This is a genomic window from Nocardia salmonicida NBRC 13393, from assembly GCF_001613085.1.
Taxonomy (GTDB): domain Bacteria; phylum Actinomycetota; class Actinomycetes; order Mycobacteriales; family Mycobacteriaceae; genus Nocardia; species Nocardia salmonicida.
Window position 1 is genome coordinate 57466 of sequence record NZ_BDBR01000027.1, and the last position, 91122, is coordinate 148587.

The window sequence follows — 91122 nt, forward strand, 5'->3', positions numbered from 1 at the left end:
GGGCGCACACGTCGACCTGGCCTCGTCGAATATCGCCGCCACCGCCGCCTGGCACGAATCCCTCGGCGCCACCCGAATCACCGACGGCGAACACTGGATAGTCCTGCGAGACCCCGGAAACGCCTTGTACTGCGTGACATCCAGAGACCCCTACACCGGCTGAGACACCCTCACCGCGCAGGCGACCCGGGCTCTGAGCACCGGGCGACACGCAGCGGCAGCTGGTCGTTCTCAGCCTTCGCGCTCCTGGCAGAGTAGGCGAGTGCCTACGAACCCGACGATGACCGACTCCTTGCTCACCGCGCTGTGCCCGGACCTGCGCACCGCGCTGATCCGGGTCGGCTACGACGCCGACACACTGGTGGAGGCGCTGGGACCCGATGTGCATGCGGCGCTGAGCCGTTCGGAGCCGGTGCCGGTGCGCCGGGCCGCGCGGGCGGCGGGCGACCTGGGCACGCTGGTGCGGTTGTTGCTGCTCGGAGACGTGTTGCCCGAGCGCGAGGTCGCCGCCGCGCTGGCGCCGGTGCGCATCGACGCGGCGGTGGCGGCCGGTCTGCTCACGCGCGAGGGTGACGAGGTCAGGGCCGCGCTGGATCTGCGGCCGCTCGATGCCGGCGCGGGTACGCGGTGGATCCTGTCCGATCTCGACGATTCGATGCGCAGGCGCACCCTCACCGAGGATCACGTTCTCGGCGTCGGGCACGCGTCGCTGTCGTTGCTGCGAGCGACACCGACCGAACCGGTCGGCACCGTCTTGGATCTGGGCACCGGCTGCGGCGTGCAGGCCGTGCACGCGGCCGGTTACGCGGGCCGGGTCACCGCGACCGATGTCAACGCGCGGGCCTTGTGGCTGGCACAGGCCACAGCGGCGCTCAACGAACTCGATATCGAACTGCTCGAAGGGTCCTGGTTCGAGCCGGTGGCCGGGCGGCGCTTCGATCAGGTGGTGGCCAATCCGCCGTTCGTGGTGGGTCCGGCCCGCATCGAGCACACCTATCGCGACTCCGGGCTCGCCCTGGACGGCGCCAGCGAACTGGTGATCGGGCAGGCGCCCGAGCTGCTGGCGCCCGGCGGTACGGCGGCCATGCTCGCGGCCTGGGTGCACGTGGACGGCGAGGACTGGCGGCAACGGGTGTCGAGCTGGTTGCCCTCGCACGGCGTCGACGCGTGGATCGTGCAGCGCGACGTCGCCGACCCGGCCCTCTACGTCGGCACCTGGCTGCGCGACGCGGGCCTCGACCCCCGTGACCCGGCCGCCCAGGAACAGGCGACGCGGTGGCTCGACGCCTTCGATGCCGCCGACGTCGAAGGCGTCGGGTTCGGCTTCGTCTATCTCCGCGCGATCGACGGCCCCACCGAACTCCTCGCCGAGGACCTCACCCACGGCTTCGACGACCCGCTCGGCACCGAGGTGGCCGGGTACTTCGCCCGGTCGGCGTGGCTGCGCGCCGTGGCCGGCGACGACAGACTCGCGTGGACGTCCCGTTTCGCGCCGAGCCCGGCGACCGCGTTGGAACGGGTGTTCCTGCCCGGTGAGTTCGGCTGGACCGAGCAGGTGACCCGGCTCCATCGCGGCGACGGACCGCGCTGGCAGCACGAGGTCGACGAGTCGACAGTCGCCCTGGTGGCGGGAATGCGGCCCGACGGGCTGCCGTTGTACGAATTGATCGAACTACTCGCCCTCGCCGACGGAGCCGAGCAGGTCACGCCGGAATTCGCCGCCCAGGCACTCGGTGTGGTCGCCGGACTCGTCCGCCACGGATTGGTGCGGCCCGTCTGAACGGCCCCGCGGTGGCAGCGAGTTCCGGCCACGGCGCTCTTCTCAGGAACTTCTCAGCCGCTGGGGTGGGAACCAGCAGCTCAGAGCGGTTTATCGACCGCGGGAACGGGAACTTTCTCTACGTCGGGTCCGTTGAACGGAATGAGACACCACCGACAGGAGGCAAGTCATGACAAGCCCCGCCACCACTCGTTTGCGCCCCAGCGAGGCCGATATCGACGCCCAGAGCCCGGCAGCCGATCTGGTACGCGTGTACCTCAACGGAATCGGACGCACGGCACTGCTCACGGCGGCCGACGAGGTCGAGTTGGCCAAGCGCATCGAGGCGGGCCTGTATGCCCAGAACCTGCTATCGACCGGTAAGCGGTTGACGGCGGCTCGCAAGCGTGATCTGGCGATCCTGGTCCGCGAGGGCTCCGCCGCCCGTTCGCACCTGCTCGAGGCCAACCTGCGTCTGGTCGTATCCCTGGCCAAGCGCTACACCGGCCGCGGCATGCCGCTGCTGGACCTGATCCAGGAGGGCAACCTCGGACTGATCCGCGCGATGGAGAAGTTCGACTACGCCAAGGGCTTCAAGTTCTCCACCTACGCCACCTGGTGGATCCGCCAGGCCATCACCCGCGGCATGGCCGATCAGAGCCGCACCATCCGGCTGCCCGTGCACCTGGTCGAACAGGTGAACAAGCTCGCCAGGATCAAGCGGGAACTGCACCAGCAGCTGGGCCGCGAGGCCACCGACGCCGAACTCGCCAACGAGTCGGGCATCCCGGTGGAGAAGATCGCCGACCTGCTCGATCACAGCCGCGACCCGGTGAGCCTGGACATGCCCGTCGGCAACGACGAGGAGGCCCCGCTCGGCGACTTCATCGAGGACTCCGAGGCCACCTCCGCTGAGAGCGCCGTCATCGCCGGCCTGCTGCACCACGACGTGCGCAGCGTCCTGGCCACCCTCGACGAGCGCGAGCAGCAGGTCATTCGCCTGCGCTTCGGTCTCGACGACGGCCAGCCGCGCACCCTGGACCAGATCGGCAAGCTGTTCGGCCTGTCCCGTGAGCGGGTGCGCCAGATCGAGCGCGAGGTCATGTCCAAGCTGCGCAAGGGCGACCGCGCCGACCGTTTGCGCGCCTACGCCAGCTGATCCGAGAACTCGACGGCCCCACGGGGTCGTCTGCCGAAACGCCGACCGGCGACCGCGAACTCTCCCCTCCGGGTCGCGAGCCGGTCGGCGTTGTTCGTTCACCCGGCCCTGCATCGAATCCCACCTCAGGTAGCGGCAGGTCAGGGCCGTCGCACGTCAAGCCAACCGACGGGGGCCGGTGTCGAAGCGGCTGGGTTCGGGGCCGATGCGGGCTCGGGCGTAGATGATCTCCGCCGAGGCCGACGCCGCGAGCACGGGATCGCACGAGAGTTCGCGCATCTGGGGGATGTCGTCGAACAGGGCCGAAATACGTTGGGCCAGTTCGGCGAGGGCCGCCTTGTCGACCCCTGTTCGGCCCGGGCCCTCCGACAGCAGTGGCGCTGCTCGTGGTGCGTCGATGAGCGCGGTCGCCTCGTCCTGGGTCAGCGGTAGTGCGCGGTAGGCGCGGTCGCCGAGCAGGTCGATGATCATGCCGGACAGGCCGAATTGGATGACCGACCCGAACGAGGGGTCGTCGGTGACGCTCAGCACGCAGCCGACCCCCTTGGTCGCCATCTTCTGCACGTGCAGGAGCGGATCTCCGCAGATCTCCACCAGGTCGGTGTAGGCCTGACGGACCGTGTCCGGCCCCCACAGGTCCAAGCGCACGCCGATCAGGTCGGGCCGACGCCGCCACAGCTCCCCGGTGGCCTTGGCCGCCACCGGATAGCCCAGTTCCTCGGCCGCGGCGACGGCCTGTTCGGCATCGCGCACCGCCCGGAACTCGACCACGCCGATCCCGTAGCAGTCGAGCAGCAGCACCGCCTCCTCATCGGTGAGCCAGCGGCCGCCCGATTCCGCCAACCAGCCCTCCACGAGTGCCGCCGCGGCCGCGGTATCTATCCCGGGCGGGCGCATGACCGGTGAGATCGGCCGGTCACGCCAGCGCGCGTACCGGTCGACCCTGGCCAGCGCACGCGCGGCCCGTTCCGGGTCCGGGTAAGACGGAATCGATCCGCGCGCCGGGGCACCCGCGGTGGTCCGCACCGCCAACTGCCGAGGGATGCCCGATTCCGCGACAAATGTGGTGAGCACCGGCTTTCCCGGCGCTGACGCGGCGGCCGCCCGTAAAGCGTCCCCGAAGCCCTCCATCGGCACCGGAACCGGCGGAGCGACCACGACGATCACCGCGTCGACCTCGTCGCTGCGCAGCGCGGCGAGGACCGCTTCCCTGAAGTCGGCGGGCGTGGCCTCCGGACCGAGGTCCACCGGCCCGTCGACGCCCACACCGACTGCTTCCCGCTCGATGGGCTCGGCGGTGTCCGTCTCCCGCACAGGAGGCTCGATGCTGTCCGCACCGCGACCGGCCCGTCGAGTGCTCCGCGCGCCCCACCCGGTCCGGCCGATACGATCCGAACCCTGCTCCACACGGCCGGAATCCCGTCCGGTCCGCCGCCCACGATCTCCTCCCCGCCCGTCCCTGCCACGATCGGCCTCCCGACCGATTCGTCCGGCGCGGTCCGAGTCCCTGTCGGGCACTTCCGCCGAATCGCGGTCGATTCGCATCGAACTGTTCGGACCTCGCTCAGCCGGCGCCACCCCCGACGAATCCCGCTCGATCGGCAGAGTGCCCTGCGGGCCGCGCTCGGTCGGTCGGGCACCGGGACCTCGGTCGACAGCGGTGACAGGCCGGTACACCCGCAACCCTTCGCTGCGGGCGGCGTCGATCGCCAGCCAGTTCAGTGCGGCGCTGTTGCCGACCACGGCGACCCGGGGGCCCTTCGGTAGCGGCTGACAGGCCAGCAGGGCAGCGCAGTCGAAGAGTTCGGAGATGGAGTCGACCTGGATGATTCCGGCTTGACCGAACAGGTCACGGACCACCGTGCGGTCCATGTCGGCGCCTGCGGCGAGGCGACCGCTGCTCACCGCCACGATCGGTTTGCCGCGGGCCACCCGGCGGGCCAGACGAGAGAACTTGCGCGGATTGCCGAAGCTCTCCAGGTACAGCAGGATCACCTCGGTGTCGGCGGCGGTATCCCAGTACTGGAGCAGATCGTTGCCCGAGACATCGGCACGGTTACCGGCCGAGACGAACGTCGACAAGCCGAGATTGCGGGCCGCGGCCTCGCCGAGGATCGCCGCACCGAGCGGGCCGGACTGGCAGAAAAACCCGATCCGTCCGCGCTCGGGCAGGACCGGGGCCAGCGTGGCGTTCAGACCGACCGCGGGGTCGGTGTTGGCGATGCCGAGTGCGCTCGGCCCGACCACCCGCATGCCGTGCCCGCGTGCCGCCGCGACCAGATCGTGTTCGGCGGCCAGCCCGGCCGCCCCGGTCTCACCGAAGCCCGCGGTCAGCACGACCAGGCCCTTGACTCCCTTGGCCATGCAGTCGTCCAGGACCGCCCCGATCGCGGCGGGCGGCACCGCCACCACCGCCAGGTCCACCTCGTCGGGGATCTCGCGCACCGTGGCGTAGGCCCGCACGCCGCGCACCGAACGCCGGTGCAGATTCACCGGGAACACCGGCCCGCTGAAGCCGCCCGAGAGCAGATTCGCGAGCACGGCACCGCCGACGCGGGTCTGTTCCGGTGACGCGCCGATCACCGCGACCGAACCGGGCGCGAGCAGGTTTCCGACGCTACGCGCCTCCGAGGCGGCCTCCCGCGAATCCCGCACGGTGCGCAGCGCTTCGGTGGGGTCGATGGCGAATTCGAGGTGTACTTCGGAACCGTCGCGACTGCGCTGCAGTTGGTAGCCCGCCTCGCGGAAGACTGTGATCATGGCCTCGTTCTCGGCCAGCACCTCGGCGACGAACGCGACCACTTCGTTCTCGGCGGCGGCACCGGCCAGATGCTCGAGCAGCACCGAACCGAGCCCACGTCCCTGGTGCTCGTCGGCGACCACGAAGGCCACCTCGGCCGCGCGTGGGCCCTGCCGGGCGAGCAGCTCGTAGCGGGCCACGGCGATGATGGCCGTGCCGAGTACCGCGACGAGGCCGACCCGATCGCGATAGTCGACGTGGGTGGTGCGGTACATGTCCTTCGGCGAGATCTGCGGGTACGGACCGAAATAGCGCAGATACCGGGTGCGGTCGGACAGACCGGTGTGAAAGGCGGCGAGCGCGTCGGCGTCGGCGGGCACGATCGGACGCACCTGGACCACTCCGCCGTCGGCGGCGAGCACATCGCCGTACCAGTGCTGGGGTGGCGCAGGCGGATTCGCGGGCGTGTCGGAAGTGTCGGGCAGCAGTGGCTCAGTCACGTGGGTCCTCCGGGTCGAGACCGAGCAGGCCGAAACTCGCCCGTCGGGTGGCCGTGATGGCGGTGTCGACCGCTCGCTGCGCGCGGATCTGGCCCGCATCGCCGACCTCGGGCGTGCCACCCGGTCCGTCCCATGGGCGGTAGGCGGTGTCGCCTCCGTCGCCCATGGACGTCGGAGGCTGCACCCGCGGCGCGGACGCTCGCACCTGTTCGATCCAGTCGGCGGGCACCGGCGTTTCGGGGGCCAGCGGGCGGTCGAGTGCCGCGGCGAGCAGGTGGGTCCAGGCTCGCGGCACCACGCGCACCACGCCGTATCCGCCGCCGCCGATCGCCAGCCACCGCCCCTCGGCGTATTCGTCGGCCAGGTCCCGCATCGCCAGGAACGCCGCGCGCTGACCGTCGACGGTGAGCTCCAGATCGGCCAGCGGATCTTCGCGGTGGGTGTCGACACCGCACTGGCTGACGATGATCTGGGGCCGGAACGCGGCCACCGCCCCGGGTACCACCGCGTGAAATCCCCTCAACCACTGCGCATCTCGTGTTCCGGGCAACAGCGGCAGGTTGATCGAGGTGCCTTCGGCGGTCCCGACCCCGGTCTCCTCCGGCCAACCGGTGTTGGGCCACAACGTCGCCGGATGCTGGTGCAGCGAGACCGTGAGCACGCGCGGATCGGCGTAGAACGCCCGCTGCACCCCGTCGCCGTGATGGACATCGACATCGAGGTAGGCGATGCGATCGAAGCCGTTCTCGAGCAGCCACGAGATGGCGATCGCCGCATCGTTGTAGACGCAGAACCCCGCCGCCGAATCCGGCATGGCGTGGTGCATTCCGCCGCCGATGCTCACCGCGCGCCGCGTACGGCCCGCCGCGATCTCCCGCGCGGCGGCGAGGGTGCCGCCGACGATCACCGAGGCCGCCTCGTGCATGTGCGGGAACACCGGATTGTCGGCGGTTCCGAGGCCGTAGACGGCGTCCTCTGGCGTCGGCGGCCCCTGCCCCGCCCGGCGCACCGCCTCGATGTAGGCGCTGCTGTGGACCCGCATCAGATCCGACTCGGTGGCCGCGTCGGGTGCCAGCGGCTCGACACCATCGAGAAGACCTAAGCTTTGGGCGAGCGACATGGTGTATCGCAGGCGCGCCGGCTTCATCGGATGCTCCGGACTCCAGGTGTAACCGAGGAATCGCTCGGTCCATATGACAGTCCCTGCGTGTTCGCTGCTCGGCAACGTGACCATGCTCGCCACGCTAGCCGGAAGCAGCGGACCCCGTGCGGCGTTGACATGCAGTAGAAATAGGGCCGCTGGTCCGACGGGCGGACCGGCGTTCGCGCGTGGGTAGAATTCGTGCTGACGAAGGGGTATCAGGTGAAGGATCTGGTCGACACCACGGAGATGTATCTCCGTACCATCTACGACCTCGAGGAAGAGGGCGTGGTGCCCCTGCGGGCGCGTATCGCCGAACGCCTCGAGCAGAGTGGTCCGACGGTGAGCCAGACGGTCGCGCGGATGGAGCGCGACGGCCTGTTGCTCGTGGCCGGCGATCGCCATCTCGAGCTCACCGACAAAGGTAGGTCCATGGCGGTGTCGGTGATGCGCAAGCACCGGCTCGCCGAGCGGTTGCTGGTCGACATCATCGGATTGGATTGGGAGAACGTGCACGCCGAGGCGTGCCGCTGGGAGCACGTGATGAGCGAGGAGGTGGAGCGGCGCCTGATCGAGGTGCTCAACCACCCGACCACCTCGCCCTACGGCAACCCGATTCCCGGCCTGGACGAGCTCGGGCTCGCCGACGCTCCCGCCGCCGAGGAGAAGCTGATCCGCCTCTCCGATCTGCCCAACGGCGCCCTGCACGCGGTGGTCGTGCGCAGGCTGGCCGAGCACATCCAGACCGACCCGGAGGTCATCGGGCGGTTGCGTGAGGCGGGCGTGGTGCCCGACGCTCGCGTTACCGTGGAGACCAAGCCGGGTGCGGTACTGATCACGGTGCCGGGCCACAACGGTTTCGAACTGTCCGAAGAGATGGCGCATGCCGTCCAGGTGAGGCTGGTCTGATTCGTGAAACTTCTTGTCACCGGCGGCGCCGGCTATGTGGGTGGCGGCTGTGCCGCTGTGCTGCTCGAAGAGGGCCACGAGGTCGTCGTCGTCGATGACCTCTCGACCGGTAACGCCGACGGTGTTCCGGCCGGTGCCCGATTCGTCGACGGTGATATCGCCGTCGCCGCCCCCGAACTGCTGCGTGCCGAATCCTTCGACGGCGTCCTGCATTTCGCGGCGCAGTCGCTGGTCGGCGAGTCGGTGGAACAGCCGGAGAAATACTGGCACGGCAATGTCGTGAAAACGCTGACGCTGCTGGAGGCGATCCGCGAGTCCGGCACACCGCGCCTGGTGTTCTCCTCCACGGCCGCGGTGTACGGCGAGCCCGAGCAGGTCCCGATCACCGAGGACTCGCCCACTCGCCCCACTAATCCCTACGGTGCGAGCAAACTGGCCATCGACCACGCCATCACCTCCTACGCGGCAGCGCACGATCTGGCCGCGACCAGCCTGCGCTACTTCAACGTGGCAGGCGCCTATGCCGGGCTCGGTGAGAACCGGGTCGTGGAAACACATCTGATCCCCCTCGTGTTGCAGGTGGCACTGGGTCACCGCAAGGCCATTTCGGTGTACGGCACCGACTGGCCGACGCCGGACGGTACGTGTGTGCGCGACTACATCCACATCCGCGATCTGGCGCAGGCGCACCTGCTCGCGCTGTCGTCGTCGCAGCCGGGCACGCACCGGATCTGCAACCTGGGTTCGGGCACGGGTTTCTCGGTGCGCGAAGTGATCTCGGCGTGCGAGCGGGTCACCGGCCTGCCGATCGAGACGATCGACGCGCCGCGGCGCGCGGGCGATCCGGCCGTCCTGATCGCCTCCAGCGACCGCGCGGTCGCCGAACTGGGCTGGCGACCCGAGCACAACGACCTCGACGAGATCGTCTCCGACGCTTGGGATTTCCTGCGTTCCCTCGGCACGAACGCCCACAGCGCTCGCTGAAACACCTGCCTCACGGGGCGATCGGGCCGATGTCGACCCCGAGATCGGCGGCGATCTGGTGACCACAGTGCGCGAGTCTGCGCAGTCGTTCGGGCCGCAACCCGGTCTGCAGCGAAGTCTCCAGCAACGCTGCCATCGTGTGCTCGGCGTCGGCCTCGACGGCGGCAGCGATAGCGATACCGGCGAAGGGTCCGTCGCCGCGCAGATAGGCGCTGAAACCGAGCAGGGTCGCTGCTTCGGCGCGGTCGGCGCCGGGCGTCGCCCGCGCCAGCTGCGCCCACAGCAGCTCGGCGGCTTCGGCGTGGTCGCCCAGCGCCAGCCCGTACATGGCGTCGCGGATGGGCCGGTCACGCAGGGTCACCGCCAGGCGCGCGAGTTCGCGTTCGGCCCGTGGTGCGCCGGACGCGGTGTCGGCGATCTGCCACAGCACCCATTCCAAGGCCCGCCGCTGGTAGGCGACCATGTTCCCGGCGCGCGTCGCCGCCGCCAGTCCACCTCGATAGCGCGCGTGGGCCGCCCCGAGCTGGGCGCGCACTCGCGCGCTCAGCAGGTCGTCGGGAATCATCAGCGCGGTCATCTCACGGCGGGAACCGCGAATCTGTTTACCTTCCAGCACATGTGACACCGCGACGATCGAGGACGACGGATCGGCGACCAGGCCGGTCCCGACCGTGCCGAAGACACTGCAGTAGCGCTCGCCCGCCGCGATCGCCCGCACCGACCAGGCGCCGCGTACCTCGATTCCGTCCTCGGCCAGCACGTCGATCAACTCGGCGGCGCGCAGGACTTCCTCCCCCTCGAACTCGGCGCGGTCCTCGACGAAGACGGCGAGCACCCCGGTCGCCTCCTCGCGCAGGCAGATCGATGCCAGGCAGGCGGTGAACTGGTCGAGCAGCCGCATGTCGGTGGCCACGTCGAGGTCGAAGCGCACCACCGCCTCGATCGCCTCCGCCGCCCCGGCCGCCACCTCGTGCAGCACCGCGACGACGAGGGATCGCTCGGGCACGAAGCCGAGCATCGCGGGCAGGGCGGCGATCAGTTCTCCGGGCTCGTCGACCCGCAGCGGTGGGCGCGGCAGTCCGCCGGGATAGCGGGGGGTGGATTCGGCGCAGCCGAGTGCGCGGTGAAACGGTCCGGTGCGCGTGGCCCGGCGGGTGGGGTTCGTCGATGGCGTCATGGCTCCACCGTGCCCGCCGCCTACCGCGCACCGCCTGTACCGACCTGGGCTTTTATCCGCCCTGTGAGTAGCGACGGAACTGTGGAGCAACCCCGGTCCCGGCACCGCGAGGCCGGCGAATCTGTCACCGCCCCGTGGTAGGCGCTTCAGTTGCCGCGCACGGAGGCGACGGTTGTCGCGAACATCTCGTCCACCGCGGCCGTATCCGGTTGTCCCGCACCGAAAGTCATCGATGTCACCGTGATGCGCACATCGCCGATCTGCCCGATCGAGGTCTGCATCGTCTGGGTGAGCCCCGCACCACCGACTTCGGGAACCACGGTGCGCCGCAACGCTATCGCATCGTCGGTACCGGCAGGCACGGCCTGGTCGAGCACCGTCGTGACGGTGGAACCCGCACCGGCCCGCCGTACCTGGATCTGTCCGCACTCGCGGAGCCGATCACGCAGCCGCGCCACCGGTTCGGCGCTCCGCGACAATTCGACGGTGAGCGTGGCCCGGCTCGCGTCATCGGATCCGACCGCCACCGCCGGGGGTTCCCCACCGGGCTCGGGCTCGGTCGGCATGCATTGCGCCGGGCTGACCGACGCACCCGCGCCGACTCCATCGAGATCACCCGCGGCGGCCGCCGCCGCCTGCGCGGGCAGCACCACCGCCGGGTACCGAGCCGGAAACCGCGACGGTGACGGCAACAGCTCGGCCAACGCACCGTCGACCTGTCGCACCGACACCGCGCTCTCGGCGACCGGCGTCCCGCTCACGCTCTGCGCGCACCCGGTGAGCGCGAGCGCCACTGCCGCCAACCCCAGCCACCAGCGACGCGGGCCAGGATCACCCGCGCGGATCGGTGTCGCCTGCGCCACGTTCACACCGTTCACTGTGCCCCACCGCGGCGATCGGCCCGGTCCCGCCACGCCGTGTGGAGACGCACAGCACACCCCGTGACCACCGCCCGTGGCCCCTGGCCGCGTCGGTGCGGGAATGCGCGGCGCGTCCATGCTGTTGCCTACCAGGACGAGCCGTCCCCGGCCGTGTGCGACAGCACTGCTCGCGTGGGGGACAATGGAGATCCGCTTCCCCACCCCGCGAGCGATGGTGGACCGCGCAGGAAGGAGAAACGCGATGGATGACCAGTCGCATATGTACGAACTGGAGTTCCCGGCGCCGCAGTTGTCCTCGGACGACGGCGCGGGCCCCGTGCTGGTGCACGGCCTGGAAGGTTTCACCGACGCCGGCCACGCCGTGCGTCTGGCGACGACCCATCTGCGCGAGAGCCTCGAATCGGAACTGGTCGCGTCCTTCGACGTCGACGAGCTGCTCGATTACCGTTCGCGCCGCCCACTGATGACGTTCAAGACCGATCACTTCGCCGATTACGCCGAGCCGGAACTGAACCTGTGGGCGCTGCGCGACACCTCGGGCACGCCGTTCCTGCTGCTCTCGGGCCTGGAACCGGATCTGCGCTGGGAGAAGTTCACCACCGCGGTGCGGCTGCTGGCCGAACAGCTCGGCGTGCGCCGCACGATCGGCCTCTCGGCGATTCCGATGGCGATCCCGCACACGCGTCCGCTCGGCGTCACCGCGCATTCCTCGGACCGTTCGCTGATCGGCGAGCACCAGCGCTGGCCGGGCGAGTTGCAGGTGCCGGGCAGTGCGTCGTCGCTGCTCGAGTACCGGATGGCTCAGCACGGCCACGAATCGCTCGGGTTCTCGGTGCACGTGCCGCACTACCTGGCTCAGACCGATTACCCCGAAGCCGCGCAGACGCTGCTGGAGAACTTCGCCGACAACGCGGGTCTCGACCTGCCGCTCTCGGCGCTGGGTGAGGCGGCCGCGCGCGTGCGCGAGCAGGTCGCCGAGCACATCGCGGGCAACGAGGAGGTGGAGACGGTCGTCACAGCGCTGGAACGCCAATACGACAGCTTCGTCACCGCCCAGGAACGCCAGTCCAGCCTGCTGGCCGCCGACGGTGAACTGCCCAGCGGTGAGGAGCTCGGGGCGGAGTTCGAGCGCTTCCTGGCCGAGCAGGGTGGTTACGACGACACCTCCGACGAGGGTAAGGCCTGACCCACCGGACCCACTAGGCGTACCTGCGCCTTCGCTCCGGCCATGCGCGGCCGACGAGGGCTCAGCCAGCTGCGCAGACTAGGGTTGTCGGAGTGGATCTGACCGACCTACTCGAAATTCCCGGGACCGACGCCGACGCACTCTACGAGTCGTTCTCGGCGTGGGCCGCCGAGCAGGGCACACCCCTGTATCCAGCGCAGGACGAGGCGCTGATGGAGTTGGCTTCGGGGTCCAATGTCATCCTGTCGACGCCGACCGGCTCCGGAAAGTCCCTGGTGGCGGTCGGCGCGCACCTGTTCGCCATGGCCAACGGGCAGCGCAGCTACTACACCGCGCCGATCAAGGCCCTGGTCAGCGAAAAGTTCTTCGCGCTGTGTGAGGTGTTCGGCGCGGAGAACGTCGGCATGGTGACGGGCGACGCGGCGGTCAACGCCGACGCCCCGATCATCTGCGCCACCGCGGAGATCCTGGCGAACCTGGCGCTACGCGAGGGCGCGGCGGCCGAGGTCGGCCAGATCGTGATGGACGAGTTCCACTTCTACGCCGACCCCGACCGCGGCTGGGCGTGGCAGGTGCCGATCATCGAACTCCCCCGCGCCCAATTCCTGCTGATGTCGGCGACGCTGGGCGAGGTGGACTTCTTCGCCACCGATCTCGAAGCGCGCACCGGCCGCGCGACCACCGTGGTCGCGGGCACCGAACGTCCTGTCCCCCTGACGTTCTCGTACGTGCGCACCCCCATCACCGAAACCCTCGAAGAGCTGGTGACCACCCACCAGGCGCCGGTCTACGTCGTGCACTTCACCCAGGCGGCCGCCCTCGAACGCGCGCAAGCCCTGACGAGCGTGAACTTCGCCTCCCGCGCCGAGAAGGACGCGATCGCCGCCGCCATCGGCGAGTTCCGGTTCGCCTCGGGCTTCGGCAAGACGCTGTCGCGGCTGATCCGCCACGGCATCGGCGTGCACCACGCGGGCATGCTGCCCAAATATCGCCGCTTGGTGGAGAAGCTCGCCCAGGACGGCCTGCTGAAAGTGGTGTGCGGCACCGACACCCTCGGCGTCGGCATCAACGTCCCGATCCGCACGGTCCTGCTCACCGGCCTCACCAAATACGACGGTGTGCGCACCCGCAGGCTCAAAGCCCGTGAGTTCCACCAGATCGCCGGACGCGCCGGACGCGCGGGCTACGACACCATGGGCACCGTGGTGGTGCAGGCCCCCGAGCACGAGGTCGAGAACACCCGTCTCATCGCCAAGGCGGGCGACGACCCGAAGAAGCAGCGAAAAGTGGTGCGCCGCAAACCACCCGAGGGTTTCGTCTCGTGGAGCGAGGAGACCTTCGACCGTCTCATCGCCGCCCCGCCCGAGCCGATGGTGTCGCGCTTCGCGGTGACCAACTCGATGCTGCTCAATGTGATCGCCCGCCCGGGCAACTGCTTCTCCGCGATGCGCCACCTGCTCGAGGACAACCACGAGCCGCGGCCCGCACAGCGCAAGCACATCCTGCGAGCCCTGCGGCTCTACCGTTCGCTGCGCGATGCCGGTGTGGTGCAACAACTTTCCGAACCCGATGCGAAGGGCCGGATGGCGCGGCTCACCGTCGACCTGCAGCGCGATTTCGCGCTCGACCAACCACTGTCGCCGTTCGCGCTGGCCGCGTTCGACCTCCTCGATCGCGAAAGCCCCACCTACACACTCGATGTCGTCTCCCTGATCGAGGCCACCCTCGAGGACCCGCGCCAGCTGCTGATGGCCCAGCAGCACAAGGCCCGTGGTGTGGCCGTCAACGAGATGAAGGCCGACGGCATCGAATACGAGGAGCGGATGGAGCTCCTGGAGGAAGTCACCTGGCCCAAGCCCCTGGCCGAGCTGATCGATCCGATGTTCGAGACCTACCGGGCCGGGCACCCCTGGGTCTCGGAGTTCGCGCCGTCCCCGAAGTCGGTGGTGCGCGACATGATCGAGCGCGCGATGACCTTCGCCGAACTGATCTCGCACTACGAACTGACCCGCTCCGAGGGCGTGGTGCTGCGCTACCTCGCCGACGCCTACCGTGCCCTGCGCCGCACCGTGCCCGACGCCGCGCGCACCGAGGATCTCGACGATCTCACCGAATGGCTCGGCGAACTGATCCGTCAGGTCGATTCGAGCCTGCTCGACGAGTGGGAACAGCTCACCAACCCGGGCGCGGAGAACGACGCCCAGCAGGTCGCGTTCGGCGCCGAAACGGTGCGTCCGATCACCGCCAACGAACGCGCCTTCCGGATCATGGTCCGCAACGCGATGTTCCGCCGCGTGGAACTGGCCTCACGACGCCGCTGGTACGAACTCGACCAGCTCGGCACCGGACCCGACTGGGCCGAGGACTTCGCCCCCTATTTCGACGAGTACGCCACGATCGGCACCGGTCCCGACGCACGCGGCCCCCAGCTGTTCCAGGTGGAGCAGCGGCCCGGTTTCTGGCACGTTCGCCAGGTGCTCGACGACCCGGCCGGCGATCACGGCTGGGCGCTGACGGCGATCGTGGATCTCGAGGAGTCCGACGCCGCGGGCGAGGTCGTGTTCGACGAGGTCACAGTCGCGGCAGGCTGAGTAATACCGACCGACTATGACGAATATGACGAATGTTTGACGGATTCGTTGTTGGGTAGGCGCCGCTGATAGTCTCTCCCGGCCGCCGAGGAGAAAGTTCACTGTGCCCGAATCCCCGTACCTTGTCATCGACCCCGAGCGGGTACGTGCCAACTACCGAACCCTCGATGCCGCCGTCCGCGCAGGTACCCGGATCCGGTACGCGGTCAAAGCGGCCCCGGTGGCCGAACTGATCACGCTGCTCGACGACGAGGGCGCCGAATTCGATGTCGCCAGTATCGGCGAGATCGACCAGTGCCTCGATCTCGGCGTCGCGCCCGAGCGGCTCTGCTACGGCAACCCGATCAAGAAGAGCGCCCACATCGCGCGCGCCTTCGCACTCGGGGTGCGCCGCTACGCCTTCGACACCGAAGACGACCTCGACCGCATCGCCGAGCACGCGCCGGGTTCGGAGGTCGAGTGCCGATTCCTGTCCTCGGCGCCGGAATCACGGACCCCGTTCGGCACCAAGTTCGGGTGTGCGCCCGCCGAAGCCCTTCGCCTGCTGGTGCGCGCCCGCGATCTGGGCCTGACGGTCGGCGGTCCCTATTTCCACGTCGGCTCCCAGCAGCTCGACCCCGCCGCATGGCGGATCGGTGTCGAGCAGGCCGGTGAGATCGTCAAAGCCTTGGCGGACAAGGACATTCATGTCTCGGCGGTCAATGTGGGTGGCGGTCTGCCGATCTCCTACGCCGACGAGGCCCCCGAACTCGACGCGATCGCGGCCGCCATCACCGGTGCCGCCGCCGAGTTCCTGCCCGCGGCCACCGGCCTGATCGTGGAACCCGGCCGTGCGCTGGTGGGTAACGCGGGCACCGTGCACGCCGAGGTCGTCGGCGTGCGTTTCGCGCCGGACGGCCGGCGCTGGGTGTATCTCGACATCGGCCGATACAACGGTATGGCCGAGACCGAGAACGAGTACATCGCTTACCGCTTCGTCACCGATCGCGACGGCGATCCGGTCGACGAGGCGGTGGTCGCGGGTCCGACCTGCGACGGCGACGATGTACTGTATCAACGCACGAAGGTCCTTCTGCCGACCACGTTGCGAGCCGGTGACCGGATTCGAATCCTGCACACCGGCGCCTATACCGCGAGCTATTCGTCGGTGTCCTTCAATGGTTTTCCGCCCTTGACCGTTCATGTCTCGGGCGCTGAGCGAGAGTGAGTTTGCCCATGACGGCGGAATTCACCGGTTGGCACGTGCTGGCCGAGTTCGGTGGCGTCGACACAGCCCTGTGTGACGATCTCGAACGACTCGAATCGGCGTTGCGTGAGTCTTTGATCGCGGCGGGCGTCACCATCTGCGAAGTCGTTCATAAAAAGTTCGATCCGCAGGGGGTGACCGTCCTCGCGCTGTTGTCGGAGTCTCACGCCTCGATTCACACTTATCCGGAGTCCGGCGACATCTTCGTCGACGTCTTCACCTGCGGCAGCATCGGTGCGGGCGCGACGAAAGCCGTCGAACTGCTTCGAGACAAGTTGTCCCCCACCACAGTTCGGATGCAGACGGTCCAACGTGGCCACGGCGCCGAGAAGATCTACGAACCGGTGGGCGACGGCCTGACCCGGATCTGGGATCTACACGAGGTGATCGTGGATACGAACACCCCGTTCCAGCACATGGTGATCGCGCGGACCGATCAGGGGATCTCCCTGTTCTCCGACGACGATCGCCAGTCCACCGAGTTCTCCCAGGTCACCTATCACGAGGCCATGATGGTCCCGGCGTTCGTGCTGGCGGAGAAGCTCGATCGGGTGCTGATCATCGGTTCCGGCGAGGGTGTGGCCTCGCAGATGTCGGTGGCGGCCGGGGCGACCCTGGTCGACCACGTCGATATCGATCAGCGCGAAGTGGAGCTGTGCGCCGAGCACCTGCCCTACGGCTACACCACCGCTGAGCTCACCGCCGCGGTGAAGCACGAGGGCCCTGTCCACGTGCACTACGCCGACGGCTGGGATTTCCTGGCGAACGCGCAGGCAGCGGGTACCCGCTACGACGTGATCGTCATCGATCTGCCCGACGAGCGCGTCGAGGACGCCCAGCACAACCGCCTCTACGAGTCGGAGTTCCTGTCCCGATGTAAGGCACTGCTGGCCCCCGGCGGCGTGCTGTCGGCCCAGGCCGGTTGCGCGACGATGTGGCGCAACGAGACGCTGAAGCGTTCGTGGGGTCGTTTCCACGAGCAGTTCGCCACCGTGGTCCCCTACGGCAGCGACGAGCACGAGTGGACCTTCCTGTTCGGCCTGAACGAGAAGATCGACGACCCGGTCCGCGGCATGCGCGACCGCCTCGCCCTGCTCCCCTACCGCGCCGAGACCGTCGACGCGCGGGCACTGGAGCGCGGCGCGATCGAGCCGTACGCGTTGCGCGACCGGTAGGAATCCGCACCGACAGCGGGCCGGGACGCGTGCTGCGTCCCGGCCCGCTGTCGTGGGTACGGCGAAACCGGCACCGGCGCGCGCCGGCACTTGGCACCATGCGAAGACCGAGTTTCGACAGAATCGAGTCCGCCCATGAAGCCGACACCGTTGTCCGCGAACGGTCTGATGCCGGTCCGCTACCCGTCCGATCACCGACCCCGCCTCGACGCGCTGTCCGCGGCGGGACTCACCGAATTCCGCCGGTTGTTCGCCGCGGCACCCGATGTGACGGTGGCCGACTTCGCGCGGCTCGACGGTGACGTGACGATGCGCTCGTTCCCCGGATCGGGCGAGCGATTGCTGGGGCCGGCGATGGCTCGGCCGTCGTACTTCTGGGTGGCCAAGTCGTTTCGTCACGTGGACGAGGTGGCCGTCGGCCACAATGTCTTTCGCCTTCTCGGCGGCATGCGGGCGCTGAATTTCGTCGCCACGGTGGGCGATTCCGTGATCGACGGGCGCGCGGCGGTGCTTTTCGACTATGACGATCCCCGCGTCGGCTCCCGGCGACCGGCGCGGCGGATCTACGACGAACTGCGCGAGATCGAACCGGATCTGTGGCTCGGCCCGAGCTACTTCTCGACGCGCAGCAAGCGAATCTCCATGGGCTGGTTCGCACTCGACGCCTCGGTGCCCCTCGACGGACCCGCCTGAGCCGGTGAGCCGGGCGCGATCCCGGCTCACCGATCAACTCAGCCCTGGGCCGCGCGCTTCGCCCGGTACTCGGCGACGTTCAGCCCGCCCACACCCCAATCCGTCAGCGGTACTTCGTCGATCACCACGAAGGTCTGGTCGGGATCCTTCCCGAGCACATCGAAGAGCAGATCGGTGACGCCCTTGATGAGCTGCGCCTTCTGCTCGGTGGTCACCCCTTCATCGGTGACCTTGATGTTCACGTACGGCATGATCGTGTCCTTTCGGTGGTGTTTTCAGGCTGCTCGGCCGGAAACGAAGCCGCCGTCGACGGGCAGGATGTGGCCGGTGACGAACTCGGCGTCGGCGAGGTACAGCACGGCCGCGGTGGTTTCGGTGACGTCGCCGAGACGGTCCAGGAGGGCGAACCCGCCGAACACAGTCTCGTTGGCACTCGCCAGCAGCGGCGTGCGCACGAAGCCGGGGGCGACGGCGTTGACGCGAATGCGGTCGGCAGCCAGTTCGGCCGCCAAACTCGTGGTCAACGCGTGGATCGCGCCCTTGCTGGCCAATGGCGCGGAGGCGGGGACATCGGCGATCGCGTGCGTGACGAGCACCGTGCCGATATTGACGATGTTGCCGCCCGCACCCTGCTCACGGAGGCGTCGGACCACCGCCTGCGTGGTGAAGTAGGTGCCTTTCAGGTTGCCGTCGAGGTAGCCGGTCAGCTCGTCGGCGGTGACCTCGGTGAACGGCTTCGCCGCGAAGGTGCCCGCGTTGTTGACCAGCACATCCACCCCACCGAATCGCTCGACCGCGGCCGCGACCAGCGCCGAACCCGTTGCGGGCGAGCCGATGTCGCCGACGACGACCGCCGTGCGCTCGGGCGCGCCCAACTCCTCGGCCACCGCCGCGAGCTTCGCGGCATCACGCCCGTTGAGTACGACATTGTCACCGCGCTGGACGAACGCACGGGCGACGTCGCGCCCGATTCCGCTGGAGGATCCGGTCACGATGGCCGTCTTGATGGTGGACATGGTGTCTTCCCTTTCATTTGATACGACCGGTCGTCTTGGAATAAACAAGCGGCAACCAGCCGGTCCGCCCGACCCCGATCAGGGCCGGAAGTAGTCGTCCAGCAGACGTTTCAGGCACTTGTGCAGCGGCTCGACGGTGCGCTGCAGCTTCATCCGGATCACGGCGCCCTCCCACGATTCGAGGAGCAGGTCGGCGAGGTCGACCGCGTCGATATCGCCGCGCACCGAGCCGTCGGCCTGTGCGGCGCGCAACGCACCCGCGACACTGTCACGCCAGGCCATCCAGGCACTCGACAGCTCTTCCCGCAGCACGTCACTGCCCTCGAGCTCGGCCGCGAGGTTCGCGAGCAGGCACCCGCCGGTGAAGTCGGTGCGCACGAACTCGGCGGTCTGCCGCGCGAAGAAGACGCGCACGCCATCGAGGGGGTCAGCGGTAGAGCCGAAGGCGTCGGCGAGATTGCGCTGGATGCACAGTGAATGATGCTCGATCACCGCTCGGGCGAACGTCTCTTTGCTGTCGAAGTAGTTGTAGAACGAGCCTTTCGGCACCCCGACCTTGTCGAGCACCTGCTTGATGCCGGTGCCGTGATAGCCGTTGGACAGCAGGTCGGCCGCGCCCTCCTCGATGAGAAGCGCTCTCGTGTCGTCGCTGCGCCGTGGTCGTGCCATGCGAGGAACTATACGACCGGTCGTCTAGGAATGGCAAGCGCACGTCCGCCCACACGAGCTCAGTCGTCATCGACACCGCGTGCGGCCAGCGCCTCACCCATCGCGTCGGCGGTCCGCAATGCCCGCACCAGCACCGGCGTGACCAGCGCTGTCGCCGACCACGACACTCCCCGCGCGCGCCGCGCCTCGCCGACCTCGTGGACGATCTGCGCCAGCAAAGGAACGCACCGAATCGCCAGCGCGAGAAGCAGACTCACCCGCTCCGGATTCACGCCGAAGCGACGCAGCGGGCCCAGCGCGCGAGTCAGCGCGTCGAGCATCGCGGTGACCCGCGTGGTCACCGTGACCAGTGCCGCGAGGGCCACCGACACGAGCAACACCCCACACACCACCACGGCTCGCTGTGGTGAGGTGGTGAGCACCTGGAACACCCCGATGATCGCGGTCATCCACAGCACCGGGCGCACCTGGGCGAAGGCCACCCGCCAGGAGACGCGGGCGAGCGCGAACAGGCAGGCCACCACCGCCACGGCGAGCAGCACGCCGAGCGGGCCACGGATGAATACCGTCATCGCCAGGATCGAGACCAGCAACAGCGCCAGCTTCACTCCGGCGGGCAGCCGGTGCAGCAGCGAGTCGCCGGGGCAATACAGGCCGATCATTCGATCAGTTGCCGATACGCGTCGATCGCCGCCACCGGGTGTCCGTCGAAAACCACGGAACCGTTGTCCAGCACCACGACTCGATCGAATCCGTCGAGCAATCCGAGCTGGTGGGTGACCACGATCACCTGCTGGTCGAGGGAGTTCAGCGCCTGCGATACCCGCCGCGCGTTGCGCAGATCGAGCAGCGTGGTGGGTTCGTCGGCCACGATCACCTCGGGCTCGCGGATCAGCGCGGAACCGATGGCCAGCAGCTGTTTCTGCCCGCCGGAGAGCAGGTGCGCCGGATGGTCGGTGTGCGCCGCGAGGCCGAAGCGGTCGAGCATGCGCTGCACGCGGGCCGCGATCTCGGCCTTGCTCAGACCGCTGCGGCGCAGCGAGAACGCGAGGTCTTCGGCGACCGTCGGCATCACGATCTGGGTATCGGGATCGGTGAACACGAAGCCGACCTTGCGTCGCACCTGCGCGCCCTTGCGGGCGACGTCGAGCCCGTCGACGGTCACCGTGCCGGTGGCCGGCTTCAGCAGTCCGTTGAGCATGCGGGCCAGCGTCGATTTGCCCGACCCGTTGGCGCCGATGAATCCGACCCGGCGTTCGGTGATCCGCAGATCGACATCGCGCAGCACGGTCCGATCACCGAAACGGTGACCCACCGCGTCGACGACGATCTCGCTCACGACGCCCGGCGATCAGGCACGGATCAACCCGGGATAGGCGCGATGCACGCCTTTCGCGACGACCGTGGCGATCACGACCTTGGCCAGATCGCCGGGCACGAAGGCGAAGTTGGTCGACACCGCCGCCCACGGGCTGAGATCGGTGCGCACCAGCAGGCCGACGGTGCCGAACAGGTAGATGATCACGATGCCGCCGAGGGCGTTGATCAGCAGGCCGAGCACGATCGGATACTTCGGCAGGATCATCGCGGTGAGCAGGCCGATGACCAGCGTTGCCGGAATCCAGCCGATCAGATAGCCGGCCGTCGGCGAAGCCAGCGCGGTGAGGCCGGTGCGGCCACCGGAGAGCAGGGGCAGCCCGATCATGGTCAGCGCGATGAACACCGCCACCGCGGCCGCGCCCTTGCGGGCGCCGAGGATCGCACCGGTGAGGATCACCCCGAGTGTCTGCAGCGTGATCGGCACCCCGCTGAACCCGACGGTGATCGCCCCGGGCAGGCCGAGGGCGGCGATCAGGGCAGCGAACACCGCGATCTGCGCCATGTCCCGTGCGGTGAATCCGGTTGCCCGCTTCGGGGATTTCTCGACTTCGGGCACGGCAGACATCCTTCGCTACATCATTGAACGACGTTCAAAATAGCAGGCGACCAGGTCGGTGTCGCACGCGCAGGCACCGAATCGGACCGCCAGGAAGGCCACCTGGTCGAGCGGAAACGCGGTCAGCTGTCCAATCGCGCGTTGAGAATCCTGGCGATCTCGGCGATCGCACCCGGTTGGGTCATATCGAGGTGGGCCACATCGATGTCGAAATTCGACAACTGCCCACGGACCACCCGCGCCCATCCCTCGTGACCCGTGGCGTCGGATCGCCTTTCGCGCGTCGCGGTGAAATAGAGCGCGTCGCTGTCCAGGACCGCGGGATGCCACGCGCCGGCGGCCCGGACCGCCAGGTTGTAGGCATCGGTCAGACGCTGGATCCGTGCGGCGTCGATACCGAGGCTGCTCCCCAGGTGCCGTTCGATCAGGTCGGCGGCCTCCTCGGCACTCGCGTCGGGGCTGACGAAATCGACGCCCATGACCGGGCCGAGATTGCTGATCAGCTCGCCGGCCGTGACGGCGCGCAGCGTCGACTCGTCGACACCGCCCACCTCGGCGTCCAGCAGTGCCAGCAGCGCGACCTCTTCCCCGGCGGCGCGCATCTCGACAGCGATGGCGTGGGCGATCGCACCACCCAGTGACCAGCCGAGGAGGTGATAGGGGCCGTGTGGCGCAACGGCGCGAATCTCGGCGAAGTAGCGTGCGGCCATTTCTTCGATCGTTGTCGGACCGGGGATCTCGCCGCTGATCTGTGGCGCCTGGATGCCGTAGATCGGTCGATCGTCGGAGAGGTAGCGGTCGAGTGTGCGGTAACACCACGACAGGCCCAAGGCCGGGTGGATACAGAACAGTGGGGCTCGCTCACCGCTGGTCCGGATCGGCAGCAGCGTGTCGAAGCCGGCATCGGTCCCGTCGGCGGCGGGATCGGCGTCGATTCTGGATTCGATCCGCTTCGCCAGGTCGGCGGGGCAGGGATCGGACAGCATCCAGCTGATCGGAACCTCGTAGTCGAGTTCCTTGCGCAACTCGCTCACCACCTGCACCGACTTCAGCGAGTTGCCACCCAATGCGTAGAAGTCGTCGTCCGCGCCTACCCGATCCACGCCGAGTACCGTTCCGAAGGCCCGTGCGACCTCGCCTTCCAGCCAGGACGAAGGCTCCCTGAACTCCGCTACCGCGAGCACCGGCTCCGGTAGCCGCAACGGGTCCAGCTTGCCCGACGTGTGCAGGGGCACCGTGTCGAGCACCGTCAGCGTGGCGGGCACCATGTAGTCGGGCAGTTTGGTAGCCGCGTGCGCCGAGACCGCCACGGTATCGACCGTGGCGCCCGCGGCGGGCACGACGTAGGCGACGAGGTGCTCCATCACACCGATGGGGCGCACCACCGCGATCGCCCGCGCGATGCTGGGGTGCTCGGCGAGTACTGCCTCGATTTCGCCGAGTTCGATGCGCAGGCCGCGCAGCTTCACCTGGAAATCGGTGCGGCCCAGGTACTCCAATTCGCCGGTCCGGCGCCAGCGCACCAGGTCGCCGGTGCGGTACAGGCGCAGGCCGTCACCGTACGGGTCGGGCACGAACCGTTCCGCGGTGAGGCCGGGACGTGACTGGTAGCCGCGTGCGAGCTGGGTGCCCGCCAAGTACAGCTCCCCGGCGACGCCGACCGGTACCGGATGTAACCGGTCGTCGAGTACGTATGCCCGCGTGTTCCATACCGGTGAGCCGATCGGCATGTTCCCGCTCTCGGTTTCGGTCACCCGATGCGCGGTCGAGCACACGGTGCACTCGGTCGGCCCGTACAGATTGTGCAACTCGACCCCGGGCACTATGCGCCGTGCCGCGGCCACCGTCTCGGGGCCGAATGCCTCACCGCCCACCAGCAGCGTCCGCAACGACTCGAGTGATTCCGCGGGTGCCGTGTCCGCGAGTACGGCCAGCATCGACGGCACGAGGGCCGCGAACGTGACCCGCTGGGCGGCAATGGTTTCGGCGAGATAAGCCGGGTCGGTATGCCCGTAGGCTCGCGCGATCACCAGCCGCGCGCCCACCACCGGTGCCGCGAACAGCTCCCACACCGACATGTCGAACGTGGCCGGGGACTTCTGCAGCACGACGTCATTCGGCGTGAGCCCGTAGGTTTCATCGACCCACCGCATCTGATTGACCACCGAACAGTGCGATACCGCCACGCCTTTCGGTCGACCGGTCGACCCGGAGGTGAAGATCACGTAGGCGACATTGTGGGATCGCAGCGGTGCGAGCCGATCGGCGTCGGTGACCGGCCCGTCATCGAATCCGGACAGCTCCAGCCCCTCGAGGGACGACAGCTCCAGCACCGGTGCGGCGATGGACAACATGTAGGCGATGCGATCCGCCGGCAGGTCCGGATCGACCGGCACGTACCCGCCGCCTGCGGCGTGCACCGCGTAGATGGCGACGACCTGGTCCAGTGAACGTCGCATCCGCAGCGCCACCAACGACTCCGGACCCACTCCGCTGGAGATCAACCACCGCGCCAACCGATGGACGCGGGACGCGAATTCCGCATAGGTCAACGTCTGTTCGCCGGCCGTCACCGCGGGCCGGTCCGCGTGCGCCCGCGCGGCGTGGGCGAAGACGGAGGCGAGCGTCTCGCCCGGATCCAGATTGTGATCGGTCGAATTCCACTGCGTCAGAATGGTTTCGCGTTCGTCGGGGCCGAGCAGATCCACCTCGCGCACCGGCTGTGCCGAATCGGTCACCAGCGCGTCGAGCACGCGCAGCAGGCGATCGACGATCGCTGTCGCTGTCGTCGCGTCGAAGAGGTCGCTGGCGTAGATCACCGCGCCGCTGAGGCCGGCCGGGTCACCGGCGGAGTCATAGGAATCCGACATCGTGATCAGCAGATCGAACAGTGCGATGTCGGCGTCGGCCGTCATCGCGGACGCCGAGAGCCCCGGAAGTTCGAACTGGGCCCCGGCGACGTTCTGGAATGCCAGCATCACCTGGAACAGCGGATGGTGGGCGTGCGACCGCACCGGGTTCAACTCCTGCACCAGCCGCTCGAACGGAACATCGGCGTGCCCGAACGCGGCCAGATCGGTCCCCCGCTGGTATTCGAGTAGCTGGGTGAACGTCATCCCCGGCGTCAACCGGGTCCGCAGCACCAGGGTGTTGACGAACATCCCGACCAGATCGTCGAGTTCGGGCTCGCCGCGGCCCGCGAACGGAGTGCCGATCGCGATGTCGTCCGTATCGGCCAGCCGGGCCAGCGTGGCCGCCAGCGCAGCGTGGAAGACCATGAACAGCGTCGTGTTGTGTGCTCGCGCGACCTGCTGGAGTCCCGCATGCAGATCGGCGCCGACGGTCAACGGTACGCTCGCGCCCGCATGGGTCTGTACGGGCGGACGCGGTCGGTCGGTCGGCAGTCCCAGCACCACCGGGAGCTCCGCCAATTCGAGTGTCCAGTAGTCGATCTGGGCACGGAGCAGCGACTCCGGATCGTCTTCGGCACCCAGTACCGTCCGCTGCCAGATCGCGTAGTCGGCGTACTGCACCGGCAGCGGCAGCCAACTCGGCGTCTCCCCGAGCAGGTGAGCCGTGTACGCGGTCATCATGTCCCGTGCCAGCGGGCCGAGCGACGACCCGTCGCAGGCGATGTGGTGCACCACCACGGCCAGGACCCACTCGTTCGGCCCGAGCTCGAACAACCGCACCCGCAACGGGGCCTCGACCGTCACATCGAACACCGTCGAGACGAACGCCGACAACGACTCTTCCAGTTCCGGTTCCGCGACCGAGGTCACGGTGATCGGCGCACACGCCCGCGCGGCGGGTAGGACAACCTGCGACGGCGCGCCCTCGGCATACGGGTACACGGTCCGCAGTACTTCGTGCCGGTTCACCACATCCTCGATCGCCGCGCGCAGCGCGTCGACATCCAGCCGTCCGGACAGCCGTAGCACGATCGGAATGCTGTAGGCGGCCGAGCCGGGCTCGAGCCGGTTCAGGAACCACATCCGCTGCTGGGCCGACGACAGGGGAATCCGCTCCGGACGCGGTTGCGCGGTCAGCGCTACCCGACCGGTGTCGGCCTGCGACTCGGCGCGCGCGGCCAACCTCTCGACCGTCGGCGCTTCGAAGATCACCGACACCGGAATGGTCACCTCCAGCGCGGCACCGATCCGCGCGGCTACCCGGGTGGCCACCAGGCTGTTGCCGCCGAGGTCGAAGAAGTCGTCGTCGGCGCCGACAGGACCGTCGATACCGAGGACGTCGGCGAAGACGCCCGCCACTATCTCCTCCGCCGGTGACACCAGGGCCCGGAATCGCTTGGCCTGGACAACGGGTGCGGGCAGGGCCGTGCGGTCGAGCTTTCCGTTCGGCAACAGGGGAATCGCGTCGAGGATCATCACCGCGGCGGGCACCAGGTACGACGGCAGCGCCTCGACCAACGCCGCGCGCAACTGTTCGCCCGAAAGGCTCGCCCCGGTTTCGGGCACCGCGTAGGACACCAGCTGCGCCGGACCGGTGCCCGCACGCCACGGCACCGTGACCGCGTACGCCACCTCCGCCCGCGCGCTCAGCACCGCGTCGATCTCGCCCAGCTCCACCCGGTAGCCACGGATCTTCACCTGGAAATCGTTGCGCCCCAAGAACTCCAGCTCACCGTCGGTATTCCAGCGCACCACATCACCGGTTCGGTACATGCGGCGTCCCGGTTCCCCGAACGGATGCGCCACGAACCGCGCCGCATCGGTAGCCGGCTTGTTCAGGTACCCGCGCGCCAGCGCCGGACCCGCCAGATACAACTCTCCGGCCACCCCCACCGGCACCGGCTGCAGGCGGGCATCCAGAACCAGCGCCTGCATCCCCGGCAGCGGAGCACCGATCGTCGGCCGATCATCGGGTTGCAGCGCGCGCGTCGCCGTGGCGATCATCGTGGCCTCGGTCGGCCCGTACAGCACCTGGAACTCCCGGGCGCCCGTGACATCGGTACCCGCCCATCGGCTCACCAGATCCGTCGGGACCTCCTCACCGCCGGACATCACCAGCCGCAAGTCGTCGAGCCCGGCCGAATCGACCGACGCGAGCGCGGCCGGGGTCATGAAAGCGTGGGTGATCCGCTGCACGCGCAAGAACTCGGCCAGCTCACCGCCGCCGTAGATCCCCGTCGGCGCCACGATCAACGCACCGGCCCGGCTGACCGCCATCAGGATCTCCATCAGTGCGGCGTCGAACGACGGCGACGCGAAATGCAACACCCTGGACGCGTGCTGGAGCCCGCGATCGGCACGCCGCCCCGAGACGAAGTCGGCGATGCCGGAATGGGTGACGGCCACGCCCTTCGGCACTCCGGTGGATCCGGAGGTGAAGACCACGTAGGCGACATCCGAGACCCGCAGCGGCCGCGTCCGCTCGTCGTCGCCGATCGGGCCGCTCGCCGCCGCGTCGATCCGCGTGGCGACGGCCGGGTCGTCGAGCACGATCCAGTCCACCGAATCGGGCAGTTGGGCACGGACCGACGACACCGTAATCCCTAGCGTCGCACGAGAATCCGACACCATCTGCTCGATCCGGCCTTCGGGATAGCGTGGGTCCACCGGCACGTACGCCGCACCCGACCGCACCACCGCCCACCACGCGACGACGGACTCCGTCGACCGCGCCGCCGCCACCAGCACCGGATTCTCCGGTCCGGCGCCACGGCGGATCAGCAACCTCGCCAGTCGGTTCGATCGTTCGTCCAGCTGCTTGTACGACAGCGTGGCGTCCCCCGCGACGACGGCGATACCGTCGCCGTTGTCCCGGACGGCCGAGGTCAACACCTCCGGCAGCAATGCGGGCGGCTCCAGCGCCTCCACGGTGCGCGCCCCGACCCGGGAGGTGAGCGCCGAGCGCTCGTCGGCTTCCAGCCAGTCGATATCCCCGACTACGACGGCCGGATCGTCGGCGACGGCTTCCAGTACCCGCACCAGCCGCCGGACGATCGCCGCCGCGGTCGCCTCGTCGAACAGATCCCGCGCATAGGTCAGCATTCCCGACATACCCTGTGCCGCACCGGCATTGCCGGAGGAATCGGCCAGCACCAGTTGCAGGTCGAACTGGATCGCCCCGGTATCCACATTCGCCCGCGTCACCCGGACGTCGGGCAGCACCACATCGACCGTCGACACGTTCTGGAATGCCAAGGCCACCTGGAACAACGGATGTCGGGCCGCCGATCGCTCCGGGTTCAACTCCTCCACGACCCGTTCGAACGGCACGTCCGCGTGCTCGAACGCCAGCAGGTCCGTCTCCCGCGTGTGCATCAGCAACTCGGCGAACGGCTCGCCCGTATCCACCCGGGTCCGCAATGCCAGCGTGTTCACGAACATCCCCACCAGATCGTCCAGACCGGGCTCGCCCCGCCCCGCGACCGGGGTGCCGATCACGACGTCGTCGCTGCCGCTGAGCCGCCCCAATACCGTTGCCAGCGCGGCGTGCATCACCATGAACAGCGACGACCCCCGCGACCGGGCCAGCGCGACCAGCCGCTCGTGCAGCCTCGCACCGATCTCCACCGGTACCCGGTCTCCCGACAGCGACGCGACGGCCGGGCGTGGGCGGTCCGCCGGTAGTTCCAGCCGGTCCGGTGCACCCTCGAGGGTCGAGCGCCAGAACTCCACCTGCTGCGACATCAACGACGCCGGATCGTCCGCGGCTCCCAGCATCTGCCGTTGCCACCACGCGTAGTCCGCGTACTGCACAGCGAGCGGTTCCCACTCCGGCGCCTGCCCGGCCAGTCGCGCGACGTAGGCCACCATCACGTCACGGGCCAGTGGCCCCATCGACTGACCGTCGCCTGCGATGTGATGGACCACGAGCACCAGCAGGAATTCGCCGGTGTCACTGTCGTGCTCGGCGCCCAGCTCGAACAATCCCACTCGCATCGGCACTCGGGCAGTCACATCGAATCCACCCCGCACGAACTCGCCCACCACCTCCGGGACCGAATCCGCGTGCACTCGCACCGGCCGCACCGGCACCGCGGGCTCGTCGAGAACGACCTGCCGCGGCTCACCGGCGGCTTCCGGATAGATCGTCCGCAATACTTCGTGGCGCGCGACCACATCGGCGAGCGCGGCACCCAGCGCTTCGGTGTCCAGCCGTCCGGACAGCCGCAGCATCACCGGAATGTTGTGCACCGCGGAGTCCGGCTCGAACCGGTTCAGGAACCACATCCGCTGCTGTGCCAGCGACAGCGGCACGGAGTCGGGGTGCACCCCCGGCAGCAGGGGCAACCGGCCCCCACCGCTGGCCGCCGCGGCCAGCCCGGCCAATCCGCCGACGGTCGGCGCCTCGAAAACCGATCGCACCGGCACTCGCGCGTCCAGGGCCGCGCCGATGCGCGCCACCACCATCGAGGCGCTCAGCGAATCGCCGCCCAGTGCGAAGAAGTCGTCGTCGACGCCCACCTGGTCCACGTCGAGCACCTGCTCGAAGGTCCGCGCGACCAACTCTTCCAATCCTGGCGACGGCGCCCGGAATTCTCGCGTGACGGCAACCGGCTCGGGCAACCGCTCGCGATCCAGCTTCCCGTTGACGGTCAGCGGTACCTCGTCCAGCACCATCACCGCGGACGGCACCGTGTACCGGGGTAACACCTCAGCCAGTGCCGCACGCAACTCCTCGCCCGAGACCTCCGCCCCCGGCGCGGGCACGACATAGGACACCAGCACCACCGGGTGTCCGCCGTCGCGGCGCGGCACCGTGACCGCGTACGCCACATCGGCACGCGCGTCGAGCACCGCGTCGATCTCACCCAGCTCGACCCTGGTGCCGTGCACCTTCACCTGAAAATCGTTGCGCCCCAAGAACTCCAGATCGCCGTCGGCGCCGCGGCGCACCACGTCACCGGTGCGGTACATGCGCTGCCCCGGCTCCGCGAACGGGCATGCGACGAATCGCGCCGCGGTCAACCCCCTTCGGGCGGCGTACCCGTCGGCCAAGCCGGCGCCGAACAGGTACAGCTCGCCCTCGACACCGTGTGGCACGGGCCGCAACCAGGTATCGAGGACGACGACCGCCACGGGGCCGACCGGCTTGCCGATCGTGATCGCGGCACCGGGCGTCAGTGCGCCGCTGGCGGTAGCCCAGATAGTGCTTTCGCTCGGCCCATAGAGATTGACCATGGTGCGATGCGGCGCCCACCGATCGACCAGCTCCGGCCCGACCGGCTCACCGGCGGTTGCCAGTACACGTAGCCCGTCGAGACCGTCGCACGAGATGGTCGCCAGCGCCGAGGGAGTGATCACCGCATGCGAAATATGTTCGCGCCCGATGAGATCCGCCAGCTCGGGGCCGGCGTAGACATCGGCAGGCGATACGACCAGTCGACCGCCCGAGCCGTGCGCCATCAACAACTCGAACACCGAGGCGTCGAAGCTGGGCGAGGCCACCTGCAGGACCACCGACATCGGGTCGACGCCGAGTATCCGCCGCTGCGCCGCGACGATATCGGCCAGACCGCGATGGCTGACGAGTACGCCCTTGGGCATACCGGTCGACCCGGAGGTATAGCTCACGTACGCGGTCTGCCCCCGTCGAATCGGTCCGTCGCGTTCGGCGTCGGTGATCGGCCCAGCGGGAACCGAGTCCTCGGCGTCGAGTATCTGTTCCTGGTCGAGGATCAGATACTCGACGCTGTCAGGAAGACGTTCCCTGGCAAACGTGTCGGTCAACCCGAGCGCGGTTCCCGAGTCCGACAGCAGATATTCGATCCGCTCCGATGGCAGAGTCGGATCTATCGGCAGGAACGCCGCGCCGGTCTTCGCCACGGCCCACAGGGCGAGGGTCGCCGCCAGGGATCGCGGAAGCACAGCGGCGACGACCTGTCCCCGCCGGACACCGTGCCGCAGCAGGACCCGCGCCAGCTGTGCGGATCGCTCGTCGAGTTGCCGGTAGGTCATGGCGGTGTCACCGCATCGCACGGCGATCGCGTCGGGTTCGGCGGCAGCGCGAGCGGCGAGTATCCGGTCCAGCGTGTCCGGGATCGCCTGTTCCGCAACCGAATCCGGCCATGACGGCCCCGGTTCCTCGCCGAGCGGCAGCTCGCCCAGCCGGACGTCGGGGTTGACCGCGATCCGGCCGAGCAACTCGACGAAGCGGTCGAGGATCCGGCGCGCGGCCGCGGTGTCGAATGCGCGGTCGTGGAATCGGAGGGTGATCCGCAGTCCCTGTGCTTCGCCGTGCTCGGATTGTTTCGGTTCCACGACCAGGCTCAGCGGGTACGGCGTCGCGTCGACACCGCTGAGTTCGTCCACCCGCAGGCCCGCCGAATCGATGAGTCGCTGCAGTGCCGTCCGGTCGACGGGGAACGACTGGAAAGTGATGGCGGTATCGAAGAGTTCGGGCAGGCCGACGCTGCGGTGGATCTCGGGTAGGCCGATATGGTGATGATCCAGCATGCCGGCGTGCCGCGCCTGAATGCTGGTCAGCAACGCGCGCACCGTCATGGTGGGTTCGAGCGGGACTCGCACGGGAATCGTAGTCAGGAACATACCGAGCGTCTGATCGACCAGCGGCAACTCCGGGGGCCGTCCCGACACCGCGGAGCCGAAGATCACATCGGTCTCCCCGGTCAGCACGCGCAGATTCAGAGCCCAGGCCGCGGTGACCGCCGTATTGAGGGTGACGGCCGCTTCCGCCGCCACTCGACGGAGGTCTCCGAAAAGATCTGCCGTCAGCTCGGCCCCGATCTCAGCGGTGGATACCGAACCCGCCGCGCCCACGTCGCGGGACACCCGGGTGGGTGCGTCGACATCCGAAAAGGCTTGCTTCCATGCCGCTTTGGATGCGGCACTGTCCTGGCGTCCCAGCCAGGACAGATAGTCGCGGTAGGAGGGAGCAGGTCCGGCGGAGTCGATATGGTCGGGAGACCCGTAGTAGTCGAGCAGTTCTCGCATCAGCAGCGGCATCGACCAGCCGTCCAGGATCACATGGTGATTGGTGACGAGCAGCCGGAAGGACCCCGCGTCGAGACGGATCAGCGTCAAGCGCAGGAGCGGAGCAGCCGACAGATCGAATCCCGCCGCCGCGTCCGCCGCGGCAATCGATTCCGGGTCGGCCGGGGATTCCGCATCGCCGAGATCGATCTCTCGGAAACCGATCTCGGCATGGTCGAGCACGATCTGACACGGCCCCGCCGCGGTCTCCACGAAGGCAGCCCGCAGGATGTCGTGCCGGTCGACCACGGCCTGAGCGGCACGGCGCAGGCGCTCACCGTCGACCGCTCCGGAAAATCCGATCATCGTCTGGACGGTGTAGTTGTCCCCGGCATCCGGGTCGAACGTCGAGTGGAAGTGCACGCCGGATTGCATGGGCGACAACGGCCATACGTCGGACAGACCGTGGTATCGCTGCTCGAGCCGAGCGAGGTCGGGTTGTGCGAGCGCGACGAGTGGAGAGTCCGAAGCGCGATCTGTCACCGGCACCGGATCGCCGCCGGCCATCGCGGCAAGGGCGGCAACGGTCTTGCCTTCGAACACATCTCGCGGCGTGAACGTGAGCCCGGCGGATCTCGCCAGCGCCACCAGCCGCATCGAGACGATACTGTCCCCGCCGAGCGCGAAGAAGTTGCTGTCGGCGGACACGGTGTCGAGATGGAGCACCTCGGCGAAGAGTTTCGCCACGACCTGTTCGGTCCGCGTCGACGGCGTTCTGCCGCCTGCGGCGTCGGATTCGAAGGCCCGCTGCCGCAATTGTTTCCGATCGAGTTTCCCGGTGGGCGTCCGCGGCATCTCCTCGAGCTGGACGATCGCCGCGGGATTCATATATCGCGGTAGCGTGCCCGAGAGATCGTCGCCGAGTGCCGCCACATCTATCGTGGCATCCGAGGAGGAGACGAAATAGGACACCAGAATCGGTTCGTCGGCAGGCCCCTTCACCACGACGGTGGCCACGCTCGCCACCTCCGGGTGCTGAGCCAGGTGGGCATCTATTTCCCCCGGCTCGATCCGCAGACCGTGAATCTTGACCTGCTGATCGCCCCGGCCCAGATATTCCAGTGCCAATCCGGCGCGTCCGCGGACCCAGCGCACGGAATCACCGGTGCGGTAGATCCGCTCGCCGCGGGTGGATCGCGGATCCGCGACGAAGTGTGACGCGGTGACGCCCCGTCGATCGACGTACCCGCGGGCGAGTCCGGGCCCTCCGATATAGAGCTCGCCCACGACACCGACCGGCACCGGCCGCAGCCACGTGTCGAGAACCATCGCGGACGCGCCTGGGATCGGGCCGCCGATCGTCACCGGCTCGCCGGGGACGACTTCCGACCCCGTTGCCCAGATCGTGCACTCGGTAGGTCCGTAATGATTCATCAGGCGTCGCCCATGGCCCCACCGGTTCACGGTGTCCGGCTCGGTCGCTTCGCCGACGACCGCGAGCGATGTCAACGACGGCGTCCGGGATGGATCCATGGTCTTCAGCACCGAGGGGGTGATGATCGCGTGCGAAACCCGCTGTGCGCGAATCAAATCCTCGAGGTCGGTCCCGGCGTACACCTCCGGCGGCGCCACCACGAGAGCGGCGCCACTGCCGTGCGCCAACAGCAACTCCGACAAGCAGGCGTCGAATCCGGGCGACGCGACCTGCAACACCACCGAATCCGTACCGACGCCGAAGGCGTCGACTTGCGCCGCGACGAGATCGGCCAGTCCTCGATGGCTGAGGTGGACCGCCTTCGGTTTGCCGGTCGATCCGGACGTATAGATCACGTATGCCGCGTTGTCGGCCGACAGCCGGTCGGCCCCGGCCGGGGGACCGGACGGACGTCGACCCTCCTGCGCGTCCGAAGCCGAAGCGTCCAGCGTCAACCAGTCGACACTATTCGGAAGCTGTGGCGCGACAGCGCTGGTCGTCACGCCCAGCCGGGTCCGGGAGTCCGATAACAACTCCTCGATCCGCGCGGCGGGATTGCCGGGATCCAACGGCAGGAAGGCGGCACCTGTTTTCGCCACCGCCCAGATCGCCACCACCAGTTCGGCCGACCGGGGAACGGCCAACGCGACGATCGACTCCGCGCGAGCACCGTGGTCGGCCAGCAGGCGAGCGAACCCGTCGGCGCGACGCTCCAGCTCCTGATAGGTCCACGTGGCATCACCGCTGCGGACAGCAACGGCATCCGGACACTTCCGTGCGGTTCCCCACAGGATGTCGCGCAACACGAGCTCCGCGGCGGGCTCCTCCCTGCCGACCGAAAGTAGTTCCGCGCGTTCGGAATCCCAGCAGGACGAGATCGCGGCGACCTTCCGGGTGGGATACCCGACGATCTGGGTGAGCAGGAGCTCGAAGCGTTCGAGCAACGTGCGGACCTCGTCCGCATCGAATCGGTCGGCGGCGAATTTCAGTGCCACCGTGTAGGTACCGGGCTGGTCGGCCGCGCTCGGTCGTCGGTCGCCACTCGACCGAGGCGGGGACACTTGCAAACTCAGCGGATACGGCGTGGCATCGTGGGCGTCGATGTCGACGAACCGCAAGCCGGCGTCGGAGAGATTGCGCGCCAACAGTTCCCGGTCGAGCGGATAGGACTCGAGCACCGTCGCGGTGTCGAACATATCGGTGATGCCGGTGGCCCGTTGCAGCTCGGCCAAGCCGACGTACTGGTGATCCAGCATGGCGGCCTGCTCGGATTGCACGCGGACGAGCAGCTCGCCGACGGTTTCGCCGGGTTCGAGGCGGACTCGGACGGGCAGCGTGTTGACCAGAAGCCCGACCATGCGCTCGACATCCGGAATCTGCGGCGGACGGTGCGCGATCGTATTGCCGAACACCACGTCCGACCGTCCGGTCAGCGCGGCCACCAGCAATGCCCACGCCACCTGCAAGGCCGTGTTGGCGGTGACGCCGTGTGAGCGGCCCAGATCGAGAAGCGCGGCGGTGGTCGCGGCGTCCAGTTTCAGGTCGACCTCACCGACCTGCGCGGTGACGGACCGATCCGGCCTGTCCGTGACCCGCGTCGGACTGTCGATGCCGGCGAGCGTCTCCCGCCACGCGGCGATGGCGGCGTCGCGATCCTGAGCCTGCAGCCACTGCAGATACTCCCGGTACGAACGAGGGGGCGCGAGCTCGACGGTATCGCCGTCCGAGATATACAACGAGAGCAACTCGTGGATCAGCAGCGGCATCGACCAGCCGTCCAGCACGAGATGGTGGTTGGTGACCAGCAACTGGAAGGTATCTACGCCGGTGCGCACGAGGTGGAACCGCACCAGCGGTGGGTGGGCCGGATCGAACGGAGCCGCGGCCGCCGTCGCGAGACGCCGAAGGGCCCGCGCCTGCCGGTCGGCATCGATGATGTCGGCGATACTCGACTCGCCCCAATCGACCTCGGTGTCGCGCAGAACGATCTGGCGTGGCCCATCGGCACTCTCGACGAAGGCGGTCCGCAGGCTGTCGTGCCGGTCGATGAGCACCTGCGCGGCCCGCCGCATCCGGGGCCCGTCCACCTGCCCGGCGAACGTCAGCGCCACCTGCACGATGTAGCCGTCGTCGCCGTCGCGGTCGTAGACCGTGTGGAACAGCAGCCCGGACTGCAAGGCGGTGAGCGGCCACACATCGATCATCGACGGGTATTCGCCCAGCCACCGGTCGACATCGTCCTGCGCTACCGCGGTGAGCGGGAAGTCGGAGGGGGTGAAGCCGTATCCGGTGTCGGATCGGACGTGCTCGGCAAGCGCCCCCAGGGCGCGAGCCCACAGCCCGGCGAGCTCGTCGACGTCCTCGCGGTCCAGTACCTGCGAAGCGAACTCCCAGGTCACGTCGAGTTCGAGCCCGTCGCGACCTTCCTCGGCGATCGCATTGATATCGAGCAGGGCCGGCAGCGCCATCTCCCGATCGCTCGTCGCGGTCAGTGCGGTGAACTCGGTGGTGGGCGCCCAGGGCACCGAGCGTTCGCCGACACCCACCCGCCCGAGGTAGTTGAAACTGATCTGCGGTTCGGGCAGGTCCGCGAGCTCGGCCCTGCCCTGGGGATCGAGATGACGCAGCATCTGGTAGCCGATGCCGTTGCCCGGCACCGCGCGCAACTGCTCCTTCACCTGTTTTATCGCCGTTCCAGCGCCCGTGCCGCCGGCCAGCGCGTCATCGAGATCGATATCGTTCCACTCGATCCGAACCGGGAAGCGTGTGGTGAACCAGCCCACGGTGCCGCTGAGATCGGCGCCGGGTACGGCTTGCTCCTCGCGGCCGTGCCCCTCCAGCGAGATCAACTCTCCGGCGGTCGCCGCCGTACCGCGCCTGCGCCGCCACTCTCCGAGTGCCAGTACCAGGGCCGCGAGCAGCGGATCGTTGGCGCTGCAGTGGAAGCGGTCCGGAATGGTGGTGAGAACCGCCTCGGTGACCGCTGCCGGAATGCGCTGATGTACCCGGCCCGCCGTGGCCCCGACGTCACGATCCGGAACGAGACGGCGCGATCCGAGTAGCTGATCACCTCGCGCGAGTACGTCTTTCCACCCGTCGAGCTCCGCCGACCGTCTGCTCGGCGCCCGCTCGACCAGGCCGTGCGCCCATCGCCGGAACGAGGTGGTGATCGGGCCGAAATCCGGTTCGCCGCCGTCGGATACCTGCGTCCAGGCCTGCGCGAGGTCGGCGAGGATGATGCGCCACGACACCACGTCGACGGCGAGATGGTGAACCACCAGCCACATCAGGTCGGGTCCCGAGCCGTTGCGATCCCGCATCCAGACGGCTCGAACGAGCACGCCCTCGGCCGGGTCCAATCGATCCGCGGCCTGCTGTAGGTGCCGGTCGACCTCGGCGGCGTCTCGCCGATCGAGCCGAACATCGATGAGCACGGCGTCCGGGTCGACCGCTTCGCGCTCGAGTACCTCGACGTACCGATCACCCGAATCGCCGCGCAACACCGCGCGCAGCAGGTCGTGGCGGTCCAGCAGGGCTCCCAGTGCGCGCACGAGGCCCGCCCGATCGACCCCTTCGGGCAGCTGCACGAGCGCGGCCTGCGCGAATCGGTCGTAATGACCCCGATCGAGCATCGCGCACATGATCGGCGACAACGGCATCGGTCCGACGCCGCCTCCGGGCAACTCGTCCAACTCGGGGGTATCGCGTGCTTGCGTGGCCGTGGCAGCGGCCGCCAAGGCCGCGACGGTCTTGTGCACGAACACATCCTGGGTGGAGAAACTCAGGCCCTCGCCCTTGGCCCGCGCCACCAGCCGGATCGACAGAATGCTGTCGCCGCCCAGGGCGAAGAAGCTGTCGTCCGCCCCGACGAGCGGCACGCCGAGCACCTCGGTGAACAGCTTCGCGACCGCCTTCTCCCTGGCGGTGGCCGGCGTCCGGCCGACTGGCGCGGTCCCGAATTCCGGCTTCGGCAGAGCGCCGCGATCAAGCTTGCCGAAGGCGTTCACCGGGAGGCGGTCCAACGGGAGGATCACCGCCGGGACCATATGCGGCGCCAGCGAATCCTGGGCGAAGCGCTCGAGTTCGAGAGGTTCGATCCGACGGCCGCTGACCGGGACCACATACGATGCCAGCACCGTCGTGCCCGCGTTGTTGTGCACCGGCACCGTCACGGAAAGATCCACGTCCTCGTGTGTGGTGAGCACGGCGTCGATTTCACCCGGTTCGATCCGGTAGCCACGGATCTTGACCTGGAAGTCGCTGCGCCCCGCCAATTCCAGCGTCATTTCGGCGTTGTCGCCGGTCCAGCGCGCGATGTCGCCGGTGCGGTACATCCGCTCGCCGGGGCCACCGTACGGATCCGCGACGAACCGGGCGGCGGTGGCGACGAACAGATGACTGTATCCGCGGGCCAGTCCCGGCCCGGCGAGATACAGTTCGCCCGCGGTGCCCTTCGGCACCGGTTGCAGCGTTCGGTCCAGCACCATCGCCGAGACACCACGAATGGGGCCACCGACCAGGTGGGCGTGGTCGGGTGTCAGCATGGCGCCGACGGCGGTCACGGTGGCCTCGGTGGGACCGTATTCGTTGTACATGGACACCGACGGCGCCCACCGCTCGATGACGTGCGGTGGACAGACGTCGCCGCCGACCACGACCACTCGCAAGTCGGTCGCCTCGTGCGGGTCCACGGTTGCCAGCATCGTGGGCGTCAGCGTCAGGTGGGTCACGTGCTCGTCTGCCAGCAGTCGCGTGAGCGGCTCGCCGCCGGTGACCTCGGGCGGCACGATCACCAGCGTGGATCCGCTCGCGAAGCAGGTCAGAAACTGTTCCATGGCGGCGTCGAAGCTGGGCGAGAGGGCATAGGACACCCGAGAGGTCGTGTCGATTCCGTACGTGGCGGCGCGATCGGCGACCAGATTCGCGAGGCCGGTGTGCGTGACCTGGACGCCTTTCGGCGCTCCGGTGGATCCCGAGGTATAGGTGATGTAAGCGATATTGGACGGCCGTAGTGGGCGGATCATGTCGCCCTCGGACATCGGTGCGCTCGCGGCGCTGCCTTCCCCCAGGGTCGCGGGGTCATCGAGAACCACAGAACGCATCGCCGACGGGAGCCGCCCGCGCAAGGCGTCGACCGTGATCGCCACGGCCGCACCGCTGTCGGCGACCATATGTTCCACACGTTTGCGCGGGTACTCGGGGTCCACCATGACGAACGCGGCCCCACATTTCGCGACCGCCCACGTCGCCACGACAGATTCGACCGAGCGTCGCAGCATGATCGCGACCGCCGTGTCCGGCCCACACCCCAGGGCTCTCAGATGGCGGGCCAGCTGCGAGGATCTGGTATCCAGCTCGCCGTACGTCATTGTCTGCCCGGCCGAGATGATCGCGCACGCACCAGGATCGCGGCGCGCGCTCTCGGTCAGGATCTCCGGAAGCAGCCGGGTTTCGACCCCGCTCGGCCCCCGCACCCGCGGCAGCGCTGACCGTTCCTGTGCGTCGAGCAGCGACAATCTGCTGACCGGGCATCCCGCTCCCCCGGCGAGGAATTCGTGCAGGAACATACGGAAGCGCCGGTGGTGACCAGTGAGCTCGTCCTGGCTGTAGACACTCGGATTTCCCTGGAAGTCGATATGTGTACTGTCTTTGCCCGCACCAGGGTAGATATTGACGAAGAGGTCGGCGGTAGGGCCTGAGGTGAGGACGTTCAGGCGGCCTGTCGTGTTACCGAGCACAACCTCGTTCTCGATCATCATGAGGTTCACGGCCGGCCCGAAGGATACCGCCTCGTCGCGCGCGATCCCCATATCGTGGAATATGTCTTCCTGGCGGTAGCGCTGGCGCCGAAGTGCGCTCGTCAACTCGCTTTGCACAGCGGCGATCAGTTCGCCGACGCTGCGGCCCGCGACCCGCACCCGCAGCGGGACGACGTTCGCCACCATCCCCCCGGAACGGCGCAGCACGGCAGAGTGCCGACCCGACACCGGCAGGCTCAGCATTACTTCATCGCTACCGGTCATCCGCGCGAGGTACGCGGCGAATGCCGCGACGATGGTCGGAGCCACGCTCTGACCATGTTCGAGCGCGACGCTTTCCATCAGACTCGCGGTGGCGTCGGGCAACTCTGTGCTGACCAGCGCCGGATGAATGGTGGGCTTACCGACGCGACCGGCCAGACTCACGGCGGGCGGCGCGCCTTCCAGGTGCTCCAGCCAATATCTGCGGTCGTTGTCGAAACGCGTCGAGCCCCGGTACGCCAGATCCTGCTCGACGATGACCCCCAGGTCCTGCGCCGCGCACGATGGCGGTTCCTCGCCCTTCACCCAAGCGTTGTACAACTCGGTCATCCGGTGCAACATCGTTACCGCGGCGAATCCGTCGAGCGCGATGTGGTGCGCTCGCTGGTACCACAGGAAATGGTCCTCGCCGACCTGGAACACAATGGCTGTCACGAGGTGGTCGTTCAGCACGTCCAGCGGAGCGGAATAGTCCTGGACCATCATGCTGTGCGCAGTCGCGACCGGATCGGCGTGGTGGCGCAGGTCCAGGATCGACACCAGAGCTCCATGCTCCGCGTCGACGAACTGACACGGCTCTCCGTCGACCTCGATCAGTCGCATATGCCCGGATTCGAACTCGCGACTGGCGGTTCGGCAAGCCTCGGCAAGCAGTTCGGTGTCCAACTCGCCCACGATCTCGACATACTGGGCCACGGAAATCGGTGAGGACTCCGCGAGGTGCTGGGCAAACCAGATCCCCCGCTGTGCCGCCGTCAGGGGAAAGATATCGAATGAGGGGTCTCCGTTAGTATCGGAGCCAGCGCCGGAACCGTTACCCGAATCCACGTTTCGGGAAGAACGGAATGAGCTGATTTCCGGCCTATCAGACCGGTCCGGACTGCCATCTACGCGACTCTTTCGGCCCATTCCGACCTCCGTTGATACCGCTATCTTCAAGAGGTCGATTATATAGCCGCAAAGTTGCCCCTTTCCCTGGACGAAAGCTTGCAACATGGTCACGAAAACAGCATCGGACAATAAGGGAGGCGCAGTCGGCCCGATCGCCCCCCGACCTCGCCGACGCATACTCAACGTTCTCGCCGGTGGGTCGTCACCGCCATTCGTTCATCACCAAATCGCCACCTCAAGGGGTCAAGGTACCGAATTCGGCACGATTCGGACTCTATCCGTAAATATGTCGCATCCCCTTGCCTCGCCACACATATAGCTATAGAGTGTCGTGGGCGTTCGAGATTCGCTACACATTCCTCGACCTAAAGAATGCCAATAGTTAGCTGAAGCAAATTTTCCGCCGGTCAGCAGCAGTCGATATACCGTTGTATTGCCGAGTTATTATGGGCAATTAATTTACTCCGCGAAATTCTCGCGCGTGCCAACGCACGGGGGGTGTACACCCTGCGAAAATTCATCTGCAACGACGTTGATCAGCCGACTCGCTGTATACCACTGCTATCAGCGTATAGAGATCCGCTAAAAACTTCTTCGAAGCTCCAGCAAGCGTTACAGCGTTCCTCGAATTCGAATGCGTCACACAGTTCCCGCCTGTGAACACTCACCCCGCGCGGATCGTGCGCGCGCCCATGCGCACCGAAAGGCGCGCCCCCAGCGGCACAACGACTTTCGACCCCGGCGCTCTCATCGAGCGTGGCCACGACCGATCCCTCAGCGGCGCGGTGTCGTGGTGCACCGCGATCCCGAATTCGAGCCTGCCCGACAGCTCCGAACAGAGGAGATCAGAAAGGGCGCTTGGCTCGGATGATCGCGGCGAGGTATTCGTAATCCGAGGCCCGCGCGGAGGACCCCCGATAGGCGAGCCCGATGGTGCGGCCAGGAGCGGGAGTCGCGAAGCGCGCGGTGTCCAGACTCGCGCGCGCGGTCTCGGCGGCCACGGCCATCTCCGGGATGAGCGTCACGCCGAGCCCGCCTGCCACGCACTGCACGACCGTGGTCAGCGAGGCGGCGCGGGTATCGCCGACCGTCCCGGGTTGCACGTCGGCCGAGCGGCACAGGTCAAGGGTCTGATCACGCAGGCAATGGCCCTCGTCGAGCAGCAGCAGCGGTAGGTCGGCGAGGGCGGGCGCGGCCAGGTCGGTACGGCCGGCGAGCTCGTGGCCGCGCGGCGTGACCAGCACGAATTCCTCGCTGTAGAGCGGAATCTCGACCAAGCCGTTCGCTTCGCTCGGCAACGCGAGCACCGCCACGTCGAGCACACCGGTGCGCAGACCCTCCAGTAGCCGCGCGGTCTGGTCCTCGACCACCTGGGGCAGCACCCCGGGCAGTTTGCGGCGTAACTCGGGCAACAGTTCGGGCAGCACGTAGGGGGCGACGGTCGGAATGATGCCCACGCGCAGCGTGCCGCCGAGAGTGTCGCCGGTCGCCGAGGCCACGAATCGGTCGGCGGCTTCCAGGGTGGCCATGGCCTGCGGCAGCAGCCGCATCCCCGCGGCGGTGACCAGCACGCGGCGGGTGCTGCGCTCGATCAATTGGAGCCCGAGTCCGTTTTCCAGTGATGCCAGTGCCTGCGATAACGTGGGTTGACTCACAGTCAAACGCGCTGCGGCGGTGCCGAAATGCCGGTATTCGGCGACGGCCACGAACGCACGCAGCTGCGACAGGGTTGGCTGATAAGTCTGATCACTCACACCTATCAGTGTACGACCAGCAATCGGCTTTACCTTTCAGTAGGCTGACCATCAACCACACCACCACTGAGGAGACGAAGCATGGCTCTGCTGACCATCGGCGACCAATTCCCGGCATACAACCTCAAGGCCGTCATCGGAGGCGATCTCTCCAAGGTCGACGCCCAGCAGCCCGACGATTACTTCACCCAGATCACCAGCGACGACCACGCGGGCAAGTGGCGCATCGTGTTCTTCTGGCCCAAGGACTTCACCTTCGTGTGCCCGACCGAGATCGCCGCGTTCGGCAAGCTGAACGAGGAGTTCGCCGATCGTGACGCGCAGGTCCTCGGCGCCTCGGTCGACAACGAGTTCGTGCACTTCCAGTGGCGCGCCCAGCACGAGGATCTCAAGACCCTGCCCTTCCCGATCCTGTCCGACCTCAAGCGTGAACTGGCTACCGCCGCCGGTGTTCTCAACGCCGACGGCGTCGCCGACCGCGCCACCTTCATCGTCGACCCGAACAACGAGGTGCAGTTCGTCTCGGTGACCGCCGGTTCGGTCGGTCGCAATGTCGACGAGGTGCTGCGCGTGCTCGACGCCCTGCAGTCCGACGAGCTGTGCGCCTGCAACTGGAAGAAGGGCGACCCGACCATCAACGCGGGCGAGTTGCTCACCGCCAGCGTCTGAACCACTTCCCCACCGAACCACCCTGAAGGAGCCCCACTGTCATGAGCATCGAGAACCTGAAGAACTCTCTTCCCGAGTACGCCAAGGACCTCAAGCTCAATCTGTCCTCGCTGGCCCGCACCACGGTGCTCAACGAGCAGCAGCTGTGGGGCACCCTGCTGGCTTCGGCCGCCGCCACACGCTCGGCCACCACCCTGCGTGAGGTCGCCGAGGAGGCCGCCGACGTGCTCTCGGCCGAGGCCTACGAGGCCGCGCTCGGCGCCGCGTCGATCATGGGCATGAACAACGTGTTCTACCGGGGTAAGGCCTTCCTGGACGGTCGTTACGACGACCTGCGCGCGGGTCTGCGGATGAACATCATCGGCAACCCCGGCGTCGACAAGGCCGATTTCGAGCTGTGGTCGTTCGCGGTCTCCTCGATCAACGGCTGCGCGCACTGCCTCGAAGCGCACGAGAAGACGCTGCGCGAGGCGGGTGTGTCGCGCGAGGTGATCTTCGAGTCGCTGCGTGCGGCGGCGATCGTCGCCGGCGTCGGTCAGGCCGTGGCGTCCACCGAGGCGCTGGCCTCGGCCGCCGTCTGAGTCGGTTTCGCGCCTGTTCCCGCAGGTGTTGAGCGGCCCCGATCCGGTTTCCGGGTCGGGGCCGCTGCTGCGTGGAACGGACACGGCGGGGCGCTCGGCGCCGCTGAGCGGGCCGGTAGGCTCACGATCATGAACGCACATGATGTGCCCGATGCCCCGGATATCCAGGTCGAGGTCGTCCGAGTGTTCACCGATCCGGCCGGAAATCTCGGCAACGCGCTCGGCATCGCCCGCGCCGGCGATGTCGTCGCCCTCGACAAGCAGGAGCTGGCGGCGAGGTTGGGGTTCAGCGAGACCACGGTGGTCTCCGATCCGGTCGACGGCGTCGCCGACGTCCGCATCTACACACCCGCCGTCGAGTTGCCCTTCGCCGGGCATCCCACCGTCGGCACCGCGTGGTGGCTCGATGTCCAGCGCACGCCGGTGCACACCTTGCGGGTGCCCGCGGGCCCGGTGGCCGTCACCCGGACAGACGGCCTGACCTGGATCACCGCGCGCGCCGAGTGGGCGCCGAAATTCGTTTTCCGGCAACTGGATTCGGCCGAGGAGCTGGCGGCATTGGCGCCCGGCGACTTCACCGCCGGCCAGCACTTCTTCTGGGCGTGGACCGACGAGTCGCGTGGCGCGCTGCGGGCCAGGATGTTCGCCCCGGCGATGGGCATCGCCGAGGACGAGGCGACCGGAGCGGCGGCGGTCGCGCTCACCGGGCAGTTGCGTCGCGGGCTGATCATCACGCAGGGGCAGGGCTCACAGCTCTACACCGAATGGGACTCCGACGGCTGGGTGCGCCTGGGTGGGCGCGTCGCCGAAGATCACGTAGTGGTGCTCTGAACCGGCCGCAGCGAAGGCGCGGGTACGCCTAGCCCTCCGATTGACCGCCGAAGCGACGCAGCCAGGGCGGTCTGGCCGTCCAGTGACCGCGCCGTTGCGGTGCGGTGCCCAGGTCGGCGAGGATGCGGGTTTCGAGATTGCGGGGCGGGGTGTGCTGGTCGTCGGCGGCCAGCAGCGCGAGCACTTCGTGCACGCCACGGACGCGGGTGGCGAACTGCGACAGACTGTTCGCGGTGGTGACAGTGAGCTTGTTCTCGATGTGGTGGTGCTCGAGTTCGGCAACCGCGTCGAGCGCGTAGGCGTCGGCCAGTGACAGGACCGAGCCCGGCGGGCACCACGACTGTCTGGCCGTCCACCGGTCGATCCGCTGCTCGGCGAGCCGTTCGATGCTCTCCGCCAGCAATCTCGTGACCATCGGCACGCGCAGGCCGAGTTCGCGGCCGATGGCACGGTAGGTGCGGCCGCCGTAGTAGGCGAGAACGAAGATTTCGCAGCGGCTGTCGAGTGGGTCGTCGAAGCCGAGTCTGGCCGCGGCCGCGAGCCACGGCATGTCGTCGCCGCCGCGACGGTCCAGTCGCAGCCGCTGGACCGCGAGGCGATGGATCTGGGCCAGTAGCCAGGACTGGTCGGGGGTGAACGCCGGACTGTCGTTGGCAGTGGCCGCGTCGGGGCCCGGACGTTCTGTGTCGATGCCGAACTGTCGGGCATCGGGCCAATACGCGCCGAGGTGACCGAAGTCCCAGTGGGCCATGTCGAGATGGTCCCCCTCGGTGTTGCCGGGGCTGGACCCCCCAGGGCCGGGAGAGGCAACACCGGTGTGGTCCGCGTCGGGATGGCGGGGCCCGCCTCCGTCATCGGCGCCGCCGTGGCGAGCCTCCGGATAGTCGGCGCCGAGGTGATCCGGCCCCTCGAAACGAGCGCCGGAGTCGACGTGGTCGACGCCTCCATCGGGCAGGCGGGAACCGTTATGGGTGTAGACGACGCCGCGACCGAAGGCGAGGTCCATCGAACCCGAGAGGTCGGGGCTCAGATCGGATCGCTGTTCGGTGGCGGCGAATGCCGAACGGCCCCATGGCGTGCCGAGGTCCGGGCCCGGCCGCGACGGCGGGCCGACCATCGTGTCGTCGGCGGATTCGGCGGACCGGGAAACAGGTTCCCGGTCGGTGTCGTCCTCGTCGACGATCCATTGCGCCGCTCGCGCACGCCGATATCCCTCACGGACGACATCTTCGGCCGCAGCGCGACGGTGCAGCACCCGAAGCGCCAATCCGAACGCGGCGGGGCCGGTGGCGCGATAGAGCGCGCGCATCTCCTCGCGATCGTCGGCGCCGCGGACGATCGCGGGGACGCGCGTACCGTCATCGCGGACCCCCGACGGCGGTTGGGGACCGCGCTGCCCGCTCATCGTCGAATTCCTGCCCACACTAAGGCAATTCGCAGCGCGAGCGGTTGTGGATCGGTATTCACCGGCCGATCGCGGCGATCAGCATGAACGCGGTCCCGATATCCATCACCACATGGGGCACCAGGGCCGAGGTCAACGGGTGGGAACCGGCGGGATGGACGAAACGGTGCCAGCGTGACCGGTGACCGACGGTACCGAGGGCGAGCAGCGCGTCGAGGCCGAACAGCACCGCCAGCACCACGGCGGGCCAGCTAGCCCCATCGGTGCCGCCGTGCACCGCCCCGTGCCCGGCCATCGCGTAGAGCATCGCCGCGGCGGCGATCGTGTGATACCCGAGTGCCAGCACGCCGTCGGGTTGCGATCCGGTGCGCCACCCCATGACGCGTTCGGCGAGCAGGATCGCGAACGCGACGGTGAGGGCGGTGAGCAGCCCGCGCATCGCGTGCGGATCGCTGGCGGCGGGGAACACCAGCATGGTCAGCATCACCAGGCACATGAGCAGGTGCGCGCTGTCGGATGCGGTATCGACACGGTGAGCCGGCGGTGTTCGCCTCGTCAGCCGAGTCGCCACGATCAGTGACGCCAGCACGAACGCGGCGACCACCGGCCACCGCACGAACGCATACTGCTCCACGAAATCGGCCACACCCCACCACTTTCGAGTCGACACCCGCTCCACCATGCTCGCACCCCGGTCACGGTCCCGGGGTTGTTTCCACGGTCAGGACGCACGGCCCGGGACGCCACCCCGTTCGCCGAGCACACTGGGTAGTTGACCCGGATAGTCGGCCGGCTCCATCGACCCGCAAACTGGACTGATGACCGATAACCCGACTGCCGCGGTCGACCGACTCCGGGTGGTGGCCGACGATCTCTCCGGCGCCGACGTCCGTGCCCTGCTGGCCGCTCACCACCGGGAAATGGCCGACACCACCCCCGCGTGCAGCATGCACGCCCTCGACCTCACCGCCCTGCGCGATCCCGCGGTCACCGTGTGGAGCGCGTGGTCCGGCGACGATCTCGTCGGGTGCGGCGCCCTGAAGGAACTCGATGCCGGGCACGCCGAGATCAAGTCCATGCGCACCGCTGACGGACACACCGGCCGAGGTGTGGCCGCCGCCGTGCTCGCACACCTGGTCGCGGTAGCCCGAGAACGCGGGTACCGCAGGCTGAGCCTGGAAACCGGCGCCGAGGACTTCTTCGCCCCGGCCCGCCGCCTCTACCTGCGCCACGGGTTCACCGAGTGCGGTCCGTTCGGCAGCTACTCCCCCGACCCGCTGAGCCGATTCTTCACCGTGGCGCTCGAACCTTCCTGATTCCGCGCGAGATGATGTAGACACAGCGTGGCCGACTCCGACGTTCCAGGTGAGGATGGGTCATCGGGACGCATCCGCGATCGCGAAGGAGCCACGATGAAGTACGTGATCTTGATCCACTCCAACCCCCAGCCGTGGGGCCACCCGACCGGTGACTACCTGCCCGAATTCCAGGCGCTGCCCGTTGCGGAACGCGGGCGGATCACCGCGGATTTCGAGGCGTTGCTCGGCGAGATGAGCGAGCGGGGCGAACTGGTGAGCGGTGCGGCGCTCGGTGCGCCCGAGTCCTCGCGGCTGTATCGCTGGGACGACGGCAAGCCGCTGGCCACCGATGGTCCCTACTCCGAAGCCAAGGAGCATCTGGCCGGGTTCTTCCTGATCGATGTCGAGGATCGGGCACGGGCCGAGGAGATCGCCGCGCAGTTCGCAGGCCCTGGCGAGACCGTCGAACTGCGATCGATCATGAGCTGAACCGACCGATGGACGCGAGCGCGGTCGAGGACGTGTGGCGGCAGGAGGCGCCAACTCCACGCGGTGATCCCCGACCACGACGAGATCACCGGTGTGCTGGCCCTGATGCTGCTCACCCACGCCCGCTGCGCTGCCCGCACTCGGGACGGCGAACTGGTGCCGCTGGCCGAGCAGGACCGCACGCGCTGGGATCAACCGATGATCGCCGAGGGAGTGGCGATCCTCGAGCGGGTACTGCCCCGCGGTCACGTCGGCCGGTTCCAGCTCCAAGCGGCGATCGCGGCGGTCCACGCCGAATCTCCCACGTGGGCGAGCACCGACTGGCATCAGATCAGCATCCTCTACGCCATGCTCGACCGCATCGCGCCCGGCCCGATCGTCACGCTCAATCGCGCGGTCGCCGTCGGCACGGCCTTCGACCCGAGAGACGGTCTGGCCCTGGTGGATCCGCTACTCGACGACCCGCTGATGGTCCGCCATCACCGCACCCACGCGGTGCGCGCCCACCTGCTCGAATTGATCGGCGACCGGCCCGCGGCCCTCGAAAGCTACCGCCGCGCGGCACAACTCACCGCCAGCATTCCCGAGCAGCGCTATCTCAACGCCCGCCTCCGCCATCTCACCGACGACGACTGAGTCCCCCGGGGTACCACTGAACCGGCGGACGAATCAGCCGAGGGCGCGGGCGAATCCGGCAGCGAGCTCGGCGACCTGCGCGTCGGTCATGACGAACGAGGGCGAGATCTGCATCGCGCCCGCTCCGGCGGCGCGGCCCGAGATGCCGTGTTCGCGCAGCGTTTTCACCAGGGCGGGGCCTTCGGAGGGGTCGGCGAGTTGGACCGCGGCCACGGCGCCGAGACCGCTGCGGACTTCGGCGACGCGAGGGTGATCGGCCAAGGGCGCCAACGCGGTGTGCAGGGTGGATTCGAGGCGGGCGGCCTCTTCGAGCAGACCTTCGCGTTCGACGATGGCGAGGTTGGCCAGGGCCGCGGCGGCCGCACCGGCGTGGCCGCCGTAGGTGTAGCCGTGGCGGAACCAGGTGCCACCGGCGTAGAAGGGCTCGGCCACGTGGGGGGCGATGAAGACCGCGCCCATCGGGAGGTAGCCGGAGGTGAGGCCCTTGGCGGTGGTCATCAGATCGGGCTGCAGATCGAAGCGGGTGGAGGCGAACCAGGAGCCACCGATGCGGCCGAACCCGGTGACGACCTCGTCGGCGACGAACAGGATGTCGTGGTCGCGGCAGATCTGGCGGACCTCGGCCAGGTAGCCCTCGGGCGGCAGGTACACCCCGCCTGCACCGATGATCGGTTCGCAGAAGAACGCGGCGATCTGCTCGGCGCCGACCTCTTCGATCAGGGCGAGCAGCGACTTCGCGTCGTCCCATTCGACCGTGCGGGTGTCGGCGACCAGCACGCCGTAGCCCTCCTTGTTCGGCGTCAGGCCGCCGAGCGCGGTGCTCGCGTAATGCATGCCGTGGTAGGCCAACCGACGACCGACCAGGATCTTTTTGTCGGCGCGGCCCTGTTCGTGCCAGTAGCGGCGGGCCAGCTTGGCCGCGGTCTCCACCGAATCGGAGCCGCCGGAGGTGAAGAAGATCTTGCTGCCGGGAACAGGCGCGATCGACGAGAGTTTCTCGGCGAGTTCCTGGGTGGGGGCTTCGGTGAGGTCGCCGAAGTTGGAGTAGTGCGCGATGGTGCGCAACTGATCGGCGACGGCGTCGGCGATCTCCCCGCGACCGTGCCCCACGTTGGCGAACCACAGCCCGGCGGTGGCATCGAGGTAGCGCTTGCCCGCGGTGTCGAAGACGTAGGCGCCCTCGCCGCGAGCGACAACGAACGCACCGTCACGATTGACGGCACCCATATCGGCGAATCCATGCCAGAGCGCATTCATGGGTCCACATTTACCCCACCCGGCACGAACCCGCGCACCGGGCCCGCCGTGGGTCAGACTTCGGACTTGCGTTCACGCCACCGAGCGGGCAGGTCTCCCAGCGACGCCATGGCAACCGCGAGCACGACGAACACCACCAGCAATACCGCGAGCCCGATCGTCAGCGACACATATCCCTGGGTGCGCGGGTCGATGAACGGGTAGGGGTACCAGTCGACGATCGGGCCGCGGATCAGGCTGTAGACGCCGTAGGCCACCGGGAAGATCAGCCACAGGCCGATCAGTTCCGGGCTGGGGCGCAGGCGCGCGGCCATCGCGACGAACAACCAGTCCAGCAGCAGGACCAGCGGCACGATGCGGTGCAGGACATCGTTGATCCACTTGTCGGTGAGCATCACGTCGACGTCGGCCAGCAGGACCGCGTAGACGACCATCGTGATGAGCATGTACAGGGTGACCGCGCCGCGAAACGTCTGCCAGCGCGGGCTCTGCGGGGCGAGAGTGCCCCCGACGAGCAGCACGATCACGGTCAAGATGTTGGACTCGATGGTGAAGTAGCTCAGGTAGTTCGTGAGTGAGAAGCTCGCCGAGTCCATGTTGCGCAGCGGAATCCACACCAGGGCGAGGATCCCGAGCACACCGAAGGCGATCCGGTAGGCCCTGATCCACCACGCCGTCCGCACCGATGCACTCATGTCACGCCCTCTCCGAATGCTGTGGCGGTCCTGCTGCGCCCATCGACCGCTCGTGCCGGGATCTTCGCATGACGCAGCCTCACTGACCGGGAGCTCGAGCTCGCACGCCCGTCGCGTCGCGCGTGATCACGGGACGCGCGGACCGCGACGGGCAGACGTCGCGGTGTGTCGTTGGTCTCCGCGAGGGCGCGAGCGGGCAACGCGGGGGAAAACCGGTGGCGGGCTTCGCTAGGCTGGTAGGCGCAATGACCAGGACAGCTAGCACCGGAACCCGCGCGCTGCGCACCCGCCTGGCGGAGGTCTCGCTGCGCGATGAACATCGGCTCCGGCGCAAGCTCGACCGTGCGCGCCCCGACGACCTACCCGCCATCGAGGCCGAGGTCGCCACGGCCGAAACCCGCGTGGCCAATCGCCGCGCGGCGCTTCCGCAGATCACCTACCCCGAACAACTCCCCGTTTCCGCGCGCCGCGACGACATCGCCGCGGCGATCGCCGCCCATCAGGTCGTGATCGTGGCCGGTGAGACCGGTTCCGGCAAGACCACCCAGATCCCGAAGATCTGCCTCGAACTCGGTCGCGGAATCCGCGGCACCATCGGGCACACCCAGCCGCGCAGGCTCGCCGCGCGCACCGTGGCCGAGCGCATCGCCGAGGAACTGGGCACCGAACTGGGTGACGTGATCGGCTACACGGTCCGGTTCACCGATCAGGCGTCGGATCGCACGCTGGTCAAACTCATGACCGACGGCATCCTGCTGGCCGAGATCCAGCGCGACCGGATGCTGCGCCGCTACGACACGATCATCATCGACGAGGCCCACGAACGCAGCCTCAATATCGACTTCCTGCTCGGATACCTGAAGCAGTTGCTGCCGCAGCGGCCCGATCTCAAGGTGATCATCACCTCGGCGACGATCGATCCCGAACTGTTCGCCCGCCATTTCGCCGACGCGCAGGGCACTCCCGCGCCGATTGTCGAGGTGTCGGGCCGGTCTTATCCGGTCGAGTTGCGGTACCGGCCACTGTCGCTGGAACTCCCCGGCGCCGACGAGGACGAGGACACCCGCGTCGTCGACCGCGACCCCACCGACGCCATCGCCGACGGGGTCGTCGAACTGTTCGCCGAGGGCGACGGTGACGTGCTGGTGTTCCTGTCGGGCGAACGCGAGATCCGTGACACCGCCGACGCCCTGCGCGACCTGAAACTGCCCCGCACCGAGATCGTGCCGCTGTACGCGCGGCTCTCGGCCGCCGAACAGCACAAGGTCTTCGCCCCACATACCGGGCGCCGGGTGGTGCTGGCCACCAATGTCGCCGAGACCTCGCTGACGGTGCCGGGCATCCGCTACGTCATCGACCCCGGTACAGCCCGCATTTCGCGCTATTCGATGCGCACCAAGGTGCAGCGGCTGCCGATCGAAGAGGTCTCGCAGGCCTCGGCGCGGCAGCGATCGGGTCGCTGTGGTCGTGTGGCGGACGGTATCTGTATCCGGCTGTATTCCGAGGACGATTTCGAGGCGCGGCCCGCGTTCACCGAGCCGGAGATCCTGCGCACCAACCTCGCGGCGGTCATCCTGCAGATGACGGCGCTCGGGCTCGGCGACATCGAGAGTTTCCCGTTCGTGGAGGCCCCCGACCGGCGCGCCATTCGCGACGGCATCGCCCTGCTCGAAGAACTGGGCGCATTGGCGCACGGGAGCACGAAATCTGTTGATGGCGAAGCTGATTCGGGCGGACATCTCACCCTCACGCCGATCGGGCGGGAGATGGCCCAGCTACCGGTGGACCCGCGGATGGCGCGCATGCTCGTCGAAGCGCAGCGCAACGGGTGCCTCGACGAGGTACTGATCATTGTCGCGGCGCTGTCGATTCAGGATGTGCGCGAACGTCCCGTCGAGCATCAGCAGGCGGCCGACACCCAGCACGCGCGCTTCGTTGTCGAGGGCTCCGATTTCCTGGCCTACCTGCGGCTGTGGGATTACCTCACCGAGCAGCGGAAATCGCTGTCGTCCAACCAGTTCCGCCGGATGTGTCGCGACGAGTTCCTGCACTACCTGCGCATCAGGGAGTGGCAGGACCTGCACGGCCAGCTGCGCACGATCGCCCGTGGGATGGGCTGGAACGACGCGGGCGCCAGCCGAGAACAGACGAACTCCGGTTCCGACGCCACCGCCGACCGTGCGGGCACCAAGGCCGATGGCTCGCGCCAAGCGGGCGGACGGTCTCGGCGCCGCGGCGGCGGAGCCCCACGTGGGCAGCACGCCGCGCCCGTGAAAGTCATTGCCGGGTCGGCGGATTCGTCCGATGACGACGCGATGCCATGGCCGAGTACGCAGATCCACCAGTCGCTGCTGGCGGGCATGCTCTCGCATATCGGTGTGCGCGAGGCGGAGTCGCGGGAGTTCCTCGGGGCGCGCAATGCGAAGTTCATGATCTTCCCCGGGTCGTCGCTGGCCAAGAAGGCGCCGCGCTGGGTGATGGCGGCCGAACTGGTGGAGACCTCGCGGCTGTGGGGGCGGATCGCGGCGAAGGTGGAGCCGGAGTGGGCCGAACGGCTCGCCGGCGATCTGGTGAAACGTACTTACTCCGAACCACATTGGTCGTCCAAGCGTGGTTCGGCACGGGCCTACGAGCGGGCGACGCTGTACGGCGTGCCGTTGGTGACCGGGCGGCCGGTGGACTTCGGGCGCATCGACCCGGAGCTCTCGCGCGAGCTGTTCTTGCGCCATGCCCTGGTACAGGGCGAATGGCAGACGCGGCACGGATTCTTCGCGCGCAATCGGGCGCTGATCGACGATGTCGCCGACCTCGAACATCGGGCCCGGCGACGCGACATCCTCGTCGACGACGAGGTGCTGTTCGAGTTCTACGACAAGCGCGTCCCCGCCGACATCGTGTCGGTGCGCCATTTCGACAGCTGGTGGCGCAAGACCGAGCGCAATGATCCCGCGCTGCTGGACTTCTCGACCGACACCGTGGTCAATGCCGGTATCGCCACGCTCGACCCGACCGACTTCCCCGACGCCTGGCGCCAGGGTGAGCTCAGCTTCCCGCTGACCTACCAGTTCGAGCCGGGGCGCGACGACGACGGCGTCACCGCGCGGATCCCGGTGGAACAGCTCGCGCACGTGCGGGCGGTCGGCTTCGACTGGCTGGTCCCCGGCATGCGCGAAGAACTGGCCGCCGCGTTCATCAAAACCCTCCCGAAGACGTTGCGGCGCGCGGTCGTTCCCGCGCCCGACTTCGCGTCGGCGGCCTTGCGCGCGCTGACCCCGCGCGCCGAACCGCTGCGCACCGGGCTCTCCCGAGAATTGTCGCGGCTGGGTTCGGTCACCATCACCACCGAGGACCTCTCCCCCACCGCGCTGCCGGATCACCTGCGGATGACTTTCGCCGCGGTCGATCAGAGCGGCAAGGTGCTGGCCAAGAACAAGAGTCTTCCGCAGCTCAAAGCGCAACTGGCCGATCAGGTTTCGGCGTCGGTGGCCCGTGCGACCGCCGGTGCCGAGCGTGCGCCCGCCACGGTGTGGACATCGGACTCGCTCGGTTCGGTCGCGCCGACCGTGAGCCGCGAGGTCGCGGGCCAGACCGTGACCGGGTACCCGGCCCTCGTTCCCGAGGGTGAGGGCGTCGCGGTGCGAGTCCTGAGCTCGCCCGGCGAGCAGGCGGCCGCGATGCGAGCGGGTGTGCGTACCCTGCTGCTCGCCGCGATCCCGACCTCGACGCGCGCGGTCACCGCCGGACTGCCCGCCCGCGATCGGCTGGCGCTGAGTCAGAACCCCGACGGGTCGCTGGACAAACTGGTCGAGGACTGCCGGATCGCCGCCGCGGACGAACTCATCGCCAAGGCGGGCGGCCCGGTTCGCACGCCCGCGGAGTTCGACAAGCTCGTGGCGGCCGTCCGCCCGCAACTGTCCACGGCGGTCGTCGCCCTGATCCGTACCGTCGTGCCGGTCCTGGCGGCCGCCCAGCAGGCGCGAGCTGCGCTGTCCGACACCCTCGAAACCGATATCGCCGATGATGTGCGCCAGCAACTCGACGACCTGCTCTTCCCCGGTTTCGTCGCCGAATGGGGACGGGTGCGGCTGCGTGAGCTCCCGCGCTATCTCCTGGCCGCGGCCCAGCGCCTGGAATCGCTTCCGGGCTCGGCGGTGCGCGACCGTCAGGGGATGGTCGAGGTGGATCGGATGCTCGTCGCCTACGACAAGCTCGTCAGCGCGCTGGCGCCCGGGCGCAAGAATGCCCGTGAGGTCACCGAGATCTGGTGGATGATCGAGGAACTGCGAGTAAGTCTCTTCGCTCAGAAGCTGGGCACGCCGTACCCGGTATCGGCCAAGCGCATCGAGAAGGCGATCAGCACGATCCGTCGCTGAAATCGGTGCGGGCGTTGCGGTTTCGCCACGGCGCCACCGAGGTCGCGGCGCGGATCAGTCGGTCGCGGCGACGGCGGCCGCCTCGCGGGCCGCGCGCATCTCGGTGATCTCGCGTTCGAAATCGGCCGCGCTGGTGAAGGATCGGTACACCGAGGCGAAGCGCAGATACGCCACTTCGTCGAGGTCGCGCAGTGGGCCGAGGATGGCGAGACCGACCTCGTGGCTCGGCACCTCGGGAGAGCCTTTCGCGCGCACCGCGTCTTCGACCTGCTGGGCGAGCAGGTTCAGGGCGTCGTCATCGACTTCGCGACCCTGGCACGCGCGGCGCACACCGACGATCACCTTCTCGCGGCTGAACGGCTCGGTGACGCCACTGCGCTTGACCACCGACAGGATCGCAGTCTCGACCGTGGTGAATCGGCGCCCACAGCTCGGGCAGGATCGACGGCGACGGATCGCAGTACCTTCCTCGGCTTCCCGCGAGTCGACGACGCGCGAGTCGGGGTGTCGGCAGTACGGGCAATGCATCCGAGGGTTCCTTCGTCGATGCGCATTTCTATTCCATGGCTCTTGACAGGATACCGGTCAGGATGGCACAACCTGCCACTGCGTGGTCAGGTCCGCGATGATGTCGGGTAACCGAGCCAGCATCCGGCCCCGGTCGAGTTTGACCGCGAACGGTTCGCTATATACCGTCGCCGCGGCTGCCGCGTCGGTCGCGAGGGCGAGATGGCGTGGCAGCAGGTCGGCGGCAATGTAGTCCCAGCGGGTCTCGCGGTCGGCCCAGTTGAACGCGGGCAGCGGCGTCCGCAGACCCAGCGGCTGCCCCGCGGCGATCGGCGACCACACCGTGACCGGGGCGTACACGCCGGGAGCACGGGTGCCGGGAACGGCGGGCTTGCCCGCGACGGTGGTGACATAGGTGAGTACCCGCCCCATGCCGTCGCGGCCACGCGCGGTCACATCCCACTGGTCGGCGACGATCTGGTTCTGTTCCCGGTCGGCCATGGCGACCAGCGCGTCGGCGCGACCCGCTTCGGTGCCGCCGTCGATCCCGGTCCAGGCCACCCGCATGCCGTCGTCGAGCAGACCGGCCGCGAACATCTCGTCGATACCCGCCATCCCGTCGGCCAGGTAGGCCTCGTGCATCGGGACCAGGTCGACGAAGATGTGCTTCTGCATGATCGTCAACCGGGTCTGATACCAGGCGAGGTCGGCGAAGGTCAGCCGCGGACCGAGGACGGCCAGGGCGGTGATGTCGGCCGGTACCCCGGTGAGCAGTTCCGGCGGAGTGGCACGGAGCAGGCCGGCCACCGCGTTACCGAGGTCGTGGATCCCGCCGACGGAGACGACGTCGGCGACGTCGCCGACGTCGAAGAAGCCCGCGGCGAAGGACGCGCCCGCGATGCCGGCCATGCCCGCCCAGTAGAGATCGGAGCGGGCGGCGGCGAGGCGGAAGTAGTTCACGTACACCTGGCTGAAGGTGGCGGAATTGGCCGCGACACCCCGCTCGGGCGCCCAGGCTTCGAGGTCTATCGCGGCGTTGTCGGTGGCTACGACGAGCCAATACTGGTGCAGCAACGTCGCATACCGTGCCGGGTCGATGCCGTCGGCCCGCGCCTGGGTCAGTGCTTCCCGCAGCGGTGGCTGCGACAACGGGAGCTCGGGGTGCAGGCCGCCACAGTATTCGCCGTCACCGTTGAGAGCAGGCAGATCGAGGTAGGCGGCATAGGCGGGAACCGCGTGCGCGGCGGGCGCCAGCAGCGCACCGAGCACCACAGTGAGCAGTAGAGCGACCGAGCAGCGGCGCACCGAGACCTCGCATCCGGGTTCGATCGAGGCCCCGGCCTCGATGCAGGATGCCCGTCACCGTAGCAACGTGTTCTAGTTTCAGCATGCGATTCGTCGATACCGATGACCTCGCGGGCTGCCGAAACCTCCCCGAAAACGTTTCCGCGCAGCTATTTCCACTCATCGGCCCGGCTCGAACCGCGCGCCGGACCCGAAGCCCGCCTGCTCCGAGGTTCCGGGAATCGTCGAGTCGACGTGGTCGACGAAACTGCCGGCCCGCACGTGCGCCAGACCGAGGAAAGCCACGACGATCAGCGCGGTCACCAATGCCGTGACAGCCAGCGCGGCGAAGCCCGCCTTGGCTCGCTCGACCCGATGCAACGGATGCATACCCTTGGCACGGCCGGTCCGCACGGGGCCGCGGACGTAGAGCGACAGTTCGCTGCGCGGCGCGCGGTACTGCGGTCCGCGATCGACCGGCGGGCGAACAACCGCACGGCGTTGCGGCGCACTGCGAGGCACGGTGGCGAAGGCGAGATCGAGTTCGGCGTCGGTGAGCGCGATGCGTCGAGCGCGATGGACGATATCGGCCGGTTCGGCGGCAGGCAGGCTGTTCGCGGGCACGCTCAACACGCCGGATCGGACGATACTGCGCGCGACATTCGTGGGCGCCGCGGCGGGTCGACGGATCGAGACAGCGTCGGCGAGCATCGTGGTCGACGACGCTTCGACCGCGTGCGGTTCGCTGCTGACCGGCTGCGGCATCGCCGGGCGGACCAAGGCGAAAGGTCGTGGGGTGCGGGCGGTCCGGCGTCGGCGGAGCATCGGCTCCGGGGCGGCGGTGGGGTCTGAGGAACGCAGGGCGCTGGTTGCTGTGCTCATCGGAAGAACCTCCGGGGTGGTGTGCTCCGCTGCTGCGAGAAAGTACTGGTGAGGCGGCAATGCCTCCCGCTGTTCGAACACCTGTGCGACGAACTGATGTTCGATTTCTACCAGATCCCCGCGTCCCTGTCAGCACGAAACGCCCGACATGCTCGAACAGATGTTTGATTGTTCGGCGTGGCCCGACTAGCCTCGAGATGGCCAATTCGACTCCTCAGAAGGGCGGGACACGGTGACCCACACAGACGACACGGGTGACGAAAGCGGCACCGGCACCGTCACATCGGGATCCGGAACGGATCTCACCGTGCGTCAACGCACGGTCCTCGATGTCATCCGTTCCTCGGTGACCGAACGGGGCTATCCGCCCAGCATCCGCGAGATCGGTGACGCGGTCGGCCTCACCTCCACCTCTTCGGTGGCCCATCAGCTGCGCGCCCTCGAACGCAAGGGCTACCTACGCCGCGACCCGAATCGCCCGCGCGCGGTGAATGTTCGTGGACTCGACGAGGCGGTCCGCTCGGTCACCACGCTGCCCCAGCAGACCGACGAGGTAGATCCGAGTCGCCCGACTCCGACGTTCGTCCCCGTCCTCGGCCGGATCGCCGCCGGTGGCCCGATCCTGGCCGAGCAGGCAGTGGAAGACGTTTTTCCCTTGCCGCGCGAACTCGTCGGCGAGGGTTCGCTGTTCCTGCTCAAGGTGGTCGGCCAGTCGATGATCGACGCGGCGATCTGCGACGGCGACTTCGTCGTGGTGCGTCAGCAGAATGTCGCCGAGGGTGGCGACATCGTCGCCGCGATGATCGACGGCGAGGCCACCGTGAAGACCTTCAAGCGCAGCGGCAAGGACGTGTGGCTGATGCCACACAACCCGCACTTCGAACCGATCCCCGGCAACGACGCGCAAATTCTGGGCAAGGTCGTCACCGTCATCCGCAAGGTCTAGCGGCGCGCGGTCGCGGTCATCTCCCAGATCAGCAGTTCGGCGGCGGTCACCGCGGTCACGCGGTGGCCGCCTGCCGCTGTCAGGCGTACGGCGTCGCCCTGGTGCAGCGCGCCGTAGCCCTCGTAGTCGACGGTGCCGCGGGCGAGGAAGACGTGACCGTAGGGCGCGTCGGGGACCGTGATCGCCTGACCGGGGTCGAGACGCGCGACGTGGAAGACGGCATGACGGTTGCCGATGCCGATCGCCGCCTCGCCGCGATGGCGCGGCATCCCGGACGCCACCGGCACCAGCGTGTTGCGGGCGAGCTCGCCCTCGATGTCGAGTTCCTGGTAGCTCGGCGCGACGCCGGTCTCCTCCGGCGGAATCCACATCTGCACGACGTGCAGGCGCTGCTTCTCGCGGTAGCCCGCCCCGTTGCGCTCCGAATGCAGAATGCCCGCACCCGCGCTCATCCGCTGCGCGAGTCCGGGACGGATCATGCCCGAATGCCCGGCGGAATCCTGGTGCACCACGGCGCCTTCCAGTACCCAGGTGAGGATCTCGGTGTCGCGGTGCTGATGGGTATCGAACCCCTCGCCCGGGTCGACGATGTCCTCGTTGTGCACGAGAAGTAGACCGTGGGCATAATCCTCGAGGACGAAATTGCCGGTGACCGGGAACGACTGCCGCGAGTCGAGCCATTCGTTGCGCCAGCGCCTGCGGTCGGCGCCGGGCACGACCTCGACCTGCTCCGTCACGATCATCGTCACCCTTTCGACATCCGGACCCTGGTCCGTATAACTGGGTAACGAGATCGGCGCCGCGAGCATTCCACTGCGTGCGTCTGCCTCGCGGCGCCGATCCGGCAGGTCAGGCGGTTGCGGTCACCAGGGCAGCGCGTTGCGCAGGCGATCCACCAAGGTCCGGCCGGTATCGCGTTCTCGCTCGTTGAACAAGAACTGCAACTCTTCTTCGAGCCCCTTGCGCACCACATCGCGCAGATCGGCGGCCGCACCGTCGAGGTCGTCGGCTTCCAACCACGGCGCCGGGTCGATGGGGGCGCCCGCGGAGAAGTAGAACCGCTCAGGGCGGGGCAGCGGCGTCGGGCCGACACCCTTGACCAGGGGCGGATTCAGTGCGGGATTGATGCCGAGTAGTCGGCAGGTCCAGCGCAGCGGAGCCATCACCGCGTGCTGACCGTCGAAGACGATGTCGTAGGCGTCGTCGACGCCGATCATCGCCAGCGGCACGATCGGCACCCCCGCCTGAATCGCCATCCGCGCGAATCCGGTGCGGCCCTCCCACTTGAGCTCGTACTTCTCGCCCTTGCGGCGGATCGCCTCGCGGCCGCCACCGGGGAACACCACCACCGCTTCCCCGCGCTCGAGCAGCGCCAGGCAGTTCGAGCGGGTCCCTCGGACGGTGCCGAAATGGTGCAGGAAATCCCGCACCCCGGGCACCATCAACACGTGTTCGGCCAGGCCACGCACCAGCCTGCCGCGCTCCCGCAGGATCTCCGGCAGGATCAGCGGCGCGTCGATCAAGCCGAGCAGGTTGTGGTTGGCCACGATCAGCACCGGCCCTTCGGCCGGAATGTTCTCCAGACCGTAGAACTTGGGGCTGGTCCACGCCCGCAGCGGCGCGAGCACCGCTTCGAAGGCCCGGATATCCCATTCACTCGGTGTCGGAGCGAGCGGCGCCCCGTCCGAGAGGACAGGGTCGCCCACCGCGACCCTGTCCTGCGTCACATTTCCCATACTTTGATGGTCGTTCGACATAACACCCTCCTGCTGTCGATATTCGACCATAGCGTCCGAAAATGCCTGTGTCGCATCGGCATTTGTCCGCAACCAGCAGGCAAATCAGCGAAAAAGATCAGCTGAGAGCCGGCTCGGCAGGACCCGCATGGGCGTACTCGGACAGGGCCGCGGCCAAGGCGTGCGGCACACGCGCGCGTACCCGAGTACCGCCCTCTTCGTGGTCGGCGGTGACGATTCTACCGTCGGCGTGGATGCGGGCGAGCAGGTCCCCCCGGCTGTAGGGCAGCAGCACACTGATGTCGACATCGAGTCCGCCGAGCACCTCGGACAGCCGCTCCCGCAACTCCTCCACACCCGCGCCGGTCTGCGCCGAGACGAAGGCCGCCTGCGGCAACATGCCGCGCAACCGGGTGAGCTCGTTCGGGTCGGCGGCGTCGATCTTGTTGACCACCAGCAGTTCCGGCGGTGCCGGTGTGCCCTGTTCCCTGATCACATCGGTGATCACCTCACGCACCGCCCTGATCTGCTCGAGCGGCAGCGGGTCGGCGCCGTCGACGACGTGCAGCAGCAGATCGGCGCCGGTGACCTCTTCCAGCGTCGAGCGGAAAGCCTCGACCAGCTGAGTCGGCAGGTGGCGAACGAAGCCGACGGTGTCGGTGAACACCATCTCGCGACCATCGTCGAGCGCCGCCCGGCGAGTGGTCGGGTCGAGAGTGGCGAACAGCGCGTCCTGCACGAGCAGTCCCGCGCCGGTGAGCGAGTTCATCAGGCTGGACTTGCCCGCGTTGGTGTAGCCGACGATCGCGATCGAAGGAACGCCGCTCTCGCTGCGGCGCGCGCGCATGGTGTCGCGAGCGGTCTTCATCTCCCGGATCTCGCGGCGGAGTTTGGCCATCCGCTCCCGGATCCGACGACGATCGGTTTCGATCTTGGTCTCACCGGGACCACGGGTGCCGACGCCACCGCTGGCGCCGCCCGCCCGGCCACCGGCCTGACGCGACATCGACTCACCCCAGCCGCGCAGGCGGGGCAGCATGTACTCCATCTGCGCCAACGCGACCTGGGCCTTGCCCTCGCGAGAGGTGGCGTGCTGGGCGAAGATGTCGAGGATCAGCGCGGTGCGGTCGATGACCTTCACCTTGACGACCTTCTCCAGTGCGGTGAGCTGGGCGGGCGTGAGTTCACCGTCGCAGATCACCGTGTCGGCGCCGGTGTCGAGGACAACGGTGCGCAACTCCTCGGCCTTGCCGGAGCCGATGTAGGTGGCCGGGTCGGGCTTGTCGCGACGCTGGATCAGCGCCTCGAGGACCTCCGAGCCCGCTGTCTCGGCGAGCGCGGCCAACTCGACCATGCTCGCGTCGGCCTGGGCGACGCTGCCGGTGGTCCAGACACCGACCAGCACGACGCGCTCGAGGCGCAGCTGGCGGTATTCGACCTCGGTGATGTCGGTGAGTTCGGTGGACAGCCCCGCGACGCGGCGCAACGAGCTGCGCTCGTCGAGCTGCATCTCGCCGACCGTCGGATCGCTCGCCCAACCGGGCTGTTTCATGCGGGCCGCGTGGCGGGCCAACGCATCATCGACGTCCCCGCGGTCGGCGGCGACGTCGGGATCGGCCGCGGTGGTGTGCTCGGCCGATGTGGATTCTGTGGGTTCTACTGGTTTCGTCATACGTTCTCCATGCTGCCACGTCCGGGTGACAGCGTGCACGCGGTTATCGGTGCTACTGCGCGTCCCACCAGGACTGCGACAGCGTTCCCGAGGCCAGCAGGACCGAGGGACCGCGCAGCCAGGCGCGTGCTTCGGCGATGCCGACGCGTACCTGTCCGCCGGGAACCCGCACCGTGACCTCGCCGGATTCGGTGCCGATCGACACCCCGGCGGCGGTCAACGCGGCGGCGGCCGCGGCCACTGTCCCGGTTCCACAGGAACGGGTTTCGCCGACTCCGCGTTCGTAGACGCGCATGTCCACGGCGTTGTCGGCGTCGAGCGCGGTGAGAATTTCGACGTTCACGCCGTGCGGGAACAGGTCGGGGTCGAAGCCCGGCGACACGCTCAGGTCGAGTTTTGCCAGCGCGTCGACGGTCATACTGTCGTCGACGCAGGCCAGGTGCGGATTGCCGACATCGATGCCGATTCCGGCCAGCGCCCAGCCGGCCAGCGTGGCGGTGGAGGGGCCGAGCTCACGGACAACACCCATGTCCACAGTGACCTCACCGTCGGTCGGGCCCGCCTCGTGCACGACGACCGGGCGAGCGCCCGCACGACTGCCGACGACGTACTCGGTGCGCTGCTCCAGCCCGGTGGCGTTGAGATAGTGCGCGAAGACCCGCACCCCGTTGCCGCACATCTCGGCGATCGAACCGTCGCCGTTGCGGTAGTCCATGAACCAGTCGTCCGCGCCGACGCCCTCCGGCAGGGCTTCCAGGACACCGGCGGCGAGCAGCGCACCGGCCTCGGCCACGCGCAGCACACCGTCGGCGCCGAGGCCGCGCTGCCGGTCGCACAGTGCGGCGACGCGGTCGGCGGTCAGGTCGAGGCGTACCTCGAGGTCGGGCAGCACCACGAAGTCGTTCTGGGTGCCGTGGCCCTTGCTGAATTCGATGTCGGACACGTCCCTCATTCTCCTCTGTGCCGCGGTGGGGTCTATTACCGGGCGAACGTGCGTCGCTGCCGGGCGATCTCGTAGAGGCTGATCGCCCCCGCCGACGGCGCGCCGAGCGAGCTGGCGGTGCCGCCCATCGGAATGGTGACTAGGTCGTCGCAGGCCTCGGCCCACGCCGAGCTCATGCCGGTGGTCTCGTTGCCGACGACAAGGATCGTCGCCCCGGTGAAGTCGTAGTCGTAGATCGTGCTCGGCGCGCCCTCATCGGTGCCGACGATGCGGGTGGGGATGCCGCGAGCCTGTTGGCGGTCACGGAATTCGAGCACCTGGCCGGGGCCCGCCGCGCGCAGCACCGGCATCGCGAACAGCGAACCGGTCGAGGCGCGCACGGCTTGCGGGTCGAACTGGTCGGCGCCGTGGCCGGTGACGATCACCCCGGACGCGCCGAAGGCATCTGCCGAGCGGATCAGCGTGCCGAGGTTGCCGGGCGAGTTCGGGCGATCGAACACGACCACGACCGGGGCGTCCTCCCCCGGTTCACCGGGTGCGTAGTCGGCCAGGTCCGGATGCCGCGACACCGCGACCGCGACGATCTCGGGCGCGCTCGCCGCCTTCTCCCCCAGCTCGGCCATGAGTTCGGGGACCAGGCCCACCTGCGGCACGTCGGCGGTGTCGAGGATCTCGCGCGCCCAACTCGACAGCTCGGGGCCGCCGAGCCGGTAGAGCAAGGTTTCCAGCGGCCAGTCGTTGTCGAGTGCCTGGGTGATCGGGCGCACGCCTTGCACGAGGAACCGGCCGTCACGATGACGTTTGGTCCGGTTGTTGAGATAGGCCTGCCACACCTGCACCGAGGCGTTGCGGGTACTCACTCGTCGCGTCACTGCGCTGTCCGTCCTATCGGGTCGGTGTTCGAATGTCGTCAGAGCAGGGCCAGCGCGGTCGCGGCGAGCTCGGGATCCGCGCCGTCCACCCAGGAGACCCTGGGGTCGCGCCGGAACCACGACCGCTGCCTGCGCACGTATCGACGGGTGCCGATCAGCGTGCGCTCGCGGGCGTGGTCGAGATCGTATTCGCCGTCGAGGTAGGCCAGCACCTGGGCGTAGCCGATGGCACGGCGGGCGGTCTGACCCTCGCGCAGGCCCGCGTCGACCAGTCCGCGGACCTCGTCGACCAGACCTGAATCGAACATCAGGGCGGTGCGGGTCTCGATGCGGGCGTCGAGGGCGGCGGTCTCCCGGTCGACGCCGAGAATCGCGGTGTTCCAGCGCGGGGTGCCGATGGTCGGGGCCGAGGCGGCGAACGGGCGACCGGTCAGTTCCACGACCTCGAGCGCGCGCACCATGCGTCGGCCGTCGGTGGGCAGGATGGTGGCCGCGGCGACCGGGTCGGCCTGCAGCAGCGCCGCGTGCAGTGCCTGTACCCCGCTCTCGTCCAGGAGCGCTTCCCAGCGGGCGCGGACCTCGGGATCGGTGGCCGGGAAATCCCACTCGTCGAGCAGGGCTTGCACGTACATCATCGACCCGCCCACGATGACCGGGGTCTTTCCGCGCGCCATGATGTCCTCGACGACGGCGCGGGCCGCGCTCTGGTAGGCGGCGACGGTTGCGGTCTCGGTGACGTCGAGAACGTCGAGCAGATGGTGCGCGATCCCGCGTCGCTGGTCGAGCGGCAATTTCGCCGTGCCGACATCCATCCCGCGATAGAGCTGCATGGCGTCGATGTTGACGATTTCGCCGCCGAGCTCGGTCGCGAGATCGAGGGCCAGGTCGGATTTCCCGGTCGCGGTGGGGCCGACGACAGCGATCGGTCTGCTCGTCACTCGTCGGTACCTTTCTGCCCACTCGGTTTCCACACGCTCACGTCGTAGCCGACGCCGTAGGGTGCGCCCTGATAGAGGGTACGCACCTGCGGATCGGCCGAATCGACGGCGAAAAGACCGCCGAGTACCTGGTAGGCGGCGCGTCCGTCGACGAGCAGCGCCGCGCACAGTTCCGGCTCGAGCGCGGCCAACCCGGCGCGCGAACCCGTGCGCAAGGCGGTGTCGAGGTCGTGCTGCACCGCGTGGGCTCGCTCGTCGAGATAGCCGGGTGACTCGACCGTCAACGTCGCGGCGCCGTCGGCGACCACGAGCACCGCGTACGGGTCCGGCTCGCTGTCGAGCTCGGCGCGAATCGCGGCGCCCGCCTCCGCACACCGCGCGGGCGAGGCGTCGGCGGCGAAGAGCCGGGCTCGCACCGAAATCCGCGGCGCGGCCTGCTCCCGCAACCATCCGGCGACCAGTACCGGAAGGGGAAGCTGGAAGTCTGCTGGACCGGGCTCCTCGCCCGCCGGACCGAGTCCGACGACGACATCGGCACCGAACCCATGAAACGTTCCCCGGGTCGACGAACCGTAGATCCGGTCATGGCTGTCGACCCCGATGACGATCCACCGGTCGGCGGCCGCGGCGAGGGCGGCCGCGGCGTCCAAGGCGGCCGCGCGCAGCACCACGATCGGATCGTCGGGATCGCTGCCGGACACCGGGACTCGCCCACACAGTTCGGGCACCAGCATCGGCGGCGACGGGACCAGGGCCGCTATCGAGAACACGCGGTAACCGTAGCCGCAGCGCGCACGGGGGCCCGCATCCGGCGCGGTACGGACGCGCGACGGTCTGCGAGTGTCCGGCGTAGGGATGCCCGCCGAGATTGCTAGTGTTTTCAGGTGCGACTACCCACGTCGTCCGGGACGAAATCCCAGGAAATCCGCTATCCGATCCTCCGGATCGATGGTTTCCGCGGCTCGAACCGGGTTCAATGGGATGTGCTAGGGCGTAACCAGGCAGCCGTGACGCGCGGCAGGGACGGAGAGCAATGACCGACAGCAACGGAACCGCGAAGCCCACCCCAGGTCCGGCCCCGCGACCGTCCGGTACCCCCAAGCCCGGCGGGACTGCTCCGCGTCCGCCGAAACCGCATGCCGTGAAACCGGCGCCGGGCCCCGATCAACCGCACCCGCACGCCGTGATCGTGCCGAGCGCCACCGACCCGAGCAAGTGGGGTCGCGTCGACGAAGACGGCACCGCCTGGGTGCAGACCGCCGAGGGCGAACGGATCGTCGGCTCCTGGCAGGCGGGCGATGTCACCGAGGGCCTTGCCCACTTCGGCCGCCGCTTCGACGATCTCGCCACCGAGGTCGCGCTGCTCGAAGCCAGGCTGGCCGCGGGCGCGGACGCTCGCAAGACCAAGGCCGCCGCGCTGGCGCTGGCCGAGACGCTGCCGACCGCGGCCGTCATCGGCGACATCGACGGCCTCGCGGGCCGGCTGCAGGTCATCACCGAACACTCCGAGGAAGCCGCCGCGCACGCCAAGGAGGAGAAGGACCGCGCCCGCCACGAGCACACCGAGCGCAAGGAAGCCCTCGCCGCCGAGGCCGAGCAGATCGCCGCCGAGTCCACCCAGTGGAAGGCCGCGGGCGACCGGCTGCGCGAGATCCTCGACGAGTGGAAGTCGATCCGCGGTGTCGACCGCAAGGTCGACGACGCACTGTGGAAGCGCTACTCCAAGGCTCGCGAGGCGTTCAACCGCCGACGCGGCGCTCACTTCGCCGATCTCGATCGCGAACGCGCCACCGCCAAGACGCGCAAGGAAGAGCTGTGCGTGCGCGCCGAGGAACTGGCCGACTCCACCGACTGGACAGGCACCGCCGCGGTGTTCCGCGACCTGCTCTCCGAATGGAAGGCCGCGGGCCGGGCACCGCGCGAAGCCGACGAGTCGCTGTGGCGGCGGTTCAAGAGCGCCCAGGATGTGTTCTTCGCCGCCCGCAACGCGGCGGTCTCCGAGCGCGACGCCGAATTCGACCACAACGCCACCGCCAAGCTGGAACTGCTGGCCGCCTACGAGCACATCGACCCGGCCAACGGCGTGGACGCCGCCCGCAACTCGCTGCGCGAGCTGCAGGACAAGTGGGACGCCATCGGCAAGGTTCCCCGCGAGCGCATGCAGGAGCTGGAAGCCAAGCTGCGCGCCATCGAGAAGCGGGTCCGCGACGCCGCCGATCAGCAGTGGCGCCGCTCCGACCCCGAGGCTGTCGCGCGTGCCGCGCAGTTCCGTGAGCGGGTCGCGCAGTACGAGGAGCAGGCCGCCAAGGCCACCGCGGCGGGCAAGAAGCGCGACGCGGAGAAGGCACTCGAGCAGGCCAAGCAGTGGCGCGAATGGGCCGAAGCCGCAGAAGGCGCCGTCAGCAATCTGTGAGTGCGACAGAAAGAAACCCCCGACCGATTCGGTCGGGGGTTTTCTTGTCTCACAGGACTATTCGCCGGTGAGGCGCTTGCGGTCGCGATCCTCGGCTTCGCGAGCCGCGTTGCGACGCTGCTCTTCCGCGGCCAGTTGCACGGCCGTGCGACTCCAGACCACGCGGATCCAGTGGAAGGTGAGCACCATGATCGCGATGGTGCCGAGGATCAGGCCGATACCGGGACCCGCGCCCTCGTAGTTGCCGAGGCCGGGGGTCTGGCGATGCCAGATCGAGAGCACACCGAACACGCTGCCCACCGCCGAGCCCGCGCACGCTATCCAGGCCAGCACCCAGCGGCGGGTGGTCAACGCCAGCAGCGAGAAGCCCACACCGAAGACGATGACCAGCCAGACGAAGATTCGTGACGGCAGGCCGATGTGCTCGACGCCCGCGGCGTCGGTGTTCAGCAGCACGTCGAAGCCGCGCGCGGTGCCCGCTGTCGGCAACAGCAGAGAGATCAGCAGCGCGAAGACCGCACCCGCCACCACCAGCGCCCGCGCGCCGGGGTCGATCTCACCGGCGACGCGGCGCTCGACCGCGTCGAGCTCACCACGGAATTGTTCGAAGTCCTCGTCGTTGCGCGCCGGGTTCACCGCGTGTCCGCTCCTGTCCAGAGGCTGATCGTTGGCGGGTCCCACTGTGCCATCACCGGACGCGCCGTTCGCATCCGACCCACTACGGCCGGTAGTAGATTCCTCGTCGCTCACGACGAGCAGCCCGTCGAACAGCCGCTCTCGACCGTCTCCACCACCGGCGCGCCGATGCGGGGCAACCCGAGCCCGACGCCGATCGGGGCGGTCTTCGGGGTGATGCCGCGTTCGTGCGCGTCACCGGCGGCGGTCCGCCGATGCGACTTCACGGCGCTGTCGGCGATGAGGTGGTGCGGGGCGGCCTCGGTGATGTCGACGGTGACGATGTCGCCCGGTCGGATCCCCGTCACGTCACCGGGACGGAAGTGCACCAGCCTGCCGTCGCGCGCGCGTCCGCTCATCCGCGCGGTCACCGCGTTCTTCTTGCCCGCGCCGTCGGCGACGAGCAGTTCCACCTCGGTGCCGATGAGTGCCTGGTTGTTCTCCCAGGAAATCTGGTCCTGCAACGCGATCAGACGTTCGAAACGCTCCTGCACGACCTGCTTGGGCAGCTGATCGGGCAGTTCGGCGGCCGGGGTGCCGGGACGCTTGGAGTACTGGAAGGTGTAAGCGCTGGTGAAGCGGGCGCGACGGACCACGTCGAGGGTCTCGAGGAAGTCCTCCTCGGTCTCGCCGGGGAAGCCGACGATGATGTCGGTGGTGATCGACGCGTGCGGCATCGCGGTGCGCACCTTGTCGATGATGCCGAGGAAGCGTTCCTTGCGGTAGGAACGGCGCATCGCCTTGAGCACCCGGTCAGAGCCCGATTGCAGCGGCATGTGCAGCTGCGGGCAGACGTTGGGGGTGGCCGCCATCGCCTCGATGACGTCGTCGGTGAACTCCGCGGGGTGCGGGGAGGTGAATCGCACGCGCTCCAGGCCCTCGATCTGTCCGGTCGCGCGCAGCAGCTGCGCGAACGCGCCCCGGTCGCGCGGCTGATCGGGATCGACGAAGTTGACGCCGTAGGAGTTCACGTTCTGACCGAGCAGCGTCACTTCGAGCACGCCCTGGTCGACCAGCGCCTGGACCTCGGCGAGCACGTCGCCGGGACGGCGGTCCACTTCCTTACCGCGCAGGGCAGGCACGATGCAGAACGTGCAGGTGTTGTTGCAGCCCACCGAGATCGACACCCAGCCCGCGTAGGCCGACTCGCGCTTGGCGGGCAGCGTCGACGGGAACGCCTCGAGCGATTCGAGGATCTCCACCTGGGCCTGCTCGTTGTGGCGGGCGCGCTCGAGCAGCACCGGCAGTGAGCCGATGTTGTGGGTGCCGAACACCACGTCGACCCACGGCGCCTTGCGCACCACGGTCTCGCGGTCCTTCTGCGCCAGGCAGCCGCCGACGGCGATCTGCATGCCGGGGCGCCCCTGCTTGACGGGAACCAGCTGACCGAGCGTGCCGTAGAGCTTGTTGTCGGCGTTCTCGCGCACCGCGCAGGTGTTGAACACCATCAGATCGGGCGTCTCACCGGTGGCGGCCTTGATATAGCCCGCGTCCTCGAGCAGCCCGGACAATCGTTCGGAGTCGTGCACGTTCATCTGGCAGCCGAATGTGCGAACCTCATAGCTGCGCTGCGTCACGGAGCTGTGCTGCGTCGCGCCCTCAGTCGCGTCCTGAACCGTCGAATCCACCTGTCCAGGGTACGGGCAGCCATGACTGTGATGCGCGTCACGGTTGCGTTCGGGTGATAATACGCAAAGGTAACGGGCAGCCGCCGGGTTACCAGCAGGTGTCGTTTCGGCGTGCCGTCACGGCATGTCTTCGAAAGCCGGGCAATTCTCCAGAATGGACATAAGGTTTCTGACCATGACCGACGACGCCGCACCCGCGACCGGGAACGCCGACGCCGCAGCCACCACCGCTGCTCCGCCGATGATCTCGATGCGCAACGTGGACAAACACTTCGGTGAGCTCCATGTCCTGCGCGATATCCACCTCGAAGTGCCCCGTGGGCAGGTCGTGATCGTCCTGGGCCCGTCGGGTTCGGGGAAATCGACCCTGTGCCGCACCATCAATCGCCTCGAACCGATCGACTCCGGCGACATCGCCATCGACGGCGTCGCACTGCCCGCCGAGGGCAAAGCTCTTGCCGCGCTGCGTGCCGAGGTGGGCATGGTGTTCCAGTCGTTCAACCTGTTCGCGCACAAGACCATCGTCGAGAACGTCATGCTGGCGCCGACGAAGGTCCGCGGAAAGAAGAAGGACGAGGCACGCAAGCACGCGATGGCCTTGCTCGAGCGGGTCGGCATCGCCAACCAGGCCGACAAGTACCCGGCCCAGCTCTCCGGCGGTCAGCAGCAGCGCGTCGCCATCGCCCGCTCGCTCGCGATGGACCCCAAGGTCATGCTGTTCGACGAACCGACCTCGGCACTGGACCCGGAGATGGTCAACGAGGTGCTCGACGTGATGGTCGCCCTCGCCAAGGAAGGCATGACCATGCTCGTGGTCACCCACGAGATGGGTTTCGCGCGCAGGGCGGGCGACCGCGTGCTGTTCATGGCCGACGGCGAGATCGTCGAGGACTCCGCGCCCGAAACTTTCTTCACCGCACCGAAATCCGAACGCGCCAGGGACTTCCTCGGCAAAATTCTCAGTCACTGACTCGCAGCACCATTGTCACAAGGAGAAGGAAACCCATGAGGATCAATCGTGCGATGCGCGTCGGAATCGGCGCAGCGGCACTGGTATTGGCAGCCACCGTCACCGCGGCCTGTGGCGGCGGTGACGACAAGTCGGCCCTGGACAACGCCAAGGACGGCAAGCTGACCATCGGCATCAAGTTCGACCAGCCGGGTCTGGGCCTGCGCAATACCGACGGCACCTACAGCGGCTTCGACGTCGACGTGGCCAAGTACGTCGCCGACAAGCTCGGTGTGAAGCCAGAGAACGTCACCTTCAAGGAATCGCCGTCGGCGCAGCGCGAGACCCTGATCGAGAACGGCCAGGTCGACTTCGTCGTCGCCACCTACTCGATCAACGACAAGCGCAAGGAGAAGGTCGATTTCGGCGGCCCGTACTACATCGCCGGCCAGGACCTGCTGGTGCCCGCCGCCAACACCGACATCACCGGCCCCGACTCCCTGGCGGGCAAGAAGGTCTGCTCGGTGAAGGGCTCCACCCCCGCCCAGAACATCGAGAAGAACTACCCCCAGGCCCAGCTGCAGACCTACGACACCTACTCGCTGTGCATCGAGGCGATGCGAAGCGGCGCGATCGACGCGGTCACCACCGACAACGTGATCCTCGCCGGTTACGCCGCGCAGTCGCCGGGCACCTTCAAGCTGGTGAACAAGCCCTTCACCACCGAGAAGTACGGCATCGGCCTGAAGAAGGGCGACACCGAACTGCGCGGCAAGGTCAACGACGCCATCCAGGCGATGATCGATGACGGTACGTGGAAGGCCGCGCAGGAGAAGAACTTCGCGGGTACCGGCATCGCGGTGCCGGCGCCGCCGACCGTCGACCGCTACTGATCAACCACTGATCATCGGTGACCCGGGATCTCCCGGGTCACCGATGCGGTGTTGTCCTGCAGGCCTTCACACCGATCGGAGGACGCGCGTCCGTGTTCGACCTGATCTCGAGGTATGACAACCAAATCCTCGATGCGTTCTGGGTAACCATCAAACTCACCTTCTTCTCCGCGATCGGTGCGCTCGTCATCGGTACCGTCGTCGCCGGCATGCGCGTGTCCCCGATTCCGGTCGCGCGCGGGATCGGCGCGGCGTATGTAGCGGTCTTCCGCAACACCCCGCTCACCCTGATCCTGGTATTCACCTCGCTCGGCCTGTACAGCACCCTCGGGTGGACACTCGGCAGTGACGAGATCAAGATCATCAACTATCGCTGGGCGATCATCGGGCTGAGCGTCTACACGGCCGCCTTCGTCTGCGAATCGCTGCGCTCCGGCATCAACACCGTCGCGCTCGGCCAGTCCGAAGCGGGTCGGTCGCTGGGCTTCGGATTCTCCCAGAACCTCCGTTTGATCGTGCTGCCCCAAGCATTTCGGGCCGTCATCGCACCCCTGGGCAGCGTGCTGATCGCGCTGACCAAGAACTCGACGGTCGCCTCCGTCATCGGCGTCGCCGAAGCCGCGTACCTGATGGGCGAAATGATCGAGAACGAAGCCGCCATTCTCACTATCGGCATGATCTTCGCCCTCGGCTTCGTCGTCCTCACCCTGCCGACCGGGCTGTTCTTCGGCTGGCTGGCCAAGCGATACGAGGTGGCACGATGAGCGGCGCTTCGGTTCTGTTCGACGCTCCCGGGCCCCGCGCGCGGCTGCGTCACAACCTGTACTCGGTCCTGGTCGTCGTCGTGCTGGTCGGCGCGGGCTGGTGGCTCTACGACGCCTTCGCCGACAAGGGCCAGTTCACCGCGGCCAAGTGGAAACCGTTCCTCGAGTCCGAGATCTGGGAGACCTACCTCCTGCCCGGCCTGCAGGGCACCCTCACCGCCGCGGCGATCTCGATCGTCGGCTCGGTGTTCTTCGGCATGATCTTCGGGATCCTGCGCCTGTCCGACCATGCATGGGTGCGCTGGGTCGCGGGCACGATCGTCGAGCTCGCCCGAGCCATCCCCGTGCTGATCCTGATGATCTTCCTGTTCGCGGTGTTCGGCGACTACAACCTGTTCCCGTCCGATCAGCTCGCGCTGGCCGCAGTGGTCATCGCACTGACCATCTACAACTCCGCGGTCATAGCCGAGATCGTCCGCGCCGGCATCAAGTCCCTGCCCAAGGGACAAACCGAAGCCGCCGTGGCGCTGGGTCTGCGCAAGAACCAGCTCATGCGGCTGATCCTGCTACCCCAGGCCATCACCGTGATGCTGCCCGCGTTGGTGTCACAGATGGTCGTCGTCCTCAAGGACACCGCGCTGGGCTACCAGATCACCTACGTCGAGTTGGTGCGGTCCGGTCAGCAAGAAGGCGCGTCGATGCAGAACACGATCCCCGCGCTGATCGTCGTCGCGCTGATCATGATCTCGCTCAACATGGCGCTGAGCTTCCTGGCCACCACGCTGGAGAAGCGGTTGCGGTCGCGGAAGAAGAGCGGGGGTACGGTGCTGGCCGCCGACTCGATCCTCGCCGACGCCACGCCCGGCGTGGACATCACCAAGAAGTAGTCGCACATACGACAAGCGGGGCCCGATCCGTCCGGATCGGGCCCCGCTTGTTGTTTCCTTGGTCCTGATACATCCGACTCCGCTGACCGATCCGGAACGGTCGAGCGGGACTATGCGCCGTAGCGGTAGAACCCCTCCCCCGTGGCGGCACCGAGCTTGCCCTTGTCGATGTAGTTCTCCTTCAGCCAAGCCGCGAGCTTCTTGTGGTCGTCGTCGCCGTTGATCAGGATGTTGTACGGGGTGGTCAGGCCGACGATGTCGAGGATCTGGAACGGACCCATGGGGGCGCCGGTGGCGATGCGCCAGGTCTCGTCGACCGCGGCGGGTTCGGCGTATCCGCCCGCGGCGAGCTCGATCCCGGAGTTCAGGAACGGCACGAGCAGCGAGTTGAGGACATAACCCGCCTTCTCCTTGTGCAATTCGATCGGCACCATGCCGATTGCCTTCGCGAACTCGGCCACCGCGGCGAACACCGCTGGGTCGGTCTGCTCGGTGCCCATCACCTCGGCGGTGTTGAACTTCCAGACATGGTTGGCGAAGTGCAACGCCAGGAAACGATCGGGGCGCCCGGTGTAGGCGACGATGTCGCTGGGCAGCAGCGTCGAGGAGTTCGTCGCGAACACGGTGCGTTCGGGCGCGAGCGCGCCGAGCTTGCCGTAGAGCTCGCGCTTGATCTCGAGTACCTCCGGCACCGCCTCGATGATCAGGTCCGCCTCGGCCGCCGCGGCGGCCAGGTCGGTGGTGAGGGTGATGCCCGCGGCGGTCGCTGTGGTGTTGCTCGCATCCGCGCCTGCCACGTCCTGCTGATACACCGCGGCGAGACCGTCGAATCGGGTACGTGCGGCGGTGAGCGCCGCGTCGTCGATGTCGTAGGCGGTGACGTCGAACCCGTGGAAGGCGGTCTGGAAAGCGATCTGGGATCCGAGGACCCCCGTCCCGAGGACGGTCACCTTGCGAAATTCTATGGTCATGCGTCAGCCTCCCAGTCTGGACGCGAGCACCCGCACCGCTGCGCGTCTCTGTTTCCGGTTGTCTCTACCGCCGTCCATCATGGCCCGCGAAGCTGAGCCAGCGGTGTGAGCGACGCACACGTTCCGGACATCTCGGGCGGACTCCGGTAACAGTTCGGCTAACCGACGCGGTGGATCAGCCCGCGGTGACGAGACCCTCGGCGACCATCCAGTCACGGGCGACGTCGGCGGGCTCGCGGCCGTCGATGTCGACCTGACGGTTGAGTTCGGTGATCACCTCGTTGGTGAGTCGCGCGGAGATCGGGGCCATGACCGTGACTACCTCGGGGTGCGCGTCGGCGAAGTCGCGGTGCATGACCAGCGAGGCGTTGTACTTCGGGAAGAAGGCCTTGTCGTCTTCGAGCAGCACCAGTTCCAGGGCGGGAATGCGGCCGTCGGTGGCGGCGACCGAGCCGAATCGGCACTGTTTCGCGTCGGCGGTGGCCTGGTAGACCAGCGCGTCCTGGACGATCTGGCGTTGGGCCTTGCCGAGGTCGATCCCGTAGGCGCCTGCCAGACCGGGATAGCCGTCCGGGCGGACGTTGAACTCGGTGCCGACGCAGGTGGTCGCGGCGCCGGGATCTTTCGCGACGAGGTTCGCGTAGTCCGACAGCGTGCGAACCCCGGTCTCCTCGGCGTAGCCCTTGCTGGTGACGAGGGCATAGGTGTTGTTCATCGGCGCCATCGCCGCCCAGACCATGTCGTGTTCGGCGAGATCGGCGTCGCGGACCGCCTCGAACTGGGCCGCCTCGGTCGGGATGGGCTTCTCCTTGCCGAGATAGTTGATCCAGCCGGTGCCGGTGTAGTCGTAGGCGATGTCGATCTGACCGTTCAGTTGCGCGTCGCGCAGGCTGTTGGAGCCTTGGATATTGGTCAGGTCGCGCACGTTCGCGCCCGCGGCCGTCAGCGCGAATTCGATCATGTAACCCAGGATGTTGGCCTCGGTGAAGTCCTTGGAGCCCACCGTGACGGCGACACCGTCGAGTTCGGGTACCGGCGTGATGCCGGCCGGTCCCACAGACAGCGGCACCGAGCCACCCGACTGCAGTCCGCAACTCGCGAGCACCAGCACGCCGAGAACCGGGGCGAGCACGCGCAACCATCCGGCGACCCTCACCGCAACCCCCTCGGCCCGAGGAACTGTTCGGCCAACGCACCGAGCCAGTCGACGAACAGCGCCAGCGCGACAGCGAGTACGGCGCCGAGCGTCAATGTCACGGTGTCGCGCAGTTTGTAGCCGGTGTCGATGAGGATGCCGAGCCCGCCTGCGCTCACCATGAACGACAGGGTGGCGGTACCGACGGCCAGCACCAACGATGTTCTCAGGCCCGCGAGGATGTAGGGCACCGCGAGCGGGAATTCGATGCGGCGCAACACCAGTGCGGCCGACATGCCCTGTCCCCTGCCCGCGTCGATCAGCGCGGGATCGACCTGCTGGTAGCCCAGGATCGTATTGCGCAGGACCGGCAGCAGCGAACAGAACGCGATCGGCGCGACACCGATCCAGAACCCGGTGGTGCGGGTGACCAGGTAGCACAGCACGATCAGCCCGATCGCCGGCGCGGAGGCTCCGATATTGGCGATGCCGACGAAGAACGGGGCGAGACGGCGGAATCGGTGCCTGGTGAGCACTGTCCCCAGCGGCACGGCCACCGCTACCACGATGAGCACCACCGCCGCCGTGATCAGCACGTGCTGCCAGGTCACCTGGGCGACATTGCTCACGCTGATACTGGCCTGCTGGGTGACGGTGAGATCGCGCCGGAACGCCCAGACGAGCACCCCGACGGTGAGGATCAGCACGATCACCGGCTGAGCGAGCAGGCGGAGGTATTCGGCGCGCCGCTGGGTGGCGGGAGCAGCGGTCGCGGCGGGGACGTCGACGATCGAACGCGCGGGAGCCGAAACAGTATTCGTCACTGTGGAGCCCTCCGCGCCTGGTGATGGCCCGGGACCGATTCAGGATCTCGAGCGGCTTCACCCCGGAACACCGGGGGTTCGGGGGTGGTCGCGCCGCAAGGCGGCTCGGTCATCATGCCGGCGCCGATTCGGTCGCGGCGAGGTGGTTGATGAGGGTGTCGACGGTGACTGTTCCGGCGTAGATGCCGGTGTTGTCGACGACAACGGCGGAGGCGGTGCGTTCGGTGAGCAGCCCGGCGAGCGCGTCTTGGAGGGTCGCGTCCGCGGGCAGGGTGGCGCCGACCGCGGTCCCGACGTCGCGCAGCGAATCCGCGTGGGCGAGTTCGGCTGTCGTCACCCGCCGGAGTGGGCGCCGCTGCTGGTCGAGAACAAGGCCCCAGGTGCGGCTCGCGTCGCGCAGTGCGGTGGTGAGTGCCGCGACGCTGGTGTCCTCGGTGGCGGTGACGCCCTGGTCGAGGTCCATCTCGGCGAGCACGGTGAGACCGAGTCGGTCGATGGTGGCGGTGGCGCCGACGAAACCGGCGACCGTCTCGTCGACGGGGGCCGCCAGGATCGCGGCAGGGGTGTCGTACTGCAGGATGCGGGAGCGGTCGCCGAGAACAGCGATACGGTCGCCCAGCTTCACCGCCTCGCCGAAGTCGTGGGTGACGAAGACGATGGTCTTGCCGAGTTCGCTTTGCAGACGGAGCAATTCGTCCTGCAACAGCGCGCGGGTGATCGGGTCGACCGCGCCGAAGGGTTCGTCCATCAGCAGGACCGGCGGGTCGGCGGCCAGAGCCCTCGCGACGCCGACGCGCTGCTGCTGTCCGCCGGAGAGCTGGCGGGGGTAGCGGTTGCGGTAGGTGTCGGGGTCGAGGCCGACAAGGGTGAGCATCTCGTCGGTGCGTTCGGCGACGCGGCGGCGGTCCCAGCCCAGCAGGCCCGGCACCGTGGCGATGTTCTTGGCGACGGTCATGTGCGGAAACAGTCCGGCCTGCTGGATGGAATAGCCGATGCCGCGGCGCAATTCGTCGGCGTCGATCGCGCCCGCGTCGCGGCCACCGATGGTGACGGTGCCCGAGGTGGGTTCGATCAGGCGGTTGATCATCCGCATGGTGGTGGTCTTGCCGCAACCCGACGGGCCGACCAACACCACGATCTCTCCGGCCGGGATGGTCATGGAGACCTCGTCGACCGCTGGTTCGCGCTGTTCGGGATAGCGTTTGGTGACCCGGTCGAGCACGATCTCGACCCCGGAGACCCCGGAATCCGCGGCCGCCTCGGTGGTTTCGATGTCAGTCACGAATTCCCCTCGGAATAGTGAGCCGTCCGAGCAGAACCAGGACGCCGTCGAGTGCGAGTGCGAGCACGACGATGAGGACGGTGCCGGTGAGCGCCTGCGGCACCGCGTTCGGGCTGCCCAGGCGGGAGAGTCCCGAGAAGATCACGTTGCCGAGGCCGGGGCCTTTGGCATAGGCCGCCAGGGCCAGGATGCCCATGATCATCTGGGTACTGACCCGCATGCCGGTGAGAATGGACGGCCAGGCAAGGGGCAGTTCGATCTTGGTCAGCAGGCGCAACCGGTTCATCCCGACACCTCGCGCGGCATCGGTCACCGCCGGATCCACCGACGACAACCCGAGCACCGTATTGCGCAGGATCGGCAACAGCGCGTAGAGCACCAGGGCCACGATCGTCGGCCCCACACCGAGCCCGAGGAACGGAATCAGCAACCCGAGCAACGCGAACGAGGGAACCGTCAGAATGGCCCCCGCCATCGCGGTCGCGGCAGCGGACCCGAGCGGACTTTGGTACACGAGTATCCCCAACGCCACTGCGATCACCGTCGCCAGCACCAGCGACTGCACCACGGCCGACACATGGAGATAAGAATCGACCAGCAACTGCTCCCGCCGGTTCACCACGAACGACCACAACGCGTCCAGGGTCCACCTCCCCGTCGTTCGGCGGCCGCCTACGGCCCTGCTCCCCGGATTTCCCACCCGAATCAGGGTGAAACATCGACGTTCCCGCACGCCACCGCGTCACGATGCGACGAATCAGCCTGCGCGAAAACATCTTTCACCAGCGCGATCATCCTACGCGTCACCAACGACCCCTGCGGGAATTTCGAACTCCCACCTGCTCGAGCCGCTGCCACCGTGCCGACTCCTCGGCATCGATCGGCGTGTGCGGCCCGAGTGCTCAGCTGTCTGCCGCCGCCAGTTCGGCTTTCACCACCGCGAACGCCGTTGCCGCGCTGTAGCCGCGGCGGGCGAGCATGTCGACCAGGCGCCGGGTGGCCTTGGTGCGGTCGAGATCGGCGGGCATGGCGCGGAGTTTGCGACGGACCAGGTCGATAGCGGCTTGTTCGTCGCCGGGCGTCGGTCGGCGTGAGGTGTAGCCGACAGCCGCGTCCGGCTCCGCTGTATCGCTGGAGGTTTCGCCGGCGATCTCCGCTCGGTCCGTGCCCCCGGAATCGTGCTCCGAAGTCTTCGCGCGGGCCGCCCTGACCTCGGCGGACGTGCGATCGAAGCCCGCCTCGTCCAGTTCGGCGGTGACGACGGCGAAGGCGGTGGACTGGTCGTAGCCGCGGCGAGCGAGCATGCCGACCAGGCGGCGCACCGCCTTGTCGCGGTCCAGATCCGCGGGCAGGGTGCGGAGCTTGCGACGGACCAGATCGGCGGCGCGGGCGTGTTCGGCGTCATCGGTGACCATGGACAGCGCCTGTTCGGCATCGCCGGGGGCGACGCCCTTCTCGCGCAGCTCACGCTGGAGGGCCTTTCTACCCCGGCCGGAGTAGGTGTGGCGTTCGTGCACCCACTGTTCGGCGAAGGAGGCGTCGTCGATCAGACCCACTTCGGCGAACCGTTCGAGGGCGGCCGCTGTCACCTCGGGGCGGAACCCCTTCTCGCCGAGGCGTTTCTCCAGCTCGGCGCGGCTGCGAGCACGCACCGAGAGCAATCGCAGGCACACGTCTTTGGCCTGTTCCAGAGTCGAGTCGGGACGGTCGCCCGGGGCGAGCCGGCGTGTGCCGGCCCGCCTGTCGGGCTCTCCCGGCTGGGATCCGGCCGCCACCGGATCCGCCTGCCGTCCGTCGTCACCACCGACGACGGTCGACAGGGAGACTTCGTCGCGCCGCGCGGACCTACGTTCGCGTCGGGCGCCGCGGGGCCGTCGCCGACCCTCACTCCCCCACTCTTCATGATCATCACCAACCCGCGCAGCGAAATGCGGTGGTTTGTCACCATCGATGAATCCGGTCGGGTGCGCGCGCTGCGGATCGCCCGCACCCGACCGAATCCTCTTCGCATCCGAATCGGATCGCTTGTCGCGAGCCGACCGGACGAGTTCATCGGCCGCACCCCCACCGCGGCCCACCACGGGCATCACCGGCTCCGGCTCGACCTCGATTCCGAGACGAGCCAGCTGCCTGCGCATCTGTTCGACCGGGTCGGCCGAATCGTGGTGGCCGCCGGGGCTCGGCGTGGTCATCGGCTCAGAAGTCGGCGGGCGCGTCGGCCTCGGCGGTCAGTACGGCGCCGATGCCCAGCTTTTCCTTGATCTTCTTCTCGATCTCGTTGCACACGTCCTTGTTCTCCAGCAGGAACTTGCGGGCGTTCTCCTTGCCCTGGCCCAGCTGGTCGCCCTCGTAGGTGTACCAGGAGCCGGACTTGCGGACGAAGCCGTGCTCGACGCCCATGTCGATGAGCGAGCCCTCCTTGGAGATGCCGTGGCCGTAGAGGATGTCGAACTCGGCCTGCTTGAACGGCGGCGCGACCTTGTTCTTGACGACCTTCACGCGGGTGCGGTTACCGACCGCGTCGGTGCCGTCCTTGAGGGTCTCGATGCGGCGCACGTCCAGGCGCACGGAGGCGTAGAACTTCAGCGCCTTACCACCGGTGGTGGTCTCGGGCGAGCCGAACATGACACCGATCTTCTCGCGCAGCTGGTTGATGAAGATGGCGGTGGTGCCGGAGTTGCTGAGCGCACCGGTCATCTTGCGCAGCGCCTGGCTCATGAGGCGGGCCTGCAGGCCGACGTGGCTGTCGCCCATCTCGCCTTCGATTTCCGCGCGCGGCACCAGGGCGGCGACGGAGTCGATGACGAGGATGTCGATGGCGCCGGAGCGCACCAGCATGTCGGCGATCTCCAGGGCCTGCTCACCGGTATCGGGCTGGGAGACCAGCAGCGCGTCGGTGTCGACGCCCAGCTTGCGGGCGTAATCGGGGTCGAGAGCGTGCTCGGCGTCGATGAAGGCGGCGACACCGCCCGCGGCCTGGGCGTTGGCGACGGCGTGCAGCGCGACGGTGGTCTTACCCGAGGATTCCGGGCCGTAGATCTCCACGACGCGTCCGCGCGGCAACCCGCCGATACCGAGCGCGACATCGAGCGCGATGGAGCCGGTGGGGATGACAGCGATCGGCTGACGCGTCTCCTCACCGAGACGCATGACCGCGCCCTTGCCGAAGCTCTTCTCCACCTGCGCCAGTGCCAGTTCCAGCGCTTTGTCGCGATCGTAGGCCTGCGGTGCCATGATGTGTGCCCCTTCTCGAGGTGAGTGTCTCTCTGGTTGGCGCCCACAGTAGAGGCCGGCACCGACAAGTTCTGGCGCCCAGGTTAGTCGAACACCCATTCGAGTCAAGCGACGCGCCCACCAACACGCGAAGCAGCCGCTCCGACCAGCAATCCGGGAGCGAAACCAGCCGTCAGCGCTGTGGCAGCACCGAGTCGTCGCCCTCGGCGCGTGGCCCGAAGATCCGCCGCTGCGACTGGTCGATGCGCACGTCGTCGATGCTGGCCTCGCGCCGAGCCATCCGCCCGTCCGCCGCGAACTCCCACTGCTCGTTGCCGTAGCTGCGCCACCACTGCCCCGACTCGTCGTGCCATTCGTACTGGAAGCGCACGGCGATGCGGTTGTCGTGGAAGGCCCACAGATCCTTGCGCAGCGCGTAGCCGTTCTCGGCCGACCATTTGCGGGTCAGGAACTCCACGATCGCGGCACGGCCGGTGAAGAATTCGTCGCGGTTGCGCCATACCGAATCCTCGGTGTACGCGGCGGCGACCCGTTCGGGATCTCGGGTATTCCAGGCGTTTTCGGCGGCGAGCACCTTCGCGCGGGCGGAATCGAGGTCGAAGGGCGGCAGGGGTGGTCGCATGGGAGAGTCCTTTTCGGTGTGATCAAGGGTTGTTCGGGGACAGCTCGGGCGGTCCCCAGCGCACAGCGAGCGCACCGGGGCGTTCGATCACCTCGTCGACGGTGAAATCGACGGCGCACTGCGCACCGGCGGTGAATGCCGCCGCGTCCCAGACTAATTCGGCCCGGCCGGTGAGCTGGAGCAACGCACCGGCCGACCAGTCGGCGACGAGCAGCCCGCAACGCGGTTGCACCGCGAGGTTGCCCAAGGTCATGAACATCGAGTTGCCGCGGTAGTCCGGCCAGCGCAGCCGAGTCGGTGAAAGAACCTGCAGGAAACCGGGATTGCCGCCGCGGTGGGAGGCGTCGGCGTGCCCGGCACCGTCTGCGGTGGCGACGAAGAAGGTATCGGCGGCACCGATCATCTCGACCGCGGCGGTGGTCAGCGCCGTACCGCGCCGTACCGGGCCGGCCGTTCCGACCACGGAGGACTCCCGGATCTGCCTGCGCGAGATGTACTTCGGGCAGTTCGCGTAGACCTGTTCGGTGGTGATCCGTATCCCACCCGCGCGCACCGCCGACGTGCCGTTGACGCGCATCCGCCGCCGACGCTGCGGTTGCAGCGCGATCAACCCGACCTCGACCTCACTCGACAGCGCCACCGACAGCGGATCAGCGCCCTCGGGCAGCGTGTCGATGTCGATGGTCGCGTCGCCGACCGCGTGCACGAACCCGGCGGGACCGGTGAGTGGACTCGCCCACAGCCGCCCCGCCGGATCCGCGGCGCCCAGCACCACCATCGACTGTTCGGCCAGGAAGGACGCGGCAACCGCCGGGATCCCGGTACGGATCGAGCGGCCGACCCTGGCAGCCGCCTCGGCCTGTCCCATACGGTGCTGCACGGCCAGCTCTCCGGGGTGAAACATCCTCGTCAGAAGAATCCGCAGGTCGGGGCAGGACCGGCCGGTGCGGGTGCGGCGTCGGCGCCCAGCGGGGCGAAGACCTCGAGCCGAATGCCATCGGGATCAGCGAAGAAGATGCCGCCGGAGGACGCCCCCTCACCGTGGGCGACCACACCGTCGTGGAAGAACTCGGCATCGAGCGCACGCAGCGCCGACTCGACGACGCGCACCGTATCGACATCGTCGACCTAGAACGACAGGTGATGCAGCCCCGGTGTGCTGGTAGAGAATTCGCCGCTGCTCTGCTGCCACAGCGTAAGCACCAGCGCGCCGTCCCGGCCGAGGAAGGCCCAGCGCCGCTCGCCGTCGGCGCCGCTGCCGAGCTCTTCGAAGCCGAGTCCTCGGCGGTAGAAGTCGACGGAACGGTCGAGGTCGGCGACGTTGAGTCCGATATGGCCGGTGGTGAGCACAGGCGCGGCAACGGTGGTCATGGTTTCCTCCCGGAATGTTTAACCATCTATGGATTGTTGAACAGTTAGAACATAGGACGAGCTCCTCCACTTCGTCAACCCTTGAAATACTTTTAGACAGTTAGGAGGGTCGTGTTGATAACCTCGGGCATGCGCGATCCCCGTCCGCACACCGGCGAACCCCCTGCTCTCGACCTACTCAACACTCGGTGGGCGGGCGCCGAGCCGGGCGATCTGCTCGCCGATCTCGACGGGCTGCGCACCTGGCTGGAGCTCATCGGGCTCGCCGATCGCGTACCCGTCGACGACCATGCCCTCACCGCGCTGCACACCGCGCGCGCAGCCGTGCACGACGCTGTGACCCGCGCCGATCACACCGCGCTGAACCGGGTTCTCGACCACGGGCGCATCCGTCGCGAACTCACCGACGAGGGCCCCCGCGACATCCCCGAGGTCGACGACCCGGTGTGGTTACCCGGCTGGCTCGCCGCCGACAATCTGCTGCACCTGATCACCGAGGCCCCGCATCGGATCCGCCAGTGCGCGCACCCCGATTGCGTGCTGTTCTTCTACGACACGTCCAAGAACGGCACCCGACGCTGGCATTCCATGGCGACCTGCGGCAATCGCACCAAGGCCGCGCGCCACTACGCCAAGAGCAGTTGAGCAGCGGTTCTCAGAACAGTTCGTCGAGCAGCCGGAAGTAGTCGAGCTTGGCGCGATCGGGTTCGGTCAGGCCGTAGGCGGTGTAGAACGCCGTGACCGCCTCGGCGCCGAAGTCCTCGGCCAGGTCGCGCTCGGCCAGGGCCAGGTCGCGATAGCGATCGCCGCGGCCGAGTGCCCCGACATCGATCAGCACGCCGCCGGTGAGCACATTGCCCGGCGTGAAGTCGCCGTGTGTCACGACGAGATCATCGGTGGCCGGGCGCTGTTCCCGCAGTCGCGCGAGGATGAACGCGGGCGAGAGATGACGGTGATCGTCGTCGAAATCCGCTGCGTCGACAAGGCCTTCGACCACATTGCGGTGGGCCCGCGCCAGGGCGACGTCGAGACCGCCGTCGAAGGGGCACTGCGCCACCGGGAGGTCGTGCAACGCGCGCAGGGCCTGACCCATCTGCGTGCCGATCGCGGCGGCTTCGACCGAATCAGATTGTGCGGCAAACGATCTGACCTCGGCATCGGCGAGCACGAGGACGTCCTCGGCGAACGCGGATACCTCCGGCACGGCGATCCCGTTGTCGCGCAACCAGGTCAGCCGCTCGTACTCGGCCACCGCCCGTGGACCACGCTTGATCCAGTACCCGCCCGACCGGACCAGATTGCCGCCACGACCCTCGTGCTCCGGCGACCACGCGGGCACCGGCCCGAGCAGGGTCTCGATGACCGGCGGGAGCGGCAGGGCCAGCTCGTCGAGGTGGTCGAGGGCCGCGCGGGTGGATTCGATGAGCTCGGAATCGCCGTCGACCACCCGCAGCCGCATGGCCTCCTTGAGCAGCTCACGCGCCTCCCGCGGCCGGTGCTGTTCGGCCAGCGATTTGCCCAGGTGGTGGGCGGCGAAGGAGACGAGATCGGGATCGAGCGCGCGACTGGCGTGCAGCGCACGGCGGTACAGGATCTCGGCGTGCGACGGTTCACCCTGGTACCGGTAGACATCGGCCAGATTGATCCAGACGGTGATTCGGCGCTGCTCGGTATCGGCCAGTTCGAGGGCCTGATCGAGCCGGTCGAGGGCCTGGTCGTAGCGACCGAGCAGCATCAACGCGATGCCGAGCCTGCGCAGGCCGGGGAAATCATGGGGGTCGGCGAGGGCCACCCGGGCCGCGAGGTTCTCGGCGTCGACCGGGATCATCCGCAACCGCTCGTCGAACCGATACGGTCGCGTGTCCGAGTTCTGCGTTGTCACGGCCATTGCCTGATCACCACCGGTTCGGGGGGACGTCGAAGTCGGCGCACAACGCTCGCCACACGTCACGCGGGTCGACGCCGTTGTCGATCGCTACCGCCCCCGTGCGCCCCAGTTGGGGTATCACGTGATCGGTCAGCATGGCGTCGGCGCGCGCCACGCCGAACTCGGTGTGCATCAGCTCCTGGAATTCGGTCAATCGCACGTTGCCCAAGATACTCGCGCTGGGCGAGCGCCGACAGGTCCCCGCTCAGCCCAGCGATGTTTGCGACGGCCGGCGACCGTCGGCGACCGACTACCGCTTCGCGGCGTCGTGACAGACCTGAACCGGGTCCTCGACCTCAGCCAGACCGGCAGCGGCGTGCCGAGCCGCTGCGGCGTAGGCGGGGTCGTCGAGCACCTGCCGCACCGCGGCGCCGACCGCCTCGGGCGTGAGCGGTCGCACGAGCACCGAACTGCCCTGCCGTACCGCACGATTGGCGAGCTCCCACTGGTCACCGCCGCCGGGGACGGTCACCACCGGCACCCCTGCGGCCAGGGATTTGGCGAGCAGGCCGTGTCCGCCGCCGCCGACGACGACCGCGGCGTGGGTGAGCAATTCGTCTTGGCGGCCGAGGCCCGCGGTAGCCCAGTCGGGGAGTTCGGCGGGTGGGGTGTCGAGGGTCGAGATGGCCGCGCGCACGCCGAGTCCGGCCAGGCCGGCCAGGACGATGTCGGCCATGTCGGCGACCCCGGTGTGGGCGGTCGAGGGCGCCACCATCACCAGTGGGGCGTCACCCGAGGGCAGTGGAAGTACGGCGTCGGTGGGTTCCCACAGCAGCGGTCCGACGACGTGGGTGTCGGCGGGCCAGTCGGGGCGGTCCATCTCCAGGGCGGGCAGGGTGGCGACCAGACGCGCGGCGGGACCGGGATCCTCGGCGGGCAGGCCGATGGTTTCGCGAGCCGCGGAGCGCTGACGGTGGCCGGTGCGGACCGCACGCGCGGTCATCGTGCGCAGGACACCGTCGCGCACGCGACCACGCACGCCCTCCCCCGGCGCCAGGCCACTGCCGATCGGCGGCAAGGCTTTCGACGGTAGGTAGAGCGGATGCGGTGACAATTCGACCCACGGCAGTCCCAGTCGCTCGGCCGCCATCCCGCCGCCCGCGGTGAGGACATCGGAGACGACCAGGTCCGGCAGCATCGCGCTGAGTTCGGGCAGGTTCTCGGTGGCGATATGGGCGGCACGATCGTGGATCCGGGCACCCGCGTCGGTGTCGTCGTCCGTCGGGCGCGGCGCGAGGCCCTTGAGCTTGCGCACGCTGATCCCCGCGGAGCGCGCCTGATCGAGCCATCTCGGCCCGGTGAACAACACGGGCTCGTCCCCCGCGGCCAGCAATCGCAGACACAACGCGATCGCGGGAAACGCATGCCCTGGATCGGGCCCGGCCACCACAGCTATTCGCATCCGCCCACCCTGCCATATCCCCAGGCCGCCCCCACCTCGGACAACCGAACTCCGGTTTCTGCGCTACCTTGACCGCCGCACCACAGCGTCGAAACCGGCAGGAGCGATCACGTGCAACCCGACAGTCCCGACTTCACCGCGCCCGACCGGTCGCACCGGCACTACCCCAGCGAATCCGGCAGCGGGGATCGTGTGCGGTCCGGTTCCTTTCCGGTCGAGCCCAGCGGGATCAAGGAAGCCGGTGGCTCCCCCGTCGCCCCGATCGACACCGTCGACGACTTGTTCGAACTCCTCGAGCGGTGCGCCGACGCCTGGGACACCGCGGACCGCACCGGTGATCCCGTCGACATCCTCGATCACGATCGGCAGTGCGCGCAACTGTTGCGCCGCGATCACCCCGACGACGAAGAACTCCAGGTCGCGGGCCTGCTTCACGACATCGGCCATGTCCTGGTCCCCGGCGACGACGCCGGCCACGGCAGGCACGGAGCCGAAGCGGTCCGTGGTCTGCTCGGTGCACGCGTGGCACGACTGGTGGAACTCCATGTGGTCGCGAAACGCTTTCTGGCGGCCACGGATTCGACCCACGCCTGCGCAATGTCGGCATCGAGTCGGCGCACACTCATCGCCCAGGGTGGCCCGATGACGCCCACCGAGGTCGAAGCCTTCCGCACCGACCCCGATTTCACCGCCGCGCTGGCGCTGCGCAGGGCTGACGACGCGGGCAAAGTTGTCGGGTTATACGTTGCGTCCCTGCGGGATTGGCGCCCGGTCGTCGATCGCGTCGCCGCCCGCTGATCAGCCGCCGAAGGTGAACAGTTCGAAGCCGACGGCGTGCTCGGCGGGGAATCCCTGCTTGGGACCCGTTGCGAAAGTGACGATTTCGCGCACCTGCTCCTCCACCGGCACCGGGCTCAGAACCTGCAGATACCGCCGATGCGCCGACAACGACGCGCGCGCCTGCTCCAGATGAGCGCTCACATCCACCGCGTGCGTGGCGACCGGGCCGACCACGGCGGCCCAGCGCGCCGACCACGGTGGCAGATCGGCGAGTTCGGGGAAGATCCATTCGTTGCCCGCGTCGGAGATCGCGTCCATCGCCGATCGGCCGACAGCGCGGTGGTCGGCACTGTTGACCACGCCCGGCGCCCAGGTGTCGCCGAAGTTGAACAGCACCACCATTTCCGGGCGATGCCTGCGCAGCGCGGCGGCCAGTTCGCGGCGCAGGGTGAGGCCTTCCTCGATGCGGCCGTCGGGATGGTCGAGGAATTCGACGGTGTGCACGCCGACTTCGCGCGCTCCGGAGATCTCCTCGATCTCTCGCAACGGTGCGGCCTGCGCGGGCGGCATCCCGGCGATCCCCGCTTCGCCCCGCGTGACGAGCAGATAGCGAATGTCCTTGCCCTGCCCGGTCCATCGCGCGACCGCCGCGGCGGCGCCGTATTCGATGTCGTCGGGATGCGCGACGATCACCAGTCCGCGCTGCCAGTCCTCGGGTACCTGTTCCACCCCGCCATGCTATCCACAGGCGACTAGCTGATCGGGGTCTTGTCGCTTCCCGACACCGCCTTGTACAGCAGGTACACACCGGTACCGATCGCTCCGATCACCAGGATGGGCATCAGCGCCTCGATCAGCGCACCCAGAATCCAGAACGCGATCACCGCGACCGCGACGATGCCGATGACTTTCAGAACCATGATGTGACTCCTCGCCAGCTCCGAGACCGCACTCGCGCGATCCGATATCTTCGATGCTGCCACTCCGTGGCCGATAGATCACCAGGTCAGCACCGATATCCGGGTGTAGATCAGGGTTCACCCCGAGACCGGCGCCGCAGCGGTTCCCCGGCTACCGTGTTCGGCATGGACTACTTGGCGTTGCTCTGTGCGAAACTCACCGCCTTCGGTGAGCTCATCACTGTCGATACCGATCTCGCCACGCCGGTGCCGTCCTGCGGCGACTGGACGGTCTACGACCTCGTCGATCACGTCGGGCGCGGCAATCTGTGGGTGGTCACCGCGGTGGCCGAGCTGCGCGGCGATTTCGAGGGCGAGCCTGCACCGAAGGATCCCGCGGCCCTGCGGGAGTGGTACGAGTCGACCGCCGACGCCCTGGTCACCTCACTGTCCGCGGACGAGGACCAGGAGGCCTGGACCTTCACCCGGTCCATGCCGCGCACCGTCGGTTTCTGGCGTCGGCGCCGCGCCCACGAGACGCTCATGCACCTGTGGGACGGTCAGGATGCCCTCGGCAAGGCCGACCCGTTCGACCCCGATCTCGCTGTCGACGGCATCGACGAGGTCTTCGAGCTGTTCGCGCCCCGGATGATCCACCGCGGCCTTGCGGTCGAACCGGAAGTGGCGCTGCGGGTCCGGGCCACCGACACCGCCAAGAGCTGGACCTACGGCCCCGGCGAGCCGGTCGCCGAACTCGCGGGCACCGCATCGGACCTGCTCCTGGCCCTGTGGGCCCGCAAGTCCGCCGACCACCCCGAGTTCATCTGGGACGGCGACCGTGCGGCGGGCGAGCGGGTGCTGGACGGGCCACTCGTTCCGTAAGCAAACGACTGACGGCGACCCGGACAAGCGTCCATAATCGGGGATCACTGCGCGTAGGAGGACTTTCATGGAACCCATCGTCACGATCACGAGCGGCGCGATACGCGGCCACACCGAGGCAGGCGTCACCCGCTTTCTCGGCGTGCCGTTCGCGGCGGCGCCGGTCGGGCCGAAACGATTCCAGCTGCCCGAGGCCGCACCGGCCTGGGAAGGCGTGCGAGACGCGACCGAGATGGGCGCCACCTGTGCGCAGACGCCGTACCCCGCACCGATCCACGCCCTGCTCGGCAGCGACTACATCCCCGGCGACGAGTACCTCAACGCGAATGTCTGGACGCCAGACCCCGCCGCCTCGGGTCTTCCGGTGCTGGTGTGGATTCACGGCGGCGCGTTCGTCCGTGGATCCAACGCGCGCGTGATCTACGACGGGACCGCGTTCGCCCGCGACGGTGTGGTGATGGTGGGGATCAACTATCGCCTCGGGGTGTCGGGATTCGCCGAGATCGAGGGCGCGCCGTCGAATCGTGGACTGCACGACCAGATCTTCGCCTTGCGCTGGGTGCGCGAGAACATCGCCGCGTTCGGTGGCGATCCCGACAATGTGACGATCTTCGGTGAGTCCGCGGGCGCGATGAGCGTGGCGGCGTTGATCGCCGCACGGCAGACGACCGGGCTGTTCCGCCGCGCGATCATGCAGAGCGGCAACGGTGCGGTCGCCGCCGACGCCGAGGACGCGCGCAAGGTGTCCGCCGCGCTGGCCGCCGAACTGGGAATCTCGCCGACCGCACAGGACTTCGGCGCACTCGGCCCCGATGAGCTGCGTACCGCCCAGAACGCCGTCGGGCTGGCCCTGATGACCGATCCCGATCCGCAGCGTTGGGGCCGATCGGTGATCCAACTGGGCGGCGGCATCATGAGCCTGTTCCCGGTGATCGACAACGACATCGTGGAAGGCCCACCGACCGAGGTTCTTCTCGCACACCCGGATCGCGCGGTCCCCCTCATCGCGGGCACCACCGCCGACGAGTTCCGCTTCTTCACCGTTCCCGCAGGGCTCGCCGCCGCCATCACCGGCGACACCCTGCCCTTCGTCCTCACCCGCTACGGCATCGATCCCGCGGTCGCCCAGACGTATTCGACCGAGCGTCCCGATGCCACCCCCGCCGAGATCTTCAACGCCATCCTCACCGACATGAGCTTCCGCGCGGGCACCTACGACTTCGCCGAAGCCGGCGCCGCCACCGTTGCCACCCACGTCTACGAATTCGCCTGGCCCACAACCCTTCCCGGGCTCGGCGCCTGCCACGTACTGGAGATCCCGTTCGTCTTCGACACCATCGACGACGCCCACTCCCTCACCGGTCCCACCCCGCCGCAGTCCCTGGCCGACGAAATGCACGCCGCGTGGGTCGCTTTCGCCACCGACGGCACCACCGGCTGGGCCCCGTTCACCGCCGACGAGAAGAACGTCCGCATCTTCGACGTCCCCGAATCCGCCACTGTCACCGACCCCCGCGCCGCGGAGCTCGCAGCCTTGCGTCAGGCCGTCGCACCAGCCTGACCTATCGATCGGCACGCCGCGTCCTCGACCGGCGTGCCGATCGATAGGGGTGTCTGTGAGGTCCTAGCGGGAGGAATCCCGTCCGCCGGTGAACAAGTCGGTGCCCTGGTCCGCCATTTCGGTGAGAGCCTGGGCCCAACCGTCGAGGCGGTCGGCGGCTTCGCGAAGGTCGGCGACGATGCCGTTGAACTGGTAGGCGAGAACCGAGTCTTCAGGGACCGCGAGAATGCGGGCCGCGGCGGCGACCAGTTGTTCGTATTCGACCACGCCGGTTTCCAGGCGTGTGAGCACGCCGACGACGGTGGATTTCAGTGCCGCGACGGTGTCGGGGTTCGCGCGGCCGACGGTGTCGGCGGCCTGTTCCATCGCGACCACGTCGGCGGCGAGCGCGTGCAGGGCGCCTGCGCCGGAGCGGGCTGTCTCGAGCAGGTCGCGCAGTTCGTCTTCGGGGAGTCGGCGGGTGCGCGCGATCTGGGCGCCGAGGTCGTAGAGCGCCCGTTCGGCGCGGATCAGGCGCTGGATGGGAGCGCGCGCGGCCGAGCGCAGGCCGGGCGACTTGCGGGCGACGAACGCCGCCTGCGGCAGGGGTTTGCCGCGCAATTCCAGATACCGGCGCGCGGTGAGCGCGGTTCCGGTGACGAAGGCGACGGCGCCACCGCCGATCACCACTACCGCCCAGGCGGGCGCCGAGATCACGGCCAGTCCGACCGCGCCGACCGTGGTGATGCCGGAAACAGTTCCCAGCTGGAAACTGCGCCTGCGCACCCGGCGCCGACGGCGTAACTCACGTTCACGCGGGTCGGCCCAGCGCCGCACCGCGACCAGGGCCTGTTCACCGACCCCACGCAGGGTCGCGGGCACCGAGCCCGCCATGGCGGCCTGCGCGATCGCCGGTTCTACGATCTCGGCACGTTGGCGCCGTAGTTTCCCGCTCATCGGTGTCCTTCCCCCGGGTGCCGGTCGTCGCGGAAACCGTTGATGGCGCGGCCACCGGGCGTCGCCGCCGGGTTTCCGCGCCCTCGCCGGACTCCACGTACTGCTTACTGCTGAGCCGCTTGGCCCTTGTTGATGTTGGGCGCCGGTGCGGCCTGGGGCTGCGCCGGGTCGATCGCCGCGTTGGTGTTGCCGGTGGGCAACGCGTCACCACGCATGGAGGCGCGGATCTGCTCGAGCTTGCTGTGCCCGGCCATCTGGACGCTGGCCTGCTGCACCTCCATCATGCGACCCTGCACCGTGTTCTGCGCCAGCTCGGCCGAACCGAGCGCGTTGGCGTAGCGACGCTCGATCTTGTCGCGCACGGCGTCCAGGCTGGGCGTGGAGCCCGGCGCGGACAGGGTGGAGTCCATCTGCTGCAGCGAGGCCGAGACCTGCTCCTGCATCTTGGCCTGCTCGAGCTGGCTGAGCAGCTTGGTGCGCTCGGCGACCTTCTGCTGCAACATCATCGCGTTCTGCTCGACCGCCTTCTTGGCCTGTGCGGCGGCCTGCAGGGACTGATCGTGCAACACCTTGAGGTCTTCCACCGACTGCTCGGCGGTGACCAGCTGGGCGGCGAACGCCTCGGCGGCGTTGGTGTACTGGATCGCCTTCTCGGTGTCGCCCGCCGCCTGCGCCTGATCGGCCAGGGTGACGGCCTGACGGGCGTTGGCGTTGAGCTTCTCGACCTCGTCGAGCTGACGGTTCAGCTTCATCTCCAGCTGACGCTGGTTACCGATCACCGATGCCGCCTGCTGCGACAGCGCCTGATGCTGACGCTGCGCCTCCTCGATAGCCTGCTGAATCTGGACCTTCGGATCCGCATGCTCTTCGATCTTGGAGTCGAAGAGGGCCATCATGTACTTCCAGGCCTTCACGAACGGATTAGCCATCGATTGATCCCGCCTCCATCTGTGCGTCGCTCGTGCGACTGGTGGTACGCGACCGTCACGCACCAGATACGTGCTTATCCTTCACCATGCGGCACCCGAACCGGAATGACCGGACCGATCGACGCCTGATGAGAATCTATCCGTTCTCATCAGCGGTGTGCAGCGTCTCGCGCGCCGGGCGCAGGGTTCGCCGCGTCACATTCCCTTCACCAGTACCAGCATCTCGGCCCTGGGGGCCGGGATGACGATGCGGGTGTCTTCGGCGATGCCGATGCGCGCGCCCTGCTCGGCCGCCGCGCTCGCGGAGGCGGATGCCTCGCCCGCGGCGGGTTCGGGCAGGG

Annotated in this window: 71 protein-coding genes and 2 pseudogenes (1 of these 73 only partly in view); 27 read left to right on the plus strand and 46 right to left on the minus strand. The window is 68.3% G+C overall.

Annotation, left to right across the window (positions count from 1 at the left end; translation table 11 throughout):
• The 3 genes from NS1_RS23940 to NS1_RS23950 all read left to right on the plus strand — a co-directional run.
• Positions 1–163 carry the end of a VOC family protein gene (locus NS1_RS23940; RefSeq protein WP_062987918.1) on the plus strand. Its footprint begins 575 nt before the window's first position, so only the last 163 of its 738 coding nucleotides appear in the window; its start codon lies beyond the left edge, outside the window; its stop codon occupies positions 161–163.
• Positions 164–280: 117 nt separating this feature from the next.
• The gene (locus NS1_RS23945) at positions 281–1780 is read left to right on the plus strand and encodes a DUF7782 domain-containing protein (RefSeq protein ID WP_062987920.1); all 1500 of its coding nucleotides are present in this window, start codon (positions 281–283) and stop codon (positions 1778–1780) included.
• Positions 1781–1949: 169 nt separating this feature from the next.
• Entirely contained in the window at positions 1950–2918 is a 969-nt protein-coding gene (locus NS1_RS23950) for a sigma-70 family RNA polymerase sigma factor (RefSeq protein WP_056811283.1), read from the plus strand.
• Between the two features lie 156 nt (positions 2919–3074).
• On the opposite strand, the gene NS1_RS41815 is transcribed toward NS1_RS23950, so the two are convergent.
• Together NS1_RS41815 and NS1_RS23965 are read right to left on the minus strand one after the other, a co-directional pair.
• The gene (locus NS1_RS41815) at positions 3075–6158 is read right to left on the minus strand and encodes a bifunctional acetate--CoA ligase family protein/GNAT family N-acetyltransferase (RefSeq protein WP_255284664.1); all 3084 of its coding nucleotides are present in this window, start codon (positions 6156–6158) and stop codon (positions 3075–3077) included.
• Complete coding sequence (locus NS1_RS23965; protein ID WP_062987923.1) at positions 6151–7392, minus strand: acetoin utilization protein AcuC; 1242 nt, start codon at positions 7390–7392, stop codon at positions 6151–6153. Before NS1_RS23965 ends, NS1_RS41815 begins: the two co-directional genes overlap by 8 nt.
• Before the next feature lie 129 nt (positions 7393–7521).
• Here NS1_RS23965 and NS1_RS23970 point away from each other — a divergent pair, with 129 nt between their 5' ends.
• Positions 7522–8208 (plus strand): iron-dependent transcriptional repressor DtxR, encoded by a 687-nt coding sequence (locus tag NS1_RS23970; RefSeq protein ID WP_056815561.1) that lies wholly within the window; start codon positions 7522–7524, stop codon positions 8206–8208.
• Between the two features lie 3 nt (positions 8209–8211).
• Positions 8212–9192, plus strand: a complete 981-nt coding sequence (gene galE / locus NS1_RS23975) for a UDP-glucose 4-epimerase GalE (protein ID WP_062987925.1) — start codon at positions 8212–8214, stop codon at positions 9190–9192.
• A 10-nt stretch (positions 9193–9202) separates the two neighbouring features.
• Here galE and NS1_RS23980 read toward each other — a convergent pair whose 3' ends face one another.
• Positions 9203–10369, minus strand: a complete 1167-nt coding sequence (locus tag NS1_RS23980; protein ID WP_062987927.1) for a DUF4192 domain-containing protein — start codon at positions 10367–10369, stop codon at positions 9203–9205.
• Positions 10370–10515: 146 nt separating this feature from the next.
• Positions 10516–11238, minus strand: coding sequence for a sensor domain-containing protein (locus NS1_RS23985; protein ID WP_255284665.1), 723 nt, complete (start codon positions 11236–11238; stop codon positions 10516–10518).
• Positions 11239–11491: 253 nt separating this feature from the next.
• Here NS1_RS23985 and NS1_RS23990 point away from each other — a divergent pair, with 253 nt between their 5' ends.
• The 5 genes from NS1_RS23990 to NS1_RS24010 all read left to right on the plus strand — a co-directional run bounded on the left by NS1_RS23990 (position 11492) and on the right by NS1_RS24010 (position 18141).
• Complete coding sequence (locus tag NS1_RS23990; protein ID WP_062987929.1) at positions 11492–12436, plus strand: PAC2 family protein; 945 nt, start codon at positions 11492–11494, stop codon at positions 12434–12436.
• 92 nt (positions 12437–12528) lie between these two features.
• Positions 12529–15027: a DEAD/DEAH box helicase gene (locus tag NS1_RS23995; protein WP_062987931.1), complete on the plus strand. Its 2499-nt coding sequence runs from the start codon at positions 12529–12531 to the stop codon at positions 15025–15027.
• A 103-nt stretch (positions 15028–15130) separates the two neighbouring features.
• Positions 15131–16234, plus strand: a complete 1104-nt coding sequence (locus tag NS1_RS24000; RefSeq protein WP_062987933.1) for a type III PLP-dependent enzyme — start codon at positions 15131–15133, stop codon at positions 16232–16234.
• Positions 16235–16242: 8 nt separating this feature from the next.
• Positions 16243–17448: an adenosylmethionine decarboxylase gene (gene speD / locus NS1_RS24005; RefSeq protein ID WP_062987935.1), complete on the plus strand. Its 1206-nt coding sequence runs from the start codon at positions 16243–16245 to the stop codon at positions 17446–17448.
• A gap of 135 nt (positions 17449–17583) precedes the next feature.
• Positions 17584–18141 carry a hypothetical protein gene (locus NS1_RS24010; protein ID WP_062987937.1) on the plus strand — a complete coding sequence of 186 codons (558 nt, stop codon included), beginning with the start codon at positions 17584–17586 and terminating at the stop codon, positions 18139–18141.
• A 38-nt stretch (positions 18142–18179) separates the two neighbouring features.
• Here NS1_RS24010 and NS1_RS24015 read toward each other — a convergent pair whose 3' ends face one another.
• The 8 genes from NS1_RS24015 to NS1_RS24050 form a co-directional block, all read right to left on the minus strand.
• Positions 18180–18392, minus strand: coding sequence for a tautomerase family protein (locus tag NS1_RS24015; protein ID WP_062987939.1), 213 nt, complete (start codon positions 18390–18392; stop codon positions 18180–18182).
• 24 nt (positions 18393–18416) lie between these two features.
• Positions 18417–19157, minus strand: a complete 741-nt coding sequence (locus NS1_RS24020) for an SDR family NAD(P)-dependent oxidoreductase (protein WP_062987941.1) — start codon at positions 19155–19157, stop codon at positions 18417–18419.
• A 78-nt stretch (positions 19158–19235) separates the two neighbouring features.
• Positions 19236–19826: a TetR/AcrR family transcriptional regulator gene (locus NS1_RS24025; RefSeq protein ID WP_062987943.1), complete on the minus strand. Its 591-nt coding sequence runs from the start codon at positions 19824–19826 to the stop codon at positions 19236–19238.
• Positions 19827–19885: 59 nt separating this feature from the next.
• Positions 19886–20488, minus strand: coding sequence for an energy-coupling factor transporter transmembrane component T family protein (locus NS1_RS24030; protein WP_062987945.1), 603 nt, complete (start codon positions 20486–20488; stop codon positions 19886–19888).
• Positions 20485–21165: an energy-coupling factor ABC transporter ATP-binding protein gene (locus tag NS1_RS24035; RefSeq protein WP_062987947.1), complete on the minus strand. Its 681-nt coding sequence runs from the start codon at positions 21163–21165 to the stop codon at positions 20485–20487. The genes NS1_RS24030 and NS1_RS24035 overlap by 4 nt, the downstream gene beginning before the upstream one ends.
• Positions 21166–21177: 12 nt before the next feature.
• Positions 21178–21771 carry a biotin transporter BioY gene (locus NS1_RS24040; RefSeq protein ID WP_255284666.1) on the minus strand — a complete coding sequence of 198 codons (594 nt, stop codon included), beginning with the start codon at positions 21769–21771 and terminating at the stop codon, positions 21178–21180.
• Positions 21772–21884: 113 nt separating this feature from the next.
• Positions 21885–40154 carry a non-ribosomal peptide synthetase gene (locus NS1_RS24045; RefSeq protein WP_255284670.1) on the minus strand — a complete coding sequence of 6090 codons (18270 nt, stop codon included), beginning with the start codon at positions 40152–40154 and terminating at the stop codon, positions 21885–21887.
• A gap of 740 nt (positions 40155–40894) precedes the next feature.
• Positions 40895–41803 carry a hydrogen peroxide-inducible genes activator gene (locus NS1_RS24050; protein ID WP_062987951.1) on the minus strand — a complete coding sequence of 303 codons (909 nt, stop codon included), beginning with the start codon at positions 41801–41803 and terminating at the stop codon, positions 40895–40897.
• 81 nt (positions 41804–41884) lie between these two features.
• Here NS1_RS24050 and NS1_RS24055 point away from each other — a divergent pair, with 81 nt between their 5' ends.
• From NS1_RS24055 to NS1_RS24065, 3 genes are all read left to right on the plus strand, one after another.
• The gene (locus tag NS1_RS24055) at positions 41885–42472 is read left to right on the plus strand and encodes a peroxiredoxin (RefSeq protein WP_056811330.1); all 588 of its coding nucleotides are present in this window, start codon (positions 41885–41887) and stop codon (positions 42470–42472) included.
• Positions 42473–42513: 41 nt separating this feature from the next.
• Entirely contained in the window at positions 42514–43053 is a 540-nt protein-coding gene (gene ahpD / locus NS1_RS24060; RefSeq protein WP_056811333.1) for an alkylhydroperoxidase, AhpD family, read from the plus strand.
• A 129-nt stretch (positions 43054–43182) separates the two neighbouring features.
• Positions 43183–43884 (plus strand): PhzF family phenazine biosynthesis protein, encoded by a 702-nt coding sequence (locus NS1_RS24065; protein ID WP_062987953.1) that lies wholly within the window; start codon positions 43183–43185, stop codon positions 43882–43884.
• A 28-nt stretch (positions 43885–43912) separates the two neighbouring features.
• Here NS1_RS24065 and NS1_RS24070 read toward each other — a convergent pair whose 3' ends face one another.
• Both NS1_RS24070 and NS1_RS24075 read right to left on the minus strand, forming a co-directional pair.
• Positions 43913–45289, minus strand: a complete 1377-nt coding sequence (locus NS1_RS24070) for an RskA family anti-sigma factor (protein WP_062987955.1) — start codon at positions 45287–45289, stop codon at positions 43913–43915.
• 58 nt (positions 45290–45347) lie between these two features.
• The gene (locus NS1_RS24075) at positions 45348–45959 is read right to left on the minus strand and encodes a DUF5134 domain-containing protein (protein WP_169812825.1); all 612 of its coding nucleotides are present in this window, start codon (positions 45957–45959) and stop codon (positions 45348–45350) included.
• 148 nt (positions 45960–46107) lie between these two features.
• On the opposite strand from NS1_RS24075, the gene NS1_RS24080 reads away from it, so the two are divergent.
• The 3 genes from NS1_RS24080 (at position 46108) to NS1_RS24090 (ending at position 47712) form a co-directional block, all read left to right on the plus strand.
• On the plus strand, positions 46108–46605 hold the full coding sequence (locus NS1_RS24080) for a GNAT family N-acetyltransferase (RefSeq protein ID WP_056811344.1): 498 nt from the start codon (positions 46108–46110) through the stop codon (positions 46603–46605).
• A gap of 96 nt (positions 46606–46701) precedes the next feature.
• On the plus strand, positions 46702–47076 hold the full coding sequence (locus NS1_RS24085; RefSeq protein WP_062987960.1) for a YciI family protein: 375 nt from the start codon (positions 46702–46704) through the stop codon (positions 47074–47076).
• Positions 47077–47139: 63 nt separating this feature from the next.
• The gene (locus NS1_RS24090) at positions 47140–47712 is read left to right on the plus strand and encodes a DUF6596 domain-containing protein (RefSeq protein WP_255284667.1); all 573 of its coding nucleotides are present in this window, start codon (positions 47140–47142) and stop codon (positions 47710–47712) included.
• Between the two features lie 33 nt (positions 47713–47745).
• On the opposite strand, the gene NS1_RS24095 is transcribed toward NS1_RS24090, so the two are convergent.
• Positions 47746–48969 carry an aminotransferase family protein gene (locus NS1_RS24095; protein WP_062987962.1) on the minus strand — a complete coding sequence of 408 codons (1224 nt, stop codon included), beginning with the start codon at positions 48967–48969 and terminating at the stop codon, positions 47746–47748.
• Between the two features lie 53 nt (positions 48970–49022).
• A complete protein-coding gene (locus NS1_RS24100) occupies positions 49023–49664 on the minus strand; it encodes a Pr6Pr family membrane protein (protein ID WP_062987964.1) in 642 nt (213 codons plus the stop codon).
• Positions 49665–49909: 245 nt separating this feature from the next.
• On the opposite strand from NS1_RS24100, the gene hrpA reads away from it, so the two are divergent.
• Entirely contained in the window at positions 49910–54037 is a 4128-nt protein-coding gene (gene hrpA / locus NS1_RS24105) for an ATP-dependent RNA helicase HrpA (protein WP_062987966.1), read from the plus strand.
• A 54-nt stretch (positions 54038–54091) separates the two neighbouring features.
• On the opposite strand, the gene nrdR is transcribed toward hrpA, so the two are convergent.
• From nrdR to NS1_RS24120, 3 genes are all read right to left on the minus strand, one after another.
• Positions 54092–54565 (minus strand): transcriptional regulator NrdR, encoded by a 474-nt coding sequence (gene nrdR / locus NS1_RS24110; RefSeq protein WP_056811361.1) that lies wholly within the window; start codon positions 54563–54565, stop codon positions 54092–54094.
• Positions 54566–54622: 57 nt separating this feature from the next.
• The gene (locus NS1_RS24115; RefSeq protein ID WP_084503955.1) at positions 54623–55849 is read right to left on the minus strand and encodes a hypothetical protein; all 1227 of its coding nucleotides are present in this window, start codon (positions 55847–55849) and stop codon (positions 54623–54625) included.
• A 159-nt stretch (positions 55850–56008) separates the two neighbouring features.
• The gene (locus NS1_RS24120; RefSeq protein WP_157125364.1) at positions 56009–56710 is read right to left on the minus strand and encodes a hypothetical protein; all 702 of its coding nucleotides are present in this window, start codon (positions 56708–56710) and stop codon (positions 56009–56011) included.
• Between the two features lie 307 nt (positions 56711–57017).
• On the opposite strand from NS1_RS24120, the gene lexA reads away from it, so the two are divergent.
• Positions 57018–57656: a transcriptional repressor LexA gene (lexA, locus tag NS1_RS24125; RefSeq protein ID WP_235569435.1), complete on the plus strand. Its 639-nt coding sequence runs from the start codon at positions 57018–57020 to the stop codon at positions 57654–57656.
• Here lexA and NS1_RS24130 read toward each other — a convergent pair.
• The 7 genes from NS1_RS24130 to NS1_RS24160 form a co-directional block, all read right to left on the minus strand.
• The gene (locus NS1_RS24130; protein ID WP_062988038.1) at positions 57653–58399 is read right to left on the minus strand and encodes a pirin family protein; all 747 of its coding nucleotides are present in this window, start codon (positions 58397–58399) and stop codon (positions 57653–57655) included. The genes lexA and NS1_RS24130 overlap by 4 nt on opposite strands.
• A gap of 120 nt (positions 58400–58519) precedes the next feature.
• On the minus strand, positions 58520–59392 hold the full coding sequence (locus tag NS1_RS24135) for a lysophospholipid acyltransferase family protein (RefSeq protein WP_063816246.1): 873 nt from the start codon (positions 59390–59392) through the stop codon (positions 58520–58522).
• 118 nt (positions 59393–59510) lie between these two features.
• Complete coding sequence (hflX, locus tag NS1_RS24140) at positions 59511–60944, minus strand: GTPase HflX (RefSeq protein ID WP_056815573.1); 1434 nt, start codon at positions 60942–60944, stop codon at positions 59511–59513.
• A gap of 172 nt (positions 60945–61116) precedes the next feature.
• A complete protein-coding gene (gene dapF, locus NS1_RS24145; RefSeq protein ID WP_056815576.1) occupies positions 61117–61998 on the minus strand; it encodes a diaminopimelate epimerase in 882 nt (293 codons plus the stop codon).
• Positions 61999–62042: 44 nt separating this feature from the next.
• Positions 62043–62879, minus strand: coding sequence for a TrmH family RNA methyltransferase (locus NS1_RS24150; protein WP_084503956.1), 837 nt, complete (start codon positions 62877–62879; stop codon positions 62043–62045).
• A 38-nt stretch (positions 62880–62917) separates the two neighbouring features.
• The gene (gene miaA / locus NS1_RS24155; RefSeq protein WP_062987974.1) at positions 62918–63817 is read right to left on the minus strand and encodes a tRNA (adenosine(37)-N6)-dimethylallyltransferase MiaA; all 900 of its coding nucleotides are present in this window, start codon (positions 63815–63817) and stop codon (positions 62918–62920) included.
• On the minus strand, positions 63814–64587 hold the full coding sequence (locus NS1_RS24160; RefSeq protein ID WP_062987976.1) for a class III extradiol ring-cleavage dioxygenase family protein: 774 nt from the start codon (positions 64585–64587) through the stop codon (positions 63814–63816). Before NS1_RS24160 ends, miaA begins: the two co-directional genes overlap by 4 nt.
• A gap of 263 nt (positions 64588–64850) precedes the next feature.
• Between NS1_RS24160 and NS1_RS24165 the strand changes: the two genes are divergently transcribed.
• Positions 64851–66230 (plus strand): DUF349 domain-containing protein, encoded by a 1380-nt coding sequence (locus tag NS1_RS24165; RefSeq protein WP_062987978.1) that lies wholly within the window; start codon positions 64851–64853, stop codon positions 66228–66230.
• A gap of 57 nt (positions 66231–66287) precedes the next feature.
• Here NS1_RS24165 and NS1_RS24170 read toward each other — a convergent pair whose 3' ends face one another.
• Together NS1_RS24170 and miaB are read right to left on the minus strand one after the other, a co-directional pair.
• Positions 66288–66866: an Rv2732c family membrane protein gene (locus tag NS1_RS24170; RefSeq protein WP_056811382.1), complete on the minus strand. Its 579-nt coding sequence runs from the start codon at positions 66864–66866 to the stop codon at positions 66288–66290.
• A 110-nt stretch (positions 66867–66976) separates the two neighbouring features.
• Complete coding sequence (gene miaB / locus NS1_RS24175; protein ID WP_062987980.1) at positions 66977–68533, minus strand: tRNA (N6-isopentenyl adenosine(37)-C2)-methylthiotransferase MiaB; 1557 nt, start codon at positions 68531–68533, stop codon at positions 66977–66979.
• A gap of 241 nt (positions 68534–68774) precedes the next feature.
• On the opposite strand from miaB, the gene NS1_RS24180 reads away from it, so the two are divergent.
• From NS1_RS24180 to NS1_RS24195, 4 genes are all read left to right on the plus strand, one after another.
• Positions 68775–69503, plus strand: a complete 729-nt coding sequence (locus NS1_RS24180) for an amino acid ABC transporter ATP-binding protein (RefSeq protein ID WP_157125367.1) — start codon at positions 68775–68777, stop codon at positions 69501–69503.
• 35 nt (positions 69504–69538) lie between these two features.
• The gene (locus tag NS1_RS24185; protein WP_062987983.1) at positions 69539–70375 is read left to right on the plus strand and encodes a glutamate ABC transporter substrate-binding protein; all 837 of its coding nucleotides are present in this window, start codon (positions 69539–69541) and stop codon (positions 70373–70375) included.
• A 92-nt stretch (positions 70376–70467) separates the two neighbouring features.
• Entirely contained in the window at positions 70468–71139 is a 672-nt protein-coding gene (locus tag NS1_RS24190) for an amino acid ABC transporter permease (RefSeq protein WP_062988044.1), read from the plus strand.
• The gene (locus tag NS1_RS24195; RefSeq protein WP_062987985.1) at positions 71136–72026 is read left to right on the plus strand and encodes an amino acid ABC transporter permease; all 891 of its coding nucleotides are present in this window, start codon (positions 71136–71138) and stop codon (positions 72024–72026) included. Before NS1_RS24190 ends, NS1_RS24195 begins: the two co-directional genes overlap by 4 nt.
• A gap of 110 nt (positions 72027–72136) precedes the next feature.
• On the opposite strand, the gene NS1_RS24200 is transcribed toward NS1_RS24195, so the two are convergent.
• The 11 genes and pseudogenes from NS1_RS24200 to NS1_RS24245 form a co-directional block, all read right to left on the minus strand.
• Positions 72137–72997, minus strand: coding sequence for a 3-hydroxyacyl-CoA dehydrogenase (locus NS1_RS24200; RefSeq protein WP_062987987.1), 861 nt, complete (start codon positions 72995–72997; stop codon positions 72137–72139).
• A gap of 175 nt (positions 72998–73172) precedes the next feature.
• Entirely contained in the window at positions 73173–74153 is a 981-nt protein-coding gene (locus NS1_RS24205; protein WP_084503958.1) for a glycine betaine ABC transporter substrate-binding protein, read from the minus strand.
• Positions 74150–74923, minus strand: coding sequence for an ABC transporter permease (locus NS1_RS24210; protein ID WP_062988048.1), 774 nt, complete (start codon positions 74921–74923; stop codon positions 74150–74152). Before NS1_RS24210 ends, NS1_RS24205 begins: the two co-directional genes overlap by 4 nt.
• Before the next feature lie 145 nt (positions 74924–75068).
• Positions 75069–76238 carry an ABC transporter ATP-binding protein gene (locus NS1_RS24215; protein ID WP_084503960.1) on the minus strand — a complete coding sequence of 390 codons (1170 nt, stop codon included), beginning with the start codon at positions 76236–76238 and terminating at the stop codon, positions 75069–75071.
• Complete coding sequence (locus NS1_RS24220) at positions 76231–76881, minus strand: ABC transporter permease (RefSeq protein ID WP_062988050.1); 651 nt, start codon at positions 76879–76881, stop codon at positions 76231–76233. Before NS1_RS24220 ends, NS1_RS24215 begins: the two co-directional genes overlap by 8 nt.
• A 259-nt stretch (positions 76882–77140) precedes the next feature.
• The gene (locus tag NS1_RS42480) at positions 77141–77485 is read right to left on the minus strand and encodes a RecX family transcriptional regulator (protein ID WP_255284671.1); all 345 of its coding nucleotides are present in this window, start codon (positions 77483–77485) and stop codon (positions 77141–77143) included.
• Positions 77471–78013, minus strand: a pseudogene (recX, locus tag NS1_RS41825) (recombination regulator RecX); the annotation flags it as partial. The gene NS1_RS42480 and the pseudogene recX, both read right to left, overlap by 15 nt.
• A 421-nt stretch (positions 78014–78434) precedes the next feature.
• On the minus strand, positions 78435–79472 hold the full coding sequence (gene recA / locus NS1_RS24230) for a recombinase RecA (RefSeq protein WP_056811397.1): 1038 nt from the start codon (positions 79470–79472) through the stop codon (positions 78435–78437).
• A 172-nt stretch (positions 79473–79644) separates the two neighbouring features.
• A complete protein-coding gene (locus NS1_RS24235) occupies positions 79645–80094 on the minus strand; it encodes a nuclear transport factor 2 family protein (RefSeq protein WP_062987989.1) in 450 nt (149 codons plus the stop codon).
• A 22-nt stretch (positions 80095–80116) separates the two neighbouring features.
• Positions 80117–80998, minus strand: coding sequence for a pyridoxamine 5'-phosphate oxidase family protein (locus NS1_RS24240; RefSeq protein WP_062987991.1), 882 nt, complete (start codon positions 80996–80998; stop codon positions 80117–80119).
• A 5-nt stretch (positions 80999–81003) separates the two neighbouring features.
• Positions 81004–81465, minus strand: a pseudogene (locus NS1_RS24245) (VOC family protein).
• 129 nt (positions 81466–81594) lie between these two features.
• Here NS1_RS24245 and NS1_RS24250 point away from each other — a divergent pair.
• Positions 81595–82110, plus strand: coding sequence for a CGNR zinc finger domain-containing protein (locus NS1_RS24250; protein ID WP_062987993.1), 516 nt, complete (start codon positions 81595–81597; stop codon positions 82108–82110).
• 10 nt (positions 82111–82120) lie between these two features.
• Here the strand turns inward: NS1_RS24250 and NS1_RS24255 are convergent, their stop codons facing one another.
• The 3 genes from NS1_RS24255 to NS1_RS24265 all read right to left on the minus strand — a co-directional run bounded on the left by NS1_RS24255 (position 82121) and on the right by NS1_RS24265 (position 84794).
• Complete coding sequence (locus NS1_RS24255) at positions 82121–83353, minus strand: phosphotransferase (RefSeq protein ID WP_062987995.1); 1233 nt, start codon at positions 83351–83353, stop codon at positions 82121–82123.
• Positions 83354–83360: 7 nt separating this feature from the next.
• Positions 83361–83552 (minus strand): DUF3046 domain-containing protein, encoded by a 192-nt coding sequence (locus NS1_RS24260; RefSeq protein WP_062988054.1) that lies wholly within the window; start codon positions 83550–83552, stop codon positions 83361–83363.
• A gap of 90 nt (positions 83553–83642) precedes the next feature.
• On the minus strand, positions 83643–84794 hold the full coding sequence (locus NS1_RS24265) for a glycosyltransferase (RefSeq protein ID WP_062987997.1): 1152 nt from the start codon (positions 84792–84794) through the stop codon (positions 83643–83645).
• A gap of 111 nt (positions 84795–84905) precedes the next feature.
• On the opposite strand from NS1_RS24265, the gene NS1_RS24270 reads away from it, so the two are divergent.
• Positions 84906–85592, plus strand: coding sequence for an HD domain-containing protein (locus tag NS1_RS24270; RefSeq protein WP_255284668.1), 687 nt, complete (start codon positions 84906–84908; stop codon positions 85590–85592).
• Here NS1_RS24270 and NS1_RS24275 read toward each other — a convergent pair whose 3' ends face one another.
• Both NS1_RS24275 and NS1_RS40925 read right to left on the minus strand, forming a co-directional pair.
• Complete coding sequence (locus NS1_RS24275; protein ID WP_062987999.1) at positions 85593–86303, minus strand: PIG-L deacetylase family protein; 711 nt, start codon at positions 86301–86303, stop codon at positions 85593–85595.
• Positions 86304–86326: 23 nt separating this feature from the next.
• Positions 86327–86494, minus strand: a complete 168-nt coding sequence (locus tag NS1_RS40925) for a hypothetical protein (protein WP_165610229.1) — start codon at positions 86492–86494, stop codon at positions 86327–86329.
• Positions 86495–86659: 165 nt separating this feature from the next.
• Here NS1_RS40925 and NS1_RS24285 point away from each other — a divergent pair, with 165 nt between their 5' ends.
• Together NS1_RS24285 and NS1_RS24290 are read left to right on the plus strand one after the other, a co-directional pair.
• Entirely contained in the window at positions 86660–87355 is a 696-nt protein-coding gene (locus NS1_RS24285) for a maleylpyruvate isomerase family mycothiol-dependent enzyme (protein ID WP_062988003.1), read from the plus strand.
• Positions 87356–87422: 67 nt separating this feature from the next.
• A complete protein-coding gene (locus tag NS1_RS24290; RefSeq protein WP_062988005.1) occupies positions 87423–88916 on the plus strand; it encodes a carboxylesterase/lipase family protein in 1494 nt (497 codons plus the stop codon).
• Between the two features lie 63 nt (positions 88917–88979).
• On the opposite strand, the gene pspM is transcribed toward NS1_RS24290, so the two are convergent.
• Entirely contained in the window at positions 88980–89852 is an 873-nt protein-coding gene (pspM, locus tag NS1_RS24295; RefSeq protein WP_062988007.1) for a phage shock envelope stress response protein PspM, read from the minus strand.
• 104 nt (positions 89853–89956) lie between these two features.
• Entirely contained in the window at positions 89957–90781 is an 825-nt protein-coding gene (pspA, locus tag NS1_RS24300) for a phage shock protein PspA (protein WP_062988009.1), read from the minus strand.
• Positions 90782–91122 lie beyond the last annotated feature (341 nt).

Coding starts and splice junctions, on each gene's coding strand:
- NS1_RS23945 (WP_062987920.1), top strand. CDS start 281: ATGACCGACTCCTTGCTCACCGCGCTGTGCCCGGACCTGCGCACCGCG.
- NS1_RS23950 (WP_056811283.1), top strand. CDS start 1,950: ATGACAAGCCCCGCCACCACTCGTTTGCGCCCCAGCGAGGCCGATATC.
- NS1_RS23965 (WP_062987923.1), bottom strand. CDS start 7,392: ATGGTCACGTTGCCGAGCAGCGAACACGCAGGGACTGTCATATGGACC.
- NS1_RS23980 (WP_062987927.1), bottom strand. CDS start 10,369: ATGACGCCATCGACGAACCCCACCCGCCGGGCCACGCGCACCGGACCG.
- NS1_RS23990 (WP_062987929.1), top strand. CDS start 11,492: ATGGATGACCAGTCGCATATGTACGAACTGGAGTTCCCGGCGCCGCAG.
- speD (WP_062987935.1), top strand. CDS start 16,243: ATGACGGCGGAATTCACCGGTTGGCACGTGCTGGCCGAGTTCGGTGGC.
- NS1_RS24010 (WP_062987937.1), top strand. CDS start 17,584: ATGAAGCCGACACCGTTGTCCGCGAACGGTCTGATGCCGGTCCGCTAC.
- NS1_RS24015 (WP_062987939.1), bottom strand. CDS start 18,392: ATGCCGTACGTGAACATCAAGGTCACCGATGAAGGGGTGACCACCGAG.
- NS1_RS24020 (WP_062987941.1), bottom strand. CDS start 19,157: ATGTCCACCATCAAGACGGCCATCGTGACCGGATCCTCCAGCGGAATC.
- NS1_RS24025 (WP_062987943.1), bottom strand. CDS start 19,826: ATGGCACGACCACGGCGCAGCGACGACACGAGAGCGCTTCTCATCGAG.
- NS1_RS24030 (WP_062987945.1), bottom strand. CDS start 20,488: ATGATCGGCCTGTATTGCCCCGGCGACTCGCTGCTGCACCGGCTGCCC.
- NS1_RS24040 (WP_255284666.1), bottom strand. CDS start 21,771: ATGTCTGCCGTGCCCGAAGTCGAGAAATCCCCGAAGCGGGCAACCGGA.
- NS1_RS24045 (WP_255284670.1), bottom strand. CDS start 40,154: ATGTTGCAAGCTTTCGTCCAGGGAAAGGGGCAACTTTGCGGCTATATA.
- NS1_RS24055 (WP_056811330.1), top strand. CDS start 41,885: ATGGCTCTGCTGACCATCGGCGACCAATTCCCGGCATACAACCTCAAG.
- ahpD (WP_056811333.1), top strand. CDS start 42,514: ATGAGCATCGAGAACCTGAAGAACTCTCTTCCCGAGTACGCCAAGGAC.
- NS1_RS24065 (WP_062987953.1), top strand. CDS start 43,183: ATGAACGCACATGATGTGCCCGATGCCCCGGATATCCAGGTCGAGGTC.
- NS1_RS24070 (WP_062987955.1), bottom strand. CDS start 45,289: ATGAGCGGGCAGCGCGGTCCCCAACCGCCGTCGGGGGTCCGCGATGAC.
- NS1_RS24080 (WP_056811344.1), top strand. CDS start 46,108: ATGACCGATAACCCGACTGCCGCGGTCGACCGACTCCGGGTGGTGGCC.
- NS1_RS24085 (WP_062987960.1), top strand. CDS start 46,702: ATGAAGTACGTGATCTTGATCCACTCCAACCCCCAGCCGTGGGGCCAC.
- NS1_RS24095 (WP_062987962.1), bottom strand. CDS start 48,969: ATGAATGCGCTCTGGCATGGATTCGCCGATATGGGTGCCGTCAATCGT.
- NS1_RS24100 (WP_062987964.1), bottom strand. CDS start 49,664: ATGAGTGCATCGGTGCGGACGGCGTGGTGGATCAGGGCCTACCGGATC.
- hrpA (WP_062987966.1), top strand. CDS start 49,910: ATGACCAGGACAGCTAGCACCGGAACCCGCGCGCTGCGCACCCGCCTG.
- nrdR (WP_056811361.1), bottom strand. CDS start 54,565: ATGCATTGCCCGTACTGCCGACACCCCGACTCGCGCGTCGTCGACTCG.
- NS1_RS24120 (WP_157125364.1), bottom strand. CDS start 56,710: ATGAGCACAGCAACCAGCGCCCTGCGTTCCTCAGACCCCACCGCCGCC.
- NS1_RS24130 (WP_062988038.1), bottom strand. CDS start 58,399: ATGATCGTGACGGAGCAGGTCGAGGTCGTGCCCGGCGCCGACCGCAGG.
- NS1_RS24135 (WP_063816246.1), bottom strand. CDS start 59,392: ATGGGAAATGTGACGCAGGACAGGGTCGCGGTGGGCGACCCTGTCCTC.
- hflX (WP_056815573.1), bottom strand. CDS start 60,944: ATGAAACAGCCCGGTTGGGCGAGCGATCCGACGGTCGGCGAGATGCAG.
- NS1_RS24165 (WP_062987978.1), top strand. CDS start 64,851: ATGACCGACAGCAACGGAACCGCGAAGCCCACCCCAGGTCCGGCCCCG.
- NS1_RS24180 (WP_157125367.1), top strand. CDS start 68,775: ATGATCTCGATGCGCAACGTGGACAAACACTTCGGTGAGCTCCATGTC.
- NS1_RS24185 (WP_062987983.1), top strand. CDS start 69,539: ATGAGGATCAATCGTGCGATGCGCGTCGGAATCGGCGCAGCGGCACTG.
- NS1_RS24195 (WP_062987985.1), top strand. CDS start 71,136: ATGAGCGGCGCTTCGGTTCTGTTCGACGCTCCCGGGCCCCGCGCGCGG.
- NS1_RS24200 (WP_062987987.1), bottom strand. CDS start 72,997: ATGACCATAGAATTTCGCAAGGTGACCGTCCTCGGGACGGGGGTCCTC.
- recA (WP_056811397.1), bottom strand. CDS start 79,472: ATGGCACCGCAGGCCTACGATCGCGACAAAGCGCTGGAACTGGCACTG.
- NS1_RS24235 (WP_062987989.1), bottom strand. CDS start 80,094: ATGCGACCACCCCTGCCGCCCTTCGACCTCGATTCCGCCCGCGCGAAG.
- NS1_RS24240 (WP_062987991.1), bottom strand. CDS start 80,998: ATGTTTCACCCCGGAGAGCTGGCCGTGCAGCACCGTATGGGACAGGCC.
- NS1_RS24250 (WP_062987993.1), top strand. CDS start 81,595: ATGCGCGATCCCCGTCCGCACACCGGCGAACCCCCTGCTCTCGACCTA.
- NS1_RS24255 (WP_062987995.1), bottom strand. CDS start 83,353: ATGGCCGTGACAACGCAGAACTCGGACACGCGACCGTATCGGTTCGAC.
- NS1_RS24265 (WP_062987997.1), bottom strand. CDS start 84,794: ATGCGAATAGCTGTGGTGGCCGGGCCCGATCCAGGGCATGCGTTTCCC.
- NS1_RS40925 (WP_165610229.1), bottom strand. CDS start 86,494: ATGGTTCTGAAAGTCATCGGCATCGTCGCGGTCGCGGTGATCGCGTTC.
- NS1_RS24285 (WP_062988003.1), top strand. CDS start 86,660: ATGGACTACTTGGCGTTGCTCTGTGCGAAACTCACCGCCTTCGGTGAG.
- NS1_RS24290 (WP_062988005.1), top strand. CDS start 87,423: ATGGAACCCATCGTCACGATCACGAGCGGCGCGATACGCGGCCACACC.
- pspM (WP_062988007.1), bottom strand. CDS start 89,852: ATGAGCGGGAAACTACGGCGCCAACGTGCCGAGATCGTAGAACCGGCG.
- pspA (WP_062988009.1), bottom strand. CDS start 90,781: ATGGCTAATCCGTTCGTGAAGGCCTGGAAGTACATGATGGCCCTCTTC.